Consider the following 110,106-nt stretch of genomic DNA (forward strand, 5'->3'; position numbering starts at 1 on the left):
GATACGGATGCGATGGAAATCGGCTTCAATGCCAAGTATCTGCTCGACATCACCGCGCAGCTTTCCGGCGAGGAAGCGATCTTCCTGCTAGCCGATGCCGGCTCGCCGACGCTGATCCGCGACACCGCCGGTGATGACGCGCTCTACGTCTTGATGCCGATGCGCGTCTGACGGGAACGAAGGCCGCCTGCCATTGTTTTCCTCCTGTCAAAACGGGAGGATCTCCTCATGAAAAAGACCGGGACTGTGCGCATCGGCTTATCCGGCTGGACCTATGCTCCCTGGCGCGGCCAATTCTATCCCAAGGGTCTGCCGCAGAAGCACGAGCTTTCCTACGCCGCCCGGCACTTCCGTTCGATCGAGATCAACGGCACCTTCTACGGATTGCAGCGGCCTGAAAGCTTCGGCCGCTGGCGGGACGAAACGCCCGAGGATTTCGTCTTCGCCGTCAAGGGCTCGCGCTTCATCACTCATATGAAGCGATTGCAGGAGATCGAGACACCGCTTGCCAATTTCTTCGCCTCCGGCCTGCTGCGGCTCGGCCCCAAGCTTGGGCCTATCCTCTGGCAGTTTCCGCCGAACATGGCCTTCGACCCTGCGCTTTTCGAAACCTTCCTGTCGCTGCTACCGCATGACTCCGACGCGGCGATCACGCTTGCGAAACGCCATGACGGCCGTCTCAAAGGGCGCGCCTGGCTTAAAAGTGACGCCGATCAGCCGATCCGCCATGCGTTCGAGATCCGCCATGACAGCTTCCGCTCGCCAGCCTTCATCGAGATGCTGAGGCGTCACAACGTCGCGCTTGTCTGCGCCGACACGGTGGAATGGCCGCTGTTGATGGACATCACCGCCGACTTCCTCTATTGCCGCCTGCATGGTTCCGAGCAACTCTATGTCAGCGGCTATGAGGATGAAGCGCTCGATCTGTGGGCGGAGCGTGTCCGCGTCTGGGCACGGGGCGGAGAACCTGAGAATGCGACGCGGGTGCTTGCGTCCCTGCCGTCGCGCAAGAAGGGCCGCGACGTCTATCTCTATTTCGACAATACCGACAAGAAGCTGCGCGCGCCCGTCGACGCCGCTCACCTCAGCGAAAGGCTTGCCGATCTCATGCCTCGTTCAGACCGAAAGGCGGCATGAGCTGTTGATGCCGATGTCCTCGTTGCGAAAATCCTTGTCGCGGGAGCGACAAGCAGCATATTAACACAGTCGATCAACGTGCGGATGGGTGGAGAATGCGTTTAAGGGTCAAGGTGAAGGAACATTTCGGGAAGAAATTCGATGAGGAAATCCGCTTCTTCCGCGGCATGATGCAGGGGCCGAAGACGGTGGGCTCGATCGTGCCGACCTCGTCGATCACCGCCAAGCGCATGGCCAGCGTCATCGGTATGCATTCGGGGCTGCCGGTCCTCGAACTCGGCCCCGGCACGGGCGCCATCACCAAAGCGATCCTTGGCCGCGGCGTGAAGCCGGACAATCTGGTGGCGATCGAATATTCGACGGACTTCCACCAGCATCTGCTGCGAACCTATCCCGGCGTGCACTTCATCAACGGCGACGCCTTCGATCTCCAGACGACGCTTGGCGCCTTTGCCGACCGGACCTTTGATTGCGTCATCTCCTGCATTCCGCTTTTGAACTTCCCGATGGCAATGCGCGTCGCGCTGCTGGAAAGCCTGCTCGACCGCCTGCCGGCCGGCCGGCCGGTGGTGCAGATCTCCTATGGCGCGATCTCGCCGATCGCCGCCAATCCAGATCGCTACCATATTCAGCATTTCGACTTCGTCATGCGCAACATTCCGCCGGCGCAGCTCTGGATCTACAGACGCGGCTGAGATGTTCGGGATCTATATCACCCACCCGCAAGTCAGGATCGATGCCAATGTGCCGGTGCCGAAATGGGGGCTTTCCGATGTCGGCGCGGCGCGTGCCCGAAAGGCGGCCGAGAGCGGCTGGGCGAGGCAATTGCGGCGCATCATCTCCAGCGACGAGACCAAGGCGATCGAGACGGCCGAAATCCTGGCGGAAGCCTCCAACCTGACGATCGAGATCGTCCACGGCATGCATGAGAACGACCGTTCGGCCACCGGCTTCCTGCCGCCGCCGCAATTCGAAGAAGCGGCCAACTGGTTCTTCGCCCATCCGGAAGAAAGCTTCAAGGGCTGGGAGCGCGCCGTCGACGCGCAGGCCCGCATCGTCGAGGCGGTCGACGCCGTTCTCGCCGCCCATGATGCGACAGCGCCGATCGCCTTCGTCGGCCATGGCGGCGTCGGCACGCTGCTCAAATGCCATCTGGCCGGCGGACCGATTTCCCGCGACCGCGACCAGCCGGGCGGCGGCGGCAATCTCTATGCTTTCAGCCTTGCGGATCGCCGCTTATCATGCCACTGGACACCCATCGAAGACTGGCGGGGGGTGAGTTGAAATGGACGCACGCGAGCGGTTGATCGTCGGCCTGGATGTTCCAACGATCGGCGAGGCGGAAAAACTGGTTTCCACGCTCGGCGACGACATTCTCTTCTACAAGATCGGCTATCAGCTGGTTTTTGCCGGCGGCCTCGAATTCGCCCGTGACCTTGCCGCAAGCGGCAAGAAGATCTTTCTCGACATGAAGCTGCTCGACATCGACAACACTGTCGCCTCGGGCGTCGAAAACATCGCCAGGATGGGCATGTCGATGCTGACGCTGCATGCTTATCCCAAAGCGATGCGGGCGGCGGTGGAGGCTGCGACCGGCTCCGGCCTCTGCCTGCTCGGGGTGACGGTGCTGACGTCGATGGATGCCGAGGATCTTGCCGAGGCCGGCTACAGCCAGGATCCGCACAGCCTGGTGCTGCGCCGCGCCGAACAGGCGCGCGCCGCCGGCATGGGCGGCATCGTCTGTTCGGCGGCGGAAGCGGCCGAAGTGCGCGAGATCGTCGGACCCGACATGGCGATCGTCACCCCCGGCATTCGCCCGACCGGCAGCGACCATGGCGACCAGAAGCGGGTGATGACGCCTTTCGACGCGCTGAAGGCGGGGGCGACGCACCTCGTCGTTGCCCGGCCGATCGTCAAGGCGCCCGATCCCCGGCATGCCGCTCGCGCCGTGCTCAACGAAATGGTTGCTGCGCGCTGGCCGGCAAACCGCTGACAGACACCAACGCAAAAGGGAGAGGATCATGGCAAAGGGATATTGGATTGCCCGCGTCGACGTTCGCGATGCCGAGCGCTACAAGGATTATGTGGCGGCGGCCAAACCCGCCTTCGAAAAATACAGCGCCAATTTCCTGGCGCGCGGCGGCGCGATCACGGAGCTCGAAGGCAAGGCGCGCGCTCGCAACGTCGTGATCGAATTCCCCTCGATGCAGCATGCCGTCGACTGCTATAATTCGCCGGAATACCAGATCGCCGCCAAAATCCGCCAGGAAGCGGCCGATGCGGAAATGGTCGTCGTCGAAGGCGTCTGAACGACTTCGCACCCGCAAAACTCACGGGCGGGATGGGCCTTCCCGTCGCGCCGGGATTGGGCTAAGACGGGTGCCGATACCGCATCCCGCACAGCCTTTCGAGGAGCCTGCCATGACCCTTGCCAACCTGCCCCCGCTCGTCACTGTGTTCGGAGGGTCCGGCTTCGTGGGCAGGCACGTGGTTCGGGCGCTCGCCAAGCGCGGTTATCGCATCCGTGTTGCCGTGCGCCGTCCTGATCTCGCCGGCTTCCTGCAGCCGCTCGGCAATGTCGGCCAGATTTCCCTAGTGCAGGCGAACCTGCGTTATCGCAACTCGATCGATCGCGCTGTCGACGGTGCCAGTCACGTCGTCAACTGCGTCGGCATTCTGCAGGAGACCGGCCGCAACACCTTCGATGCCGTGCAGGAATTCGGCGCCCGCGCGGTCGCCGAGGCGGCGCGCAATGCCGGCGCGACGCTTGCCCATATTTCGGCGATCGGCGCCAACGCCAATTCCGATTCGGACTATGGCCGCACCAAGGGCCGCGCCGAAACCGCCATCCTTTCCATCAAACCGGATGCGGTGATCTTCCGCCCGTCGATCGTCTTCGGGCCGGAAGACAGCTTCTTCAACAAATTTGCCGATATGGCGCGCATGTCGCCGGTCCTGCCGCTGGTCGGCGGCGGCAAGACGAAATTCCAACCGGTCTATGTCGAGGATGTCGCCGAGGCCGTCGCCCGCGCCGTCGACGGCAAGGTCGCCGCCGGCAAGGTCTATGAACTGGGCGGGCCCGAGGTGCTGAGCTTCCGCGAATGTCTCGAGACGATGCTGAAGGTGACGTGCCGCAAGAACCGGTTGGTGTCCCTGCCCTTCGGCATCGCGTCGATGATCGGCAGCATCGCCTCGCTGATCCCGTTCGTGACGCCGCCGATCACCCCGGACCAGGTGCGTCTGCTCAAGCGCGACAACATCGTTTCCGCAGAAGCCGAAGCGGAAGGCCGCACGCTGAAGGGTCTCGGCATTGCGCCAACCATGGCCGCATCGGTGCTCGAATCCTACCTGGTGCAGTATCGTCCGCACGGCCAATACACCGGCTCCGGCAAGGCTGCCTGAACAACTCTTTGCCTTCGACACAGCGCCGTTCGCGCATAGCGCGGACGGCGTTTTGCGTATTCGCCGGAAGCAAAGCCGGCGCAAGTTTCAACCGTTGTTGTGCCGGTCATATCAATTGCAGTTGCATAAAAGACGCAGCGGAAATTTTGTGGAATTAACGCCAAATTTAGCAGGAACGTTTATTGCTATTTGCCATTCCACTGACTACCAAACCCCGCGCGTCTTCGAAGGACTCAACGCCTGCGAAAAGCGTGCGGCAATCACTGTGAAAGGCAATACTCGATGGGCAAGTCAATCGCGCTCCTGTTTGCGTGTGCGGCGCTGGTTATCCTTGCAGGCTCGTTCGTTGCGTCCGGTTCGGTCGCGGCGGTAAAGGGCGGCTGCTCGCCGGCCTACGGCGTCGATCCTTGCTCGACGGCTTCGATCAGCCATTGACGAAGGGCCGGGCCTCGGCGCCGGTCTCATAGAGACAAACAGCGGCCGGAGCGTCTGAATCAGGACGCTTCCAATGACCGCCCCGTCTTACCCGCTTGAAAAGCAGCGGACGCGACTCTCTCAGATATTGCCAGCAGAAGGTTTGCGCCTGCCGACCTCAATTCGGTTCGCGACATCGGGCAGGCGGTTGCATTCGCGCCTGGGAGATGCGCGAATGCAATGCGGTAGAGAGGGCTCAGCCGATCAGGCCGGTGGCGGCCATGCCGAGCAGCAGCACGCCTAGTATGATGCGGTAGATAGCAAACAGTGTGAAACGGTTGCTCCTGATATAGGCGAGCAGCCATTTGACGGCGATGAAGGCGACGATCGTGGAAACAACGAAGGCGATGGCCAGCGCCGTCCAGTCTTCGCCTGCCGCACCGCCGTCCTTGAAGGTCTTCAGCAACTCATAGCCGCTCGCCGCATACATGGTCGGGATGCCGACGAGAAAGGCGAATTCGGTCGCTGCGGCGCGATTGCCGGTGCCGGCCAGCATGGCGACGAAAATCGTGGCACCGGAGCGTGACGTTCCCGGGAAGACGCCGGCAACGATCTGAGCGATGCCGACCAGGATAGCGACAAGCCAGGTGATCTGCTTATGGGGCGGCCTGCGTGCTGCCGCCCACTCGGCAAAGATCATCCAGATGCCGCCGATGATTAGCGCCCAGGCGATCGGCGTCGCGGTCTCCGGCAATTCGTACCCCAGCTTCTTGACGACGAGGCCCAGAATGGCGGTGATGAGGAAGGCGACTATCAGCTTGGCGGCATAGTCTCGATTTGCAGGTTCCCGCCAGCCGAGCACCAGGTCCAGCAGGCGACGCCAATAGATTATCGTGACGGCAAGGATGGCGCCCGCCTGAATGACGATGTTGAACATGTCCGACCGATGGCCGAGCCACTGCTCCGCAATGATGAGATGGCCGGTGCTCGAGATCGGCAGAAACTCGGTGATCCCCTCGATGACACCGAGAAGGGCGGCATTGATATAGTCCATAAATTGTCTCCGGTTTAAAGGTCAGTCGGACTTCAACAGCGCTTGAGCCGATCAGGCGCGGCCTCTATCCTTGTGCGTAAGACGCGTGCTTTGCCCCTTGTCTGATGGCGTGAAATCCGATTCGCTTGTATTGGCCCGGCCAAGCTCCTATAGCTTCAACCAATGAGTCATGACTAGGGCGCTATAAACGAGCTGCCGCACAGTCCTGTAACAGCAATCATAAAGCCCGAGTATCGATGCCCACGCTTTATCATCATCCCATGTCATCCGCATCTCGCTTCGTCCGGCTGATCCTGGCGGAATACGGCTATCAGGCGGATCTGATCGAGGAACAGACATGGGAGAAGCGCCGGGATTTCCTGGCGCTCAATCCGGCCGGCACGCTGCCGGTCTATGTCGACGACAGCATGCGCGCGCTCTGCGGCGCGAGCGTCATTTCCGAATATCTGGACGAGACGCACGGTGTGTTGAAGCGCGACCGGCGGCTGCTCGCAGAGGACCCATTCCAGCGGGCTGAAATTCGCCGGCTGACCGAATGGTTCATGCAGAAAATGGAAAATGATGTGACCAAGCCGCTCGCGCGCGAGCGTGTCTATAAGTTGCAGATGACCGCCGATCAGGGTGGCGGAGCACCGGATTCGAAGATTTTGCGCACGGCTCGCGCGAATATCCGCCAGCATATGCGTTATCTTACCTGGCTTGCCGGCTCGCGTCAGTGGCTGGCTGGCGAGCGGATGAGCTATGCCGATCTTGCCGCTGCCGCCTCGATCTCGATCCTCGATTATCTCGGCGAAATCGACTGGGCCGACGCCCCTGTCGTCAAGGAATGGTATCAGCGGCTGAAGTCGCGCCCCTCCTTCCGGCCGATGCTGACCGAGCGCGTGCGCGGCCTGACCCCGGTTTCGCACTATGCCGATCTGGATTTCTGACGAGGGCTTTTCATGCCCGAAAATGATGACAAAGAGCGCCGCCGCCGCGACAATTTGACCGAGTTCGTCCGGGCGGAATCCGCCGCCAAGGGCTTCGATCTCTGCCGCATCACCCGCCCGGACGCCATCCCTGAAGCAAAAGAGCGCCTCGGCCAGTTCATCGATGCCGGGCGCCACGGGACGATGGAGTGGATGGCGGAGACGCGCGAGCGGCGCGGTGATCCGCTGACGCTCTGGAGCGAGGTGCGGTCCGTCGTCGTCTTCGGCCTCAACTACACGCCGGAGGAAGATCCGCGCGGCATCCTCAGCAAGCCGGACAAGGCGGCAATCTCCGTCTATGCCCGCAACCGCGATTATCACGACATCATCAAGGGCCGGCTGAAGGAGATCGCCACGCGTTTTGCGGCGCGGGCCGGCGCCGACGTGAAAGTGTTCGTCGATACCGCGCCGGTCATGGAAAAGCCGCTGGCGGCGGCCGCCGGCCTCGGCTGGCAGGGCAAACATACCAATCTCGTCAGCCGCACGCATGGGTCCTGGCTGTTTCTCGGCAGCATGTTCACCACGGCCGATCTTGCCGTCGACGCGCCGGAGACCGATCATTGCGGCTCCTGCCGCGCCTGCCTCGACATCTGTCCGACGGCCGCCTTTCCCGCGCCCTATCAGATCGATGCGCGGCGCTGCATCTCCTATCTCACCATCGAGCATAAGGGGCCGATCGACCCCGATCTCAGGCCGCTTATCGGCAATCGCATCTACGGCTGCGACGACTGTCTTGCCGCCTGTCCCTGGAACAAGTTCGCGGTCTCGGCCTCTGAAATGAAGCTCAAGGCCCGGGAAGATCTGAAGGAGCCGCCTCTCGCCTTTCTGCTGACACTCGACGATGCCGCCTTCCGCGCCTTCTTCAGCGGTTCGCCGGTGAAGCGGATCGGCCGCGACCGCTTCATCCGAAACGTGCTGATCGCCGCCGGCAATTCCGGCGAGAGGGCGCTCATCGCACAATGCCGCCTTCTCGCCGGCGATCCCTCGCCGATGGTGCGCGGCATGGCGGTCTGGGCACTTTCCCGGCTGATGGAGGCTGGCGAATTCTCGGCCTTTGCCGCACAAAGGGTCGATGAGCGCGACAACGACGTATTGACCGAATGGCGGCTGGCAGGAGTGGACCGATGCATGTGATGATCTTTGGCTGCGGCTATTCCGGCACGGCGATCGCAAAGGCCTTCGTGGGCGAAAACGTGCGCCTGTCCGGCACCACGCGCTCGGCCGACAAGATGGAGGCGCTGCGAGCCAACGGCATCGACGCATTTTTGTTCGACGGCGAGACCATGGACGACGACTTACGCCGCGCGCTGGAGAGCGTCACCCATCTCGTGCAGTCGATCGCGCCGGGAAAGGCCGACCCGCTGCTGCGACTGTTGGGCGAAGACAGCGCCCGTCTCCTGCCCCGGCTGGAATGGATCGGCTATCTCTCGACGGTCGGCGTCTATGGCGATCACAGGGGCGCGTGGGTGAGCGAGGAAACGCCCTGCGTGCCCGTTTCCGGACGATCAAAAGAGCGGCTCGAGGCCGAACAGGGCTGGCTGGCGATGGGCCGGGAGCGCGGTGTGCCGGCGGCGGTGCTGCGTCTTTCCGGCATTTACGGGCCCGGGCGCAACGCCTTCTGCAATCTGGACAAGGGCACGGCGCGGCGGCTGATCAAGAAGGACCAGGTTTTCAACCGCATCCGCGTCGAAGATATCGGTGCGGCGACCCGCTTCCTGTCGGAACGCGGTCTCGGCGGCATCTATAATGTCACCGACGACCGGCCCGGCCCGCCGCAGGATGTGATTGTTGAGGCGGCACGCCTGATGGGCGTCGAACCGCCGCCGGAGCAGGCATTCGAGACCGCAGAACTGACGCCGATGGCGCGCACCTTCTACGGCGAGAACAAACGGGTTTCGAATGCGAAACTCAAGAAGGCGGGCTTCGAATTCTCTTTCCCGACCTATCCGATGTCGCTTGCGCAATTGTGGCAGGACGGACACTGGCGCGGTTAGAGCTTTTCCTGTTTAAATTGAAGCATTCTGTTGGCTCAAACGGAGTCGGATGGTCGACCGGCCGGCGCGTCGTAGCCTAGCTCTGCGGCCAAGCCGGCCGGTCGATCAGACGGCCCGTTTCAGCCAACCCTGCCGCAGATTTGCCTGGCAAATCTTCGCCACGGCGAAGCGGTGCGGCTGGTGGGCCGGGCATCTCTAGCCAGGATCGGAGGCGATCGGCTCGGACGTACCTTGGGGTATGCCCATCGCCAATCGCCTCTGCCCTGACGAAAACCTGCCCCGGCAGAATGCGTCAATCTAACCAGGAAAGGCTCTAGCGCCGGCGGCTCGTGCGCTCACCCAAAAGGAGTAGGAAATTCCTTCTTTCCCTCACCTGACGGGAAAATTTCGCCCTATATTATGGTTAACGGCCTTTGAATTTGCCCAAATGTGGCAATAAATATGACAAAGTCAGAAAAAAATTTTCGCGATTTTTGTGAACGGCGGAACGGCGACCGCTTCTTCGGAAAATTCATTCGGATTTTAACTGATTTCATTATGTTTTTTCCACCCATTACGGCCGTCACCGATTTCCGTCATTATATCAACGCCATCACAAATGTTACGGTCTGTAACATTCCGTGAATTGAAGCGGCACTTTTTCGCCACTTTTTAACAGATTTAAGCCCCGCCGCCTGCAAGGGCGTGAGTTCAATAGTTGAGGGATACTCTGTTTTGAAGAAAATACGTCGTTCTATTATCGCTGCCGTAACTATTGCAGCCTGCTCTTCCATGCTTCCGGCGGAGAGTTTTGCTGGAAATGGCTGCGGCGGTGCTTCATGGTACGCGCTTCGCTCCAAAACTGCTTCCGGGGAACGTATGAACCCCGCCATCTTGACTGCCGCACATCGTTCGCTCGCGTTCGGCACCAAGGTGAAGGTCACCAACCGCAACAATGGCCGCACCGTCGTCGTCCGCATCAACGATCGCGGTCCGTTCATCCGCGGCCGGGTGCTCGATCTGTCGCGCGCCGCCGCCCAGAATATCGGCATGGTGAGCTCGGGCACGGCGAAGGTCTGCTACCAGGTGATCAGCTGAGGCTGACACCCGAGGTGATCAGCTAAGGCTGACAGCGCCGTACAACCGGCTGCGCCCTGACCGGCGCTTGCTCTTGCCGCCAATCGCGGTTACCACGCGGTTGAAACTTGTCAACAATCCGCCCGGCCTGTGTGCGGAACGTTCGCACGTCATGGCAACAGGAGATATGTAAATGCGTCTGGGCGGCCGCCTCGAAGGGGCGATTTCTGTGCTCGCGGATATCGATGCCCGCAAGCGGCCCGTCGCCGACGCGCTCAAGGACTGGGGCCTCGCGCACCGCTTTGCCGGTTCCGGCGATCGTGCGGCGATCGGCAACATCGTCTATGACGCCTTGCGCATGCGGCTTTCCCATGCCTGGCTGATGGATGACGACAGCGCTGCGGCCATCGCCCATGCCGTCATGTTCCGCCAATGGGGCTTCACGCCCGATCGTCTCGCCGGCGAACTGGCCGACGACAAGTTTGCACCGCCGCCGCTTTCGGCAGACGCCGTCGCCGCTTTCGCAAGCCGCTCGCTCGACGATGCGCCGCCGCATATACGCGGTGATATTCCCGAATGGGTCCAACCCTCCTTCGAACAGGCCTTCGGCGCAGGCTGGCTCGCCGAGGCGCAGGCGCTCGCGGCGCGCCCGACGCTCGATCTGCGCGCCAATATCCTGAAGTCCTCTCGCGACAAGGCCGTCAAGGCGCTCGAACGCGCCGGCGCACATGCTGCGAAAATCGCCCGCTACGGCATCCGGATTGCCGCCGGCGAAGGCGCCTCGCGCCTTCCCAACGTGACCGCCGAGCTTTCGTTCCAGAAAGGCTGGTTCGAAGTTCAGGACGAGGGTTCGCAGATCGTCGCCGATCTGGTGCTCGCCAAAGACGGCGAACAGATTCTCGACTATTGCGCCGGCGGCGGCGGCAAGACGCTCGCCATGGCGGCCGCCATGCAGAACAAGGGACAGGTTCACGCCTACGACGCCGACCGCAAACGACTGGCGCCGATCATCGAACGGCTGAAGCGGGCGGGCACGCGCAATGTCCAGGTACACGATGACGCCAGAGGGCTTTCGGCCCTTGCCGGACGCTGCGACAAGGTGCTGGTCGACGCGCCCTGTACCGGCACCGGCACATGGCGCCGCCGCCCCGATACGAAGTGGCGGCTGACGGCGAAGAACCTCGACGAGCGCACCGCCCAGCAACAGGACGCGCTGGCCCAGGCAAGCGGCTTCGTCAAGCCGGGCGGCGAGCTGATCTATGTCACCTGCTCGGTTCTGCCTCAAGAAAACGAGGAACAGGTGCGCCGCTTCGCGGCTGACAATCCTGATTTTCAGATAGTCGGCGCCTTACCCGCCTGGGACGCGCTCTTTGGAAGAGATGCGCCGCGGCCGCATTCCTCCGACGGCTCGACGGTGACGCTGACGCCTGCTTCCACCGACACGGACGGCTTCTTCTTCTGCCGTATGCAGCGCAAGGGCTGAGGCGCGCGCCCTCGTACATAGGCTGTTTTTCAGGCAAACGTACCGCAAAAAGCCGATTTTGCAGCAATCGCTTATCTTAAAATCATTCCAAACTAGACCGTTTGACACCAGTTTACTTTTGCGCGAAGAGACGGAGCCGATTACAGCGCCGCGCGTCTTATCAGACTCGCAAAGGACGCTGTAACATTTTTGGATTGATGCATCGTGCTTTCCGAAATCGATTCCGATTTCGGGCCGATGCGCTCGACGGAATATCCGTCACAGGAGAGGATCATGAAGCTCAACAAACTCCGCGCAGCCGTGCTGGCGATCGCCCCCGCAGCCCTGCTCGCCCTTCCCGCGCATGCCGCGACCGATGCGGCGGCCGTGGTGAAACATTATGCCGATGTGGCGCATGCGAAATACGAAGACTCGCTGACGACGGCAAAGGCGCTCGATGCCGCGATCGACGCCTTTCTGAAGGCGCCGAGCGATGCGACGCTCAAGGCGGCCCGGGAGGCCTGGATCAAGGCCCGCGTCCCCTACCAGCAGACGGAAGTCTATCGCTTCGGCAATCCTGTTGTCGACGAGTGGGAAGGCAAGGTCAACGCGTGGCCGCTCGATGAAGGCCTGATCGACTATGTCGATCCCTCCTACGGCACCGAGAGCGACGAAAACTCCCTCTATGTCGCCAATGTCATTGCCAACAACACGATCAAGATCGACGGCAAGGATGTCGATGCCTCGAAGCTGACGCCGGAATTCCTCTCCGGCACGCTTGCGGAAGCCGGCGGCATCGAAGCCAATGTCGCCACCGGCTACCACGCCATCGAATTCCTGCTCTGGGGCCAGGATTTGAATGGCACGGGACCCGGTGCCGGCAACCGCCCGGCCACCGATTACGACCTGAAGAATTGCACGCACGGCAATTGCGACCGCCGCGCCGAATATCTGAAGTCCGCCTCCACGCTGCTGGTTTCAGACCTGCAGGAAATGACCGACAACTGGAAGCCGGACGGGGCTGCGACGAAGAACGTCGAAGCCGATCCGAAGGCCGGCCTCGTCGCCATCCTGACCGGCATGGGTTCGCTCTCCTACGGCGAGCTTGCCGGCGAGCGCATGAAGCTTGGCCTGTTGCTGCACGATCCTGAGGAAGAGCATGATTGCTTCTCAGACAATACTTATAATTCGCATCTCAACGACGCGATCGGCATCGCCGCCGCCTATACCGGCAATTATACCCGCGTCGATGGCACCAAGCTTAGCGGCCCCTCGCTGCACGACCTCGTGGCCGCCAAGGACAAGGCGCTCGATGCGGAGCTGGAAGGCAAGCTCAACAAGACGCTCGATGCGATGAACGCCATGGCCAAGCGCGGCGAAACGGTCGAGAAGTACGACCAGATGATTGCCGAAGGCAACAAGGAAGGCAACGCCGTCGTCCAGGCCGCCATCGACGGGCTGATCGACCAGACGAAATCGATCCAGCGCGTTATCGCCGCACTCGATCTCGGCACGGTTCAGCTTGAAGGTTCCGACAGCTTGGATAATCCTAACGCCGTCTTCAAATAAGTGAAAAGGCGGGCCGCTTCGGCTTTCGAGGCGGCTCGGACTCTGAAATGCCTTTCATTACCTCCCTCATTCCTGTGCTCGTCACAGGAATCCAGCCACGGCGTGTCGGCGCCGTGAATGACCTGGTCAAAGGGGGGTCTTCCGCGCCCAAGGACTTGGGCGCGCTGGATTCCTGTGACAAGCACAGGAATGAGGAAGTGGAAAAGGAAGCGCGCGTCAGCACCGTCGAGCTTGCCACTCGGAAGAGTCGCCTCTTGTCGAAACTCCGCATCGCCACTTACGCCGCCCTTGCTGTAGCGCCCGCAGCGATCGCCGCTGGTTTTGATCTGCCGACGAAACGCACCGACCTCTCCGAAGCCGACCTGAAACGCGTCGCCGAGGTCACCCGGCCGACGACGGATTTTTCCAAGGCCGAACAATATGAGGCGATGCAGGCGGGTGCGACGACCTCGGTCGATCCGGTCACCGAAGACAGCTTCTCGCATATTTCGGCCAATATCCCCTTCGAGGAAGAGCAGAATTTCAAGCTCGGCAATGCGCTCTTCCGCAAGCTCTGGGTTTCCTCGCCCTCCTCGACGCAGGCTTCCGATGGCCTCGGGCCGCTGTTCAACGCCCGCTCCTGCATGAGCTGTCACGTCAATGACGGCCGGGGCAAGCCGCCGGAGGGCGGTCCGAGCGCCGTGTCCATGTTCCTGCGGCTTTCCCGCGCAGCCAGGACGCCGGAAGAGGAAAAGGCGATCGGGGGCGCTGACATCCTCAACTTCCCCGATCCGGTCTATGGCCATCAGCTGCAGGATCTTGCCGTTCCTGGTCTTGCCGCCGAAGGCCGGATGGCGATCCGCTATGATGAGGAGACGGTAACGCTTGGCGACGGCGAGATCATGTCGCTGCGCCGGCCGCATTATGCGGCGACCAATCTGGCCTATGGACCGCTCGATGCTTCGACGACGATCTCGGCGCGTGTCGCCCCCGCCATGATCGGCCTCGGACTGATCGAGGCGATTCCCGAGGCCGATATCCTTGCCCGTGCCGACCCTGACGATGCTGATGGCGACGGCATCTCCGGCAAGGCAGCGATCGTCCGTGATCATCGCAGCGGCGAGATCGCGCTTGGCCGTTTCGGCTGGAAGGCGCAGAACGCCACGGTGCGCGACCAGAATGCCGACGCCTTCGCCAATGATATCGGCATCTCCACGCCCGACCGCCCGGACGCGCATGGCGATTGCACCGAGGCGGAAGAGAAATGCCTCGAGATGCCGACCGGAGTACAGAAACGGCTGGGCGAGGAAGAAGCGCCGGGGCCTATTCTCGACCTCGTGACCTTCTATTCGGAAAATCTTGCCGTTCCGGCGCGCCGCAAGGCGAGCTTCCCCGAGACACTGAAGGGTAAACGGATTTTCTACGAAAGCGGCTGCGTTTCCTGCCATGTGCCGAAATTCGTCACCCGTCGGGATTCGCCCGACAAGGCGCAATCCTTCCAGTTGATCTGGCCCTATTCCGACTTCCTCCTGCACGATATGGGTGACGGGCTGGCCGACGGGCAGCAGGTCGGCCTTGCAAGCGGACGTGAATGGCGCACGCCGCCGCTATGGGGTATAGGACTGACCCGGACTGTCAGCGGACACAGCTTTTTCCTGCATGACGGCCGTGCGCGGGATCTCAACGAAGCGATCCTCTGGCATGGCGGCGAAGCGGAGAAGGCCCGCAACGCTTTCTCCTCCCTGTCCAAAGACGACAGGGCGGCCCTGATTACATTCCTGGAGTCACTTTGATGCGCCTTTGGCACCCCCTGCTCTGCCTCACTCTGATCGGCCTCGCCACATCGGCCGCCGCCCAGACCGCCGCTCCTCCGGCAGGGCTGAACGAGGATGCCGTTCCCGCCGTCATGCAGCGCGCCGTCGACGAAGTGATCCGGCCGGGCTATCGCAACATGCAGCAATCGGCCGCCCGGTTGACGACGGCGATGAAGGATCTTTGCGACGGCGGCACGCAGCAGACGCTCGACAAGGCGAAATCGGCCTTCGACGATACGATCCGCTACTGGTCGATCATCGAGATCGTCCAGACCGGACCCGTCATCCAGGACAATCTCTTCGAGCACATCCTGTTCTATCCGGACCGCAAGGGCGTCGGCCTGAAGCAGGTGCAGGCGCTGATCGCCAAGGCCGATCCGAAGGATGCAACGGTCGATGCGATCGCCGGCAAGAGCGTGGCGCTGCAGGGCCTGACGGCTCTGGAATACGTGCTTTACGGCAACGGCTCGGAAAATCTCGTCGGGCAGAAGGGCGGTTTCCGCTGCCTTTATGGGGCCGCCATCGCCGGTAATATCCAGCGTGAGGCTGGCGAAGTGGTCGCTGCCTGGGAAAAACCCGACGGGGTGCAGGCGAGCTGGAAACATCCAGGTCCGCAGAGCAATGATTTCATGGACAACAAGGAAGCGGTAACCGCGCTGCTCGGCATTCTCGTCCACGGCGCCGAGAATGTCCGCGATCAGCGGCTGGAGCAGTTCTACAAAGGCAAGGACGCCTCGCCGCGTCCGCGCATGGCGATCTACTGGCGCTCCAAGAACACCTGGAAATCGATGGCGGCCAATATCGACGGCCTGCGCACGCTGTGGCAGAAGGCCGGCATGGCCGAGCTCCTGCCGCCGGACAAAAAGGCGATCGCTGCCTCGATCGACGAGAACTTCAAATCGCTGCTCGACAGCGTACCGAAGCTCAATCCCGACATCGACGCCGCTGTCAGCGATGCCGAGAAGGCCAAGCTCGACACGCTGCTTGCCGAGAGCCGCGAGCTGATCACCAGGATCAGCGACGAATACGGCGCGGCCATCGGCCTTTCGGCCGGCTTTTCCTTTTCTGACGGAGACTGAAGCGATGATGCAAAGCGGCCCGATCAACCGACGCAGTTTCGTCAAGGCGGCAGGAATCGGCTTCCTGGCGAGCTTGGCGCCAAGGTCGCTGATGGCGCTCGAACGGGCCGATGCAGTCTATGCCTCGGGCATTCGCACGGCAAACGGTTCCTTTGCTATTGCCACCGTGACCGAGCGCGGCGAGATCATCGATCAGGTGGCGCTTCCCGCCCGCGCCCACGGCATGGCCTTCAGCGCCGCCACCGGCAAGACCGTCGCCTTCGCCCGCCGGCCGGGCACCTATGCGATGATCTTTGATCCACGAGATAAGGGCGAGCCGATTGTCATCAGTTCCCGCGACGACCGCCATTTCTACGGGCACGGCGCCTTCTCGCCCGATGGCCGGATTCTCTATGCGAGCGAGAATGATTTCGACGGCAATCGCGGCATGGTCGGTCTCTACGACGCAACCGATCGCTTTACCCGCATCGGTGAATACGAAACCTATGGCATCGGCCCGCACGATATGACGGTTTCCGATGACGGCCGCCTGCTCATCGTCGCCAATGGCGGCATCGAGACGCATCCGGATTTCGGCCGCACCAAGCTCAATCTCGGGGCGATGCAGCCGTCGCTGGCGCTGATCGATGCGGCAACCGGCGCGTTGATCGAAAAACACGTGCTGCCGGCCGAATGGTCGCAGCTGTCGACCCGCCACGTCGACCTCGACGGCGAGGGCCGCATCTGGTTCGCCTGCCAGTACGAAGGCCGCCGCAAGGACCTACCACCGCTCATCGGCCATTTCGCCAAGGGGGAGGATCTTTCCTTCGTCGCGCTGCCGGAGGAGACGACGCGCAGGCTTGCCAATTATGTCGGGGCGATCGCCGTCAACCGCAGCGAAGGTCTCGTCGGCATCACCTCGCCGAAGGGCGGCGCCTCGGTGACCATCGACGCAAGAACTGGCAAGGTGCTGGCCGAGATCGCCGTTCCGGAGGCCGCCGGCATCGCGCCGGCAAGAGAGGGCTTTGCCGTCTCCTCCTATGACGGCGATTTCCTTTCGAGGCGCAGCGATGTCGCCTGGGATCAGCACATCGTCCGGGTCTCTCAGCGGGTGCGCGCATAGGCCTTCTGCTCTGCGCTGACGCTCGATGCCGCGGCTCTTGCCGCCTCATGCAGCCATTCGGGTCCCCGGGCCTGCAAATCCTGCAGGATTGCTGCTGCGGCGGCCGCATCATCGGAATGGCAATTGGCGATCTCGAAGCCCATCAATTCGAGCATTGTCGGCGAAAGCAGGATCTCCGGATGCTTCTCGATCTCGATCTTGCGGCTGTTCGGCGAGAGCCGACGCACGAGGATGCGGCCGCAGACGCGATAGTGAGGATCGGCCGAGCGCGCCCGCCCGGCGGCGATTTCGCCCGCACGGATCGCCACATCAAGCGGCCTGTGGTGAAGCGACCAAGCCGAGGGCACCAGCGCCTTCGCCTCGCGCAACACCGGCCCACCCTGCCATTCGGCATAGGCGACGAAACGCGGGCGGCCGAGGCTGCCGGTGCCGGCGCTGCGCGGCTTGGCTGTGAAGGCTCCCGATCCGGATGGCAAGGCTTCGGAAAGGGCCTCGATATAGGTAGCCGGCGCCTTCGTCTTGCCCGGAGGCAGCGTCTTGTATTTTTCCCAGAATTCCCCGCGTTCGGAATTCGGCAGCATCAACGCCTTGCGCAGCCATTTATGGTCGCGTTCGAGGATGACCGGCAACGGATTTTCAAGGCCTCTGCAGTAACCGCCGAGGATCAGCTCGCCGATCATCCGAGCCGAGGGACCGTTGCCGTTGCGCGCCAGGATGGCGCTTGCCGCAAGGCGAACGAGATCCAGCGCATAAGGCATCACCGCCGCATCATCGAAATCATTGACGCCCCAGACGAGCCGCCCCTCGCTGTCGCGCCAGGTGCCGAAATTCTCCAGATGCATATCGCCGATCGCCAGCACTTCGGGCGCGCGGCCGAGCTCCGGGCAAATATCGAGGATGATCTCGCACCAGCGCCAATAGGTGGCGCGCAGGAACACGAAATCGTCGCTTCGCATCTTCTCGTGCTTTTCCTTAAGATCGTCCTCAACGAGATCGCCGCCGAGCTCACCGGCCAGCCAGGTCTCGAAATTGCGAACCGATTGCGATATCGTCGTCATGGCACCGGCTCCCTCTATTCGAGACAGGATGCCGGAGAATACCCGTTCCGCGCGAAGCTGCAATTGTCTTCGCAGGAGGTCGGCACCGGGTTTGCGCAACGGCGGCACGGCGAAAGGTTGCGCTGACGACACGGCTTGAGGTTTCCATCACCCACCGGATCGATTTCAGCAATGTCCAGCTTGTCGAATCCGGCCTGCCATGCCACTTTCCCGGCTTCGAGAGGGGTAGCCATGAGTGAGACTGACAGGGGCGATTTCCGCGCGCGAATCCGCCGCAACTTTGCGCGCCAGGCGGCGATGCAGACGATCGGCGCGGAGCTGACGCGCGTCGAACACGGCGTCGTCGAGATCGAGCTTCCCTTCGACATCAAACTGACGCAGCAGCACGGCATTCTGCATGCGGGCATCATTTCCGCCGCGCTCGATTCGGCCTGCGGTTTTGCCGCCTACAGCGTCATCGACCCGGAAGCCTCGATCCTGACGATCGAGTTCAAGGTCAATCTCATGTCGCCGGGCCGCGGCGAGCGCTTCCTGTTTCGCGGCGAAATCACCAAGCCGGGCTCCACCATTATCGTCGCAGACGGGCGAGGCTACGCGATCAGCGACGGGCCGGCGAAACTCATTGCCTCCATGACCGGAACGATGATGGTCATCCGCGGCAGAGAAGGAATTACAGGATGAAGTTCGAACTGAAATCGGTCGCGGGAAAATCCATGCTGTTCGTCATGGCGGCGGAGGCCGAATACGGTCCGTTTCTGCGTTCGCGCATCGAACCCTTGATGACCGGCGTCGGTCCGGTCGAGGCGGCGGTGGCGCTGACCAAGACGCTGGCGCGGCTCGATGCCGCCGACGAGCTGCCGGATCTCGTCGTTTCGCTCGGCTCCGCCGGCTCGGCGAAACTGGAACAGACCGAAATCTATCAGGTAACCTCGGTATCCTACCGCGACATGGACGCCTCGCCGCTCGGCTTCGAAAAGGGCCGGACACCCTTCCTCGACCTGCCGGCGACGCTCGAGCTGCCGCTGCGTATTCCCGGCATTGCCGAGGCAAGCCTTTCCACGGGCGGCAACGTCATTTCGGGGGCCGCCTATAGCGACATCGACGCCGACATGGTCGATATGGAGACGTATGCGGTGCTGCGCGCCTGCCAGGGCTACAAGCTGCCGCTGATCGGTCTTCGCGGCATTTCCGACGGCGCGGTCGAGCTGCAGCATATTTCCGGCTGGACGGAATATCTGCACATCGTCGACCGCAAGCTCTCCTACGGCGTCGACAGCCTGTTCACGGCGCTGGAAGACGGCGTTTTCTGGTTCTAGGCCCTGAAAGCCCGCGCCTTTCCGGCGCGCGAGGGACAATCGGAACAATAAAAACCCGATGCCGCCGATTTCCCGGATTGCCAGGCGAAGCGCTTTTCATTAAAGCCTCGACATGACCCAGACAGCACATCCCGACTCCGTTCTCATCGTCGATTTCGGCAGCCAGGTGACCCAGCTCATCGCACGACGCGTGCGCGAGGCCGGCGTCTATTGCGAAATCGTTCCCTTCCAATCGGCCGAAGAGGGCTTCAAGCGCCTCCAGCCGAAAGCCGTGATCTTGTCCGGCAGCCCGGCATCGACGGTGGACGAGGGATCGCCGCGGGCGCCTCAGATCATCTTCGACAGCGGCCTGCCGGTCTTCGGCATCTGCTATGGCCAGCAGACGATGTGCATGCAGCTCGGCGGCAAGGTCGAAAGCGGCCATCACCGGGAATTCGGCCGCGCTTTCCTCGATGTCGACAAGGACTGCCAGCTGTTCGAGGGCCTCTGGTCCTCCGGCTCGCGCCATCAGGTGTGGATGAGCCATGGCGACCGCGTCACGGCGCTGCCCGATGGCTTCGAGGTGGTCGCCACCTCCTCCAACGCCCCCTTCGCCTTCATCGCCGACGAGAAGCGCAAATATTACGGCGTGCAGTTCCACCCCGAGGTGGTGCACACGCCCGACGGCGCCAAGCTGATCGGCAACTTCATTCACAACATTGCCGGCATCAAGGGCGACTGGTCGATGTCGGCCTACCGCCAGAAGGCGGTCGACGAGATCCGCAAGCAGGTGGGCGACAAGCGCGTCATCTGCGCCCTTTCCGGCGGCGTTGACAGTTCGGTCGCCGCACTGCTGATCCACGAGGCGGTCGGCGACCAGCTGACCTGCATCCTCGTCGACCACGGCCTGATGCGCAAGGACGAGGCGGCAAACGTCGTCGCCATGTTCCGCGAGCACTACAATCTGCATCTGCTGCACGTCGACGCCTCCGACCGTTTCATCGGCGAGCTCGAAGGCGTCAGCGACCCGGAAACCAAGCGCAAGATCATCGGCCGGCTGTTCATCGAAACCTTCGAGGAAGAGGCAAAGAAACTCGGCGGCGCCGATTTCCTCGGCCAGGGCACGCTCTATCCCGACGTGATCGAGAGCGTTTCCTTCACCGGCGGCCCGTCGGTGACGATCAAGTCGCACCATAATGTCGGCGGCCTGCCGGAGCGCATGAAGATGCAGCTCGTCGAACCGCTGCGCGAGCTTTTCAAGGATGAGGTGCGCGCGCTCGGCCGCGAACTCGGCCTGCCCGACAGCTTCATCGGCCGCCACCCCTTCCCCGGCCCCGGCCTTGCCATCCGCTGCCCCGGCGGCATCACCCGCGAAAAGCTGGAGATCCTGCGCGAGGCCGATGCGATCTACCTCGACGAAATCCGCAAGGCCGGCCTCTACGACGCCATCTGGCAGGCCTTTGCCGTGCTGCTACCCGTCCAGACTGTCGGCGTCATGGGCGACGGGCGCACCTATGAATTCGTCTGCGCGCTGCGCGCCGTCACCTCCGTCGACGGCATGACCGCCGATTTTTACCACTACGACATGGAATTCCTCGGCCGCGCCGCCACCCGCATCATCAACGAGGTGCGAGGCATCAACCGGGTGGTCTACGATGTTACGTCGAAGCCGCCCGGCACCATCGAGTGGGAGTGAAGGTTGTAGGGTGCCCGGGAACGCCATCCCGACCAGCAAATTCTTGATAGTGTTCTGAAAATTGCTTTCGCCTCCTCCGGGATGGTGAAAGCGAGACCTCATGAAACTACAGGGGAGGAGCTCGGCTCGACGTCACATTGCGGCTGGCGTCGATGGCGAGGTCGGCACTGGCAGTCATAGCGCACGAATGCGCCAGCGCGAACTCGATCTGAACTTTGTCGCCAGCCTATGCCGAGAGTCGCTTACAAATCTTTTGCATAGCGTCGTCCATCGGACCCGGTCCCGCCAGAATGATGACGCACCCGATCGTAGACAGGGGAATGTCCTTGAGACGCGAGAATTCAGCCAGGGTTACCTTGCGCTCTTCTTTCCAATTGCCGACATCCGCGCTCGGCACGAGGCCTTCGATCATCTGGTGAGCAATGCTCACGTAGCTTTCGTGATCGGTAACAAGCGCGCGTCCGGTTCTTACCATCTCCGTCGTAATGCGGCCAGCGAGGTCGCAGCGGTTCCTGCGCCTGCGAACTCTCTTTCCTTGTCGGTGACAATTGAGGCGAGATTGGTAGTTCCTAATGGCGCTCTTTTGCGAGTTGGCCACACTGGTCTGCGAAAAACCGATTGCAACTTACCATCAGTCCGTCTAGGCTTTGAGCGATCACGCAAACGCCATCCGACTCCCGGCGATGAACCCTTGAAGGAAAGGAAGTGAGCATGGCCAAGCTCGTGTTCGGAATGAACCAGTCCCTGGATGGTTACGTCGATCATATGGCGTTCGGGCCAAGCCCCACGCTCTTCCGTCACTTCGTCGAGTCGACGGAAAGGCAAGCGGGCAGTGTGTACGGTCGTCAAATGTATGAGATCATGCGCTACTGGGATGACGACCATCCTGAATGGGACGCGGACAGACGCGCCTTCGCGGCCGCCTGGCGGGACCAGCCGAAATGGGTCGTCTCGCGCTCGTTGAAATCGGTCGGTCCCAACGCCAGCCTTGTCGAGGGCGATCTTGAGGGTGCGATCCGCAGGCTAAAAGCCGAACGCGACGGCGAGATCGAAGTGGCCGGCCCGGACCTGGCGCAAAGCCTCACCGATCTTGGCCTGATCGACGAGTATATCATTTATCTGCACCCCGTCGTACTCGGTCACGGCAAACCATATTTCGCGGGACCCCGACCGCGGCTGCGCCTTATCGCCAATGACAAAATTGACGAGGATGTGATCCGGTTGGTCTACGTTCCAGCTTAATTTCCCGAATTGGAAGAATCGCTGACAATAACGTGCTAGGGTGGTCGCGCGGATCTGTTATTCGCACTTTCATTTGCAGGAGAAGGCCTTTGTTTGCCGTCGCAACAATTCAGAACTCACCGGCTGCGGCGGTAGGGATAGAGGCGCTCGGCATCGCGGCCGAGGGCTGATCCCCATTATTGCCCGGCCTTAGCGCGCCCATCCGGGTGCATGTCTAATGTCGAGAAGAATATGATCATCGAGCTAACGCCTATTGATTTTGACGCGCTGCTGAATGGCATCGCGCCTCTTAACCTGCGCCTTGTCCCCGACAGCGCGATTGCGCCTCCTGAGGTATTGGAGATGCTGCGCCGCCTTGCGGCCGACATCGGCGCGGCATTCTCGCCGTCGGCCTGGATGATCGTGGAGGAGGATGAGATCGTCGGTCTCTGCTCCATTGTCAGAACGCCACGAGATGGAAACATCCACATCGGCTATGGCATTGCGCCTTCCCGCCAGGGCCGTGGATGCACGACCCGGGCCATAGGGCAGTTGCTGGCATGGGGACGGAGCGATCCTCGAGTGGCTCTGCTCTCTGCCGAGACAGGGATCGGGAACATCGCGTCGCAACGTGTTCTCGAGCGCAACGGGTTCATCCGCACCGGCGAGCGCATCGATGCCGAAGACGGTCCGTTGATTTGCTGGGAAGCCGTGACGGATTAGTTTGCCTGCATGAGAGCGTGCATGGCCGGCCAAGGTTCCTCGGCCGGCCATGCTCTATCGGGACAATGGCGGTGACGACTGCGTCAGCGGCCGTAGGTAACCTCGATCGAGGCTTTGTCGAGCGTATTCGCCCGGACATAGTAGCCAACCATCGCGCCCGGCGCCGTATCGGGAAGCGGCAGCTTGTCCACCGAGAGCGCGTAGACGGTGAACTGGTAATGGTGCGGCGCATCGCCGACCGGCGGGCATGCGCCGCCATAGCCTGATGTACCGAAATCCGTACGGCCCTCCACGGCCCCTGCCGGAAGCTTTTTGTCACCGCTGGCGCCGGTGGCAATCTTCGAGGCGTCTGCCGGAATGTTGAACACCGACCAATGCCACCAGCCCGAGCCGGTCGGAGCATCCGGGTCGTAGACCATGACGGCGAAGCTCTTGGTTCCCTCTGGAGCGCCCGACCAGGTGAGTTCCGGCGAGATGTTCTTGCCCGTGCAGCCGAAGCTGTTGAAGACCTGCGCATCGGCCATGGTCTTGCCTGATGTCAGATCTTTCGACGTGAGCTTCATTTCGGCTTGGGCGGCCGTGGCGCCAAAGACGGACGCGGTGAGAAGTGCTGTTGCTATAAGACGCATGTTGTTTTCCTGCGGTTGATGATGCGGGAAAACTACCGTTGTCACGGCAGCGCATCTGCCCCGCTATGCTCAACTTCTGCCCCGATCCGCTCAAAACACTCAGTTCCGCCCCGCACATGGCGCGGATTGACGCCGAACCGCTCTTTGAACCGTGCCGAAAACTGCGACGGCGAATCGTAACCGACTTCCAGCGCCACCTGTGCCATTGGCAGGGTTGTGGTTTGGATGAGGGCCAGGGCGCGATTCATCCTTGTGTCGCTCAATATCTCGCTGAAACTTGTCTTTTCGGCGGCGAGCTTACGCCGGAGCGTCGCTTCGCTCATGTTGAAGGCGCGCGCCGCGTGCCCCAGCGTCCAATCAAAGGCCGTATCACTTTCAATCATCTGCCTCAGCCGGTCCTCGAGCCGAGGACTTTCGCATCGACCGAGCACCGCGCCGCAGAGCGCAAACCAGGTGACCAGTTCCATCAAACGCGCCTTGGCAATGGCCCCGGGAAGCCTCGTCAGATTGCCGGGCTGACAGCAATAGGCAAACAATGCCGCCGCTTCCTCCGGCAGGTTCGAGGCACCGGCCGGGAGCGGCCGCGAGGGGACGGCGATCGAACCCATGGCGATATAGGCATCCTCGAAGAGCTGTCTTGGAACAGGCAGCGCCAGGGTCTGATACTTCTGCGGCGCCTTTGGAATGTTCTCCATCGTCAACGGCCGATAGTCGGGCAGCAGGGCATAAGCGCCCGCCTCAAGACGCAAGGCCTTGTCATCCGCCATGACGATCTTCGTTCCCGATTGCACCTGGATCAGCAAGGGGCTCGTATTGACGAGACGAAAAAAGCAGGCACGCCCACCCTGGCGGATCAGGGCCCTGGTTGGAATGCGAAACACGTCGTCCAGCATGGCTTCTCCGGCAACAGGATGCCCCTCGCCCCTGATCCTTAGCGACGGGAAATAGCAAAAGCGCGTGACAGGGGCAACCTTGAGCCGGGGCGTATGCCGGCGGGAGCCGCCGCACCCTTCGGTCAGGGCTCGACCATATCTAACCCCTCGCGGACTTCCTGATATGATCGACCAAGGCCCGCAGCTTCAGCGGCTGCCGCTGGCGCCGGGGATAATAGAGATAGAAGCCCGGAAAGGGTGGGCAGAAATCTTCGAGCAGCGGCATGAGTTCGCCGCGGTCGATATAGGGCTGAAACGTTTCCACCATGCCGAAGGTGATCCCGCTGCCTGCGCAAGCCATGCGGATCATCATGCCCATGTCGTTCGTCGTCACTGCGGGATCAACGGAGACGTCGAAATCCCGATCATTCTCGGTGAATTCCCAGCGATAGGGCGCCTTATCCGGGCGCGGTCGCCATCCGATGCAGGCATGGTCATGGAGTTCGGTTGGATGGCGGGGACTGCCGTGGCGCTCGAGGTAGGCGGCGGACGCGGCCGCGCATTGCCGCTGCGGCTCTGAGACCGGGACCGCGATCATATCCTGCTCGATCACTTCGCCCAGACGGACAGCGGCATCGAAACCGGTTTCGACGATATCGAATTCGTCATCTGTGACGGTGATATCCAGTTTGATTTCGGGACAGGCCTGCATGAAGCCGGCGAGCAAAGTGCCGGATAGGAAGCTTTCGGCGATCGAGGACACGGTGATCCTCAGCAGGCCGCTCGGGCGCGCCTGCATGTCCCGCACCGTCTGCATCGCATCCGTGACCTGCCGGACCGATGGATGAACGGCCGCGAAGAACACTTCGCCGGCTTCGGTCAGGCTGACGCTGCGCGTAGTGCGCTGGACGAGCGCGACGCCAAGACGATCCTCCAGACGCTGCAGGGACTGACTGACGGCGGAGCGGGTGACGCCGAGACGCTCGCCCGCAAGGCGAAAGCTCCGCGCCTCCGCCACGGCGAGAAAGACTGAGATGCCTTCTAGATCGTCGACCATTGGTTAGGAAATCTAACCAAGCCATCGCGGATTGGCAACTTAATCACTTCAGTTCTTGGGCCTATCTTTTCTGTCGAGGCCCACGAAAACAGCGGTCCTGACCTCGAAAGGAATAAGGATGCAAAACATTGCCATGAGAGCTGTCCTGCATTTTTGCGCCGCCGCCACCTTGGCGGGCACGGCGGTCAGCCCGGCAGCCGCGGATGGCGTCGGCGGCCGCCAATCCACGCGTCAACAAGATAGCGAGAACACCATGCAGCAACATCCCTATGTCGGCACGTGGGTGACCGACGACGGCCGGGTCCGCCACCAGCTTCTGCCCAACGGTCGCTACGACGAGGCCCGAGGAAACCGGGAGAGCGCCTATCGAGGCCGTTACGAAGTGGTCGGGAGCCACATCGAATACTTGGACGACACCGGCTTCACGGCCGATGGTGATTTCGTTGACGGTAACACCCTCCATCACGGCGGCATGGTGCTTCGCCGCAAATGACAAGCTCGCTCAATAAGGCTCTATCCGGCCGGAAAGGATGAGGATCATGTCTTCCACCACACCCATCTGGTTCATAACAGGCGCATCGTCCGGCCTCGGCCGGGCGCTCGCCGAGGCGGTTCTCGCCCGTGGCTGGCGGGCTGCGATAGCGGCGCGCAGACCCGAGACCCTCCGGGATCTCGCAACTGAACACGGCGACCGCGCCCTTGCTCTCGCCCTCGATGTGACGGACAGCGGCTCCGTCGCCCGCGCGGTTCACGACGCCGAAGCGCATTTCGGTGCGATCGACGTCGCCGTCAACAATGCCGGCTACGGTTACCTCTCGGCGATCGAAGAGGGCGAGGACGCAGAGATACGCGCCCAGTTCGAGACCAATGTCTTCGGCCTGATCGCCGTCACCAAGCATGTCCTGCCGGGCATGCGCGCGCGCCGGCGGGGGCATATCTTCAACGTCTCGTCGCTCGGCGGGCTCGTCGCCTTCGCCGCGACCGGCTACTACCACGCCACCAAATTCGCCGTCGAAGCCCTGTCGGAATCGCTTTCCCATGAGGTCAAGCCGCTCGGCATCAGGGTGACGATCCTCGAACCCGGTGCCTTCCGCACGGATTGGGCGGGCCGGTCGATGATCGAATCCAGGACTGTTATCGACGATTATGCCGAAACGTCAGGCAAGCGGCGCCAGGCCACCCGTTCGGTCTCCGGCAAACAGCCGGGCGATCCGGCGCGTGCCGCCGCTGCCATCATATCGGCGTTCGAGGCGGAGGAGCCGCCACTGCGCCTGCTGCTCGGCGCGCCCGCCCTGAAGATCGCCTGCGAACGGCTCGATGCGCTGCGGGTTAATTTCGACGCCTGGGCGGAGACGACGCTCAGCGCCGATTTTCCCGACTGAGCCGCGCCCGAGAAAACACTCAACAGACAAATGGAGCTTGAAATGTCGAACATCGAAGGAAAAGTCATTGCCATCACCGGCGCCAGCAGCGGCATCGGCGAGGCTGCTGCAAAGGTGCTGGCTGCGGCGGGCGCCCACATCGTGATTGGCGCCCGCCGCATTGAGCGCCTGGAGAGGCTCGCCGGCGACATCGGAGCCAGAGGCGGAATGGTACGGCTGCGAAAGCTTGACGTCACCGACCGCTCCGAGGTCGAGGCTTTCGCAGCCTTTGCCAGATCCGAGCTCGGCCGGCTTGATGTCATCGTCAACAATGCCGGCGTGATGCCGCTCTCGCCGCTCGAGGCCCTGAAGGTCGACGAATGGGACCGGATGGTCGACGTCAACATCAAGGGCGTGCTCTACGGCATCGCCGCAGCCCTGCCGATCATGAAGGCACAGGGATCCGGGCAGATCATCAACCTGGCTTCGATCGGCGGCCACAGCGTCTCGCCAACGGCCGCCGTCTATTGCGCGACGAAATTCGCAGTCCGTGCAATCTCGGACGGGCTGCGGCAAGAGACCGATCGCATCCGCGTGACCGTCATCTCTCCCGGCACGACGACGTCGGAACTGGCCGACACGATCACCGACCCGACCGCGCGCGACGCCATGAAAGCCTTCAGGGCGATCACGATCAGCCCCGATTCTATCGCCAATTCGATCCTTTATGCTGTCAGCCAGCCTGATGATGTCGATGTCAGCGAGATCATCATCCGGCCGACGGCCAGCCCGCATTGAGCAGCCGATATCCAATTGACATTGCCCGCCGCCTAAAACCCCAGCGACTGCTGGGCGGGCGGGGGCGGGGCGAGGTTGACGCCTTCGAGCTCCAGCATGCGGGTCTTCGACGTCGAACCACCGGGAGCGGAGAAGCCGCCGATCTTGCCGCCGGCCGCCAGCACCCGGTGGCAGGGAATGATCAGCGCGACGGGGTTCTTCGCCATCGCCTGGCCGACGTCACGGGCAGCTTCCGGCCCGGCGCCGAGCTCTTTCGCCAGCGCGCCGTAGGTGGTCGTCCGGCCCCAGCCGATGCGCCTTGCCGCCGCATAAATCTCCCTGAAAAAAGCATCCTGGCCGGCAAGATCGAGTTCGACGCCAGAAAAATCCGTCTCCTCACCCTGGAAGTAGCGCTTCACTGCCGCGACAGTCTCGAGCACATCCGGCGTCGGCGTACCGGGCAAGCCATCGGGCAGACGACGCAGCAAGAGCTGCTCGGTCGCCTCCGCGGTTTTCGTCGGCAGCTGGAAACGGACGATGCCGGGGTCGCTCCAGGCAATGCCGCAGAAACCACACGCGGTTTCGAAGATGAGATAGTGGGGTACCGTCTGGGCCATGACACAGCCTCCGCCTTTTCGATTACCACCAAAATCGTACGGGACGGCCGCTGTTTCAACCCGATTCTTGCGCCCTGATATTCTACCTTGCCGACCTATTTTTCGCCCCGTTTTTGGAGCGCGAGGCGGTTAGGATGACCTGACAGGCCAATTCCTGCTGATCCACAGCGTTCTCGGAAAAACCGAATACCACACCGTCGATCGCTGGACGCTTCTCGGCTGAGGGTACCATGCCCGGTGAGGCTTGCGCTTGCCGGATATCCGCGCATAAAGCTGGACGAACCGTTGGGTCGGCAAACGCGGAGCACGACAGCATGGACGTTTCAGAGATCATCATCCCGGGCGATACCCCAGGAACGGAATGGCGGCTGCCAGTGCTGCGCTTCAAGGGTCGCGATCCGAAGGCGCCGAAGATCTATATCCAGGCGGCACTGCATGCCGGAGAAGTGCCGGGAACGGCGCTCCTGCATTTCCTCTGCGAGCGGCTGCGGCGGGCGGAACACCAGGATCGAATCCTGGGCGGCATCACCATCGTGCCGCAGGCCAATCCGATCGGTGCGGCGCAGTCGCATTTCGGTGATTTGCAGGGTCGTTTCGACCTAGGCTCGCGCACCAATTTCAACCGGGATTTCCCGCTGATCTCCATTGCCGATCGGGCGACGCTGATCGAAGAGCTCGACGATTACCCGGCTACCGACAGGTTGAAGCGGCAGCTTCTGCATATGGCGCTCGGCGCCGATCTCGTCCTCGACCTGCATTGCGACGACGAATCGCTGCAATATGCCTATATCGACGAGGCTTTCTGGCCGGAGGCGTCCGATCTCGCCGCCGCGCTCGACATGGAGGCCGTGCTGCTGTCGGATGGCGAAAGCTCCGCCTTCGAGGAGGCTGTCGGCTTTGCATGGAAATATGAAATCCCCGGCGAACGACGGTCCATGCTGCCGGGCAGGCTTTCGGTCACAGTCGAGCTGCGCGGCAAGCGCGACGTCGATCCGGCGCTGGCGAAGCGGGATGCGGACGGGCTCTGGCGTTTCCTCGCAGCACGCGGGATCGTCAGCGACGAACCGGTGGCGCCGGCCGCGTTTGCCGGCCCGGCCGCGCCGCTCGACAATGTCGAGATCATCCGGGCTCCCGAAGGGGGCGCCGTGCTCTTCCATCGCACGATCGGCGACAGGGTTGTGGAGGGCGAGTGTCTGGCGACGATCATCACCCGGCCGGGGCAGGTTGATGGCAGCATCGATTTGCAGGCGCCGCAGGACGGGCTGATCCTGACCCGGACGTCGGACCGGCTGGTGCGGCGGCGCGGCGATCTGATGAAGATCGTCTGCGCCGGGCCCAGCAAGACGTCGCGCGAGGCCGGCACGCTGGAGAGCTAAGGCGGCGCTGCCGGGGATAAGCCTCGCATGGCGTTTGCGCCGGCCTTCGCGCATGCTATTCCGCTGCCATTACACGGAGATCGATCAGGCATGGCCGTTACCATCTATGGCATCAAGAATTGCGACACGATGAAGAAGGCCCGCAGCTGGCTGGAAGATCACGACGTCGCCTATGAATTTCACGATTACAAGGCGCTCGGCATCGACCGCGCCCATCTCGAGGGCTGGGTCGACCAGGCCGGCCTCGACGCCGTGCTCAACCGCGCCGGCACGACATTCCGGAAACTGCCCGATGCCGAGCGCGAGAACCTCAGCCGAGAGAAAGCCATCGCGCTGATGCTCGGCCAGCCGTCGATGATCAAGCGGCCGGTGCTGGAGGCGAAGGACAAGCTGGTAATCGGTTTCAAGCCGGAAATTTACACCAGCACATTTGGCGGCTGACGGCGTCGTATGTCCAAGACCACACGCGCGACACAGGTTCTTTCCAAGGCCGGTCGCCTTCACCGTCCATACCTATGATTACGACCCCGGCGCCGAGCGCGTCGGGCTGCAAGCGGCCGAGGCTTTGGGCGAAGCACCGCATCGGGTGTTGAAGACGCTGATGGCGGAGCTGGACGGCAAGCCGGTCTGCGTCGTGGTGCCGTCGGACCGCGAAGTCAGCATGAAGAAGCTCGCCAGCGCCTTTGGCGGCAAGTCGGCCAACATGATGAAGCCTACCGATGCCGAGCGGCTGACAGGCTATCATGTCGGCGGCATCAGCCCCTTCGGCCAGAAGAAGATCGTGCCGACGGCGATCGAGGAGACCGCCTTTGTTGAACCGCTCGTCTATATCAATGGCGGACAGCGCGGGCTGCAGGTGCGGCTCGACCCGAAGGACGCGCTGGCGGTGTTGAAGGCCGTCAGCGCGCCATTGATCGCCTGATCACAGGAAACGCGCGAGCAAGGCCGAGATGCTCTTTGCTTCGCTTTCGGTGAGCCTGCAGCCGATATGGCTCTCGATCGATTTGGCATAGACCGCCCACATGCGTTCGCGGAGCTGCCGGCCGGCTTCGGTGATGACAACCCAGCGACCGCGTCCATCGTCCGTGAAGACTTCGCGCCGGACGAGCCCCTCTCCTTCCAGACGGTCGATAAGGCGGGAAAGATTATACTGCGCAAGCAAAGTCCGCTCTTCGATCTCATAGGGGCGCAGCCTGCCATCATCGGCGCGCGCCAGTTCCCACAGCACGTCATACCAGGAAAGCGGCGGCATGCCGGCCGCTTTCAACTCGGCTTCGATGGCGGCAAGCAAGCGCTCGCGGGCGCGCATGATGCTCGTCCAGGCACGGGTGGTGGCTTCGCTCGGTTTCGGGATATCCTTCATAAATGCAATTACATCTATCTTGAATTCCGCCGCAAGTGATATTAGATGCATTTGCATGGAATAACCAGGAGATCTCCATGAGCAGCCTTACTCTCATCAGCCATCATCTCTGCCCCTATGTGCAGCGCGCCGCGATTACGCTTCTTGAAAAGGGCGTGCCATTCGAGCGCATCAACATCGATCTCGCTAACAAACCGGATTGGTTCCTGAAAATTTCGCCGCTCGGCAAGGTGCCGCTGCTGCGGATCGAGGAGGAGGACGGCAGCGAGGCGGTGCTCTTCGAAAGCAGCGTCATCTGCGAATACCTGGAGGAAACGCAGGCGGGCGCCGCCCTGCATCCGGACGATCCGCTCACTCGCGCCCGCCACCGCGGCTGGATGGAATTCGGCTCATCCGTGCTTTCCGATCTCTGGGGTTACGAAACGGCGCAGGACGCGCTTCAGCTCGAAGCCAAGCGCAAAGCCCTCATCGCCAAATTCGCAACGATCGAGAGCGCGCTGACCGACGGGCCTTATTTCGCGGGCAGCAGCTTCAGCCTCGTCGACGCCGTCTTTGCCCCGGTCTTTCGCTATTTCGACCTCTTCGACACGCTCGGCGACAGCGGCATATTCGATGGGTTGGAGCGGGTGAAGCGCTGGCGCAAGGCTCTTTCCGCGCGTGCGAGTGTCCGGGCGGCTGTCGGCACTGATTACCCGCAGCGGCTGATGGAATTCCTCGACAAACACTCCTCGATCCTGCTCAGGCAGTCTGCCGCAGCGTAAAGGCCTTGTAAGCGGCCGGACAAGACCGGCCGCTTAATTCGGCAGCGGCACACTTCATTTTCGCCGCAAACGGGTCTAAGTCTTCCAGCTTTCCCATCGATGACAGAAAGCAGGTCGAACCATGACTTTCATGCCCCAAAGCCAGAACGCCGTTGATCCCGTCAAGCTGGAGAAGCTTGCGGAAGTCGCCGTCAAGGTCGGCCTTCGGCTGCAGAAAGGTCAGGATCTGGTCGTCACCGCGCCGGTCGTGGCGCTGCCGCTCGTGCGGCTGATCACCAAACAGGCCTATCAGGCCGGTGCGGGATTGGTGAGCGCCTTCTATTCCGACGAGGAAACGACGCTGTCGCGCTATCAGTATGGCAGCGACGAGAGCTTCGACCGGGCCTCCGATTGGCTTTATGAGGGCATGGCCAAGGCCTATGCCAATGGGGCGGCCCGTCTTGCGGTTGCCGGCGACAACCCGTTGCTGCTCTCCGAGCAGGATGCCGGCAAGGTCGGCCGCGCCAATCGCGCCACCTCGACGGCCTACAAGCCGGCGCTAGAAAAGATTTCGAATTTCGACATCAACTGGAACATCGTTTCCTATCCCAATCCGTCCTGGGCCAAGGTGGTCTTTCCCGACGATCCGGAGCCGATCGCGATTGCCAAGCTCGCCAGGGCGATCTTTGCCGCCTCGCGCGTCGATGTGGACGATCCCATCGCCGCCTGGGCGGAACACAATGCCAATCTCGCCAAGCGCTCCGCCTGGCTGAACGGCGAGCGCTTCGCCTCGCTGCATTTCAAGGGGCCGGGCACCGATCTGACGGTCGGCCTTGCCGACGGGCATGAATGGCATGGCGGCGCCTCCACCGCCAAGAACGGCATTACCTGCAATCCGAACATTCCGACCGAGGAGGTGTTCACCACGCCGCATGCGCTGCGCGTCGAAGGCCATGTTTCCAGCACCAAGCCGCTGTCGCACCAGGGCACGCTGATCGACAATATCCAGGTGCGCTTCGAGGGCGGGCGGATCGTGGAGGCGAAGGCGTCGCGCGGCGAAGAGGTGTTGAACAAGGTGCTCGATACCGACGAGGGCGCGCGCCGGCTCGGTGAAGTGGCGCTGGTGCCGCATTCCTCGCCGATCTCGGCGAGCGGCATCCTGTTCTACAATACCCTGTTCGACGAAAACGCCTCCTGCCATATCGCGCTCGGCCAGTGCTATTCCAAATGCTTCCTGAACGGCGCGACGCTCAGCCAGGAGCAGATCAAGGCGCAGGGCGGCAATTCCAGCCTGATCCATATCGACTGGATGATCGGCTCGGACAAGGTCGATATCGACGGCCTCAGGCCGGACGGTTCGCGGGTTGCGGTGATGCGGCAGGGCGAATTGGCCTGACCGGCATCGTCGCGCGCTGACTGAGCCAGACGCCGGCGAGCACCATGGCGAAGCCGGCGACCTGGGCCGGCGCCAGGCTCTGGCCGAGCGCAAGCCAGCCGAGCAGGGTCGCGACGACAGGGCTGAGAAAGCCGAGCGAGGCGGCCGCCGAGGGTTCGATGCGCGACAGGCCGCGGAACCAGAGCAGATAGGTGAAGGCTGCGCCGATCAGGCCGAGATAGGCGATACCGGCAATGTTTGCGGCGCTGAGTGCCGGCAGCGCCGGCTCGAGGAAAAGCGCAATGGGCACCAGCAGGATGCCACCTGCCGTCAATTGCCAGGCGGTAAAGGTGAGGTTCGACACCGGCGGCGCCCAGCGGCGCGTCAGCACCGTGCCGAAGGCCATCGAGACGGCGCCGGCAAGACCGGCAGCGATCCCGACGGGATCAAGCGCCGCCTTCGGCGTCAATACCAGTAATCCGACGCCGGCCATGCCGGCAAGACCGGCCAGCACGGCCAGCGGCCGAACCGGCTTGCCGAGGAAAAGCCGCGACAGGGCGATGACGATCAGCGGCTGCACCGCGCCCACCGTTGCGGCAACGCCGCCCGGGAGCCTGTAGGCCGAGACGAAGAGCATCGCCCAGAAGAACGAGAAGTTCAGCGCGCCGAGAATGAAGGCCCTTCCCCACCAGATGCCGAAAGGCAGCTTCCTTACCAGGAGCAGAAGCAGCAGCCCGGCCGGCAGGGCTCTCAGCATCGCGACTGTCAGCGGATACCCTGCCGGAAGGAAGGAGGTGGTGACGATATAGGTGCTGCCCCAGATGGCGGGTGCGAGCGGGGTCATCAGCACATCGGTCAAATATCGGGGATTTGTCTTCATCTCAAGAATCTCTATATCAAGATAAATCCAGGATAGCGGATTTTATCTTGACGTCAAGATATCTACTGTTATCGATGTGGAATGGATGAAGACAAGCAAGATCACGTCGACAGAATCCTGGCGCAATGGCGGCGCGAGCGCCCGGACCTCGACGTCGAGCCGATGGGCATCCTCGGACGCCTGAAGCGCCTCGGCACGCATCTCGGCCGCGAAGTGGAGGCGGTGCTGCTGAAGCACGGGCTTTCCACCTCGTCCTTCGACGTGCTGGCCACCCTTCGCCGTTCCGGCGCGCCTCATCGGCTCTCACCCGGCGAGCTTCTGGAGATGACGATGGTCAGCTCCGGCACGATGACGAACCGCATCGATCAGTTGGAGAAGGCGGGCTTCGTCGAGCGCATCGTCAATCCGGACGACAGGCGCAGCGTGTTGATCGCGCTGACGGATAAGGGGTTCGCGACCGTCGAAGAGGCAGTCGGCGCCCATGTCGCCAACCAGCAGCGGCTGACGCGCAATCTGACCGCCGAGGACAAGGCCGCGTTCGACCGGCTGCTCAAGAAGTTTCTGTCGGATTTCGAGTAGTTCGAGCGTTTCTACAAGGCAGCGGAGTGGTGGACATGGATACTCGGGGCAAGCCCGAGTATGACGGAGGGTGGGGAAGCACCATGGGCAAGAGGCGAGACGCCTGGGGTAATTCCAGCAAAATGCGGATTTGCTTGGGAATCGCGTAACTAAAACACGGCAATTCAACAAAACCACCTGCGCGCTCGCGCTCCTTGCCACACAGGCTCCTCCACCCTCCGTCGTCCTCGGGCTTGACCCGAGGACCCATGACCACAAGTACCGTATTCGGGCTCACACCGTCGGCCGTCACGGAACTGTACTAGAAAAGGCTACCTTGTTTCGGCGGGTCGCCGGCTTCCTGCTTGGCAGGCCGTTTCTTCAGCGCGACCGGCGGCATGCCGCCTTCGGTGGTGACAGCACCGATGCGGCCGTCGGCGAATTCGATCGAGACCGCAGCGCCGGCCGAAAGACCTGCCGCCTGCGAGACCGGCCTGTCCTCCTCGTCGCGGATGACAGCGTAGCCGCGCTTCAGCACATTCTTATAGGAAAGCGACTGCAGCACCCGATCCTGTGCGGAAAGCTCGGCCCGGGCACGCGTCAACTGGTGGCGAATTGCCGTGTCGGCATGGCGCGAAAGATTGCCGAGGCGCTCGCGGGAGCGGTCGGTTTGCGTCTTCAACCGTGCCGGTAGCGAGGCAAGGACCGCCTCGGCGCGCTGGAGGCGCGATGCCGAACGGTCGATCAGCCGCTCGACCATCCGCTCGGCCCGCACTATCCTTTCATTCAGCCTCTGCCGCCGCTCGGCGATACGATTGGACAGAACATCAGGGCGCAGATGCGCCGCGACACGCTCGAAGCCGCGGCGCTTGTTGACGGTGTTGAGTTCGAGCCCACGGCCAAGGCCGGCCGCCGCCTCGTCGAAACGACGGCGCGGCAAGGCGAGAAGCTGGTCGAGCGAGGGCAAGGCCCGCATCAAACCACGGACGGACTGGCGGCGCTGATCCATCTGCCGGCTCATGCAGCCCTGCAGGCGGGCAGCAAGGGCCGCAAGCTGCGCCTCGAGCTCCGCCTTGACGGGCACGGCCATTTCCGCCGCCCCGGTCGGCGTCGGGGCGCGGATATCGGCGGCATAATCGATCAGCGTCCAATCGGTTTCGTGACCGACGGCCGAGATCAGCGGGATCCGGGTTTCGGCCGCCGCGCGCACGACGATCTCGTCGTTGAAACTCCAGAGATCTTCCAGGCTGCCGCCGCCGCGCGCGACGATCAGCACATCAGGGCGGGCAATCGTACCTCCCGGCTCCAGCCCATTGAAGCCGCGGATGGCGTTGGCCACCTCCTCGCCGGACCCCTCGCCCTGAACCTTCACCGGCCAGACGAGGACATGCACGGGAAATCGGTCGGAGATCCGGTGCAGGATATCGCGGATCACGGCGCCGGTCGGCGAGGTGACGACACCGATCACCTTGGGCATGAAGGGCAGCCGCTTCTTGCGGGCGGCATCGAACAGGCCCTCGGCGCCGAGCTTGCGTTTGCGCTCCTCGATCAGCGCCATCAGCGCGCCGGCGCCGGCCGGCTCCAGCGTCTCGATGACGATCTGATATTTCGAGGAGCCCGGAAAGGTGGTGACCTTGCCGGTGGCGATCACCTCCATGCCCTCTTCGGGACGGAACTTCAGCCGCGAGAAGGTGGTCTTCCAGATGACGGCGTCGATGCGGGCGCGATCGTCCTTCAGGGCGAAATAGGCGTGACCCGAGGAGTGCGGCCCACGATAGCCTGATATCTCGCCGCGCACGCGAACCTGATCGAAGGCCGTTTCGACGGTCCGCTTGATCGAGCCGGAAAGCTCCGAAACCGAATATTCGGCAAGGTTGGTCGGCGAATCGCTGTCGAAGAGGTTGCTCATCGCTTCTTTCTATGTCGATCGGCGGCAAACAGGAAGGTCGCGATCGCGCCAAGGCCGGTTTCTCCCGGCGGTCGAGCCGATGGTGAAGAGACTCCGTAGAACGGGCGCTGATCCACGTCCATCCTACAGGCGGTCGTGGCGCGCCAAAACAAACGCAACAATCGAGTAAACCTGTTTCGCGGGGGAACGCTTAATTAGACTATGCGTTTCAGTCGAAAGGGATTGCTAACCACCGCAATGCAAAGGCTTTTCGGCCGATATGACCGGTAAATCTTTGTTAGGTGGCGCTTCCTATGCTTCCCCTCGTTCTCTTCGGGAAGGTGCTGAAATGATTATTCTCACAGCAGCAGCATTAGGCATCAGCGCCGCACAAATGCGCTCGGCCGCAGCGATCGCATTGATCGCCGCGCTGATCGGAATCACCTTCGCGCTGGCGGCGATAACCTCGCCCGGGCCGGTGTCCCTGCTGGGGCTCCTCTTTGCCATTCTCGGCTACAATGGCGGCCTGATCCTTTACGTGCTCGGCCTCTATGCCCATGCGCGCTTTCGCGCGCCGCGTGTTTCCCATTAGAGCCTTTCCTGGTTAGATTGAAGCATTTTGTTGGCTCAAACGGAGTCGGATGGTCGACCGGCCGGCGCGCGTCGTAGCCCAGCTCTACGGCCAAGCCGACCGGTCGAGCAGCCGGCCCGTTTCAGCCAACCCTCCCGCAGATTTGCCTGGCAAATCTGCGAGATTCAGAATCGCCGGACGCACTGATCGCTTCGCCACGGCGAAGCGGTGCGGCCGGTGGGCCGGGCATCTCTAGCCAGGATCAGAGGCGATCGGCTCGGACGTACCTTGGGGTATGCCCATCGCCAATCGCCTCTGCCCTGACGAAAACCTGCTCCGGCAGAATGCTTCGATCTAACCAGGAAAGGCTCTAACGATTTGCCCTCACGATGATCGCCGGCGTCAATTCGTCGCCGGCCGATAACGAAAGAACTGGACAGCCGCATCCGCCGCTTTCGAAACCGGCTCCAGATAGGACGGAATATTTCCTTTGCCGAGCTGCGCATAGAGGCCGCCCGGCTTTAGTTTCGCGAGCTGCCGTGTCTGCGGATCACCAGGGCAGAAGGCAAGCGTCGTGATGCCTGCCCCCTTCAGAAAAGCTTCCGCCTCCTGCGGCTCAGCCATGCCGATATGCAACTCCGTCAGCATGCCGCCCTGATTGCGGTGATAGGGGGCCGAAAGAACTCGGTTTTGCGTAAATCGGAGAATTGCGACGCCCATTTCCGATGGCGCGGAGACGACGCCGACAGGCAGACCGGCAAGCGGCGCCAGTGCCTCTCGCGATGCACAGGTCTTTTCCTTTGCCGGTTCCGACGCCTTCTTCTGCGCCTCATTCTGCATCTGCAGCGAGATCAGCCCACCGCCGACGGCCCAGGCGGCGGGGACGCTTGCCAGCACCGTCATCACATAGACGAAGGCAACAGCGACATTTTCGCTGTCACTGTTGGAGATCCGCCTGAGATCGATGATCAGCAGGGCAAGCGGCAGGATGGAGATGAGATTGGAGAAGGTCGAGCCACGCACCTGGACGAGCGCGATCGCCCAGCTGATTGCAAGCAGGAACAGCAGAACAAGGTGAATCTGCACGCGGTCGCGCTGAACGATGCGGAAGATGCAGACGGCGATGCCGAAAAGACCGGCCGCATAAAAGGCGCCGATATCGAAAGCTTCGCCGCGCGCCAAAGCGAAGATCGACTTCGCCTCGGAGACATTCCGCAGCCAGAGTTCGACGAGCATGGGATCGAGCCCGGCCAGCGGATCGCTCAGGCACTGCGGCGCGATCACGACAGCCGAACCGAGGACGCCGGCGCCGATGACGGCGAGCGCCGCAAAGCGCAGCGGCGTGGTGAGGCCGCTCGCAAACATCGCGCAAAATAGCAGAAGCCCGCCGCCGATCGCCGCCAGACTGTAATAACCGAGCGAGAGATTGTCGCAGGTGACCATCGAATAGAGCCGCGGCGGCACCGTTGCGAAGAAGAGCATGCTGATCATCATCGCCAGCGCAAGTCCGAAGGACTGGGCGGCGACGGCGAAATCCTTGCCCTCCCATGCCCAGAGAACGGCGACCGTCAGGCAGACGGCGGCAACGAAGGGCGTCGTCTCGGCGCCGATGGCGATGGCGATGGCGGCCGCAATGCCGGCAACCGCGTAGCTCCAGCCGCGACGGTTGGGATCCAGCAGCATCGCCGTCATTGTCGCGACCAGCGCCAGTTGCGCATTGTGATGGTCGATGGCGCCCGGCGCGAACCGGTTTCCGGTATAGATCGCGAGCGCGGTCAGCCCGAGACTGATATGCATCCCGGCAACGCCGCCGATGCGCCGGCCGGCAACGGCCATGGCGAGCATGGCGGGCAGGATGAGCGATATGGGCCAGATGCCGAGCGCGATCGCCTCGGCCGTCTCACGCGGCACAAACAGGCCGAAGAACCAGATCAGCGAAGCGATCGGCAGGTCGATCAACCGCGACCAGTGCATCAGCGTGCCGCCATTGAGGCCGAGACGATATTGCATCAGATCGAACCAGCCCTGGCCGGCGAGAAAATCGCGCACCTCGACGAGGCGCATGCCATCGTCATTGTCGGGGCCGACGTAATCGGTAGCGCCATAGAGCCCGGTGACAACGATGACCGCGGCAAGAATGACGCTATAGGCGATGACGGTCGGCCACAGACGCATCAGAAGGCCGCGGATGCCGCCGCTTGGGATATCGGTCGCGGATGATGTGTTGGTGATCGGCTGTACGGCGTTCATCGTGGTTAGCGGTTCGTTTCCGGATGGCCGAACCTTAGCCGCCGCCGATCAAGAAAGTGTAAAGCCGGCTGCCGGCGCGGCCGATTTTGCCTTCGTCATAGGGTCTTATTAACGCTGCATGATTTAGGCTGGTGGCGGCTTTCAGTGTAACGAGTAGAGTCATGGCCCGATCGCGTACCAATCACCCGGACATTGCCGTCCTGCTTCCCTGTTATAATGAAGCGGCAACGATCGGCTCTGTGGTGCAGGGCTTCCGGGCAACGCTGCCGGATGCCGCGATCCACGTCTACGACAATAATTCCACCGACGGAACCGCGCTGCAGGCGATGCTGGCCGGCGCGCATGTCGTGCGCGAGCGGCGGCAGGGCAAGGGTCACGTCGTTCGCCGAATGTTCGCCGACATCGAGGCCGACATCTACATCATCGCGGACGGCGACGGAACTTATGCGCCAGGCGATGCCGAGGAGTTGGTGCGCACGCTTCTGACCGAGCGCGCCGACATGGTTGTCGGAACCCGGCGCGGCGTGCATGCCGATGCCGGCCGTCAGGGCCACGCGTTCGGCAACCGGCTTTTCAACCTGCTCTACCGGACGATCTTCGGTCCTGATTTCACCGATATCTTTTCCGGCTACCGCGCCTTTTCGCGCCGTTTCGTCAAGAGCTTCCCGGCCGTATCGGGCGGCTTCGAGATCGAAACCGAGATGTCGGTGCATGCCTCGCGGCTGAAGCTGCCGGTCAGCGAACTTGAACTGGATTATGGCCGCCGGCCGGAAGGCTCGCACTCCAAGCTTTCAACGTTCCGCGACGGCGCCAAGATTCTCTGGATGTTTGCGATGCTGATGAAGGAAACCCGGCCCTTCGCCTTCTTCAGCGCGATCAGCGGTCTCTTCATGCTGGCGAGCCTCGGCTTCATGACGCCGGTGCTGGTGGAATATTTCGAGACGGGTCTCGTCAGCCGCATGCCGACCTGGGTTCTATCGACCGCGCTGATGATGATCGCCTTCATGCTGTTCACCGCCGGCGTCATCCTGGATTCCGTCGCCCGCGCCCGCGCCGAGCAACTGCGCATCCACTATATGAGCCTGGAAACGCCAAGTGCCGCCAAGCTGCCGGATCGCCAGCCGGCGCCGGCGCTCCGCGCCGGCCGCGGCAAGGCTGATGCAGCGTGAAGAAGCTTATCCGTTTCGCGATTGCCGGCGGCATCGGCTTTCTCGTCGATGCAGGTGTGCTGTCGGCGCTGCTCGATTTGACGCCGCTCGGGCCTTTCCTGGCCCGGCTTATCGCGATCGCCTTCGCAATGGCGGCGACCTGGGCTTTCAACCGGAACTTCACCTTCGATCGCTCCGGCCGCTCGCTCGCCGCCGAAGGCTTCCGCTACGGCTCGGTCGGCGTCACGGCGGCGCTCGTCAATTACGGGCTTTATTCCGCGCTGCTGCTTTCGCTGCCAGGGCTTCAGCCGCTTGCGGCGATGGTGGTTGCCAGCGTCGCCGCGATGGTCTTCAGCTTCTTCGGCTATTCGCGCTTCGTTTTCCGCGCGTGATCATCAGACCGCCTCCCAGCCGTCCTTCTCGCTGGCGCGATAGATCGCATCGATGACCTTCTGGTTCAGCTTCGAATTTTCGAGCGTGACGATCTCTTCCTTGCCGTTCTTTACCGCCCGAGCGAAAGCCTCGACCTCGCGCCTGTACTGGCGATTGTCCTGGAAGCGGAAGATGCGTGATTCATTGTGGCTGCGATCGGCAAGTTCGATCTCTTCCGGCCCCCAGCGATTGGCGTTGAACGGCGACTTGACCTCGATGTAACCGTCGGTGCCATGGAAAACCATGATCTGGCGGTTGGCCATCTGCGTCGAGACATAGAAGCTCAGCTCGAAATCGTCGAAGTCGGCCTTGACGCTCGAATAGATATCGGTGCCGAAATCCGGATCGCGCTCGGTAATCGCCTGGATCCGGAGCGGCTCCTTGCCGGTGGAGAAACGCGTGCTCATGACGGGATAGACGCCGATATCGGGAAGGCCGCCACCGCCGAGCTCGGGGATGTTGCGCATGTTGGCGGCATCGCGATTGAAATAGGTGAAGGCGCCCTGCACATGCCGGAGCGAGCCGATCGCGCCCTCATCGACCAGCGAGCGCACCTTCTGCCAGACCGGCGAATAGGTGATCATATAGGCTTCCGTGACCACCACCTTATTGCGGTCGCGAGCAGCGATCACCGCGTCGATATCGCCGGCCTTCAGCGCCAAGGGCTTTTCGCAGAGCACATGCTTGCCGGCATCGGCTGCTTTGATCGACCATTCGATATGCTGCGAGGTCGGCAGCGGGATATAGACGGCGTCGATGACATCGGAGGCCAGCATTTCCTCATAGGAGCCGAAGGCATGCGGCACGGAGAAGCGGTCGGCCATCTCCCTTGCGCGCGCGAGATCCCGGCTCGCAATCGCCGTGACGACACAATTTTCCGCGTCCTGGATAGCGGGAACGACATTGTCGCGACCGATCTTCGCCGTCGAAATGATACCTAAACGCAGCATGTCCAAACCTCCCGGAACTGATGTCCGCGAACCATATTCAGGGCTTCGCTGCGGCGCAATGGTGCGACATGAAATCACGGAAGTTTGGTTTCCCGGATGCCGGGATCGCGCTACTTTACTTCAGGCGGCGTTCTGCCGTATCCGCGATTTCACTCACCTAACGATTTTGGAGAGCGTCATGGAAATGCGCCAGCTCGGAAAAACAGGTCTTTCGGTCGCGCCGATCGTCATCGGCGGCAATGTCTTCGGCTGGACGGCCGACGAGAAAACATCCTTCGCCGTTCTCGATGCCTTTTTCGATGCGGGGCTGAACGCAATCGATACGGCGGATGTCTATTCCTCCTGGGTTCCGGGCAACAAGGGCGGCGACTCCGAGGAGATCATCGGGCGCTGGCTGAAGCAGGCGAGGATTTCGCGCGACCAAGCCGTCATCATCACCAAGGTCGGTTCGGATATGGGGCGGGGAAAGACGCTGAAGGCGAGCTATATTCTGAAGGCAGTCGAAGCGTCGCTAAGCCGGTTGCAGACCGACTACATCGACCTCTATCTCTCGCACTGGCCGGATGCCGATACGCCGCACGAGGAAACGCTCGGCGCCTATGCCAAGCTGAAAGCGCGGGGCAAGGTCCGCGCCATCGGCTGCTCGAATTATGATGCGGGGCTGCTGCAAGCTTCCTTCGACGCTGCCGAAAAGGCCGGTCTGCCGCGTTACGACGTGCTGCAGCCGGAGTATAACCTCTATGAGCGGTCAAGCTTCGAGGGGCCGCTCGCCGAGCTTTGCGTCAAGGAAAATATTGGCGTCATCACCTATTTCAGCCTCGCGGCCGGCTTCCTCACCGGCAAATACCGCAGCAAGGCCGATACCCAGGGCCGCGCCCGCGAGGGCCGGGTTTCGCAATATCTCGACGAAAACGGGCTGCGCATTCTCGCCGCGCTCGACAAGGTGTCTGCCGAGACCGGCGCCAAGCCCGCGGAAATCTCGCTTGCCTGGCTCTTGCGCAAGAAGGGTGTGACGGCGCCGATCGCCAGCGCCACCAACCTTTCGCAGCTCGAAAGCCTGGTGAAAGCGGCGACACTTTCGCTTTCCGATGACGCGATGGCGTTGCTCGACGAAGCCAAGCGCTGAGAGAACAGGACGATGACCATGACGATACGCGATGCCCGCCCCGAAGACGAAACCCGCTGGCGCCAACTCTGGGCGGCCTATCTCGCCTTTTACCAGGTGACCGTCGATGCGGATATCACCGACCAGACATGGCGCCGGGTCTTCGATCCGGCCTCGGCGATCGCCATGCGCGTCGCCGAGATCGACGGCAGGATCATGGGCTTTGCGCTCTATCTCACCCATGAGGGCACGTGGATTCGCGGCAGGGACTGCTATCTCGAAGACCTGTTCGTCGATCCCGAGGCGCGCGGCAGGGGCGTCGGCCGGGCGCTGATGGACGATCTCATCGCGCTCGGCAAGGCGAGAGGCTGGTCGCGGCTTTATTGGCATACGAGTGAAAACAACAAGACCGCCCGGGCGCTCTATGACAGCTATGTCGAGAGCGACGGCCACATCCGCTATCGCATCAGCCTCTGAGCGCGGGAAATCCTTCGTAGAAAGCGCCATGATCGCCCTCCCAGTTCGCCATGCCCGGCTTGGTGAGGATGCCGCGCGGGCTGACATAGCTCTGGATGATCCGCTTCGGCCGTTCGTGCCACTGGATATTGAAGGCCCAGAGCTTGGGGAAGAAGCAGAGCGAAGCATAAGGCAGGTGGTCGTGGATCCACCAGGCCAGCCGTTGCCAGTCGCTTTCATCGCGATAGCGGTCGATCATCCACGGCACGGCAATACAGACGGCGGCGCCCATGCAGCCGTCGAAATCCCTGATATCCCAGATGTGATGGGCTGATGTGGCGGCATTGGTCGAGCAGTTCAGCTTGTTCTCGTTGCCGAACCTGTTGACGTCAGGCGAGCGATAGCCGGAGCGGATGTGCAGACGCCCGAAGGTTGCCTCCAGCGGCTCCAGCAATTCCTCGCACAGCCTTTTGCCGGCCTCGATCGCCAGATCGGGATCCACGGGAATGTTGGGGATGCGGTAGAAATCGGCGATTTCGGAATGCAGGAAATCGCGGAAGAAGAAGTTTCGCGACAACCGCACGCGACCAAGATCCTCCAGACCTTTCCTCGAACCCGGCTTCCGCATCATTTTTTTCTCCCAACGTCAACAGCGGGATGATCGCCCGGCGGAGATTTCCAGTCCACCCGAAATCCATCGGGAACAATTTGCGCGATCCTTGCTTCTTAATGTGTCGCCGCGTTCGCGGCCTTTCCCAAAACAAGGATCGAGAAAATGGCCAAGGAAAAAACGTTGGAAGATCTCTTCTACGACACGCTCAAGGATATTTACTTCGCCGAGCGGCAGATATTGCGCGCCCTGCCGAAGATGGCGCGCGCCGCCCAGTCCTCCGATCTGAAGGCGGGCTTCCAGAAGCATCTCGAGGAAACCGAAGCCCATGTCGAGCGCCTGCAGCAGGTGTTCGAAAAGATCGGCAAGCGCGCCCAGGGCAAGACCTGCGAGGCGATCCAGGGCATTATCGCCGAAGGCGAGGAAATCATGGAGGAGTTCAAGGGCACGCCGGCGCTGGATGCCGGCCTGATCTCGGCAGCTCAGGCGGTCGAGCATTATGAAATCGCCCGTTACGGTACGCTGAAAACCTGGGCTGCAACGCTCGGCCTCAAGGATGTCGTCAGCCTGCTCGATCAGACGCTGCAGGAAGAGACGGCCACCGACAAGAAACTCTCGCAGCTCGCCACCACCGCGGCGAACCAGAAGGCGAAGGCCGCCTGATCCATATGAAAGGGTGGCCGTCTACCGGCCACCCTTATCCGTCTCCGCATATCTGAAGAAGTCAATGAAGGCGCGCAGCGCCGGCCGCATCTGCCGCCGGCTCGGATAATAGACGAATGGGCCGGGATAGGGCGCGCACCAATCCTCCAGCACCCGCACCAGTCTGCCGGCTGCCAGTTCGTCATGAACCCGCATGTCGAAGAGATAGGCGAGGCCGGCACCGTTTAGCGCCGCAAGCATGGCCAGCCGGTCCTCGCTGACAACAAGCGGCCCATCGACGGCAACAACCAGTTCCCGGCCGTCCTTTTCGAATTCCCAGCGATAGATGAAGCCGTTGGTGAAGCGCCGTTTGATGCAGCGGTGATGGACAAGATCGCGCGGATGCTCCGGCTTCGGGTAGCGCTCGAAATAGTCCGGCGAGGCCGCGATGACAGTCGTCAGCTTGGGCGAGATCCTGACCGCGATCATATCGGCCTCGAGGCTCTCCTCCAGCCGGATGCCGGCGTCGAAACCTTCCCGGACAATATCGGTGAAACCGTCCTCATTGGCGATCTCCAGAGTGATGTCGGGGTAGAGATTGAGAAAATCGCCGAGGCGCGGGGCGAGCAAAATATCGGAGGCGAAGCGCGGCGCGGTGATGCGCAGATTTCCAGCGGGCTTGCCGCGCGTATCTCTGACGGCCTCCAATGCAACATCGATCTCCTCCAGCGCCGGGCGGAGCCTTTCGAGGAGCAGGCGGCCCTCCTCCGTCGGCGCGACGCTGCGGGTGGTGCGCGCCAGAAGTCTGACGCCCAGGCTTTCCTCAAGGCTCGCGATCGCATGGCTGATGGCCGACGGCGCGACGAGGAGTTCCCTGGCCGCTGCACGAAAACTGCGATGCTCGGAAACGGCGGCGAGAACGGCGAGTTGCGAGAGCTGAGTTCTGTTCATTGATCGAAATGATAGAACAGGCCGTTAGAATCTGCATGCATTTTCTGATCGATGCCCCGCCGATATCATCTGCCCGTACGCAACGATATCCTCAGCGGTTCACAATCAGCTCAGAACAAGGAGCGCAGCATGAAAACCCGGAAACTCGGAAACGATCTCACCGTCTCAGCCGTCGGCCTCGGCTGCATGGGCATGAGCTTTGCCTATGGCGCCAGCGATGAAGCGGAATCGATCCGGACGCTCAATCGCGCCGTCGATCTCGGCGTCACCTTCTTCGACACTGCCGAAGTCTACGGTCCTTTCACCAACGAGGTCCTCCTCGGAAAAGCGCTGAAGCCGTTTCGCGACCGCGTGGTGATCGCCACCAAATTCGGCTTCAAGATCGATACCAGTAAGGCAGGCGCTGCCGCCATCGCCGGCGTCGACAGCCGCCCCGAACATGTCAGGGCAGTTGCCGAGGCTTCGCTGAAACGTCTCGGCATCGAGACCATCGACCTGCTTTACCAGCACCGGGTCGACCCCAACGTGCCGATCGAGGAGACTGTCGGCGTCATGGCCGAGTTGGTGATGGAAGGCAAAGTCCGCGCACTCGGACTTTCGGAAGCCGGCAGCGCCACCATCCGCCGGGCGCATGCGGTCCATCCGATCGCAGCGCTTCAGAGCGAATATTCGCTCTGGACTCGCGATCCCGAAGAGGACGTGCTTGCCACCTGCCGTGAACTCGGCATCGGCTTCGTGCCCTACAGCCCGCTCGGCCGCGGTTTCCTGACGGGAGCGATCCGTAAGGCCGACGATCTCGCCGCCGACGATTTCCGCCGGCAGGTGCCGCGTTTCCAGGCCAAAAATTTCGATGCCAACGCCGCCCTCGTTACAGCGCTCGAGCAGCTTGCGGCCAGGAAGGGTGTGACGGCCGCGCAGCTGGCGCTGGCCTGGGTGCTGAGCCAGGGCGACGACATCGTGCCGATCCCCGGCGCCCGCAAGCTTCAGCATCTCGAACAGAACGCCGCCGCTGCCGATATCACGCTCAGTGCAGCCGAACTGCAGCAGCTCGGCGAAGCGATCCCCGCCGCACAGGTGGCGGGAAAACGCTATTCGGACGCCTCGCTTGCGATGACGAATCTGTAATCGAAGAAGCCCGGCCTGATGCAATCGGCCGGGCTTGTCTTCCGGTCCGGCGAAACTATCTAACGTCATCTCGGAGAACGGGATGGAAACATGTCGGACAGGCAGGCAGTCGAACAGACGGTTCATCTCTATGTCGAAGGCATGGCCTTCGCCAATGCGGCAGCCTTGAAGAAGGCCTTTCACCCGCAAAGCTCGATCATCGGCTATTACCAGAATGCCATCGAATGGCTGACGCGGGACGAATTCATCACCGCGATCATGGCGGAGGAACCGGCTCCGCCCGGCACGCAGCCCTTCATGGATATCCAAAGCGTCGATGTCGAAGGTGACGCGGCGAGCGTCAAGGTCACCGACGATTTCGCCGGAATGCGCTTTACCGACTATCTCTCACTACTGAAGATCGACGGCCGATGGGTCATCGTCAGCAAGCTCTACCATCTTCACACTTGAAAGAGCCGGTCGCGCCAACGACCGGTTCTCTGTTTTAGGCGAAGATTGGCGGGATCAGCTTCTGAGAACGCCGCCGGTGAACTTCGCGACGCTCGCGACGATCTTCTGCGTCAGCGCTTCGAAATCCTCATCCGTCAGCGTGCGCTCGACCGGTTGGATCTGAACCTCGATCGCCACCGACTTCTTGCCTTCGCCGACAGACGCACCTTCGAAGATGTCGAAGACGTTGACGCCGGTGACGAGCTTGCGGTCTGCCCCGGTCGCAGCCTTGATGATGGCGCCCGATTCAACCGTCTTGTCGACGACGAAGGCGAAGTCGCGCTTGACCGCCTGGAAGGGCGACAATTCCAGCGCCGGCTTGGTGCGGGTCGCCTTCTTCTTCGGCTCGGCCATCGCGTCGAGATAGACCTCGAAGCCGCAGAGAGCGCCGGAGACATCGAGCGCTTCCAGGGTCAGCGGGTGGAATTCACCGAAGTAACCGAGCACCACCTTCGGCCCCATCTTGATCGTGCCGGAGCGGCCGGGATGATACCATTCCGGGCCGCCCTGCTCGATCTGGATATTGCCGATCGGCAATCCGCAAGCTTCGATGACGGCGAGCGCATCGGCCTTGGCGTCGAAGACGTCGACCGGTTTGCCGCCGCCCTTCACTGCATTCGACCACATGCGGCCTCCGCCGGCGAGCGAGGCGGTGCCGCGGCGGATGCCGCCGGCAACGCGGCGCTGACCGTCCGGTCGGTCATTCTCATAGGTGCCCGAGACCTCGAAAATCGCCACGTCGCCATAGCCCTTGTCGGCATTATGCTGGGCCGCCGTCAGCAGGCCCGGCAGCAGCGAGGGACGCATATCGGACATTTCGGCGGCGATCGGATTGGCAAGCTTGAGGGCCGGCGCACCGCCGCCGAAGAGCTTCGCCTGATCTTCCGGAATGAAGGACCAGGTGACGGCCTCCAGCATGCCGCGCGAGGCAAGCGCGCGCTTGGCCGCGCGGGTGCGGATCTGCAGCGTCGTCAGGATTCTGCCGTTAACGGCGGCATGGCTTTCAAGCGGCGCCGGCTTGATCTTGTCGACGCCGTGGATGCGCATGACCTCCTCGACGAGATCGGCCTTGCCGTCGACATCGGGGCGCCACGACGGAACGGACACGGAAACGCGTTCGCCGGAGCCGGAAACCTTGAAGCCGAGGCGGGCGAGTATCGCATTGCTCTCCTCCGTCGAGACGTCCAGGCCCGTCAGGCGCTTGACCTCGGAATAAGGGAAATCGATGACCTTCGGCTCGTGCCCCTTATAGCCGACGACCTCGGCGCGCGCGGCCGTGCCGCCGCAGAGCTCAAGCACCAGTTCCGTCGTGCGTTCGAGACCGGGAACCATATATTCCGGATCGACGCCGCGCTCAAAACGGTAGCGGGCATCGGTGATAATACCCAGGCTGCGGCCCGATTTGGCGATGTTCATTGGGTCCCAGAGGGCCGATTCAATCAGCACGTCGACGGTGTTCTCGTCGCAGCCGGAGTGTTCGCCACCCATGATGCCGCCGATCGATTCGATACCGTCTTCATCGGCGATGACGACGTTGCTCGGACCGAGCTTGTATTCGCGCTGGTCGAGCGCCAGCACAGTCTCGCCTTCCCTGGCGCGGCGGACAGTAAGATTGCCCGTCACCTTGGCGGCGTCGAAGACGTGCATCGGCCGACCCTGGTCAAAGGTCATATAGTTGGTGATATCGACCAGCGCATTGATGGGCCGCAGGCCGATGGCGATCAACCGCTGCTGCATCCAGCGCGGGCTCGGGCCGTTCCTGACGCCGCGCACGAGGCGGAGCGAAAAGCCGGGGCAGAGTTTCGGATCGTCGAGATCGAGCATCAGCTTGACCGGCGTCTCGCCTTCGACGGAAAATGACGGCGCGGTCCGTGTCTTCAGCGTGCCGAGACCGGAGGCGGCGAGATCGCGCGCGATGCCGTGGATCGAGGTGCAGTCGGGCCGATTGGGCGTCAGATTGATCTCGATCACCGGGTCGTCCAGATGCGCATAGGCGGCATAACTTTTTCCAACCGGCGCATCGTCGGGCAGATCGATGATGCCGTCGTGATTGTCGGAGATCTGCAGTTCCTTTTCGGAGCACATCATGCCGCGGCTTTCGACGCCGCGGATATTGCCGACGGCAAGCGTCGTGTCGATACCAGGAACATAGGTCCCGGGTGCGGCGAAGGCGCCGATAAGGCCAGCGCGCGCATTCGGGGCGCCGCAAACGACCTGGATCGGCGAACCGGCGCCGGTATCGACCATCAGTACCTTCAGGCGATCGGCCTGCGGATGTTTTTCCGCCGAGACAACTCTAGCGATGACGAAGGGCTTGAATGCCGCCTTGTCGTCGACATCCTCCACCTCTAGCCCGATCTCGGTCAGGCGGGTGCAGATTTCATCGAGCGTGGCATCCGTTTCCAGATGCTCTTTCAGCCAGGAGAGCGTGAATTTCATCGTCCCAAATCTCCGTTCAAGCGCTGAGGCCGCCGAACAGCGTCGGCATGTCGAGCGGGCGGAAGCCGTAATGCGTCATCCAGCGGACGTCGGCGTTGAAGAAGTCGCGCAGGTCGGGCATGCCGTATTTCAGCATGGCGATGCGGTCGAGGCCCATGCCCCAGGCAAAACCCTGATATTCGTCCGGATCAAGGCCGCCGTAGCGCAGCACGTTCGGATGGACCATGCCGCAGCCGAGAATCTCCATCCAGTCGGTGCCTTCGCCGAATTTGACGATCGGGCCGGAGCGGTCGCACTGGATATCGACCTCGAAAGAGGGTTCGGTGAAGGGAAAGAAGGACGGGCGGAAGCGCATCGTCACGCTGTCGACTTCGAAGAAGGTCTTGCAGAACTCCTCGAGCACCCAGCGGATATTGGCGACATTGGCCTTCTTGTCGATCACCAGGCCTTCGACCTGATGGAACATCGGCGAATGCGTGGCGTCCGAGTCCTGGCGATAGGTCTTGCCCGGAATAATGATGCGGATCGGCGGCTTCTGCGCCTCCATGGTGCGCACCTGCACCGGCGAGGTATGGGTGCGCAGCACCTTGCGCTCGCCATTCTCGTCCGGATTGAAGAAGAAAGTGTCGTGCATCTCGCGAGCCGGATGGCCTTCGGGGAAATTCAGCGCCGTGAAATTATAGTAGTCGGTCTCGATATCGGGGCCTTCGGCAATCGAGAAGCCCATATCGGCGAAGATTGCGGTAATCTCGTCGACGATCTGGCTGATCGGGTGGATGCGGCCGCGCTCAGCCGGCGAGGAGCGCACCGGCAGGCTGACATCGACCGTTTCTGCCTTGAGGCGGGCGTTGACCGCCGCCATTTTCAGCACCGACTTGCGTTCGGCGATGGCGTCCGTCACGGCATTCTTCAGGGCGTTGATCGCAGCACCCCGGCTCTGGCGCTCCTCCGGCGTCATCGCGCCGAGCGTCTTCAAGAGTTCCGAGACCGAGCCCTTCTTGCCCAGCGCAGATACGCGCACGGCCTCCAGGGCGGCCTCGTCATTGGCGGCGGCGATTTCCGCGAGCAGCGATGAGTTGAGCTGGTCGATATCTGACATTGTCACTTCTTTCCGTCCAGTATCAGGCGGGGATCGGGAGGCAGGCGGCGCCGACCGGCGCAAGGGATATAAAGAAAGAAAAACCCGCGCTAGCCCAAACCAGCGCGGGTTTCCCAAAATTCGAAAAGCATAGAGCCTGGGAAGCGCTGGTTAACGAACCGCGCCTTCAAACTCGTTGGCCGTACCGGTTTCCTTGAGGTACTCAAGGGCCTTCTTGGCAGCATTGACGAGCGCGCCGAATGCTTCCGGCTCGTGGATCGCCATGTCGGAGAGAACCTTGCGGTCAACTTCGATGCCGGCCTTGTTCAGGCCGTCGATGAAGCGGCCGTATGTCAGGCCGAATTCGCGGACAGCGGCGTTGATGCGCTGGATCCAGAGCGCACGGAAGTTGCGCTTGTTAACCTTGCGGTCGCGGTAAGCGTACTGCTTCGACCGGTCGACGGCGGCCTTGGCGGCGCGGATGGTGTTCTTGCGGCGGCCGTAAAAGCCCTTGGCGGCCTTCAGAACCTTCTTGTGCTTGGCGTGGGCGGTGACGCCTCTTTTTACACGTGCCATATCATGATCTCCTTAAATCTAGCGTTCGCGGACGAGTCTCAGAGACCGTTCGGCAGGTAATTCTTGATAACCTTGCGGCCATCCGGTTCTGCGAGAACCATGGTGCCACGTGCATCGCGAATGAACTTGTTGGTACGCTTGATCATGCCATGGCGCTTGCCGGCAGCGGCAGCCTTGACCTTGCCTGTCGCGGTGATCTTGAACCGCTTCTTGGCGGAGGACTTCGTCTTCATCTTGGGCATTTTGCTACTCCTTCTGTCCTCCCTGCGCGCTTCATCAAAAAAGCCCTCTCGCGAAGTCCGGTTCTCCGGCCGTCGCAACAAGGTGCGGGAGCGTTTGTTGTTGATCTGCGGCTTCGGCGACGAACCGTTCCGCAAGCATTCGAAACTGCCACGGCATGCCCTGCCGGTCAGTTCGGACGCGCGCTTATAACCGCAGCGTCATGAAAGTGCAACGGGGCCGCGGAGGATTCTTCGCCAGCCCGGAGGCGGGACTGCCAAAAGCACAAAAGCCGCCCTTGCGGACGGCCTTGGGCGAAAAAGTATCTGGCGCTTACTTCGGCGCCAGCACCATCATCATCTGGCGGCCTTCGAGCTTGGGCTCGGCTTCGACCTTGGCGATCTCGGTCGTATCGGCCTTGACCTGCTGCAGAAGCTTCATGCCGAGTTCCTGGTGGGCCATTTCACGGCCGCGGAACTTCAGCGTCACCTTGACCTTGTCACCCTCGTCGAAGAAGCGGCCCATCGCCTTCATCTTCACCTCATAATCATGGGTGTCGATATTCGGGCGCATCTTGATTTCTTTGACTTCGACGATCTTCTGCTTCTTGCGCGCCTCGGCAGCCTTCTTCTGGTTGGCATATTTCAGCTTGCCCAGATCGAGGATCTTGCACACCGGCGGTTCGGCATTGGGGGAAATTTCGACGAGATCGAGGCCGGCTTCTTCTGCCATTCTCAAGGCCTGGTCGGTGGGCACGATGCCCATATTCTGTCCGTCAGCCGCGATCAGCTGAACTTTGGGAATGCGGATTTCACGGTTCGAGCGCGGGCCGTCCTTCACGGGCGCATCGGTCTTAAAAGGTCTGCGAATGGTCGTATTCTCCTCGCGTTGTTTCCGGAATGTTGCAGCCGCGCGCTCCCGATCAGGGTGCACAAAACGTATCTCGTTATCACTGCAACGGAGTCGATATCATCCTTTAGCGGAAAAATCACCTGCTGTCAGCCTGCCAAGAATCTGTTTTATAGGCCAAAACAACAGGAGTTTCGCCGATGTCCGATCAGATGCCCAATCTTCAGCCGCAGTTCCTGACGGTCGGCGAAGGCGAGGCGGCGCGTGAGATCGCCATGCTGGTGCGCCCGGCGCAAGCCGGCAACAATGTCCCGACGCTCGTTTGGCTATCCGGCTACCGTTCCGACATGAGCGGTACCAAAGCATTGGAACTCGACGGACTGGCTGGCGAAGTCGGTACCGCCTGTATCCGCCTCGACTATTCCGGCCACGGGCTTTCCGGCGGTAGCTTCCGCGACGGCACGATCTCACGCTGGCTGGAGGAGGCGCTGACCGTCATCCACCACGTCGCGCCCAACCGCGTCATTCTTGTCGGCTCCTCGATGGGAGGCTGGATTGCGCTACGGCTGGCACAGGAGCTCGCGCGACCGGACGGCCAGAAGCCAGCCGGCCCAAAACTCGAAGGAATGGTGCTGATCGCGCCGGCGCCCGATTTCACCTCCGAACTAATCGAGCCGAACCTGACGGCCAAGGAGCGCAAGTCACTGGCGGAGCGAGGCTATTTCGAAGAACGCTCGCAATACAGCCCGGAGCCGGACATCTATACCAGAGCGCTGATCGAGGATGGCCGCAAGAACCGCGTGCTCGACGGCATGATCGAGACGGGTTGCCCGGTGCATATTCTCCAGGGCATGAAGGATCCCGACGTGCCACATGCGCACGCGATGAAGCTTGTCGAGCACCTTCCTGCCGACGACGTGGTGCTGACCTTCATCCGCGACGGCGACCATCGCCTGTCCCGGCCCAGCGATATCGCCCTTATTCTGAGCGCCGTCAAAGGTATCATCCGCACCTCCATGGCCGGATAACAACCTGCTGAAACAGATCGCCATCTTGTTGCATTTTAACCATGTCGACGGGTCGCAAGGTCCTCACAAGAAGTAACGATTGACTCTTCTCGGCCCTCTCCATTAACAGTTTGTTAATAATTAAGGGGCGATCGAGGAAAGAGCGGGCGTGCGGATCAAAGGTATCTTTGTGGCCATGATGGCCGTGTTTGCGATGGCGACTGCCGCCATCCCAGCTCCAAGCAGAAATGCTTCCATGGTAACAGGCAACGCCACTTCGCAGCCGATCGGCCATTACGATTTCTGTCAGACCCACAGCAGTGAGTGCGGCGCAAACCGCAATGCGGGCCCTCTCGAGATGACCCCGGCCAAGTGGTCGCTCGTCCGTTCGGTCAACGCCACCGTCAACCGCACGATCACGCCGATGACCGACAAGGAAATCTACGGCAAGGATGAAGTCTGGGCTTATCCGACCACCGCCGGCGACTGCGAGGATTTCGCGCTCTTGAAGCGCCGCATTCTGATCCAGCGCGGCGTTCCGGCCGCCGACCTGCTGATGACTGTCGTGCGCAAGCCTGATGGTGAGGGCCATGCCGTCCTGACGCTGCGCACCGCCGAGGGCGACTTCGTGCTCGACAACCTCGCCGTCGACGTCAAGCCGTGGTTTGCGACACCTTATTCCTTCGTCAAGCGCCAGTCGAGCTTCAATGCCGGCCGCTGGGTCACCATCGAGAACGGCCGCGACGTTCTGGTCGGCGCACTGCGCTGAGGATTTCTGGGGGATGCGGGGAAAAAGGCCGGCGAAAGCCGGCCTTTTGCTTTTGGGGGAATTGGAACCGCGTCGACCGTCGCCTTTCGCTACCGCTCAAGCTGTTCGTCACTCACGCTCCTCACCCCCTCATCTGCCCTTGGGGCATCTTCTCCCCGCTGGGGACTTCCCAGCGTACAAGGATGAGGGAAGTGGGCTTGGGAAGATATAAATCGGCGTGGAGATTGCGGCACTTTAAGTGGGTTGCGTTTGCCGCGCCCTATCCCGGCCCTCCGCATGGCTCCGGGCGTTCGTCGCTGCAATCGATTCACTGGATTGATTGCTCTTCGCCGACCACTCCTCACCCATTCCCAATCAGAATCCCCGCTGCGAGCACCAGGCTGCCGCCGAGGACGACCTGGAAGGCGGCGCGCAGGAAGGGAGTCTCCATGTAGCGGTTCTGGATGAAGGCGATCGCCCAGAGTTCGAAGAAAACGATGCCGCCGGCGGTGATCGTCGCCGTCCAGAAATGCGGGATCAGATAGGGCAGCGCGTGGCCGAGGCCGCCGAGCGCCGTCATGATGCCGCAGGCAAGACCGCGCTTGACCGGCGAGCCCCTGCCGGAGATCTTGCCGTCGTCATGGGCGGCTTCGGTGAAGCCCATCGAGATGCCGGCGCCGACGGAAGCCGAAAGGCCGACAAGGAAGGTCTGCCAGGTGTCCTGGGTGGCAAAGGCGGCGGCAAAGATCGGCGCCAGTGTCGAGACCGAGCCGTCCATCAGCCCGGCCAGGCCCGGCTGCACATAGGTCAGCACGAATTGTCGGTGCGCCGTCTCATCTTCGTCGCGCCTGACATCCTCGGGCGTGTGCTTGTCGCCCAGCATGCGGGCAATATCTTCGTGCCCCTGCTCGGCCAGCGCCAGATCTCCGAGAAGCTTTCTCGTCGAGGCATCCGAGGTCCGCTTTACCGCCTCGACGTAGAAACGGTAGGCCTGCTCCTCCATCGCCTCGGTCTCCTGCCGCATCGCATCAAGCGACAGGTTGGCTCTGAGCCAGTCAGGCTTGCGATCATAGAAGCCTTCAACATGCTCGCGCCGGATCAGCGGGATGCGTTCGCCGAAACGCTGACGATAAATTTCGATCAACGATTTGCGATGAGTATCCTCGACCTCGGCCATATCCTCGAAGACTTTAGCCGATGCCGGAAATTCGGGCCGTAATTTGTCGGCATAGGCGAGATAGATACGGGCATCGTCCTCCTCGGAGGCAATGGCAAGGGCGAGGATTTCCTGCTCGGACAGCGACTGAAAAGATCGTTTCGAGGATCTGAAAAACCGCGCCAGCATGACTTGCTCCAATAATTTAGAATAATTCTAAATTTAAAGAACGCGGTGGTGACGGTCAAGGGCTTAGAGCAGGCCGGCTGACAGATTGCCGCAAGCCGCACGGATGCCTTTGGCGCGCCCGCACAAACACCTATATGAGAGGGCGCCGCATCATGCGGCGCCGGGGTTTATGATGAATAGTGACATTCAGGGCCGTCCTGCCCATGTCGCGGCGATCCGCGAAAGGGCGGAGGTGGAGATGCGGGCGATGGGCGTCGACGAGGCCTTCATCGGCAGGCTGGTCGAGGCCTTTTACGGGCGGGTACTGGCGCATCCCGATCTCGGTCCAGTGTTCGACGCCAGGCTCTCCGGCCGCTGGCCGGACCATATGGAGAAGATGAAGAGCTTCTGGTCGGCCGTCGCCTTTCGCAGCGGCGCCTATGGCGGCAAGCCGGTGCAGGCGCATACGGGCGTCGCGGATCTGACGCCGGATCTCTTTCCGAAGTGGCTGGCGCTGTTTGCCGCAACGCTCGACGATATCGCCCCGTCGACGGAGGCCAAGGCCTGGTTCATGGCGACGGCGGAGCGGATCGCTAAGAGCCTGACGCTGTCGCTGTTCTACAATCCGGCGCTCGACGACCCTGCGAAGAAAGCGGGCTGACGCATCATTGCCTGGCTGAAAAGGTCGCGCCGGCGCTTGCGGCGACGACCAGGGCCGTTCCTGCCATCTGCAGAAGCGTCATCGGCTGCATCAGAATGACGAAGCCTGCCAGAGCCGCAATGGCCGGTTCGAGGCTCATGAGAATGCCGAAGGATGTCGTCGGCATGCGCCGCAGGGCAATCAGCTCCAGCGTATAGGGCAGCAGCGGCACGAGCACGGCAAGGCCCGCCATCTCGATCAGGCCATAGGCGTCAAGCGCCGGCGCTGCGCCTGCAAAGCCGAAGGGCGTCGCAGCCGCCGCGGCAACCATCAGCGACATGGAAAGCCCTTCCAGCCCCTTGAAGCTGGCGCCGATCTTCTTGGTCAGCACGATATAGATCGCCCAGCCGGTCCCGGCGCCGCCGGCAAAGAGAATGCCCCACATATCCCCGATCCAGCCTTCACCGTCATGGGCAAGCGCCAGCACACCCAGCGCGGCAATGAGCGGCCAGACGAGACGCCGGCTGAGACCGTAACCGATGGTCGCGACCGAAAGCGGGCCGAGAAAATCGATCGCCACGGCCAGCCCGAGCGGAATGCGCTCGATGGCCGCGAAAAAACTCATGGTCATCAACGCTGTCGTCGTGCCGAGAACGAGCGCGCTTGTCCATTGCTCTCGGGAGTAGCTGAATATGCGCGGACGGACGACGACGGCCAGGATGATCGCGGCAAAGACGAGGCGCAGCCAGCTTGCGCCGGCCGGTCCGTAGGTGGCGATCGCGTGGGAAGACAGAGCTGCGCCGAACTGGATCGATGACATGGACAGGAGGCACATCAGCCCGCCGGCCGCCAGGCCGGAGGACGTTGCAGGCGTTTCCAATGCCAGCACGCCGGCGCCGTCGTTCGTTCCGTCTTTCATCTGCATCTCCGATTGAGCGCCCTTCATACGGAGGCCGCTTGCAACCGACAAATTCAATCTTCTGATCCAGGCAGCAAGAGAGCTGATGCATATCAGAGGCGGCCGGAGAGGATCACCTCTTCGGCGTCTTCGAAACTCATATCGAAGACCTTTTTGCCGATCTCGAAGCTGAAGCCATTGCGGGCGAAGGCGGAGAGTTCCTTTGCCTTCCTGTTGTCGTTAACTTCGCCACGGCGAAACGGGCCGAAGGCGCGTTTGCGGGCGAATATGGTCGCGGCATAGAGATCGTCAGCCCCTTCGAGCGCAGCCTCGACCTTGTCGCTCGCAACACCCTTGGCGGCAAGCTTCTGGGCGATCGCACGCTTCGACTTGCCGCCGCGCACGGCCGAGCGCGTGCTGATCTCGGCATAGGCGCGATCGTCGAGCACCTTGTTGTCATAGGCGAATTTGACGGCGAATTCGGCAACGGCCTTGAGCTGGCCGGCGCTGATCTCGTCGAACTTCTCCTTCGCCTTGCGGGTAATGGCGTCGAAGAGCTGCTTTTCCGTCATCATCCGGCGCTCCAGACGGTAGATGGTGGAGTTGCGCGCCCAGCTCAGCATGCGGGACGTCGGGATATCGGATGGAACGGTCTCGTCGGTCATATCAAGCGATCAGACTTCCAGACCCTTGAGGACATTGGCGACATTGAGCCCGATCTCCGGCACGCCGTAGCCGCCTTCCATGCAGACAAGCACCGGCAGGCCGGCGGCTGATATCATCGCGCCCATGCGGGTGAAATCGTTGGAGCTGAGGCGAAAGAAGGAGATCGGATCGCGCTCGAAGGTGTCGACCCCGAGCGCCAGGACAATCGCTTCGGCGCCGAAGGCCTTGATGCGGGCGAGCGCATCGGCAAGGGCCGAAGACCAGACCCGCCATGGCGTGCCCGGCGGCATCGGATAGTTGCGGTTGGTCCCGGTGCCCGCCCCTTCGCCCTCCTCGTCGGCATGGCCGAGGAAATAGGGAAAGGCGTGCATCGGATCGCTATGCAGCGAGGCAGTGAAGACATCGCCGCGGCGATAAAAGAGATCCTGGGTGCCGTTGCCATGGTGGAAGTCGACATCGAGCACGGCGACCTTGGCCGCACCACGATCGAGCAGCCGCTGGGCCGCGACCCCCGCATTATTGATGAAGCAGTAGCCGCCGAAGAGATCGATGCCGGCGTGATGGCCGGGCGGGCGGCAGAGCGCGAAGGCGAAACGATGGCTCTCCGCCAGCCAGTCGGCGCCCGTTACGGCGCAGCGCATCGAGGCGATCGCCGCTTCGTAGGAGCCCTTGGTGATCGAGGTATCGGCAGCATTGGCATAATGACCGATCGCGCCGACGATATTGTCGGGCACGCGCTGGCTGGTGCGGCGCACCGGGAAGGAATTTGCGATCGCCTCGCCTTCGAAGCCGGCCGCCACCCAGCGGTCCCAGACGGTGGCGAGAAAATCGAGATAGGCGGGATCATGCACCTTTTTGGCCGTTTCCAGCCCGTGTGCATCGGGAGCGACGACATCGGCAAAGCCCGCCTCCTTGACGGCTGCCAGGATCCATTCGGCCCGAAACGGCGCCTCGAAGGGCGTCACCAGCTGACCGGCGTAAAGCTCGGTCCTGGCATCACGCAGCTTATGGTCCTCGGAATAGATGACACGCATTTCAGACCCCGCCCTTGAGTTGAAGATCGAGCTTTACACGGGCTCGCCGCGACAAAAAAGCAGCACGGCGATCTATTGATCATCCAGAGCGACAACGCCATCTTCGCCGGTGTTTTGAGAAGGGAGCTTCCGCATGAAGGTGCTGATGGTGGATGTCGATGGCGTGCTCATTCATGGCCGCCCGGCCGACGGCCTGCCGCACTTCACCTATCTCGAGCGCGATCTCGGCTTGCGACCCGACTTGCTGCAGCAGGCCTTCTTCCAGACCTGTTGGAATGACATCGTCATCGGCCGCGAGGCATTGGAGCCGCGGCTTTCCGCCGTGCTTGCAAAGATCGCGCCCCATCTCAGTGCGGCAACGCTGATCGACTATTGGTTCGAAAACGATTCCTGCCTGGATCTCAATCTTCTGGAAGAGCTTGGAACTGTCCCGGCGCAGCGGTGTCGCGCTGTTCCTGGCGACCAATCAGGAGCACAGGAGGGCGCGCTACCTGATGGAAGGGGCCGGGCTCGGCGCGCATGTCGACGGCATCATCTATTCCGCCGCGCTCGGGCACTGCAAACCTTCGCCGGACTTCTTCCGGCTGGCGACCGAACGCGCCGGCGCCCTGCCCGGCGAAATCGGCTTCATCGACGACATGGCGGAAAATATTGAAGCGGCGCGGCAGTTCGGCTGGAGTGCTGCGCAATGGACGGCGGGCGCGAGGCTGCACGAGACGCTTTCCGCCTTCGGCCATCCGAGATGAACCGAGCCGGCGCAATTAGGCGAGCCGCTTGAAGAAGAGAGTGGTGTCGCAGAAGCCGCCTTGCGGCCACAGCGCATAATCGGGAATGACGCCGACACGCTGCCAGCCCAGGCGCGCATAGATCGCCTCGGCATCGCTGCCGGTTGCCGTGTCGAGCACCAGCAGCGTCTTGCCGCGTTTGGCCGCCTCGTGCTCCGCCGCTTCCATCAGGAGCCGGGCGAGACCGCGCCCGCGGGCGGAGCGATGCACCAAGAGCTTCTTCAGATCGCCGCGGTGCGGCTGGTTCGGCATCTGCGCAGCCCCCACCTGCACCGTGCCGACGATCCGGCCCCCCAGTTCGGCGACCAGAAGCAGGCTGCCGCTGGCCGCGACCGCATCGGCGACATCGCACCAATAAGATGCGGCATCTTCGGGCCCGTAGGGCTGCATGAAACCGACGGAGGCGCCGCCCGCGACGCAATCGGCAAGCACTTCCGACAGGGCGGGAATGGCGGCGCGCGCCTCCTCGGCGGAAAGGGTACGAATGTCGGGCATGGTCTTCTTCTCCTGAAATGGATACTGCTATCGGCCGCCGCGATCGAGCACGACGCAATAACGCGCCGGCGCGTTGCCGGGATTGTGGAAGACATGCCCTTCGCCGACCGGCATGAAGAGGCAATCGCCGGGGCGTAGCCGGTAGACCACTTCGCCCACCGTCATCTCCAGCTCGCCGTCGAACAGCCAGACATGCTGCGTCATGCCGTGGGATGCCGCATGCGGGGGAAACCTGACGCGGGCGCCAGCGGGGAATTCGACTTCGACGATATCAACGTCGGAGGCGGTGCCGGGCGCAGAGACCGAACGCCTGAGATAGCCGGTCTCCGGATCGCGCCAGACCTGCTGCTCCGGACGGCGGGCAAGCGGCGAAGCCTGCTCTCCCTCCTCCGCGAAGAAGGCCGACAGCGACAGGCCGAGCGCGGCGCAGATCCTTGCGAGCAGCGAGGCGGTGGGGCTCGCCTCCGCGCGCTCGATGCGCGAAATCATAGCCCGGCTGACGCCGGAGGCCGTCGCGAGATCATCGAGGGTCAATCCTTTATCCAGCCGCAGCTTGCGGATGCGGATGCCGATTGCCTGTTCCAGTTGTTCTTCCACGTTCCGGTCCGCTGATTCTACTATAAGAGAAATACATGATCCGATGATGGAATCAAGCCTCGGCAAGATGGGCACCCAACCTTGCTTTCGCCGCAGCCTCGCCGATATATGGCAGCGCTATTGAGATCGGAGAGAGTGATGGACGCCAGCACGCAGAGCACGGAACTGACGGGAAGCTTCACGGCCGCCGCCTGGGATAGGATCGCGGCCGTCATGGCCGAGATCGAGGTGCTGCCGCTTCTCACGCGTCTTTCTGACGGCACGTTGCCGCCCGAGGTTTTCCGGCACTACATCCTCCAGGACGCGCTTTACCTCAAGCATTATGCGCGCTGCCTGGCGATTGTTGCGGCGAAAGCGCCGGATAATGCGCAGGTGCTGCGTTTCCTCGGATCGGCGCAGAAGGCGATCACCGTCGAGCAGGGCCTGCATGCCGGCTTTCTCACCCAGTTCGGCATCAGCTCCGAGGATGTAAGCGCGGCCGAACCCTCGCCTTCCTGTTTCGCCTACACGAATTTCCTGCTCGCCACCGCCTATCACAGCTCCTATGCGGTGGCGCTTTCCGCCATCCTTCCCTGCTTCTGGATCTACTGGCATGTCGGCGAAGCGATCAAGAGTCGGCCGGCTATCGAGGGCAATGCCTTCCAGGCCTGGATCAACACCTATGGCGATCCGCAATTTGCCGCCGGCGCCCGCGAGGTGATCGCCCTGACTGATATCGCCGCCCGCGCGGCATCGCCGGCGGAACGCTCTCAGATGATGGATGTTTTCGTGCGCGCCTCGCAATATGAATGGATGTTCTGGGATTCGGCTTGGCGGCTGGAGGCGTGGCCGGTCTGACAGGCGCCTGTCGCCCGCAAAATAGCGTAAACGGCGGGATAATTACCGCTTTGCGGCCGGGGGCGGCGCTGCTATATGGCGCGCATGAGCACCAATTCGACCACTCCGCTGTCCCATATCCGCAACTTCTCGATCGTGGCCCATATCGACCACGGCAAATCGACGCTGGCCGACCGCCTGATTCAGACGACAGGCGGCCTTGCCGAGCGCGAAATGTCCGAGCAGGTGCTCGACAATATGGATATCGAGCGTGAGCGCGGCATCACCATCAAGGCCCAGACCGTGCGCCTGCACTACCAGGCAAACAATGGCGAAAAATACATCCTCAATCTGATCGACACGCCCGGCCACGTCGACTTCGCCTACGAAGTCTCGCGGTCGCTGTCGGCCTGCGAGGGTTCGCTGCTGGTCGTCGACGCTTCGCAGGGTGTGGAAGCGCAGACGCTCGCCAATGTCTATCAGGCGATCGACAACAACCACGAACTCGTCACCGTGCTCAACAAGATCGACCTGCCGGCCGCCGAACCCGACCGCATCAAGGAACAGATCGAGGAAGTGATCGGCATCGATGCTTCCGAGGCCGTACTGATCTCGGCAAAGACCGGCCTCGGCATTCCCGATGTGCTGGAAGCGATCGTTCACAAGCTGCCGGCGCCGAAGAGCCCCGGCGGCGACAAGGCGCCGCTGAAGGCGCTGCTCGTCGACAGCTGGTACGATACCTATCTCGGCGTCATGGTTCTCGTGCGCATCATCGATGGCGTGCTGACCAAGGGCCAGACGATCCGCATGATGGGCACGGATGCGAAGTACCAGGTGGAGCGTGTCGGCGTGCTGACGCCGAAGATGGTCAATGTCGACAGCCTCGGCCCCGGCGAGATCGGCTTCATCACCGCCTCGATCAAGGAAGTGGCCGATACCCGCGTCGGCGATACGATCACCGAGGACAAGCGGCCGACCGCACAGGCACTGCCGGGCTTCAAGCCGGCACAGCCGGTAGTGTTCTGCGGACTCTTCCCGGTCGACGCCGCCGATTTCGAGGATCTGCGCGCCGCCATGGGCAAGCTTCGCCTCAACGACGCTTCCTTCTCCTTTGAAATGGAATCCTCGGCCGCCCTCGGCTTCGGCTTCCGCTGCGGCTTCCTCGGCTTGCTGCATCTCGAAATCATCCAGGAGCGGCTGGAGCGCGAGTTCGACCTCGACCTCATCGCCACCGCCCCCTCCGTCGTCTACAAGATGTTCATGACCGACGGCACGGAGCGCGAGCTGCACAACCCGGCCGACATGCCCGACGTCGTTAAGATCTCGGAGATCCACGAGCCGTGGATCCGCGCGACGATCCTTACACCGGACGATTATCTCGGCGGCATCCTGAAGCTCTGCCAGGATCGGCGCGGCATCCAGATCGAACTCACCTATGTCGGCACGCGCGCAATGCTGACCTACGATCTGCCGCTCAATGAAGTCGTCTTCGATTTTTACGACCGGCTGAAGTCGATCTCCAAGGGCTATGCCTCCTTCGACTATACGCTGACCGATCATCGCGAGGGCAACCTCGTGAAGATGTCGATCCTCGTCAACGGCGAGCCGGTCGACGCGCTGTCGATGATGGTGCACCGCACCGCCGCCGAAAAGCGCGGCCGCGACATGTGCGAGAAGCTCAAGGAGCTGATCCCGAAACACATGTTCAAGATCCCGATCCAGGCGGCGATCGGCGGCAACGTCATCGCCCGCGAGACGATCTCGGCGCTGCGCAAGGACGTGACCGCGAAATGCTACGGCGGCGACGCCACCCGCAAGCGCAAGCTGCTCGACAAGCAGAAGGCCGGTAAGAAGCGCATGCGCCAGTTCGGCAAGGTGGAGATTCCGCAGGAAGCCTTCATCGCGGCGTTGAAGATGGGCGACGAATAGGCTTTCGCAGAGCCTCTTTTGACGAGGAGGCCTGAGTCTCTTTGGTTTGTTGACAAGCCTCGCCCTTTTTCTCCGTCATCCTCGGCCTTGTGTCGAGGATCTGCAAATCTATCAACCGGCTGCAGATGCTCGGGCCCGGCCCGAGCATGACGGAGGAGAAGTGGTCACGCACTATCAGTCGTCCAAGGAGATAGAGAAGAACGCGAAAGACTTTGGCGAATTGAGCAAAATGAGTATGTCGCGAAGCATGGCCCGCCGTTCGCGAAATACAGGCAGTTTGACTCATCCCTTGCCCATATACTCCTTGACCAGCCCCTCATAGGCCGCCATCTCCGGCAGTGCCGCGTAGCTGTGCACCGCACCGGTCTCGGCAAAGGCCAGCTTCTCGCTCGTCCATGTTTCGATGAACGGTGTGAACCAGCTGGGATCATCGAGCATGGTCACGCGCAGATTGACGAACCAGTCCATGCCTTCCGGACGGGTGAACATCCAGCTCATGCAATGCGGGCAGAAATAATGTTTCGTCGTGCCGTGCAGGCCGCCGATGACGGGCTCGCCCTTCGTCACCTCGAAGCCTTCGCTGGGGATGGCGGCACTCAGCGAATAGGCGCTCGCGGTCATCCTCTGGCAGCCTGTGCAATGGCAGGCCATGGTCAGCAGCGGCGGCGCGCTGATCTTCAATCGCACCCGGCCGCAACGGCAGCCGCCTTCCATGGGTAGGTTCTTTGCTCTCATCATTACTTCCCCCTTCCGCCACCTGATCTAGCGGAGCCGGCGCCATTGTCGAGGGAGCCCGCGGCTAAGAATCTCAGAGACGGCTTATCGGGCGCGCGGGATTGCCGACCACGGTTGCACCCGCCAGCACATCCTTCGTCACCACTGCGCCGGCGCCGACGATCGCGCCATCGCCGAGGGTGACGCCACCGAGGATGACGGCAGCGCCGCCGATCCAAACGTCGCTGCCGATCGAAACCGGCCGGGCGATCTCGATGCCCTGGCTGCGAAGTGCGGGATCCTTGTGATGTTCGGCACAATAGATCTGCACGCCCGGGCCAAACATGGTGCGATCGCCAATCGTCACCCGGCCGGAATCGAGAATGGTGCAGCCGGCATTGAAATAGACGCGCTCGCCGAGACTGATGTTGATACCGTAAGAGCAGTGAAACGGCGCTTCGATGAAGATATCGGGCGCGGCCTGCGCAAAAAGAGCCCTCAAGGCAGGCGCCGCGGCGCCGCGCTCGTCGGGCGGCAGGAAGTTGTGGGCGTGGACGGCCACACGCGCCTGCTGGCGCAGGCGGTCGAGTTCGTCGTCGAGGCAGCAATACCATTCCCCGGCCGCCATCTTTTCGCGTTCGCTGACCGGCATCGTCTCGTTCCTCACGCGGTCGCCTGCGACAGGAGTCCGACCTCTTGCCGCTCGATGAGGCTGACCCAGGCGCGCGCTATGGCAAGGCCTGCGGCATCGGCGGCGGCGCCATGGCGTTCTGCCAATTCGTCATAATTCCCCAGCCAACCGGGAGCGATACGCTCGATCGTGCCGAGAAATTCGCCTTTCCACTGCCTGACGACCTCAGTGTCGGCCTCGAAGTGAAACTGCGTTCCGTAGACGGCGCGGCCGATGCGGAAGGCCTGGTTCTTGGCTACGGGACTCGTCGCAAGACACACCGCACCTTGGGGCAGCGAAAACGTATCGGCGTGCCATTGAAAGATGGTGAATTCGCCGCCGACATCTGACAGCAGCGGATCGGACCGGCCTTCACCCGTGACGCCAATGCTGTGCCAGCCGAACTCACGAGCGGCACCCAACAGATTGTCGGCGCCATAGGCGCGGGCGAGAATTTGGCTGCCGAGGCAGATGCCGAGCACGGCTTTGCCGGCATCTCCGAAACGGCGCGTTAGCCGCACGAGTTCTGGTAGATAAGGGTGCGTCTCGTCATCCAGCGCGCTCTGTTCGCCGCCGAGAACGACGAGCGCGTCATGGCCGGCTATATCTTGCGGCAGACTGCCGTCCCGCCACACGCGGAACCACTCGATCTCCGCTCCCGCCTCCTCGAGCGCTGTGGCAAGCGCGCCGAGCCCGGTATTCCTCATATTTTCGACGACAGCGACTCGCATGGCTTTCCCGATCTGGCTGATGGCGGGAGGAGATCATGCCCGGATGCAGCGCGCAAGACGCTTGTGCAAGGCCGATTGCGCATGCAGGCGGCAAGGCTTAAACCTGCCGGAACGAAAGGAAATCGCCATGACCGAAAAAGCCCGCGTCTCGATTCTCTACTGCACCCAGTGCAATTGGCTGCTGCGCTCCGCCTGGATGGCGCAGGAGCTGCTGCACACCTTTTCCGACAGCCTAGGCGAGGTGGCGCTGATCCCCGGCACCGGCGGCAATTTCGAAATCCGCGTCAATGGCGATCTCATCTGGGAGCGCAAGCGCGACGGCGGTTTTCCCGGGCCGAAGGAACTGAAGCAGCGGGTTCGCGACATCGTCGAGCCCGGCCGCGATCTCGGCCATGTCGACCGCGCCTCGCTCGAGAGCTGATCTCAGCGATAGGGCGAGCGGCAGACCCGGTAGACGCCCTCGTAGGTAAGGAAGTGATCCGTCCGCGGATTATAGGAGCGGTATTCGTTGGTGCACCAGGCGATATGCTTGTTCATATCGCGCGCCGCCGGCTGTGCCCGGCGCACCGGCGGCGGATCATAGGTCAGCTGCGGCCGCCCGGCCGCACCCGGCAGATAGTAGGTCGGCCCGGCGCCACGCGGACGGTAATTCGGCTGGACATAGGCGGGCCGATGCCATTGCTGCGGCCCGAAACCGAAGCAGCCGCGGAAATCGCAGAGCGTCGACCCCGTGTTGAGCGGCCCGAGACCCGGCTTCGGCGAATCAGCGCTGGCCATGGCAGGCGCGAAAACGGCGAGAAGACCGGCGAACAGAAGCGTGCGGGCAGCAGCCATGAGGCATTCCTTTCGATACTCCCTCAATATAGGGCGTCGCGAGCGAAGCGCTATGGTCACCCTCCGGCGGCTCTCCCGCATGTGAAAGGCAGATTTTTGCCGACTGTCAGGAAAACTTCAAAAACCCAGTTGACAGTCACGAGCCACCCCCTTACATCGCTCTCCGTCGCCCAGATGGCGGAATTGGTAGACGCGCAGGTTTCAGGTACCTGTGCCGCGAGGCGTGGAGGTTCGAGTCCTCTTCTGGGCACCATTTCCAATCTTGATCGCTACCGAGATCAGATAATCAGACCTTCCAAAATCGCAGGTTGGCATCTTCCAACGAAGGCCATTAGCATTGCGTTTGCCTACGCGTGTGGTTGCATGATGCCGACTCTGGAGGTCGGGCCAGGAAGAATGATGGCGCGGTTGTCGGCCTCTACGCCGCCATGTGCGGCGTTGTCTGCCTGCTGTCGGGAATCACTGACAAAACGGCGATGCCGGCCTCCCTGGCGGCGCTCAAAAGCAAATCCCTAAGCTGATCCGTCCCCGCTTGCCCCGTAATGGCATCAGCGCAAGCCTTCACGGCCGCGACGTATTCCTCTCCATCCTCAAGCGGCCATTCCGTCATTAAAACCTCGGCTGCGTCGCGGAGCGTTCTCACGATCCTACGCTTGTGCCGGGCGCCAAGAAAGAGAACAAGAGGCGAAAAATCCGCCGATGTGTTCCATTGCATTGCACTTTCTCCCCAAGGATTAGAATATTAGTAATAATGCAAGGAGCGTGCCGGGCAAGGTGGAAAGCGACTTTGTTGCCCGATCGAGCCATTTTCTTCTGATCCCTCCGGCAACGACCTACATGACTGGTGCGGCAGCTCAGCTGTTCCATTGCTCAAGTTCTTGCGGAAAGCGCCGCTCCCCGTCCCATCCCCTCGCAAGCCTCGCACAAGAACGAAATCGGATACCGAGAGAAGGATAAACATCCGGCCGTTCCGCCCGAGGAGAGCCATCCCGCCTGTCGGGATCTCAGCGAACTTCCGCGGAAAGCCGATTGCTAGCCACTCTGGAGTTCGCTTGGGATGAAAGTCGTAATTCTCGCCGGTGGCCTTGGCTCGCGTCTTGCCGAAGAGACCAGCGTTCGGCCCAAGCCCCTGGTCGAAATCGGCGGCATGCCGATCCTCTGGCACATCATGAACATCTATGCCCATCACGGCCTCAATGATTTCATCATCTGCGCCGGCTACAAGGGCTACATGATCAAGGAATACTTCGTAAACCTTGTTCTGCACCACAGCGACATCACCGTCGACCTCGGCGCCAACAGCATCAACTATCACGGCGGCAAAAGACCGGATTGGCGCGTGACCGTGGTCGATACCGGCATGCATTCGATGACCGGCGGCCGTCTCGGGCGCATTCGCGAGCATCTGACGCCAGGCGAACCCTTCTGCATGACTTATGGCGACGGCGTCGGCGACATCGATATTGCCGCCGAAGTCGCCTTCCATCGCGATCATGGTCTGAAGGCGACGATGTGCGCGGTAACCCCGCCGGGACGTTACGGCGCTACTAACATCGAGGGTCAGTTCATCACCTCTTTCGTGGAGAAACCGAGAGGCGACGGCCAGCGTATCAACGGCGGCTTCTTCGTACTCGATCCGTCGGTGATCGATCTCATCCCGAGCGACGACACGATCTGGGAAGCCGGACCGCTGGAGTGGCTCGCCGCCAACAACCAGCTCGCCGCCTTCAAGCATGACGGCTTCTGGCAGCCGATGGATACGCTTCGCGAGCGCACCCATCTGGAGGAACTCTGGAATTCCGGAAAGGCGCCGTGGAAGCTATGGGCTTGACCGACTTCTGGAAAGGGCGGCGGGTCTTCCTGACCGGACATACCGGCTTCAAGGGGTCCTGGCTCTCCCTTTGGCTAGAGCGCCTTGGTGCCGACGTCGCCGCGGTTTCGCTGGCACCCGAGACCGAGCCGTCGCTCTATCGGAAACTCGCTCCCTGGGACAATCGCAGCCACCACATCATCGATATCCGTGATGCCGGCGCACTTCTTGACGTCGTTCGAGGCTTCGAGCCGGAGATCGTCATTCATATGGCGGCGCAGGCACTGGTGCGGCGCTCCTATGAGAACCCGGCCGAAACCTTCTCGACCAATGTCATGGGAACGGCGAATATTCTCGACGCGGCCAGGCAGGCGCCCTCGGTCAAAACCGTGCTCGTCATTACTTCCGACAAGGTCTATGCCAACAATGGCAGCGGCATACCCTTCGTCGAGACCGATACGCTCGGCGGCAAAGATCCCTACAGCAACTCCAAGGCCTGCACGGAACTCGTCTGCCAGAGCTACCGCGACAGTTTCTTCAAGGCGCGCGGCATACAGCTCGCCACGGTGCGCGCCGGCAATGTGATCGGCGGCGGCGACTGGTCGAAGGATCGGCTGATCCCGGATTTCATTCGTGCTTTCGAGAGCAACCAGCCGATCCTGTTGCGTTATCCCGAGGCGGTCCGTCCCTGGCAGCATGTGCTGGAGCCATTGGGCGGTTATCTCGCCTTCGCCGAAGCACTGACGCTTGGCAGTGACAGGAAGCTGCCCGATACTTTGAATTTTGGTCCGCATCCCGAGAGCTTCGCGACCGTTTCCGAACTTGCCGAAGCGCTCGGGCGCGCGCACCGCGTCGAGGACGTGTGGCGGCTTGCACCGGGCGAACATCTGCCGGAAGCGCCGGCCCTGACGCTGAGTTCGGCGCTTGCCTTCGACACCATCGGCTGGCGGCCGCGCCTCAGCCTGCAACAGACCATCGACTGGACTGCCGCCTGGTACCGGGCCAACCGCGAGGGCGAAGACATGCGCGCCTTCTCGCTCGGTCAGATCGCGGCCTATGAGGAAGCACTATCATGACAGCGCACAATTGCCGATTTTGCGACGCTCCGTTGAAGCATTGTTTCGTCGATCTCGGCTCGACGCCGCTCGCCAATGCCTATCTGACGGCTGAGCAGCTCACACAGCCGGAGCCGTCCTATCCGCTGCGCGCCTTCGTCTGTTCCGAATGCTGGCTGGTGCAGGCCGATGCCTTCGTGCCGCCGGAGGATATCTTCAGCCACTACGCCTATTTCTCCTCCTACAGCGACAGCTGGGTAGAGCACGCGCGGCGGTTCACCATCATGGCCCGCGAGCGCTTCGGCCTTGGCGCGACATCCAAAGTCATCGAAGTGGCGAGCAATGACGGCTACCTGCTGAAGCATTTCGTCGAGGCTGGCGTGCCGGTGCTCGGCGTCGAACCGGCCGAAAACGTCGCCGAAGTGGCGCGCAGTATATGCGTCCCGACGGAGGCACGATTCTTCGGCAGGGAGACGGCGGCAGATCTCGTGTCGCGCGGCCACGCCGCCGACATCATCATCGGCAACAATGTGCTTGCTCACGTACCCGACATCAACGACTTCGTCGGTGGGCTTTCGACTGCGCTGAAGCCGGATGGGGTTGTGAGCGTCGAATTTCCACATCTCCTGCGGCTGATGGAAAGCATCCAGTTCGACACCGTTTATCACGAACATTTCTACTATCTGTCGCTGCTCGCCGTCGAAAAGGTCTTTGCCGCCCACGGCCTGAAGGTTTTCGAGGTTGAGGAGCTGCCGACTCATGGCGGCAGCCTGCGCGTCCTCGCCTGCCGCGCGGCTTCGACCGCCCACGCAACAAGTCCTGGACTAGCCAAGGTGCGGGCCGACGAAAAGGCCGCCCGCTTCGATAGGGCGGAAACATACGAGGCGTTCCAGAGCCGTGTCGCACCGATCAAGGAAGGACTGCTCTCCTTCCTTGAGGAGGCAAAGCGGAACGGCAAGAGCGTCGCCGCCTATGGCGCCGCCGCCAAGGGTAATACGCTGCTGAATTTCTGCGGCGTCGGCACCGATCTCATCGACTATGTCGTCGATCGCAATCCGCATAAGCAGGGGCATTATCTGCCGGGCAGCAAGCTGCCGATCTATGCGCCCGAAAAAATGGAAGAGACCAAGCCCGACTACGTGTTGATCCTGCCATGGAACATCAAGAACGAAGTGGTTTCCGGCAACAGCAAGGTTGCAGCCTGGGGCGGCCGCTTCGCCGTCGCGGTGCCTGAGCTGACGGTGCTCGGATGAAATTCCTTCCGACCGCGGTGTTGGGCGCCTTTGCCGTGGAAGTCGATGCGCGCTCCGACGACCGGGGAATGTTCGCACGAACCTTCGACGCGCAGACCTTCGCGGCGCAGGGTTTGGTGCCGGTCTACCCGCAATGCAACGTCTCGCAGAACCACAGGCGCGGGACGCTGCGCGGAATGCACTACCAGGCCGACCCGCGGCCGGAGGTGAAACTGGTACGCGCCATCCGCGGCAGGGTATTCGACGTGGCACTCGATCTGAGGCCGGATTCGCCGAGTTATCTTACCTGGGCCGCTGTGGAGCTCGATGCGGCCCGGCGCAACGCCTTCTACATACCTGCCGGATGCGCACATGGCTTCCTCACGCTCGAGGATGACTGCGAACTCTTCTACCAGATGTCGGAAGTCTACGTACCGGAACTTGCCCGTGGCGTCCGCTGGGACGACCCCGCCTTTGCCATCGCCTGGCCTTTCGCGCCGAGCGTCATCAGCGAGCGCGACGCCGCGCTTGACAGCTACAGCCAGGAGAGAAGTCTTTGAGCGGCATCAAACTCAGTATCTGCATTCCGACCTACAACCGCGAAGCCTATTTGCGAAGCGCGCTCGAGCACTGCGAGAAATACAGTTTCAGCTTTCCCTACGAGATCGTCGTTTCTGACAACGCTTCGACGGACAATACGACCCAGCTCGTCGAAGAATTCATCGCCAAGGGACTGCCGATCCACTATCACCGCCGCCCCGTCAACGGCGGTTCGGGCCCGAACCTCGCTTGCGCCTTCCATCATGCCGTCGGGGAATATTCGATTTATCTTGCCGACGACGATTTCCTGGTGCCAAGCGGCGTCGAAGCGGCAATGGCCTATCTGGACGCCAACCCCGACGTCGCCGCCTGCCACGCGCCCTGGTATTTCTACGACGAAGTGGCCGATCGCGACCTGTCTCAATTCTATGCGATCGACGAGAACATCAAGTTCGAGCAGCGGAATTTTGCAGCGGTATTTCAGTTCATCTGCGAGCGCCATATCTTCCCTGAGATCGGCATCTATCGCGCCTCGGCTCTGCGCTCCTCCTGGGTTCCCCGCGATTTTTGCTTCTGGGCTTTCTCCTATCTTGCGCATTTCCTCGACCAAGGAGCCGTTGCCTTCCTGAAACAGCCTTTCTACCGCTCGGTTGCCGTCTCAAAGATCGCCCCGAACCGCCAGCAGGCAGGCAACGACGACGTCATGACCTCGTGGGACAAATACCGCGGCGGCCTCGAATATTTCCTCTATATCGGCTCCAAGCGCGGCAATCTCGCCACGACGCGCGAAGCCCGCGTCGTGTTCGAGGAACTTTGCAAGGTCTTTACACTCAACCGCATGGCCGTTGCGTTCCGTTTCTGGGCGCAACGCAAAGACTTCATCAAGGCCTATGAACTCTACACGCGCTTGGCGATCGGCGGCATGCCCGATCACCCCGAAGTCATGCATTTCCGCAACGCGCTCCCGCTGATGGTGGCGATTCAGACGCTTGCCTATCAGGTGGGGGCGACCGAGGGCATCAGTCGGCTGATGCTCAGCGGCATCGCTGACCGACGCTCTATCGAGGAATTGTTGCGTGATCTCGGCCTGCCAGCGGGGGTCGATGTCGTCGAGGAGACGGTGGGCCATGATATGGGCCTTGCGAAACACACGGCGGTTTTCATCGCCGACGCTGTGCGCCATGGCGAATTCGTTGCACTCGGCTACAAGCCGAACCTGATTTTCAGCGAGCAGGATCTTATCCAGCACGTGATCATCTGAGGCGGATGGCGCGCGGGGCGATGCGGCCTACGCTAAGCCTCGCGCCAGTTTCAAGCGTTAGTCAGTTTTAATGTGCCCCTGCTTTGCGAGTTCCAGGCCCTCATCCCAAGAGAATAAGGCATGACGAACAGGATATTATACACCAAACCATCGATCACCGAGCTGGAAATCGGTTATGCCGCCGATGCTGCCGCGAACGGCTGGGGCGCGCGCTGCTACGATTACATCAACCGCTTCGAACGCGATTTCGCCACCCATCTCGGTAGCGGCTTTGCGATCGCGACATCGAGCTGCACCGGCGCGATGCATATGGGGCTTGCCGCACTCGGCATCGGCCCCGGTGACGAAGTGATCCTTGCGGATACGAACTGGGTGGCGACCGTAGCGCCTGTCATGCATCTCGGCGCGAGCCCCGTCTTCGTCGACGTACTGCCCGATACATGGTGCATCGATCCCGCCGCAGTTGAGCGCTCTATCACACCGCGCACTAAGGCGATCATCGCCACTCACATCTATGGCAATCTCTGCGACATGGATGCCCTGATCGAGATCGGCAAGCGAAGCGGCATCGCCGTGATCGAAGACGCTGCCGAGGCGATCGGCTCGGTCTGGCACGGCCGTCGCGCCGGCTCGATCGGTACCTTCGGCACATTCTCCTTCCACGGCACCAAGACGCTGACCACGGGTGAAGGCGGCATGTTGGTCACTAGCAATGCCGATCTCTATGAAAAGGTGCTGACGCTTAGCAACCACGGCCGTGCCCGCAGCCAGAAGAAACAGTTCTGGCCGGATGCGATCGGTTTCAAATACAAGATGTCCAACATCCAGGCGGCCATCGGCTGCGCCCAGCTGGAGCGCATCGAGGAACTTGTCGCCCGCAAGCGGGAAATTCTCGCGGCCTATATGGTGCGCCTCTCGACGCTCAACGGCATCAGCATGAACCCGGAATATACCGGCACGATCAACGGCGCCTGGATGCCGACTGCCGTCTTCCATCCCGCTACCGGCATCACCCGCGAAATACTGCAGCAGGCTTTCGAAGCCGCCGATATCGATGCGCGCGTCTTCTTCCACCCGCTTTCCAGCCTTTCGATGTTCGAGGACAAACCGGCTAATATCAATGCTTGGAGCATCCCGGAGCGGGCGATCAACCTGCCGAGCTACCACGACATGAGTGAGGCCGATATCGATCGCGTGGCGCAGGCGCTGATCTCGGTTGTCAGCAGCCATCAGGACAAGGGCGCCGTTCACCTCCGTCAGTCGGCCTGAGTGCAGAATATAGAGAAGGTTTCAGACAGTTATGACCACCAAGGACGATCGCCTCGAATTTGAAGCCAACAAGCGCGCGATGGCGCTTGCACTCGGTAAGGACGAGGAAGCTTTCCAGCAGTCGTTGAACACGTTGGTAGCGCTGGACAAATATGACTACGCCTATCTCTGGTCCTGGATGGGCGTTCCGATCATCCAGATGCCGGCCGACGTGATGGCCACCCAGGAAGTGATCTGGGACACCAAGCCCGACATCATCATCGAAACCGGCGTAGCGCGTGGCGGCTCGATGATCTTCATGGCTTCGCTGCTGAAGGTGATCGGCAAGGGCAAGGTGATCGGCGTCGATATCGATATCCGCGCCCATAACCGCGATTCGATCGAGACTCACCCACTCTCGCCGTTGATCACGCTCATCGAAGGCCCATCGACGACAGCCGAGACGCTCGCCAAGGTCAAGGCCGAGATCCCAGCCGGCGCCTCCGTCATGATCGTCCTCGACAGCGATCACAGCCGCGATCACGTTCTCGACGAGCTGCGCAGCTACGGCCCACTGGTCACCGAAGGCCAGTATGTCGTCGTCGCAGATACCCTGCTCGGCCGCGGAGACATGTCGCAGACGCCGACCAAACGCTCGAAGATCTGGTATCCCGGTGACGAGCCCTATACGGCGCTCAACGCCTATCTCAAGGAAACCGATCGTTTCGAGACTGACGAGGCCCTGAACGGCAAGCTGGTGCTATCCAGCTCGCCGGGAGGATATCTCAAATGCATCCGCAAATGATGGGGAGTCATCGCGACTTTCCACATCAGGCGTCGGTCAGACTGCGTGGGGTGGAGGACGGCGACCGGCCGCTGCTCTTTTCCCTCCGCCGCGATCGCGCGCTCCAATCGCTCCTGCTGACAGTGCCCGATGCGACCGATGATGCGGCGCTCAGCGCCTGGATCGAACGGCGGTGCAATGAGATGGGCGGGGCATTTCTCATCATCGAAGATCGGGCCAGCGGCAAGGCTGCCGGTTATACCCAGATCACCCAGGTACATCGCCGGAATGCGAACGGCTACGGCGGCATCGTTCTGGCGGAGGAGGCGCGCGGCCTCGGCTTGGGACGCGCAGCACTCGCCGGACTTATGTTCCATGCTTCCCGTATGCTCGGTCTTCGCAAACTGATGGCTGAAATCGATATCGACAACGCTGCCTCCATCCGGCTGCATCTGTCGCTCGGCTATCGCAAGGTTGGCCTTCTCGAAGCCCATTTCACCGACGCCAACGGCGTCCCGCGCGATGTGATGCTTTTCGAGCGGCGATTGGAGGACAATTAATTTGACCGCCGTCGTCATTACCCAACCGATGCTCTTTCCCTGGCCTGGCTTCTTCGAGCAATTGATGCTCGCTGACAGCTATATTTATCTGGATGACACCCAATTCTCGAAGGGCAGCTTCACCAACCGTATCCAGCTTCTGCGTGGCAACGACCGCTGCTGGATGACGATTCCACTTGCCGGAAAGGGCAGTTTCCAAAAGATCTCCGAACTCACCGCTGCGGGCGATGACTGGAAGGCAAGCCATCGCGCGCTTCTGCGCCAATCGCTGCTCGGCGCTCCCTTCATCGACGATGCGCTTTCGATCTTCGACAACGTCTATCGCCATTCCTCCCTGCTGGCGTTGCTGATCGCCAGCATCGAGGAACCCGCACGCTATCTTGGCATCGGTGCGAACCGGAAGATCGAGAAAACAAGCGAGATGGATGTCGAGGGCACATCCTGGCAGCGTGTACTCGATATAGTGCTGGAGGCCGGCGGCACCCGGTATCTGACGGGCCACGGCGCGGCGAACTATCTCGACCATGAGGCCTTCGAACAGGCCGGCGTGCAAGTGGAATACATGAATTACAGCCGTACCCCCTGGCCTCAGACCGTCGCTGCGTTCACGCCCTATGTTTCTGTACTCGATCTTATCGCCCGAATGGGCCCGGAGGCGCGTAACTGTCTCATCCCAGCCACCGTAGCGTGGCAAGACTTCCTGAAGGAGGAAACGGTCACACCATGACACACGCAAAAATCACCGACAGCCTGCGCGCTGATTTCGGCACCAAGGGGTACCTGGTCGTTCCGGGTTTCTATGATTCGGCCGCTGATATCGCCCCCATACAGGAGGGGATCCGCCAGATCCTTGAAGTCATCTGCAGGAAATATGGCGTCGAGGCCCCGACCGAAACCACGCATGAGGCAATGACCATTGCCTATCCGAAGCTGATCGCCACGAACCGCTCATGGGGTGGCGAGGTCTATGACGCGGTCAAGCAGATCCCGGCCTTCATGCGCCTGGTCACCAACGGCGCCAATGACCAAGCCTTCAAGGCACTACGTCCTGAGAGCGTCCCGGGTATTGCCGCTGGCGGCTACGGCATCCGCATCGACAATCCGGGCGAAGAAAAGTTCCGGGCTCAATGGCATCAGGAATTTCCCGGCCAGCTGCGAAGTGTCGATGGCGTCGTCTTCTGGACACCGCTTTTGCCCGTCACGCAGGAAATGGGACCCGTACAGATTGCCGAAGGTTCGCATGCCGAAGGTCTGGTTCCGGTTTACGAGGATGATGCCGGCGCCGGCAAGACGGGCGCTTATGCGCTGCATCTCGACCGCGCCGAAGAGCGCCTTTCCCGCTACAAGCATGTCGCTCCGCTGACGAACCCCGGCGATCTCGTGCTGATGGACTTCCTGACGCTGCACCAGTCGGGCCACAACGTCTCGACGACGCCGCGCTGGAGCATTCAGTTCCGTTACTTCAACTACCTCGAGCCGGTCGGCATTCGCATCGGCTGGAAGGGTTCGTTTGCCGCCGGCGTAAAATTCGCCGACGTCCTACCCGAACTTTCCGTTCAGCGTGAGGCGGCCGAATGACGACTTGCCGCGTCTGCGGTGGTAAGATTGCGGCGCCGGCCTACGAAACACCGGCGCCTGCTCTAACCTCCATCATGACCCTTCTTGACATTCCGACGCGCGTCTATGTCTGCGACGGATGCGGCCATGCGCAATGCGACGAAATTCCCGATATCGAAACCTTCTACGATACCGGCTATCGCATTTCGCTGAATAGCGAAGGCCATGACCAGATCTTTGCGGTCAAGTCCGACGGCACCATTCTTTACCGAACGGATCATCAGGCCCAGATTGCATGCCGTTTGCTCGACCTTCCGCAGGGGACCAAGCTTCTGGACTACGGCGCGGCAAAGGCCGATACGCTACGCAAGATCATCGCCGCAAGGCCGGATATCGAGCCTCACGTTTTCGATGTTTCCACCGATTATGCACCAGCTTGGAGTGGCTGGATCGCGCCGCACGCGCAAGCAACCTACGAGGTTCCTCCCGCATGGGACGGCCGCTTCGATGCAGTGATGAGCCATTTCGTGATCGAGCACGTAGCCGATCCGGTCAGTTTCATTCGGGAGATACATAAGCTCCTGAAGCCGCACGGCACGCTGCTGCTTTCGATGCCTGACGTTTCGGCCAATCCGGGCGACATGACGGTGGCGGACCATGTCAATCATTTCAGCGAAGCCTCGCTGCGCCGCGCACTGGCTGCGGGCGGCTTCGAAGTATCTGCGATCGACACGACGTCCTTCCCCGGCGCCTTCTTTGCCGTCGCCGTTCGCAGCGAAACGCCGGTCCGGCAAAAGCAGGACGCCGCTCTCGTCCAGCGTTCCATCGCGCGCGGGCTGGAGATCTGCGATTTCTGGCGAGCTTCGGCCGCCGGCATCGAGAAACGGGCCGACGCCCTCCGCGGGCGCAAGGCTGCGATCTATGGTGCGGGCTTTTATGGAAGCTGGATCTTCAGCCGTATCGGCAAGGATGTCGAGCTGACGGCCTTCCTTGACCAGAATCCTGGCCTGCAGAACACCGAACATTTCGGCCATCCTGTAATCGCGCCGGTTGATATCGCCGACGATGCAGAGGCGCTGTTCATCGGCCTCAACCCGCTGAAGGCTCGCGCTGCGATCGGCAGCATGCCCTATCTGCAGAGGCCTGGCCTGGAATTGATCTGGTTGGAAGCTTAAGGAGGCCGGTAGCGGCTTGCGCCGCCGACCTTTACCGCACCGGCTGATAACGGCCGCGCAGCGGCACCTTGCCGCCCATGGTGACGAAGCCGTCGCGTTCGCAGACATACATCAGCGTCGGCATGCCGCCGGAGCGGAAGATCTCGTCGTAGCGGCGACGGATCTGGACGGTTTCAGTACGGCAATTATAGGATTCCTCTTCCTTTTTGTCCGGCTGCGCCTTGACGCCGGGCAGGCCCTTGTAGGGATAGAGGGCTTGAACGTCCGAATTCACCGGTTTTGACCAATCGACGGCAGAGGCGGACGCCGGCGCAAGGCCTGATAGGGCAACGAGCAATATCGGAAGCATCATCACAGGCCGCATGGAAACTCTCCTGCCGGCATCGTTGCGCCGCTCATAGGATGTAGGAAAACCCGAGATCCTGATCAAGCAGCCGCAGCGGGCGATTTCCTGAAATAGCTTCTGATGATGGGATGGCTGAAAAGGCCGGCGAGGATCGCAAAGCCGGCGCCGACGACGAAACCGGCAAGAAGACCGCCGATGATGCCGGCGACCAGCAGGATCTTCTTTCCAGGGCCGTCGGCCTTGACCGGCGGCTCGGCCGGCGAGATGACGCGAATATTGCTCTGGCTGAGGTTCTGCTCCTCGCTCGTCTGGCTCGAGCGCTTCAGCACCGTCTCATAGATATCGCGCGCCGCCGTCGCCTTGCGCTGCAATTCGTTCAGCTCCACCTGCTTATCCGAGGTCGTCGCCTGCAGCGCCTTCTGGACGGCAAGCTCTTTGGCGATGCTGTCTTCGGCCGCCTTCGCCTGCTCGTATTCGCCCCGTGCCGAAGTGGCGAGGCGCTGCAATTCACCCTTGATTTCGCCTGATATGCTCTGCAGCGAGGAGCGGGCCGCCTGCAGGCGCGGATGACGCGTGCCCATCTGGCTTTCGAGGCTTCCGACGGCGGCGGCCTGGGTGGCATATTGCTGGCGCAGGCTGACCAGTGGTGAAGTGACGCCGCCCTCGGTCTGGTTGCCGGCGACGATGTCTTCGACGCGCAGATTGGCAACGGCGTCGGCGCGTGCCTTCGCCTGGATGGTCTTTTCCTGCGCCGTCACCAGCAGCGTGTTCAGCGAGCCGAGCCGCTGATCGGAAATCAGATTGCCCTCGGTCGCGGCCATGTCGTTGTCGGCGCGGAAGGTCTCGACCGCCTGCTCGGCCTCCAGCACCTTCTGGCGCAGGTCGTCGAGGCGTCCGTCGAGCGTCGAGGAGGTATTTTCGTAGAGTCCGTTCGAGGCGCTGTTTTCCTCTTCGGTGAAGGCGGTGACGACCTGGTTGGCAAGCCTTGCCGATTTTTCCGGATCATTGGTCGTGGCGGCAAGCGAAACGACATAGGTGCTGGCCTGGCGGGTGATGACAAGCGCCTTCTGCAGGGTGCCGATGACGGCAGCGCCATCGGTCCGGCCGCCGGTGAATTCCGGATCCTGATCGAGCTTCATCGCCTCGACGACGCGGCGCAGCACGTTGCCCGAGGTCAGGATCTGCACCTGGCTGTCGATCAGCGCCGAGATCATTTCCGGCGACGGACCGGAAGATTGCGCACCTGCCTCGGCAAGGCCGATCTGGCGCGGATCGAAATAAAGGCTGCTGACGGCGGTGTATTTCTGGCCGACGAACGGGGCCACCGCACCGCCAGCGAAGGCGCCGATAAGGGCCAGGGTAAGCACCACCAGCCGGCGGCTCCAGATCGCCGCGATGCTGGAGCGGAGATCAAGAAGCGGGGCGGCGGGTGGGTCCGATGTGGTCCGCGGCGGCAGATCGGCCGCAGGTCGCTCAGCGGGCGGCGACGCCTGCTCGTATCGGAGCGTTTGCGCAACGTTGGGCGGCGGCGGCACGAAAGGCGGCGGAGAGGGTTCGGGCGTCGGGCGGGCGAAATCACCCGGGCGGATGACAGGACTGCGCAGGCGCACGCCTTCCGGCGCAGTCTGAGGCGGCTCGTAACTGCGCCAGCCGGGCAGCCGGCTTACTCTATTCCTGTCATACTGGCTCATACGCGCACTCGTGTCCCGCCCAGCGTGAAAGACTGAAGCCGAGGTGCCGAGACTTTAGAAATTCTTAGCTAACGGACCGTTAAGATACTGGCGGCCATAGAGATGTTGCCGTTTGCCGCGACTGCGAGGGATTGCCATGAGGACGACACGACATCTGGCGGCACTGCTGCTTGCGGCCGCCCTCATCCCGTCGCCGGCGCTTGCGACCGACAAGCCATGCTATCGCGGCGTCAATCTGTCCGGCGGCGAATATGGCGAGCGCGGCGCCACCTACGGCACGAACTACATCTATCCGAGCGAGGAGACGATCGGCTATTTCGCTAGGAAAGGCATGACGATCATCCGGCTGCCCTTCCGCTGGGAGCGGCTGCAGCCGGCGCTCGGCGGCCGGCTCGATGAGGACGAAATCAAGCGGATCAAAGATACCGCTGCTTTGATCCGCAAACACGGCATGGCTGTCCTGCTCGACCCGCATAATTTCGGCTATTACGACAAGGTCCAGATCGGCACTGCGCCGGCGACGGACGCCGCATTCGCCGACTTCTGGGCGAGGCTCGCGGTCGAATTCGCCAATGAGAGCGGCGTGCTCTTCGGCCTGATGAACGAACCGCATGACATTAAGGCAACGGACTGGCTCGATGCCGCCAACGTCGCGATCCGCGGTATCCGGGCCGTCGGCGCACGCAATCTCATCCTCGTGCCGGGTACCGCCTGGAGCGGCGCTCACAGCTGGGAAAAGGATGTGATCGGCGGCGCCAACGGCACGGTGATGCTCGGCGTGCGCGATCCGCTCGATTTCTACGCTTACGAGGTCCACCAATATCTCGACGTCGATTCGTCGGGAACCCATGCTACCTGCGAAGGCGCCGCCACCGCGGTCGAGGCCATCGCCGGCGTCACCGCCTGGCTGAAGCGGAACCATAAGCGCGGTTTTCTTGGCGAATTCGGCGGCTCCGCCGACAAGGACTGCATGAACGGCCTGACCGAGATCTACGCCACCATGTCCGGGAATAGCGACGTCTGGCTCGGCTGGTCCTATTGGGCCGCCGGCGAATGGTGGCCGGCGGACGAACCTTTCAACGTTCAGCCGGGCAAGGGCCCTGAGCGACCGCAGATGCGGCTTCTCGCCGCGTCGGCGAAAGCGGACGCCGGCGCCTGCACCGCTGTCAAGCCTGCGGGGAATTGACCTTGGCGACAGTCGATCAGAAGGCAGCGACTTTCACCGTGGCGGGCACCCGCCTCGATGCGGCCGGGGGAACGTCGCGCATCGACCATCCGGTGCTCTGGCTCGGCCTGCTTTCGATGCTCTATAACGGCATTCTTGCCTTCATCAACCACAACATCATGCCGCTGTCGATGACGCATGTCGCCGCCAGCGAAGGCCTGATTCTGGCAGGCGCCATCATCTACATCCTTCACAAGGGGATCTACGAGACGGATCTGCCCGCCTTCCTGTTCCTGCTGTTCACGCTTGTAGTGACCATCTATGTAAGCGTGCTCAATCGCATGCCGTTCGTCGATCATTTCCGCAACGTGCTGATCATCTTCTGCTTTTCCGGCATCGGCGGCTGGAGCAACGAGAGAACGATGAAGCTGGTCTTCCGCTGGGCAAGCCTTACGGTGCTGATCTTCCTGATCTTCGAGATCGTCAGCGTGCCCTTCTATGTCAGCATCGTGCATCCGTCCGATTATTTCGCCAATACGCGCGGGCTGCTGCCGCTCAGCTACAACACGACAGGCCTGTTCCAGAACGCGCTCGGCTTTCCCGAACGCTTTTCATTCGGCATCATCGACCATCGCTCCTCCTCGATCTTCCTCGAACAGGTGTCGCTTGCCAATTTCTGCGGCGTGATCGCGATCTACCTGATTTCCATGTGGGAGAGATTGGGGCGCTGGGACCGGCTGCTCTTCATCAGCACGGCGGTGCTGATCCTGGTGACGAACGATACGCGCACAATGCTGATCTTCTGTTTTGCCTGTCTCGTCGGCTATTTCGTCTTTCCGAAGATCCCGCGGAATTTCAATCTGACGCTGATGCCGCTGATCGTCGCCGCGGGTTTCGTCGTCTACACCCTCAAACCCAATGCCACGGGTGACAATTTCACCGGCCGCATCAACCTGACGATGAAGAAGATCATGGAGCTCGATCCTCTTGCCGTTCTCGGGCTTTCGGTCGACAGGGTCGCCGAGTTCGCCGACAGCGGCTACGTCTACCTGATCTATGCGGCGACGATCTTCGGCGTCATCGCCCTCTGGCTGTTCGTCTGCCTCTTCCCTGCCGGGCGTACGGCGGCGCAGCGGCGATGCGCCCATTCACTTTCTCTTTTCATTTTTCTGAATATGATGATTGGAGGGACCGCCGTTTTCTCGATGAAGATTGCCGGCCTCTTGTGGTTCGTCGTCGGATATATGCGCTTCCACGACAGCCCGCGCATCCGGCAGGGTCGTGCGGCAGATGTACTGAGTTGACCGGAGCGGCACGGTAAACGGCGACCGCGCGAGCCCGAGGAGCAAGACATCAGATGCTTGTCCAGCTTCAATATCTGCGCGCCGTTGCGGCGCTGATGGTCGTTTATTTCCATGCGATATTGCAGCTTGCCAAGGTCAATCCCGCCGTCGACGCCACGGCTTTTCTTTATGGCGAAACCGGCGTCGACATCTTCTTCGTCCTGAGCGGTTTCGTGATGTGGCTGACGACGAGCGGGCGCGCGATCACCCCCGTCCATTTCGCCCGCCGCCGCATCAGGAGGATCGTCCCGCTCTATTGGCTGGCAACCTTGTTTTCGGCTGTCGTGGCACTGGTTGCCCCCTCACTGCTCAAATCCACAGTGTTCGACCTTCCGCACCTCATCGCTTCGCTGCTGTTTCTGCCATGGGCCAATGCCGCCGATCCAAGCACGATCACCCCCGTCGTCGTGCCCGGCTGGACGCTGAATTACGAAATGTTCTTTTATTTCGTGTTTGCGCTGCTGCTGCCGCTTTCGGAGGCTCGCCGGATTCCGGCGATGTTTGCCGTCTTTGCCGTGATCCTGATTGCCAGCAGGTTGCTGCCGGAAACAACGGCCACCCGGTTCTACGGCGAACCGATCATGCTGGAGTTTCTCGCCGGCGTCGTGCTCGGCTGGCTTTACGGGCAAAAGGTGCTTCTGCCGAACCGCTGGGCATGGGCGGCACTGGCCGCCGGCTTTGTGTTCCTCTTCGTCAACGAAGCGCTGATGGCGCCGGAGAGCCGGTTCTATGCCTGGGGAATCCCGGCGATCTTCATTATCTACGGGGCAGTTTCAATCGACTTTTCCCGGCTGCCGGTTCTGGGATGGCTGAACTATCTCGGCGACTGCTCCTACAGCATCTATATCACCCATGCCTTCACGCTCGCTTTCCTGAGGGTGGCTTCGGACCGCCTGCCGATCGGCATCCTGCAGCAGCCGGTGCTCTTCGTGATCCTGTCGCTGGTGCTTTCGTCAATCGGCGGCGCAATCGTCCACGAAATCACCACGCCGCGCCGGAAGGTGGCGGTCCCAGGCCGTCCGCCAGTCTAGATCCTTCGGATTCACTTCCGCCCTTCATATCCTTGGTTTCCCGCCTCTCGATGTCGCAAATTGCTCATCAGCTTTCAGCGGCATGCTTTAACTTCCCTCACTGAAGGCGAGAATACACATCCGGGTGGCGCTGGCGGCACAGCGTTTCGAGCAACTTCTCCTAAGCTGATGTCGCGATGAGAGAACATGCAGGAACGTGATGGTTTATCTCGCAATTTGTCGCATAAATGAAAGTGCGGCGGCCTATTCGCGGCTCGGGCTTTGATCTAAGCACGGACTGCGGCCTCCAAGAGGGAAGAGGAAGAAACATGAAAAGCTATGTATTGACGGTATCCTGCAAATCGACGCGCGGCATTGTGGCGGCGATTTCGAGCTATCTGGCCGACAAGGGCTGCAACATCGTCGACAGCTCGCAGTTCGACGATCTCGATACCGGCAAGTTCTTCATGCGCGTCAGCTTCATTTCGGAAGAAGGTCTGTCCGGCCCCGAGATCAGCGCCGATTTTTCCGCCGTCGCCGCTCCCTTCGCGATGGACTACGAATTCCACGACAGCGACAAGCGCATGAAGGTGCTGCTCATGGTGTCGCGCTTCGGCCATTGCCTCAACGACCTGCTCTACCGCTGGAAGATCGGGGCGCTACCGATCGACATCGTCGGCGTCGTCTCCAACCATTTCGACTACCAGAAGGTCGTGGTCAATCACGACATCCCCTTCCACCACATCAAGGTGACCAAGGAGAACAAGCCGCAGGCCGAAGCGCAGCTGGTCGAGCTCGTCAATCAGACCGGCACCGAGCTGATCGTGCTCGCCCGCTACATGCAGGTCCTCTCCGACCAGCTCTGCAAGCAGATGTCGGGTAGGATCATCAACATCCACCATTCCTTCCTGCCCTCCTTCAAGGGCGCCAACCCTTACAAGCAAGCCTATGAGCGCGGCGTCAAGCTGATCGGCGCGACCGCCCATTACGTCACCGCCGACCTCGACGAAGGCCCGATCATCGAGCAGGACACGGCCCGCATCACCCATGCCCAGAGCGCCGACGACTATGTCTCGATCGGCCGCGACGTCGAAAGCCAGGTGCTGGCGCGGGCCATTCACGCCCATATCCACCACCGCACCTTCATCAACGGCAACCGAACCGTCGTCTTCCCGGCAAGCCCCGGAAGCTACGCCTCCGAACGCATGGGCTGAGGCTGGTCAGGACCCGCTTCTCTTTTGCTGGCAAACGACAATCACCCGTTGCCTGCCGGCAGCAAGTATTTGATTATCTCGTTCAACGGGTAATCGAATCATGCTGCGGGAGGGGGTGTCATGACCGACGAGGCGCTTGTTGATCGCATGGCGCTGCCGCGTCCCGACGTCACAGTCGCGGACGCGGAAGAGATCCTGCTTGATCATTACGGCCTGTCAGGCACGCTTGCCGAACTCGGCAGCCAGCAGGATCGAAACTACCGCGTCGACAGCGATCGCGGCCGTTATGTGCTGAAGATCTGCCATGCCGCCTACGAGACCCGCGAACTCGAAGCGCAGAATGCGGCGATCCATCACCTCAAAAGCAAGTCGGACGCGCCGCGTGTTCCAAACGTCGTTGCCACGAATGACGGGCGAGAGATCCTTGTTCTCACCGTGCGTGGACAGGGCTACCAGGTCCGGCTGCTGGAATATCTCGAAGGTCGGGGGCTGACGGAACTGACATATGTCGCGCCGGCTTCCGTTGCGGCGCTCGGCGCTCTCTGCGCGAGGCTGGCGCAAGCACTTGCCGATTTCGACCATCCGGGCCTCGACCGCAGCCTGCAATGGGATCTGAGACGCGCCGGGCCGGTCGCCGTGCAGTTGCTTTCCGCCATCACCGACAGCGCTGCCCGCGACCGGATCGCCAAGACCATGGTGCTGGCCGTTCGCCGCATCCAGCCCCTGGCGCCGTCGCTCCGGCTGCAGGCTGTCCATCACGATGTCACCGGCGACAATGTCGTCGGCCACCGTGACGCACGCGGCCATACAATCCCCGATGGGGTGATCGATTTCGGCGACACCATCCGCGGCTGGCTGGTCGGCGACCTCGCCGTCACCTGCGCCTCATTGCTGCATCAGGCAAATGGCGATCCCTTTCATATCCTGCCTGCCGTCACCGCCTATCAGGCGATCTACCCGCTGAGCGACGACGAACTGAAGGCGCTGTGGCCACTGATCGTCGCCCGCGCCGTCATCCTCGTCGCCAGCAGCGAGCAGCAGATTTCAATCGATCCCGACAATGATTACGTCCGCGGCAATCTCGAGCGCGAGCGGGCGATCTTCGATACGGCAATGTCGGTTCCGTTCGAACTCATGGAAGCCGCCATCCTCAAGGCAGCAGGTGCGGACGTCGCCGCTCCGCAAACATCGGAATGGCTGCCGCTGTTGCCGGACTTCGATCCCGCCGCGATCACCTATATCGACCTTGGCGTGCAAAGCCCGCATTTTTCCGCCGGCAACTGGCTGAATGCCGATATGGATTGGAGGCTACTGGCCAGGGCTGCAGCCGAAAACGGTACGGCGGCAACGCGCTACGGCGAATATCGGCTCTCCCGCGCGGCCCTCGGAAACACCAAGGAACAGGCGACCTGCGCCCTGCATGTCGACATATGCCTTGCCGCGGGAAGCGCGGTCACAGCACCGTTTGCCGGACGCATCGGCTGGAAGGATCAGCATCTGACCCTGACCTCCGGGACGATGACCCTGCACCTCGATGGGCTCACCCCTTCGATCGAGGGTGGGGTCGAGGATGGCGCCGCGCTTGCCGCTGGCGATCCGCTGGGTTCGGTTTCCGGAGAGGCGTCATCGCTCGGCGGGCTGCGCCTCCAGCTCTGCAGCGTCGCCGGTCTCGAACCGCCGCTCTTTGCCACGCCGCGGGAGGCGGCCGCCTGGTCTGTGCTCTGCCCTTCGCCATCGCCCCTTCTCAGCCCGGGAGCGGATGCGCCGCAATCGAAAACTGCAGAACTGCTCGTCACGCGGCAGGCGCATCTCGCAGACCCACAGAAGCACTATTATGCCGCGCCGCCGCAGATCGAGCGCGGCTGGAGGGAGCACCTGTTCGATGTCGAGGGCCGCGCCTATCTCGACATGGTCAACAATGTAACGATTCTCGGCCACGGCCATCCCAAGCTGGCGGCGGCGATCAACGCCCAATGGCTGCTACTCAATACGAATTCGCGCTTCCACTATGCCGCGATAGCGGAATTTTCCGAACGGCTCGCCGCTCTCTCGCCGGAGGGGCTCGATACGGTCTTTCTGGTCAACAGCGGCTCGGAGGCGAACGATCTGGCGATCCGGCTGGCGCAAGCCCATAGCGGCGCGCGCAATATGCTTTGCCTGCTCGAAGCCTATCACGGCTGGTCGGCGGCGAGTGACGCCGTCTCCACCTCGATCGCCGACAATCCGCAGGCGCTGACCACCCGGCCGGACTGGGTGCATGCGGCCGTTTCGCCGAATACCTATCGCGGCGCGTTTCGCGGGCCCGACACGGCAGCGAGCTATCTCAGCGCCGTCATGCCGATGCTGGAGACAATCGACGCCGGCGGCGAAGGCCTGGCCGGCTTCATCTGCGAATCGGTCTACGGCAATGCCGGCGGCATTCCGTTGCCGGATGGTTATCTCCGGGAAATCTACGCGCAGGTACGGGCCCGCGGCGGCCTCTGCATCGCCGACGAGGTGCAGGTCGGTTATTCGAGACTCGGTCATTATTTCTGGGGTTTCGAACAACAAGGGGTCGTGCCCGATATTATCACCGTCGCCAAGGGCATGGGCAACGGCCATCCGCTCGGCGCCGTCATCACCACACGCGAGATCGCACAGTCACTGGAAAAGCAAGGGCCCTTCTTTTCCTCCACCGGCGGCAGCCCGGTCAGCTGCGTCGCCGGCCTGGCGGTGCTCGACATCATGGCCGAGGAAAAACTTCAGGAAAATGCCCGCACGGTCGGCGAACACCTGAAGGGGCGGCTTGCGGCGCTGATCGACCGCCACCCGATCGCCGGCGCCGTGCACGGCATGGGCCTCTATCTCGGCCTGGAATTCGTCCGCGACAGAACGACGCTGGAGCCGGCGACGGAAGAGACGGCGGCGATCTGCGACCGGCTTCTCGATCTCGGCGTCATCATGCAGCCGACCGGCGATCACCAAAATGTGCTGAAGATCAAACCGCCGCTCTGCCTCAGCATCGAAAGCGCGGATTTCTTCGCCGACATGCTGGAAAAGGTGCTCGACGAAGGCTGGTGAACGTAGCTCTTGCCGACTTAACCAAATCGGTCATTTCGAGACATTTCGATTTTTGCCGATGCGGCCCATTGCCGGAATCAGCAAGGCTTCCTATCTCTGCTGCGGCGGTCGAAAGAGTTTCGATTCTGTCATCCGAATTTTACGAAGAGCTGATATGTTTCTTTCCGTAAGTTTTGGGCAAGGCGGAATGATTTTTTTCGAATCGTCGATTTTTTGACACGTTTCGGAATATGTTTCTGACAGGCTCTCGGGTAATCTCTACCAAGTTAGTAGATTATAGAAGATAGCCATCACCGGCCCCGGCTCTTCCGGGACCACTCAAGCGCAACGCCAACGCAAGGAACGAGACATGACAGACTTCGATATTCTCGCCGATCTCCTTGGGCGATCTGTGCTTGGCAATGACCGTCCGGGCGCCCTCTCCCGCCCGAACTGTCGAATGTGACGTTCGTCCTCCTTTCAACGGTACCAGACAAGTCAATTCGCCATGGCTGCGCATGTCGCGCGGCAGGAGTTCTATCCATGAAGAAGCAAGTTATCGAATATGCCGGCGTTCCCGTCGGTATCGTCATTCCCGACGAAGACCGGCTGAAGTTCATCGCCGTGAAATATCATGTCCACGACCTCGACGAGCAGCGGTTCGGCTCGCCCGACGAGGTGCGGCTGGCCATCCATGACCTGATGACCCGCCGTCATCCGAAGCCGGTTCATGCCTGAGGGCATGCGGCCGCTGCCGAGTTTGGCGGCTTTCCTGTCGTGACCGGTCCTTAGGGGCCGGTCTTGTTTTTTGAGGGCAATTGCAGTCCTATCGGCGGCCCTTCGTGCACAAGGATCCGCCCTTGCCTGAGCTTCTAAACCTGATCACCGATATCGACGGCGTCGCCGTGGGCCATGCGACCGATCTCACCCTCGGCTCCGGCGTTACTGTCATCGTCTTCGACGAGCCGGCCGTCGCATCCGGCACGGTGCTTGGCGGCGCGCCGGGCGGGCGCGATACCGGCCTGCTCGACCCGTCGATGACCGTCAGCGCGGTGGACGCCTTCGTGCTTTCCGGCGGCTCGGCTTTCGGGCTTGATGCCGCCGGTGGCGTGCAGGCGGGATTGCGCGAGATCGGCCGCGGTTTTGCGGTTGGTTCGGTGCACATACCGATCGTGCCGCAGGCGATCCTGATGGACCTGCTGAATGGCGGCGATAAGGATTGGGGGCTGCATTCACCCTATCGCGACATGGGCTATGCGGCGTTGAAGGCGGCCGCCAAGGGCGTATTCGCGCTCGGCACCGCCGGCGCCGGGACGGGGGCGACAACGGCAACCTTCAAGGGCGGGCTCGGCTCGGCCAGTGCGGTCAGCAGCGCCGGGCACCGCGTCGCGGCGATCGTCGCCGTCAACGCGCTCGGCTCGGCAACGATCGGCGACGGGCCGCATTTCTGGGCAGCGTCCTTCGAGAAGGACGGCGAATTCGGCGGGCTCGGCATGCCGGTCGTGACCGACTACAGGATGAGGCTCAAGGGGATGAACACGCCGGCAACGACGATCGGTGCGGTGGTCACCGATGCACAGCTGACGAAGGCGGAGGCGCACCGGCTTTCGCTTTCCGGCCATGACGGCTTCTCCCGGGCGCTTTTGCCGGCGCACCTGCCGCTCGACGGCGACACCGTCTTTGCCGCTTCGACCGGCAGGCATCGACGAGACGACATGGCAAGCCTGATGGAGCTTTGCCACCTTGCTACCATCGTGATGGCGCGGGCGATCGCCCGTGGCGTCTACGAGGCGAGCGCCCTTCCGGCCGAAGGCGCGCAGAAGGCGTGGCGCGACCGCTATCCTGACGGTCATTGATTGAATAAACATGTCTCGCAAAACTGTGCACGGTGTACGTCAAAGACATGCGGAAAACTAAGATCGGAAGCGGCAGGCAGATCTGAAGATCGCGGCACGCCTTATGGTCGCAACCTGGTGGAATGAGCATGATGAATAAGGTTTCATTTGCGCCTTCGGGACGTTTCGTCCGGCGGCTTTCCCTTGGCGCGGCGCTTTCGGCCGGTCTGATGATAACGGCGATGACGCCGGCGGAAGCGGCGAAAACCACCCTCAACCTTGGCATGAGCGTCGAGCCGACCGGGCTCGACCCGACGATCGCAGCCCCCGTCGCAATCGGCCAGGTCACCTGGCAGAACGTGTTCGAGGGACTGGTGAGAATCGACCAGGCCGGCAAGGTTCAGCCGCAACTGGCCAAAAGCTGGGAGGTCTCACCCGACGGCCTGACCTATACGTTCAAGCTGCAGACCGGCGTCAAATTCCACGACGGTGAGGCCTTCGATGCCGCCAGCGCCAAGTTTTCGCTCGACCGCGCCCGCGGCGCGGATTCGGTCAATCCGCAGAAGCGTTTCTTCGCCTCGATCGCCTCGATCGAAACGCCCGATGCCGAAACGCTGGTGCTGCATCTCTCAGCGCCGACCGGCAGCCTGATCTATTGGCTCGGCTGGCCGGCCTCTGTCATGGTCGCGCCGAAGACGGCGGCCGACGACAAGACGACACCGATCGGCACCGGTCCCTTCAAATTCGCCGGTTGGGCGAAGGGCGACAAGGTCGAACTCGCCAGAAATGCCGACTACTGGAACAAGGATGCCGCCGCCAAGCTCGACAAGGTGACCTTCCGCTTCATCGCCGATCCACAGGCGCAGGCGGCCGCGCTGAAATCGGGCGATCTCGACGCCTTTCCGGAATTTGCCGCACCCGAGCTGATGAGTTCATTCGACGACGATGCCAGGCTCGTCACCAGGATCGGCAATACCGAGCTCAAGGTCGTCGCCGGCATGAACAATGCAAGGAAGCCGTTCGACGACAAGCGCGTGCGGCAGGCGCTGATGATGGCGATCGACCGCAAGACGGTGATCGACGGCGCGTGGTCAGGCCTCGGCACGCCGATCGGCAGCCATTACACGCCGAACGACCCGGGCTATCAGGATATGACGAGCGTGCTGCCCTACGACGTCGAGAAGGCCAAGGCGCTGCTGGCCGAAGCCGGCTATCCCAACGGCTTCACCTTCACGATCAAATCGCCGCAGATGGCTTATGCGCCGCGCAGCGCTCAGGTGATGCAGGCGATGTTTGCCGAAATCGGCGTGACGATGAATATCGAGCCGACGGAATTTCCGGCGAAATGGGTCCAGGACATCATGAAGGACCGCAACTTCGACATGACGATCGTCGCCCATGCCGAGCCGCTCGACATCGACATCTATGCCCGCGATCCCTATTATTTCAACTACAAGAACCCGGCCTTCAACGCGCTGATGAAGAAGGTCCAGGAGACGACCGATCCCGCCGCGCAGAACGCGATCTATGCGCAAGCGCAGAAGATCCTCGCCGAGGACGTGCCGGCGCTCTACCTCTTCGTCATGCCGAAACTCGGCGTCTGGGACAGGAAGTTGAAAGGGCTGTGGGAGAACGAGCCGATCCCTTCCAACGTGCTGTCCGGGGTTTCCTGGGAGGAGTGAGCTGCGGGCCGGGTGGGGACGCGAAAAAGAGGATGGCCTTGGACAGATCCGAGATGTATTTGGCCGATGCAGCGTGCAGCCCTTTCCCTGGCTCGCCAACTCCGTTCAGCTGGCGCCGACATGGTTTGATTTCGCTGGATGGCACCCCTGGCGTCAGCGCCCTGGATGGCTCCCTCCACTCACCCCGCACTCCGTCATGCTCGGCCTTGAGCCGAGCATCCACACGGCATCCACCAGCAGCCGCGACATGGATCCTCGGCTCAAGGCCGAGGAAGACGGAGAGTGGGGTCGAGCTTCTCGTCAAACCCAACGCCAGCCCATGGGAGAGCCGCCGTGCCACCTCGCCAGCGTGGCCCACATGATCGCCCTCCTCGCCCGCCGCTTCGCCGGCCTTGTCATCACGCTTCTCATCGTCTCACTGCTGATCTTCACTGTCATGGATCTCCTGCCCGGCGATCCCGCCTCGATTCTGCTCGGCACCTCGGCAAGCCCGGAGACCTTAGCGGCGCTGCGCCATGATCTCGGGCTCGACCAGCCGCTCATCCTGCGCTACGGGCAATGGCTGACCGGCGTATTGTCAGGCGATCTCGGCCAATCCTATACCTATGGTGTCCCGGTCGCGGGATTGATCGTCGAGCGGCTGGCGGTGACGCTGCCGCTGGCGTTGATGGCGATCGCACTTTCAGTGGCGATCGCCCTGCCGCTCGGGGTACTGGCCGCCTCGCGCCGCGGCCGTGTCTTCGATATCGCCGCAGCGCTGTTTTCACAGATCAGCATCGCAATGCCGGCTTTCTGGGTGGCCTTGCTGCTGATCATTCTGTTTTCGACGATGCTCAGACTGATGCCGGCCGGCGGTTTCCCCGGCTGGAGCGCCGGTCTTATGCCGGCATTGCAGGCGCTTGTTCTACCGGCGGTCGCACTGGCTATGCCGCAGGCGGGCGTGTTGACGCGGGTGGCGCGCTCGGCCGTGCTCGAGACGATGCATGAGGATTTTGCCCGCACCGCGGTGGCCAAAGGGCTTTCGCGCAGCGCCGTGTTATGGCGACACGTCGTGCCGAATGCGCTGATCCCGATCCTCACCATGATCGGGCTGCAGTTCACCTTTCTCGTCGCCGGCGCGGTGCTGGTGGAAAACGTCTTCAACCTGCCCGGGCTCGGGCGGCTTGCGCTACAGGCGCTTTCCCAGCGCGACATCATCGTCATGCAGGATGTCGTGCTGTTCTTCGCCGCCCTCGTCATCGTGGTGAATTTCATCGTCGATCTCTCCTATCTGGCGATCGATCCCAGGATGAGAAAGGCGGCCTGACGATGGTGCCGATCGCAGCCACCGCCACGTCAAGGGGCCGCCGCCCTTTCAGACTTAGCCGGCGAAGGAACCTGATTTCCGGTGCTGTCATCGTCGCCCTGCTGATCGCCGTTGCGCTGCTGTCGCTCGTCTGGACGCCGCTGCCGCCTGAAAAGATGCAGATCGTCCACAAACTGCAGCCGCCGCTCGCCTTCGGCCTGCTCGGCACCGATCAGTTCGGCCGCGACGTCCTGTCGATGCTGATGGCGGGATGCTGGAATTCGCTGTCGATCGCCATCACCGCGGTTGCGATCGGCGGGACGCTCGGTTCGATCGCAGGCGTTTCGGCCGCGGCGATCCGCGGTCCTTTTGAAGCGCTGCTGATGCGCATCTGCGATGTCATTTTTGCCTTGCCGCCGATCCTGTCGGCGATGGTGCTCGGCGCCTTTCTCGGGCCGGGCCGATTCACCGCGATCGCCGCGATCGCGGTCTTCATGATCCCGGTCTTTGCCAGGGTGACGCTTGCGACCTCGCTGCAGGCCTGGAGCCGGGATTATGTGACGGCGGCGCGCGCGATCGGCAATTCGCGCCTAACCATTTCGCTGCGCCATGTGCTGCCGAATATTATCAGCCAGATCATCGTGCATGGGGCGATCCAGCTCGGGCTGGCGATCCTGACCGAAGCCGGTCTCAGCTTTCTCGGACTCGGCATGGCGCCGCCGGCCCCGACATGGGGCCGGATGCTCGCCGATGCGCAAACCTATCTGGCTCTGGCCCCGTGGCTGGCGATCCTGCCCGGCCTTGCGATCGCGCTGACCGTCCTCGGCTTCAACATGCTCGGCGACGGCTTGGGCGACCTTCTCGATCCACGCGAGGCAAGCCGCTGATGTCCTCCCGAGACAAAAAGCCCAGGACCGAGGCGATGAGCGACACCAATCTGACCATCCGCGAGCTCAGACGGCGCTTCGCCGACAAAAGCCTTTCGCCGCTGGAATACTGGCTCGCGCTCGAAGACCATATCGCCGCCTGGGAACCATCGATTACAGCGCTCTACCTCTACGATCCGGACGCGGCGCGTGCGCAGGCGAAAGCATCGACGGCGAGGTGGGCGAAGGGACGGCCGCTCGGCGCGCTCGACGGCATTCCGGTGACGCTGAAGGAATTGATCGCCACGAAGGGCCAGCCGGTGCCGTTCGGCACCAAAGCGGTGGAGTTAAAACCGGCGGAGGCCGATGCGCCAGCCGCCGCCCGGCTGCGCGAGGATGGCGCAGTAATCTTCGCCAAGACCACCTGCCCCGATTACGGCATGCTTTCCTCCGGCCTTTCAAGCTTTCATCCTCTCAGCCGCAATCCCTGGAACATCACGCAAAATCCCGGCGGATCGAGCGCCGGGGCTGCCGGCGCGGCGGCGGCCGGCTACGGACCGCTGCATATCGGCACGGATATCGGTGGCTCGGTGCGCCTGCCCGCCGGCTGGACCGGCATCTTCGGCTACAAGCCGAGCCATGGGCGCATTCCGGCCGATCCCTATTATGTCGGGCGCTGCCTCGGCCCGATGACGCGCAGGGTTGAGGATGCGGCCTTTTCCATGGCGACGCTGTCACGGCCGGACTGGCGCGACGGCACCAGCCTGCCGCCGAACGATTTCAACTGGATGGATCTCGACATCGACATGTCAGGCATGAAGATCGGCCTGATGCTCGATGCCGGTTGCGGGCTTGCGGTGGATGACGAAATCGGAGACGCGGTCGAAGCGGCGGCAAAAGGTTTCGAGAAGGCCGGCGCCACCATCATATCCGTCCAACCGGTGCTGACCCGCGCCATGCTTGACGGGCTCGACAGCTTCTGGCGCGCCCGCCTGTGGAGCGAAATCGCAGATCTGGACGAAGAGCGGCGCGACAGTATCCTGCCCTATATAGGTGATTGGGCGAAGGCCGGCGCCGATGTCAGCGGCGTCGATGCGGTCAGAGGCTTCAACCAGACGATCGAAATGCGCAGGAGCTGTGGGCAGCTGTTTACCACGGTCGACGCGCTGCTCTCGCCGACCAACCCGATCATTTCCTATCCGGCCGAATGGGCATCGCCGACCAACGATCCGGCAAAGCCGTTCGAACATATCGCCTTCACCGTGCCATGGAACATGTCGGAACAGCCGGCCGCCTCGATCAATTGCGGCTTCTCCCGGTCGGGCATGCCCATCGGGCTGCAGATCGTTGGGCCACGCTTCGACGACATGCGGGTCCTCAGGCTGTCGAAAGCCTTCGAAGATTGGACCGGCGGCGTGAGCGCCTGGCCGCGGCCACCTGTCACTTGAATGGGCGGCGATAGCCGGTCGGCTGTTGGTAGAGCGAGCCTATGCGCGCAACGGCGGCCTCGAAATTCTCACGCGCCACCGTCATGCTGTGACCATTGGCATGAAGGATGGTCTGCGGATCCTCGAAAATCGCTACATGGCCCTTCCAGAAGACCAGGTCACCGCGACGGATTTCAGAACGATCGATCGCTGTGCCGAGGCCGGCTGCCTGCATGTCGGTATCGCGCGGCGCCGGTCGGCCGGCCATTAGCATCGCAAGCTGGACGAGGCCGGAGCAATCGATGCCGAGACCGGAGCGCCCGCCCCAGAGATAGGGCGTCTCCAGGAATCGGGCGGCGATCTCGACATAATCGGCACCGTCGAGAGCGCCGATCGGCTGGACGTGCCTGGCGAATATCGCGGTTCCATCCTCGAGCACGACATAATCATTGCCCCGCGCTTCCGCCTCGCCAGCGACGTGAACGCGGCTTCCCATCGAAAGCGTCGTCAGGTGCGGCTTGCGCAGTTCGGGCTCCGGATAGAGGAAGGTGCGCGCCACGGTGACGATATGGGTCGGTGCCGGATCAATTTGCGAGAGCGCGTCTGCGGTTACATAACCGACATAACCGTCCGAAGCGGCTTTCACCCAGCACCAGCCGTCGGCGCGATCGAAAACCGTCACCTGCTCGCCAAGGAGCAGCTCCGTATCGATGCCGCGCGCAAGCGCCGGCTCGGAGCGCAAGGCAATGACGGGAACGGCGACGCGCGCCGGGGCGCCTTCCACGAAGCGCGACGCTTCCACCTTGCCTTCGAGTTCTGCTTCGGCGAGATCGGGCCTAAAGGCATGCAGGCGGCGGTCGAACATTGTCATTCCCATTCCTTTCAGATCGCCCGTTCAGGTCGGCAGACGGCGGCCCTGCTCCCGGACGAGATCGCCCAGCTTTTCCAGGTAAAGCGCGCCGCCGACGGTGCGCTTGATGATCACGTTTCGCCGATCGGCATCGTCACGCACGCGATCGACCAGGCCCATCTCGCCCATCGTGTCCAGGGCGCGGGTGATGACCGGCTTGGTGACACCGAGCGTGGCGGCAAGCCCGCGCACGGTGTGGGGCGGCGGCACCAGATAAATATGCAGCAGGATCGCCATCTGGCGCAACGTCAAATCTCGATCGTCAAGGCGCACCTGATCGAGTGCCACGCCATGCCAGAGCCCCAGCGCCTGCGACGCGGTCAGTTCGATCGGCACGGCCCCTCCGGAAAATCGTTACGCTAGCGTTTCATTTTCCGGCAGTTGCCGTGGACATGCAAGGGCGGCCGGCAATTGCCGTCCGGCAGGGTGAATAAAATTTTAACGATCGCCCCTGCCCCAACGCCGGCGCGGTTTCGACCTCAGCGCAGGCCCGTTCGGATATGATGAAAGAGCGCGCGGATCGCCTGTGCTTCGCCGCCGCCCGGCGAATGCGGCCGTTCGGACTGGGCCCAGCCGTAAATATCGAAATGCGCCCAGCTCTGCGTCTTGCTGACGAAACGCTTGAGGAAGAGCGCAGCGGTGATCGATCCCGCCATGCCGCCGGCCGGCGCGTTGGTGAGATCGGCGAATTTGGCGCGGATATCTTTTTCGTAGCCGGGATAGAGCGGCAGCCGCCAGATCGGATCATCCGTTTCCAGGCTCGCTTCGGTCAGGTCATGCGCCAGATTGGCGTCGTCGGTGAAGAAGGGCGGAATATCCGGACCCAGCGCAACGCGAGCGGCACCGGTCAGCGTCGCCATGTCGATCAAGAGCTCGGGCTCCTCCTCGTCGGCATAGGCGAGCGCATCGGCCAGGATCAGGCGGCCTTCGGCGTCGGTATTGTCGATCTGGACGGTGAGGCCCTTGCGGCTGCGATAAATGTCGCCTGGGCGGAAGGCGTTGGAGGAGATCGCGTTTTCGACGACGGGGATGATGACACGCAGATCGACCTTCAGCTTGGCGTCCATGATCATCAGGGCGAGCCCCATGACGTTGGCGGCGCCGCCCATGTCCTTCTTCATCAGCAGCATCGAGGCCGCCGGCTTGATGTCGAGACCGCCAGTATCGAAGCAGACGCCCTTGCCGACGAGCGTCACCTTGCGATGGCCCTTCTTGCCCCAGCGCAGTTCGAGAAGGCGCGGCGCATCGGCGCTGGCGCGGCCCACGGTATGGACGAGCGGGAAGTTTTGCTCAAGCAGCGCGTCACCTGTTATAACCGATACTTCGGCCTTGTAATGCTGAGCCAAGCCGCGGAAAGCCGCCTCGAGCTGGTCCGGCCCCATGTCGTTCGTCGGCGTATTGATGAGATCGCGGGCGAGAAAGACGCCGGCGAGCTGGCGCTTGATGTCGGTGCCGTCGGCATCGCTTGGAATGAGCATTGTCGCAGTGGGAGATTTTTCCGATTTATAGCGGTCGAAACGGTAGCTGCCGAGCCCGAAGCCGAGGGCCAGGCGATTTGCCGTCAGCGGCGCGGTCTCGATGTGCCAGTCGCCGGCCGGCAGCGCACGCGCGAGTCTGCCGGCGATATAGGGCTGTTCGGACGGATTGGTGCCGAGGCCGAAAAGGGCGCCGCCGAGATGGCCTTCGGCGGTCGGGATCAGCAGCAGCGATCCGCTCTCGGCCTTGAACCCTGCCCTTTTCGCCCAGTCGAGGGCGATCGGATCGATTGTGCCGGTCTCGATATGGGCGGGTGTGACGGCAAAGATCGGCAGCGTCGAACCGCCCTTCGTGTTGAAGGGGGTCGGTCTTTCGATGAACTGATAGGGGGCCATGATTGTCCTTCGGCGGTCGTCAGGAATCACTCCTTAACGGTCTGTTAGGGTTAACAGACTATTGCTGGAGCGAAGATTGCGTCAAACCTTTCCCTGTTCCGCGTTCGAGGTCAGGCGCCGATTTCGGAATCAGGAACGCGTCATGCCTGCCTCGCTCACCACCATATCCACCAATCGCTTCCTGCAGGGCGTCGCGGCGTCGCTGATCGTTCTTGCGCTGGCGGGCTGCTCGACGACGACGAAGGACCGGATGACGACAGGCTCGGTGCCTAAACTCACCAAGCCGCTCGAAGAGATGGACGCGACCGAGCTGCGCTCGGCAACGGATCGGCTCGGCCAGGCCTATGACAAGAACCCGCGCGATCCCGTCACCGGCGTCAACTATGCCAATCTGCTGCGCATGAACGGCCGTGACGCGCAGGCCCTCGCCGTCATGCAGCAGGTGGCGATCGCCAATCCCGGCGACCGAAACGTGCTGGCCGCCTATGGCAAGGCGCAAGCGGCAGCCGGGCAGTTCCAGCAGGCGCTCGACACGATCGGCCGGGCCCAGACACCGGATCGTCCGGACTGGAGGCTGATCTCGGCCCAAGGCGCGATCCTTGATCAGATGGGCCGGGCAAGCGAGGCCAGGCAGCGCTACCGCGACGCGCTCGACATTCAGCCGAACGAACCGTCCATTCTTTCCAATCTCGGAATGTCCTACGTTCTGACCGGCGACCTGCGCACAGCCGAAACCTATCTGCGCTCCGCCGCCGGCCAACCAAACGCCGACAGCCGCGTCAGGCAGAACCTTGCCCTCGTCGTCGGCCTGCAGGGACGTTTTGCGGAAGCCGAGCAGATCGCGAGGCGCGAACTTTCGCCGCAACAGGCCGATGCCAATGTCGCCTATCTCAGGGGCATGCTCTCTCAGCAGAATTCCTGGCAGAAGCTCGCCGCCAAGGACAAGACGCCGGGCGCGGCGGACGGCAGCAATACCAACTAACCGCGTTCAGCGGACGCTGAGGCCCGAAAAGATGAGACGGAGACCGAGGCCACCCATGACGGCGCCGGCGGCCCGGTCGATCCAGCCCTTGGCATGGAGATAGAGCCGCCGCGGGTGGCGGGCCGAAAAAGCGAACGCCACGATCGAATACCAGCCCGCCTCCACCGCAAAGACACCAAGCGGCAGCGCGAAGATGAGATCGAGCGGCACCGTCCTCGGCAAAAGCGCGGCAAACAGGCTGGCATAGACGATGATGGTCTTCGGGTTGCTGAGCTGGGTCAGCAGCGCGGTCGTGAAGCTGCGCATCGGCGCGCGGCGGCCATGGACGGCGTCGGAAACCTCGAGCGGGCGACCGGCGCCTTTCCAGATATTGACGGCGATATAGACAAGATAGGCGCCGCCTGCGACCTTCAGCAGGATATAGAGCCATTCGAACTGAGATAGCAGCGCCGTGAGCCCGGCGAGCGCCAGCACGGCAAACACGACACCGCCGGCACCCATGCCCAGCGCGGCCGCAAGTCCGTCCAGCCGGGATCGTGAAATGGCGATCCTGGAGACGATGACGAAGCTCGGGCCGGGGCTCATGGCGCCGACCACCAGGGCTGCCATGATGCTGATGAAAATGCCCTGAGAAGACATCGGAACCTCGCTTTCGGGATGGAAGGCGTCGGAGAGGCACGGCCCCGCGCCAGCCGATCATCGTCCATCCCGTTTAGCAGCTATGCCGGCGCCCGTCACGGGCACGGACGACATATCGTCTGCGCAGGCGTCAGAACTTGTCGGCCACCTGGATGCCGGCCGGGCCGAGGATGACGGCGATCAGCACCGGCAGGAAGAACAGGATCATCGGCACCGTCAGTTTCGGCGGCAGGGCGGCCGCCTTCTTTTCCGCTTCGTTCATGCGTTCGTCGCGCCCTTCCTGAGCGAGAACGCGCAGCGCCTGGGCGACCGGCGTGCCGTAGCGATCGGCCTGGATCAGCGCCTGGGTCACCGACCGCACCAGTTCGATCTGGGTGCGCGTGGCAAGGTTTTCCAGCGCCACCCGGCGATCCGGCAGGAAGGAGAGCTCTGCCGTCGTCAGGACCATCTCTTCGGCGAGCGGCGGCGATTGCTCGCCAAGTTCCTCCGACACGCGACGCATCGCCGCCTCGATCGAGATGCCGGATTCCACGCAGATCAGCATCAGGTCCAACGCATCCGGCCAGGCGCGTTTGATCGAATGCTGACGCTTGCCCATGCGGTTGGAGATATAGATGTTGGGCGCGTAGAAACCGACATAGCCGATGCCGATGACGGCAAAGAGGCGGATAGGAATGCCCCTTTCGGCGAGGTTGCCGAGGCCGAAGACCCAGAAGGCGGCAAGCGCCAGGAAGAGGAAGGGCAGCAGGAAGCGCGCGACGAGGAAGGTATTCAGTGCATTCTCCGAGCGGAAACCGGCGGCACGCAGCTTGTTGACCGTATTTTCGTCGACCAGCGCCTGGCGCAGGTTGAACCGCTCGACGATCTGGCGGACCGAGCGGTTGTTCTGGCTGCGGAGCGACGCCTTGCCGGCGCCCGGGTCAGTATTCATGCGGGCGCGTTCGCGGGCGCGGATCTGCTCGCGCTCGGTCGAAACAGCCTTCATGCGCTTGGTGAGATCGCCGCGCTCGAAAAAGGGAATGGCGATCGTGTAGAAAGTGGCGAAGACGGCGATCGCGACAAAGATGGCGATCAGCATGCTTGGATTGGTCAGCGTTGCGGCGAGGTCCTGCGACATGGTGCTTCCTTCCGCTAGATGTCAAAATTGACCATGTTGCGCATGACGAAGATGCCGATCGACATCCAGATCGCCGAGACACCCATGATGAAATGACCGCGCGGGTCGGTAAAAAGGATCATCATGTAGTTCGGCGAGGTGAGGTAGACGAGGGTCGCGACGATGAAGGGCAGCGCGCCGATGATGACGGCCGACGCCTTGGCTTCCATCGACAGCGCCGACACCTTGGCCTTCATCTTCCGGCGCTCGCGTAGCACCTTGGAGAGGTTGCCGATCGCTTCCGACAGATTGCCGCCGGCCTGCGACTGGATGGCGATGACGATCGCGAAGAAGTTGACTTCCTGGAGCGGCATGTGGAGCGTCATGCGGGCGCAGGCGTCGGGAATGCTGAGGCCCACCTGCTGCGCCTCGATGACCCGCCGGAACTCGCTCTTGACCGGCTCGGTGCCTTCGGTTCCGATCAGCCGGATCGCATCGTTGAGCGGCAAACCTGACTTGATCGAGCGGGTGATAACGTCGAGCGCATTGGGGAGCTCGTTGAGGAATTTGTTCTGGCGGCGCTTGATCAGGAAGCCGAGAACCCAGCGCGGCAGGCCGAGACCGGCAACGACGGCCACACCGGCCATGACCAGCAGGGATGCGCCGAGGACGAAAGCCACAAACAGCAGAACCGAGGCGAAGACGGCGCTGAAGAGATAGAATTGCGACAGGCTGACCGTCAGGCCGGCCTGCACCAGACGCGATTTCATCGACAGGGTCTTCTTGGTCTTTTCGTTCTGACGCTTTTCCAGATCCTTGAGATTGTCCTGCACCGACTTGCGCCGCTTCGACAGTTCCTGCACGCGGTCGCGGGCAGCCTTGACCTTGACCCGGTCAACCTCTGCCGATTTCACACGATTGATGCGGCTTGCCGATTTCTTGTCGGCCTCGATCCGGGAAAACATCAGGGCATAGGCGACCGCCGCCGCGGAAACTGCGGCGAGGACGACGATTGCCAGGACTACCGGATCGAACCCGAACATCAGCCTAATCCTTGGTTTTCGCTTCCATCGCGTCGAGGGCGGCGGCCAGGCGCTTTTCCTCGTTGAAGTAACGCGCCCGATCCCAGAAATGCGGTTTGCCGACGCCGGTGGACATGTGCCGGCCGATCAATCGGCCGCCCGCATCTTCGCCTTCGATTTCGTAGCGCATCAGATCCTGGGTGATGATGACGTCGCCTTCCATGCCGATCACCTCGGTGATCTGGGTGATGCGGCGCGAGCCGTCACGCAGGCGCGCCGCCTGGATGATGACGTCGACGGAGGTGGAAATGATCTCGCGCACCGTTTTTGCCGGCAGCGTGAAGCCGCCCATGGCGATCATCGATTCGATACGGCTCAGGCATTCGCGCGGGGTGTTGGCGTGGATCGTGCCCATCGAGCCGTCGTGACCGGTGTTCATCGCCTGCAGCAGGTCGAAAACCTCGGGTCCGCGCACTTCGCCGACGATGATGCGTTCGGGCCGCATGCGCAGGCAGTTTTTGACGAGATCGCGCATGGTGATCTCGCCCTCGCCTTCGATATTCGGCGGCCGTGTTTCCAGACGCACGACATGCGGCTGCTGCAGCTGCAGTTCGGCCGTATCCTCGCACGTAATGACGCGTTCGTCGCGGTCGATATAATTGGTCAGGCAATTCAGGAGGGTCGTCTTACCCGAACCGGTGCCGCCTGAGATGATGACGTTGCAGCGCACCCGCCCGATGATCTGCAGCACGGTCGCGCCTTCCGGCGTGATCGCGCCGAAACGGACGAGCTGATCGAGCGTCAGCTTGTCCTTCTTGAACTTGCGGATGGTGAGCGCCGGCCCGTCGATCGACAGCGGCGGCGCGATGACGTTGACGCGCGAACCATCGGGCAGGCGCGCGTCGCAGATCGGGCTCGATTCATCGACGCGGCGGCCGACCTGGCTGACAATGCGCTGGCAGATGGAGAGAAGCTGTGCGTTGTCGCGAAAGCGGACTTCCGATTCGATCGTCTTGCCGCCGACTTCGATGAAGGTCTGGCCGGCGCCGTTGACCATGATGTCGGCGATGTCGTCGCGCGCCAGCAGCGGCTCCAGCGGGCCGTAGCCGAGGACGTCGTTGCAGATATCCTCGAGCAGCTCTTCCTGCTCGGAGATCGACATCGCGAAATTCTTGATGGTGATGATGTCATTGACGATGTCGCGGATTTCTTCGCGCGCGCTTTCGCCGTCCAGCTTGGAAAGCTGCGAGAGATCGATCGTGTCGATTAGTGCGGAAAAGACCTGCTGTTTTGTGTCGTAATATTCGTCGGTGCGGACCGGCCGCTTTCGCTGCGGCGCCTGCAGCGGCGGCGGTGTCACCTGCTGGCGCTGGTTCTCGCGAGCGGGTTCGACCAGAATGGACGGAGAGGAAGCTACGGGTGCGGCCGCGGCCGGAGCCGGCGGCGGAGGAGCGATTGCGCCTCCAGCCTTTCCGAAACCTTCGTTTCCGCGTTTTCCAAACATGCCGCTTAATCCAATCTGCTCTATCTTTTTGTTTTCACGCAATTCCCGGCAAAAGCGCTTCGCGATTTGCCTGGCAAAACCGCTGCACACTTTTGCTAGAATTGCTCATCGTCTATTTGCGCTTCAGGAGGCCCAGCAGGCCGCCCTTTTTCGCCTTCCTGATCGCAGCCCGGCCGGTGACGATGTGCGATATCTGCGAAAAGGTTTCAGCCGTCGGCGACCTGGGATCGACTTCCGAGATCATCCGGCCGCTGTTGGCGGCGTTGCCGAAGAGGTTGATGTCGAAGGGGATGATCGCGATTGGATCGATCTCCAGCGGCTCACAGAAATCCGACGGCGAGATCTCGGGACGTTTTGGCATGCCGACCTGGTTGAGGATGAGATGCGGCGGCTTGTCATTCGGCCGCATCTTGCGCAGCGCATCCAGGATGTTTTTGGTGTTGCGCAGGTTTGCTAGATCGGGAACCGCCGTGATGACCACCTCGTCGACGCTCGCCAGCACCGACCGCGTCCATTCCGACCATGCATGCGGAACGTCGAGCACGGTGACCGGGGCGCTGCGCTGCAGGACGTCGAGCACCGGCTGGAAAGCCTGTCCGTCGAAATCATAGGCGCGGTCGAGCAGCGAGGGTGCGGCGAGCAGCGACAGATGCTCGGAACATTTCGTCAGCAGGCGGTCGAGGAAGACCTCGTCGAGACGCTCGGGCGCGAAGACCGCTTCGGCGATGCCCTGGGCCGGATCCTGGTCGAAGTCGATATTCGCCGTGCCATAGGGCAGATCGAGATCGGCGAGGATCGTCTCGGTGGAGAAGAGATTGGAAATGCCGAAAGCGCAATTATGGGCGATAGTCGAAGCGCCGGTGCCCCCCTTCGAGCCGATGAAGGCGATGCTGCGGCCGAGCGGCTCGGCTTCCGGGTCGACGAAGATCGAGGCCATCGCCGCAAGGATATCGGGCATGGCCACGGGCTGGACCATGTATTCGGAAATGCCGTTGCGGATCAGCTCCCGATACAGTCCGATATCGTTATAGTAGCCGACGATGACGACCTTGGTGGTCGGATCGCAGACGGCGGCGAGCGGGGCGAGTTCAGCAAGAAGGCTTCCGACATTCGCCTTGGTCTCGAGGATGATGAGGTTCGGCGTCGGAGCGCCGGAAAACATATTGGCGGCAGCGGCGATGCCGCCGCTGGTGATACGCAGGCTCACCTTCGCCATGCGCCGGTCATTGGCACAGCGTTCCATGACATACTGCAGGGTCTCGCTCTCGCAGAAGGCGTGGACGGAAATGCGCGGCAGCGGCCGCATGGCTTCCAGATCCGCCATGCGCACCGCCTCTTCGGCGTGACGAAGCTCGCTGGGGTTCTTGATTTCGTATTCGATGGCGCTCATCGTCCCGTCTCGCCTCAGAAGCTGCTGTCGCTGCCGGCGACATCCTCGATCGTCGATGTCGTCGTGCGGTATTCCTGGATCGCATTGTTACGCCGCTGGGCGTCGATCGGCGTCATGCCGCGAGGCGCCACCAGGTCCTCCGGATTGGCGACCTGGGCGGCGAGGTTATTCTGCGTGGCGCAGCCGAAATTATAGTAATTCTGATTGGCGAAATCGTTCGAGATGTCCTTCGGCCACTGACCGCACTGCGTGGTGATCGCGGTCGTGCCGGTGAAGCTCAGGCGGATCGGCGCCGCATCGCCGGCACCGGCGGCGGCATAGGACGTATTGATGATTTTCGAGCTCGCGATCCCTCTCGACGCCAACTCGGCGCGGACCTGATTGCGCAGCTGACGGGCAGCCGCCGAATTCGGCGAGCCTTCCGGCGACAATACATACACCGGGCCCGAGGCGCGGGAGATATAGTTTGCGGCGAAGCCGCGGATGAGATCGCGCTGGGCGATGGTCAGGCGCCGATCGGTGGAAGCAACGGGAATATCCACCGTCTGCTCGGCCTCGGTGACGATGATCGGGTGACGGGCGCGGTAGTCATCCGGAATGCCGCCGGTTGTCAGCTGGTCGTGCGGGCCGGCGCATCCGGAAAGGATCGCCACCGAAACGGCGGTCGTGACGAAAAGCGCCTTGGAGATTGCGAGCCGGGGTGTCGTCGAAGTCATGAAGGCCATCGCCTGATCTCTGTTCTGTGCCATTGCTGCCGATGCCCCTCCACTCATTTGTAGATAAACCCGATCGAGCCGTGGAACTGTGCATCCGCGACGGGCGCTTCGCGGCGGCCATAGACCTTGTTGACACGGTTGAGGAAGAAGGTCGCACCGTCGTTCTCGGGGCTGAAATTGTCGTCCGGCCGGTTCAGCTGATTGCGCGCCACCGGACGCACCAGATAGGGCGTTGCGATGATGACGAGCTCGGTTTCCTGACGTTCGAAGCCCTTCTGGCGGAACAGCGTCCCGAGCAGCGGGATTTTCGAAACGCCGGGTGTGCCGCCCATCGTCTGGGAGACATTGTCGCGGATGAGGCCGGCGAGCGCGATCGAGCCGCCCGAGGGCAGTTCCACCGAGGTCTCTGCCGAACGGCGCTGATAAGTCGCGTTGCCGGCGCCGGCCACCGGCTCGGAAACGTTCGTCTTGATCTCCAGGCTGATGCGGCCCGATGACAGGACAACCGGCTTGAAGGCGAGGTTGATACCATAATTGAAGGGCACGACGGTGACATTGCCGTTGTTGTCGGTCGTCGAATAGAGCTGCTGGCCACCGGAGTTGAAGGTCGCGGCCTGGCCCGAGATTGCCGTCAATGTCGGCTCGGCCAGAGTCCTGACGACCTTGGCCTGTTCCAATGCGTTGAGATAGGTGGAGATATCGTATTTGCCGATCGAGCTCTTGAAGAGGGCCGCCAGGCCGCCGCCAACCGTCGCCGTTGCGCTGTCGGCGCTAGGGGTGCCGAGCTGGGCAACCGTCATGCCGGAGGAGTTGGAAACGAGGTTGTCGAAGCCGAGCTGCTTCAGCACTTCACGACGGACCTCGGCGATCGTCACCTTGAGGGTGACCTGGTCCTCACCCTCGATCTTCAGCAGATTGACGACCTGGGAGGTCTGCCGGCCTTCGGCAAAGAGCGCCACGGCGCTGTCGCCGCCGGTACCGGACGCCGTCTCCGTTCTCGTCGTCGCCTCGCCGCCCTTCAGGAAGACCTGGGCCAGGTCGGCGGCCTGCGTGGCGTCCTGCGGGGTGCGCACGGTGCCGGTCAGAACGATGTTGTCGGAGACGATTTCGACGTTGATGGCGGAATCGGGAATGAAGCGGCGGAGATTGGCTTCGAGACCGGAGACGTCGCGTTCGATCTCGATGTCGAGATTGATGATCTCCTGCCCGCCGGCGCCGAAGACAAAAATATTCGTCTGGCCGACCTTCTTGCCGAACAGATAGATGCGCCGCGAGGTGCGGGTAACGGCATCGGCCATGCTCGGATCGGATACGAGAATATCGTGCGCATCCTCCGGCAGATCAACGACGACGGCCTTGTTCAGCCCGAGCTTCAGCCGACGATGCGCGTCGGGGCCGGTCTGCGCGATGCGGATAAGGTTTCCAGAATCGGCACGCGCCTGATCGACGGTGAGAAGCAGCCCGAAAGGGGCTGGCGCCAGGCCGGTGACGCTCACCGCAAACGAAAGGCTGCCTGTCAGGAGAAGCTTGGCGCGCCGCGTTGAATTGCCCATTTGCACGTCCCTTTACTCCGGCTTCGGCGCTTCGCCGGCGTCCGTTACGATGGAGCCCGACTTGATGACCTGAATGATCGCACTGCCGTTGTCACCGCTCAGCAGGTAGTCGGCGGCACTGGTATCCTGCTCCTGCGCATCGGCGACCGAGCGCAGCGCGAGCGACAGCCGGTCGGCCATCTGCTGGGCGACGGCGAGAACCTTGGTCTGATCGGGCGTAAGCTCGAGCGTTGCAGTGGTGCCGACCACGGCCTTCGAGCCATCATCCTTTTCCTGGATCTGCTGGTCGATGGCGAGAACGCGGACATTGCTGAGCACCGTTTCGGTGATGAGCTTGTTGGCCTCGGTGCCCTTGCGGACCATGATGACGTCGACGCGGTCGTTCGGCAGGATGAAGCCGCCGGCGCCCGTTGCCACGGATATCTCGGTCGCGACGGCGCGTTTGCCGGCCGGCAACAGCGAGGACAGGATACGGCTGCTGGAATCGGCGACTTTTTCAGGCCGGATCGGCTCGCCTTCGAAGATCGGCAGACGCACGACGGCGCCCTGCAGATCCTTGATCGCATCCGGCTTGTCGGCTTCGGTGATGAATCCCTGGACGACGCCCTCCTTCGGCCAGGCCATCCAATGCACCGTGTCGTCGCCCAGCCTTGCGCCGACCGGCAGATTGGCGCTCGAGACGAGGATGTTGACGGTGGGTTCTTTCTCGATGACCGACTGGACCTGGGTGACGACACTGCCACTGCCGGCCATTTGCATCGCCAGAAAGCCGGCAAGGCCGGCTGCCACCAGGGCGACAGCTAGGATTATCAGGCGGGCCGGTTTCATCGATCATTCCTCAAGGCGCGATATGTTCGCCCTGCAGAATGCTCAGCAATTGGTATAATTATGGTTAATGGAACGCTTACATTTTAAGTTAACGAGCATTTAAACTGCGGTTATTTCAGGCTTTCCAGCGCGGCGATCAAGATCGGTGAGGACGGAAAGGCCATGAAGCCGCCGATCGCGATGGCGATGCCATAGGGGATCTTCTTGGCGAACAGTACCGAGTTCGGCAGCGGCAGGCCAATGGCGAGAATGGTGCTCGATTGCGCTCTCACCATCAGGATCAGCAAGGTGATGAGGCCCCCGATCATGGCGACGTCGATCATCAGAAAGGCTAGGGATTGATCAAGACCGAACCAGAGCGCGGTGGCGCTCAGCAGCTTGGCGTCGCCGCCGCCCATCACGTTGAATGCAAAAAGCGTGAAGCAGGCGCTAAAGACAATGGCCGCGGCGCCAAGATGCATGCCAATCGTCTCCAAGCCCAAGCCGGAGAGCGGCGCCAGGAGGGGGAAGGAAGCGACCAGGATCAGGGAGACACGGTTCGGGATCGTCATGGTCAACAGATCCGAGAAGGCGGCCATGGCCAGGCAGAGTGGCAGTATCACGAAGACTGCAGCTGCGATCATGCATGTATCCCAGTCATAGCGAGATGCGAAAAGGCTCACGGCCGTTCAGCCTGTGAGCCCACTCGATATACCGGCCCGATCAAATCCGACCGCCATTGTGCGAGTGCCGCTAGGCGGCGCCTATCTTAGCCACCGGCAGCCGGAGCGGCAGTCTTATCGACACCAGTCTGCATCTTGGTACCCAGGTTGGTGAAAGTGGTGCCGATCTTGTCGCCGAGGCTCGTTGCGCCGGTGATGAGCGCTACGGAAATGAGAGCGGCGATCAGGCCGTATTCGATTGCGGTCGCGCCGGATTCGTCCTTCAGAAAACGGCTAAAAAGCTTGGTCATGGTTACTCCTAACTCCAGTTGATGTTCAGCACGTCCGCCAACTGTTGCCGTTGATCGGATGACCGCAATCTAGTGAATGGGCGTTTCCATCGGCTTAAGAAAAAGAGTTAACGAGATGTGAAGGCAGTAAGACGCCGCTGTAGGGTAAGTATTATCTTATTCACTTCTCTCAATATTTAACGATATTCCTGGGTTAACGGCAGGTTTCATCTGGAAATAGTGCTGCCGCCGCACCCACCTGGGACGTGCGTCGGCCGGAGCGCGTGCCAAATCGGATCATCCTGCCTCACCTCGAAACAACTGGGTGAGTTTAAAGCTTCATTCACCATTTTTTTCCATTCTATGCGCTATTGCGCTGTGATCGTGAAAGAGGACCAAATGTCATCGAGCGGCAAAACCATTTTCTTTGCCGGCATGATCGCCGTTTTCGGTGTTTCGGGAGTTTCCGCGGCCGCAGACGATGACATGCTGCGCGTCTATATGGATCACGCGCGCGTGTTGAAGCTCGACCGGCCGGTCAGCAAGGTGATCGTCGGCAATGCCAAGGTCGCCGACGCGACCGTGGCCGATGCCAAGACGATCGTCCTGACAGGACGCAGCTTCGGCACGACCAATCTCGTTCTGCTGGACGCCGATGGCAACGCCATCCTCGACGAACGCATCCTAGTGTCGATCGACGAGGGCAACACGGTGCGCGTCTACCGGCAGACGGAGCGCTCCGTGCTGTCCTGCACGCCGAACTGCGAGCAGCACGCGCAGCAAGCGGCCGGAGGCACCACGTCACCCTGATCGGCTCGGATCTTCTCCAATCGTTAAAATCGTCGTATCGGACTGAAACGGAAAATCAACGAACGGGCCCTAGTGTGGCAGGCAGATGTCGCTCGGGTCCAGGCAATGACGGTAGTTGATCAGAAGACGGATGGGGAGCGCGACTTCGCGCCGTTGCGTTTTTCCCATTTTCGCGCTGCCGTCCGCTCGCGCGACGGCGCGGCGGCGATCGAATTCGCCCTGCTTGCCATTCCTTATTTCATCGTGATCTTCGCGATCCTCGAAACCTTCATCGCTTTCGCCGCCGAAGAACTCATCTCCAATGCTGTCGATACGATGAGCCGCCGGATGCGGACCGGGCAGATCACTTACAATCTCGGCCGTACGACCGATATGACTCAAACGCAATTCCGTCAGGCCTTCTGCGGCGAGATCGCGATCCTGATCAGCTGCTCGGCGACCGAGGCCGGCACGCCGAGCAAGCTCTACCTGGATGTGCAGACCTTCGCCGCCTTCTCGGCCATTCCGACGACAATCCCCAAGCTCTCCACCGACAGGTATTCCGACATCAATACGGCCGCTATCAAATATTCGCCCGGCGGCGCCGGCACGATCAATATGGTGCGCGCCTACTATCGCTGGGAAATCATCACGGATCTGGTCCGGCCTTACATCACGACGATCCGTCCCTCCGACGGTTCGATGCCGACACAATATCTGATCATCGCGACCGCGGCCTTCCAGAACGAGCAGTATCCATAATGGCATTGCGCAACCCGTTCACCAGACTGGCACTGACGGCGCGGCAGCTGAGCCGAGAGCGCAGGGGCGCCGGCGCGATCGAGTTTGCGATCCTCTTTCCAGTGCTGGTCATGCTCTATATCGGCGCTTTCGAGATCACGATCGGCCTCAGTGTCTCCAAGCGTGCGACTCGCGCCGCCGGTTCGATCGCCGATCTTGTCACCCAGCAGCAATCCGTGACGAAGAGCACGCTTGCAGAGATGCGGGCGGTCGCAACCGCGATCTTCGTGCCCTACAACTCGAGCTCGCTGACGCTGAAGATCACCGGGATTACCGTCGACGCCAGCGCCAATGCCAAGGTGCTCTGGTCCTGGGCGCAGGACGGGAGCGTGCCCTATGCCAAGAACGTGGCGGTTAGCGACGTGCCCTCGGACATGAAGACGGCCAACAGCTTCCTCGTCCGTACCGAACTCAGCATTCCCTATACGATGTTCCTGTTCGCGCCGAACTTCATGCCGGATGGAATGCGTACGATCACCATCAGCCGCAGCTATTTCTACCGCCAGCGACAGGGCGATTCGATCCCCTGCGGCGACTGCTGACTGCCTTCACGATCTCGAATTTGCCAAGCCGGCCGCGGCATTATATGCCTGGGCCTTAGCCACTTCCGACCTACCGGAGGGGTGATCGGTCTCTCGGGTGGAACATGGCGCGT

Annotated in this window: 117 protein-coding genes, 1 tRNA gene and 2 pseudogenes (2 of these 120 cut by a window edge); 74 read left to right on the forward strand and 46 right to left on the reverse strand. The window is 62.0% G+C overall.

The window, feature by feature from the left end; translation table 11 throughout:
• From dnaN to PYR71_RS03745, 8 genes are all read left to right on the forward strand, one after another.
• On the forward strand, nt 1-171 hold the final stretch of the coding sequence (gene dnaN / locus PYR71_RS03710; protein ID WP_275618264.1) for a DNA polymerase III subunit beta. It extends 948 nt beyond the left edge of the window; 171 of the gene's 1,119 nt are visible here — the last part of the coding sequence; its start codon lies beyond the left edge, outside the window; it ends in the stop codon at nt 169-171.
• A 57-nt stretch (nt 172-228) separates the two neighbouring features.
• On the forward strand, nt 229-1,137 hold the full coding sequence (locus PYR71_RS03715; RefSeq protein WP_275618265.1) for a DUF72 domain-containing protein: 909 nt from the start codon (nt 229-231) through the stop codon (nt 1,135-1,137).
• A 95-nt stretch (nt 1,138-1,232) separates the two neighbouring features.
• The gene (pmtA, locus tag PYR71_RS03720; RefSeq protein ID WP_275618266.1) at nt 1,233-1,832 is read left to right on the forward strand and encodes a phospholipid N-methyltransferase PmtA; all 600 of its coding nucleotides are present in this window, start codon (nt 1,233-1,235) and stop codon (nt 1,830-1,832) included.
• Between the two features lies 1 nt (nt 1,833).
• Nucleotides 1,834-2,421 carry a histidine phosphatase family protein gene (locus PYR71_RS03725; protein WP_275618267.1) on the forward strand — a complete coding sequence of 196 codons (588 nt, stop codon included), beginning with the start codon at nt 1,834-1,836 and terminating at the stop codon, nt 2,419-2,421.
• 1 nt (nt 2,422) lies between these two features.
• The gene (gene pyrF / locus PYR71_RS03730) at nt 2,423-3,130 is read left to right on the forward strand and encodes an orotidine-5'-phosphate decarboxylase (protein ID WP_275618268.1); all 708 of its coding nucleotides are present in this window, start codon (nt 2,423-2,425) and stop codon (nt 3,128-3,130) included.
• A 28-nt stretch (nt 3,131-3,158) separates the two neighbouring features.
• Nucleotides 3,159-3,446: a DUF1330 domain-containing protein gene (locus PYR71_RS03735; protein ID WP_275618269.1), complete on the forward strand. Its 288-nt coding sequence runs from the start codon at nt 3,159-3,161 to the stop codon at nt 3,444-3,446.
• 112 nt (nt 3,447-3,558) lie between these two features.
• The gene (locus PYR71_RS03740) at nt 3,559-4,539 is read left to right on the forward strand and encodes a complex I NDUFA9 subunit family protein (protein WP_275618270.1); all 981 of its coding nucleotides are present in this window, start codon (nt 3,559-3,561) and stop codon (nt 4,537-4,539) included.
• Between the two features lie 282 nt (nt 4,540-4,821).
• Nucleotides 4,822-4,974 (forward strand): hypothetical protein, encoded by a 153-nt coding sequence (locus tag PYR71_RS03745; protein WP_003570911.1) that lies wholly within the window; start codon nt 4,822-4,824, stop codon nt 4,972-4,974.
• 235 nt (nt 4,975-5,209) lie between these two features.
• Here the strand turns inward: PYR71_RS03745 and PYR71_RS03750 are convergent, their stop codons facing one another.
• Entirely contained in the window at nt 5,210-6,007 is a 798-nt protein-coding gene (locus PYR71_RS03750; RefSeq protein WP_183914036.1) for an undecaprenyl-diphosphate phosphatase, read from the reverse strand.
• Nucleotides 6,008-6,243: 236 nt separating this feature from the next.
• On the opposite strand from PYR71_RS03750, the gene PYR71_RS03755 reads away from it, so the two are divergent.
• The 3 genes from PYR71_RS03755 to PYR71_RS03765 are packed head-to-tail and all read left to right on the forward strand — an operon-like array spanning nt 6,244 to nt 8,969.
• Nucleotides 6,244-6,936, forward strand: coding sequence for a glutathione S-transferase family protein (locus PYR71_RS03755; protein ID WP_183914034.1), 693 nt, complete (start codon nt 6,244-6,246; stop codon nt 6,934-6,936).
• A 12-nt stretch (nt 6,937-6,948) separates the two neighbouring features.
• Nucleotides 6,949-8,109 carry a tRNA epoxyqueuosine(34) reductase QueG gene (gene queG / locus PYR71_RS03760; RefSeq protein WP_275618271.1) on the forward strand — a complete coding sequence of 387 codons (1,161 nt, stop codon included), beginning with the start codon at nt 6,949-6,951 and terminating at the stop codon, nt 8,107-8,109.
• On the forward strand, nt 8,100-8,969 hold the full coding sequence (locus PYR71_RS03765; protein ID WP_275618272.1) for an SDR family oxidoreductase: 870 nt from the start codon (nt 8,100-8,102) through the stop codon (nt 8,967-8,969). The genes queG and PYR71_RS03765 overlap by 10 nt, the downstream gene beginning before the upstream one ends.
• Nucleotides 8,970-9,547: 578 nt before the next feature.
• Here the strand turns inward: PYR71_RS03765 and PYR71_RS03770 are convergent.
• On the reverse strand, nt 9,548-9,808 hold the full coding sequence (locus tag PYR71_RS03770) for a hypothetical protein (protein WP_275618465.1): 261 nt from the start codon (nt 9,806-9,808) through the stop codon (nt 9,548-9,550).
• On the opposite strand from PYR71_RS03770, the gene PYR71_RS03775 reads away from it, so the two are divergent.
• The 6 genes from PYR71_RS03775 to PYR71_RS03800 all read left to right on the forward strand — a co-directional run bounded on the left by PYR71_RS03775 (nt 9,741) and on the right by PYR71_RS03800 (nt 17,030).
• Nucleotides 9,741-10,046 carry a septal ring lytic transglycosylase RlpA family protein gene (locus tag PYR71_RS03775; protein ID WP_275618458.1) on the forward strand — a complete coding sequence of 102 codons (306 nt, stop codon included), beginning with the start codon at nt 9,741-9,743 and terminating at the stop codon, nt 10,044-10,046. The two genes, PYR71_RS03770 and PYR71_RS03775, sit on opposite strands and share 68 nt — an antisense overlap.
• 172 nt (nt 10,047-10,218) lie before the next feature.
• Entirely contained in the window at nt 10,219-11,508 is a 1,290-nt protein-coding gene (locus PYR71_RS03780) for an RsmB/NOP family class I SAM-dependent RNA methyltransferase (protein ID WP_275618273.1), read from the forward strand.
• A 273-nt stretch (nt 11,509-11,781) separates the two neighbouring features.
• Nucleotides 11,782-13,056, forward strand: coding sequence for an imelysin family protein (locus tag PYR71_RS03785; RefSeq protein ID WP_275618274.1), 1,275 nt, complete (start codon nt 11,782-11,784; stop codon nt 13,054-13,056).
• Nucleotides 13,057-13,103: 47 nt separating this feature from the next.
• A complete protein-coding gene (locus tag PYR71_RS03790; RefSeq protein ID WP_275618275.1) occupies nt 13,104-14,828 on the forward strand; it encodes a di-heme oxidoreductase family protein in 1,725 nt (574 codons plus the stop codon).
• Complete coding sequence (locus PYR71_RS03795; RefSeq protein WP_275618276.1) at nt 14,828-15,928, forward strand: imelysin family protein; 1,101 nt, start codon at nt 14,828-14,830, stop codon at nt 15,926-15,928. The genes PYR71_RS03790 and PYR71_RS03795 overlap by 1 nt, the downstream gene beginning before the upstream one ends.
• A 4-nt stretch (nt 15,929-15,932) precedes the next feature.
• Complete coding sequence (locus PYR71_RS03800) at nt 15,933-17,030, forward strand: DUF1513 domain-containing protein (RefSeq protein WP_275618277.1); 1,098 nt, start codon at nt 15,933-15,935, stop codon at nt 17,028-17,030.
• On the opposite strand, the gene PYR71_RS03805 is transcribed toward PYR71_RS03800, so the two are convergent.
• Nucleotides 17,012-18,088: a DUF2252 family protein gene (locus PYR71_RS03805; protein ID WP_275618278.1), complete on the reverse strand. Its 1,077-nt coding sequence runs from the start codon at nt 18,086-18,088 to the stop codon at nt 17,012-17,014. The two genes, PYR71_RS03800 and PYR71_RS03805, sit on opposite strands and share 19 nt — an antisense overlap.
• Nucleotides 18,089-18,319: 231 nt before the next feature.
• On the opposite strand from PYR71_RS03805, the gene PYR71_RS03810 reads away from it, so the two are divergent.
• The 3 genes from PYR71_RS03810 to guaA all read left to right on the forward strand — a co-directional run bounded on the left by PYR71_RS03810 (nt 18,320) and on the right by guaA (nt 21,079).
• A complete protein-coding gene (locus PYR71_RS03810) occupies nt 18,320-18,769 on the forward strand; it encodes a PaaI family thioesterase (protein WP_010028223.1) in 450 nt (149 codons plus the stop codon).
• Nucleotides 18,766-19,404 carry a 5'-methylthioadenosine/S-adenosylhomocysteine nucleosidase gene (locus tag PYR71_RS03815; protein ID WP_275618279.1) on the forward strand — a complete coding sequence of 213 codons (639 nt, stop codon included), beginning with the start codon at nt 18,766-18,768 and terminating at the stop codon, nt 19,402-19,404. Before PYR71_RS03810 ends, PYR71_RS03815 begins: the two co-directional genes overlap by 4 nt.
• 112 nt (nt 19,405-19,516) lie before the next feature.
• Nucleotides 19,517-21,079 (forward strand): glutamine-hydrolyzing GMP synthase, encoded by a 1,563-nt coding sequence (gene guaA / locus PYR71_RS03820; RefSeq protein ID WP_183914015.1) that lies wholly within the window; start codon nt 19,517-19,519, stop codon nt 21,077-21,079.
• A 226-nt stretch (nt 21,080-21,305) separates the two neighbouring features.
• On the opposite strand, the gene PYR71_RS03825 is transcribed toward guaA, so the two are convergent.
• Entirely contained in the window at nt 21,306-21,509 is a 204-nt protein-coding gene (locus PYR71_RS03825) for a hypothetical protein (RefSeq protein WP_275618280.1), read from the reverse strand.
• Between the two features lie 281 nt (nt 21,510-21,790).
• On the opposite strand from PYR71_RS03825, the gene PYR71_RS03830 reads away from it, so the two are divergent.
• Nucleotides 21,791-22,321 (forward strand): dihydrofolate reductase family protein, encoded by a 531-nt coding sequence (locus tag PYR71_RS03830; RefSeq protein WP_183914011.1) that lies wholly within the window; start codon nt 21,791-21,793, stop codon nt 22,319-22,321.
• 210 nt (nt 22,322-22,531) lie between these two features.
• On the forward strand, nt 22,532-23,023 hold the full coding sequence (locus PYR71_RS03835) for a GNAT family N-acetyltransferase (protein WP_275618281.1): 492 nt from the start codon (nt 22,532-22,534) through the stop codon (nt 23,021-23,023).
• Between the two features lie 83 nt (nt 23,024-23,106).
• On the opposite strand, the gene PYR71_RS03840 is transcribed toward PYR71_RS03835, so the two are convergent.
• From PYR71_RS03840 to PYR71_RS03850, 3 genes are all read right to left on the reverse strand, one after another.
• Nucleotides 23,107-23,652, reverse strand: a complete 546-nt coding sequence (locus tag PYR71_RS03840; RefSeq protein WP_183914007.1) for a YbhB/YbcL family Raf kinase inhibitor-like protein — start codon at nt 23,650-23,652, stop codon at nt 23,107-23,109.
• Nucleotides 23,653-23,693: 41 nt separating this feature from the next.
• Nucleotides 23,694-24,545, reverse strand: a complete 852-nt coding sequence (locus tag PYR71_RS03845) for a helix-turn-helix domain-containing protein (protein WP_183914005.1) — start codon at nt 24,543-24,545, stop codon at nt 23,694-23,696.
• A gap of 139 nt (nt 24,546-24,684) precedes the next feature.
• Nucleotides 24,685-25,581: a LysR family transcriptional regulator gene (locus PYR71_RS03850; RefSeq protein WP_275618282.1), complete on the reverse strand. Its 897-nt coding sequence runs from the start codon at nt 25,579-25,581 to the stop codon at nt 24,685-24,687.
• Between the two features lie 118 nt (nt 25,582-25,699).
• Between PYR71_RS03850 and PYR71_RS03855 the strand changes: the two genes are divergently transcribed.
• Genes PYR71_RS03855 through PYR71_RS03865 form a run of 3 tightly spaced genes read left to right on the forward strand, consistent with a single transcriptional unit; the run spans nt 25,700 to nt 27,740 of the window.
• Nucleotides 25,700-26,074 carry an Atu4866 domain-containing protein gene (locus tag PYR71_RS03855; RefSeq protein WP_275618283.1) on the forward strand — a complete coding sequence of 125 codons (375 nt, stop codon included), beginning with the start codon at nt 25,700-25,702 and terminating at the stop codon, nt 26,072-26,074.
• Nucleotides 26,075-26,111: 37 nt separating this feature from the next.
• A complete protein-coding gene (locus tag PYR71_RS03860; protein WP_183913999.1) occupies nt 26,112-26,963 on the forward strand; it encodes an oxidoreductase in 852 nt (283 codons plus the stop codon).
• Between the two features lie 42 nt (nt 26,964-27,005).
• Nucleotides 27,006-27,740: an SDR family oxidoreductase gene (locus tag PYR71_RS03865; RefSeq protein WP_275618284.1), complete on the forward strand. Its 735-nt coding sequence runs from the start codon at nt 27,006-27,008 to the stop codon at nt 27,738-27,740.
• 32 nt (nt 27,741-27,772) lie between these two features.
• Here the strand turns inward: PYR71_RS03865 and PYR71_RS03870 are convergent, their stop codons facing one another.
• Nucleotides 27,773-28,336 (reverse strand): methylated-DNA--[protein]-cysteine S-methyltransferase, encoded by a 564-nt coding sequence (locus tag PYR71_RS03870; protein WP_275618285.1) that lies wholly within the window; start codon nt 28,334-28,336, stop codon nt 27,773-27,775.
• Nucleotides 28,337-28,650: 314 nt separating this feature from the next.
• On the opposite strand from PYR71_RS03870, the gene PYR71_RS03875 reads away from it, so the two are divergent.
• From PYR71_RS03875 to ybaK, 3 genes and pseudogenes are all read left to right on the forward strand, one after another.
• On the forward strand, nt 28,651-29,712 hold the full coding sequence (locus PYR71_RS03875) for a succinylglutamate desuccinylase/aspartoacylase family protein (RefSeq protein WP_275618286.1): 1,062 nt from the start codon (nt 28,651-28,653) through the stop codon (nt 29,710-29,712).
• Between the two features lie 90 nt (nt 29,713-29,802).
• Complete coding sequence (locus PYR71_RS03880) at nt 29,803-30,153, forward strand: ArsC family reductase (RefSeq protein ID WP_275618287.1); 351 nt, start codon at nt 29,803-29,805, stop codon at nt 30,151-30,153.
• A 9-nt stretch (nt 30,154-30,162) separates the two neighbouring features.
• A pseudogene (ybaK, locus tag PYR71_RS03885) lies at nt 30,163-30,634 on the forward strand (Cys-tRNA(Pro) deacylase).
• Here the strand turns inward: ybaK and PYR71_RS03890 are convergent.
• The gene (locus tag PYR71_RS03890; protein ID WP_246720325.1) at nt 30,635-31,075 is read right to left on the reverse strand and encodes a MarR family winged helix-turn-helix transcriptional regulator; all 441 of its coding nucleotides are present in this window, start codon (nt 31,073-31,075) and stop codon (nt 30,635-30,637) included.
• A gap of 77 nt (nt 31,076-31,152) precedes the next feature.
• On the opposite strand from PYR71_RS03890, the gene PYR71_RS03895 reads away from it, so the two are divergent.
• Nucleotides 31,153-31,836, forward strand: coding sequence for a glutathione S-transferase family protein (locus tag PYR71_RS03895; protein WP_183913987.1), 684 nt, complete (start codon nt 31,153-31,155; stop codon nt 31,834-31,836).
• Nucleotides 31,837-31,957: 121 nt separating this feature from the next.
• Complete coding sequence (locus PYR71_RS03900) at nt 31,958-33,211, forward strand: aminopeptidase (protein ID WP_275618288.1); 1,254 nt, start codon at nt 31,958-31,960, stop codon at nt 33,209-33,211.
• On the opposite strand, the gene PYR71_RS03905 is transcribed toward PYR71_RS03900, so the two are convergent.
• On the reverse strand, nt 33,159-34,070 hold the full coding sequence (locus PYR71_RS03905; RefSeq protein WP_275618289.1) for an EamA family transporter: 912 nt from the start codon (nt 34,068-34,070) through the stop codon (nt 33,159-33,161). The two genes, PYR71_RS03900 and PYR71_RS03905, sit on opposite strands and share 53 nt — an antisense overlap.
• Before the next feature lie 81 nt (nt 34,071-34,151).
• Here PYR71_RS03905 and PYR71_RS03910 point away from each other — a divergent pair, with 81 nt between their 5' ends.
• Nucleotides 34,152-34,649, forward strand: a complete 498-nt coding sequence (locus PYR71_RS03910; protein ID WP_097606771.1) for a MarR family winged helix-turn-helix transcriptional regulator — start codon at nt 34,152-34,154, stop codon at nt 34,647-34,649.
• Between the two features lie 301 nt (nt 34,650-34,950).
• On the opposite strand, the gene xseA is transcribed toward PYR71_RS03910, so the two are convergent.
• Nucleotides 34,951-36,537, reverse strand: a complete 1,587-nt coding sequence (xseA, locus tag PYR71_RS03915; RefSeq protein ID WP_275618290.1) for an exodeoxyribonuclease VII large subunit — start codon at nt 36,535-36,537, stop codon at nt 34,951-34,953.
• Between the two features lie 328 nt (nt 36,538-36,865).
• On the opposite strand from xseA, the gene PYR71_RS03920 reads away from it, so the two are divergent.
• Nucleotides 36,866-37,108: a hypothetical protein gene (locus PYR71_RS03920; protein ID WP_183914662.1), complete on the forward strand. Its 243-nt coding sequence runs from the start codon at nt 36,866-36,868 to the stop codon at nt 37,106-37,108.
• Between the two features lie 381 nt (nt 37,109-37,489).
• On the opposite strand, the gene PYR71_RS03925 is transcribed toward PYR71_RS03920, so the two are convergent.
• The gene (locus tag PYR71_RS03925) at nt 37,490-39,337 is read right to left on the reverse strand and encodes a hypothetical protein (protein WP_275618291.1); all 1,848 of its coding nucleotides are present in this window, start codon (nt 39,335-39,337) and stop codon (nt 37,490-37,492) included.
• 161 nt (nt 39,338-39,498) lie between these two features.
• Between PYR71_RS03925 and PYR71_RS03930 the strand changes: the two genes are divergently transcribed.
• Nucleotides 39,499-40,506: a glycosyltransferase gene (locus tag PYR71_RS03930; protein ID WP_275618292.1), complete on the forward strand. Its 1,008-nt coding sequence runs from the start codon at nt 39,499-39,501 to the stop codon at nt 40,504-40,506.
• Nucleotides 40,503-40,877: a GtrA family protein gene (locus PYR71_RS03935; protein WP_275618293.1), complete on the forward strand. Its 375-nt coding sequence runs from the start codon at nt 40,503-40,505 to the stop codon at nt 40,875-40,877. Before PYR71_RS03930 ends, PYR71_RS03935 begins: the two co-directional genes overlap by 4 nt.
• Before the next feature lie 3 nt (nt 40,878-40,880).
• Here the strand turns inward: PYR71_RS03935 and PYR71_RS03940 are convergent, their stop codons facing one another.
• The gene (locus tag PYR71_RS03940; protein ID WP_275618294.1) at nt 40,881-41,867 is read right to left on the reverse strand and encodes a Gfo/Idh/MocA family protein; all 987 of its coding nucleotides are present in this window, start codon (nt 41,865-41,867) and stop codon (nt 40,881-40,883) included.
• Nucleotides 41,868-42,045: 178 nt separating this feature from the next.
• Here PYR71_RS03940 and PYR71_RS03945 point away from each other — a divergent pair, with 178 nt between their 5' ends.
• Both PYR71_RS03945 and PYR71_RS03950 read left to right on the forward strand, forming a co-directional pair.
• Nucleotides 42,046-42,993, forward strand: a complete 948-nt coding sequence (locus PYR71_RS03945) for an aldo/keto reductase (RefSeq protein WP_275618295.1) — start codon at nt 42,046-42,048, stop codon at nt 42,991-42,993.
• 12 nt (nt 42,994-43,005) lie between these two features.
• Complete coding sequence (locus tag PYR71_RS03950) at nt 43,006-43,449, forward strand: GNAT family N-acetyltransferase (protein WP_275618296.1); 444 nt, start codon at nt 43,006-43,008, stop codon at nt 43,447-43,449.
• Here PYR71_RS03950 and PYR71_RS03955 read toward each other — a convergent pair.
• Nucleotides 43,439-44,056, reverse strand: coding sequence for a hypothetical protein (locus PYR71_RS03955; protein ID WP_275618459.1), 618 nt, complete (start codon nt 44,054-44,056; stop codon nt 43,439-43,441). The two genes, PYR71_RS03950 and PYR71_RS03955, sit on opposite strands and share 11 nt — an antisense overlap.
• Nucleotides 44,057-44,203: 147 nt before the next feature.
• Between PYR71_RS03955 and PYR71_RS03960 the strand changes: the two genes are divergently transcribed.
• Nucleotides 44,204-44,701 (forward strand): YciE/YciF ferroxidase family protein, encoded by a 498-nt coding sequence (locus PYR71_RS03960; RefSeq protein WP_183913969.1) that lies wholly within the window; start codon nt 44,204-44,206, stop codon nt 44,699-44,701.
• A gap of 21 nt (nt 44,702-44,722) precedes the next feature.
• On the opposite strand, the gene PYR71_RS03965 is transcribed toward PYR71_RS03960, so the two are convergent.
• A complete protein-coding gene (locus PYR71_RS03965; protein WP_275618297.1) occupies nt 44,723-45,631 on the reverse strand; it encodes a LysR family transcriptional regulator in 909 nt (302 codons plus the stop codon).
• A gap of 129 nt (nt 45,632-45,760) precedes the next feature.
• Between PYR71_RS03965 and PYR71_RS03970 the strand changes: the two genes are divergently transcribed.
• Complete coding sequence (locus PYR71_RS03970) at nt 45,761-46,756, forward strand: aldo/keto reductase (RefSeq protein WP_275618298.1); 996 nt, start codon at nt 45,761-45,763, stop codon at nt 46,754-46,756.
• 90 nt (nt 46,757-46,846) lie between these two features.
• Nucleotides 46,847-47,206 carry a nuclear transport factor 2 family protein gene (locus PYR71_RS03975; protein WP_183913962.1) on the forward strand — a complete coding sequence of 120 codons (360 nt, stop codon included), beginning with the start codon at nt 46,847-46,849 and terminating at the stop codon, nt 47,204-47,206.
• Nucleotides 47,207-47,260: 54 nt separating this feature from the next.
• Here PYR71_RS03975 and pheT read toward each other — a convergent pair whose 3' ends face one another.
• From pheT to infC, 5 genes are all read right to left on the reverse strand, one after another.
• Entirely contained in the window at nt 47,261-49,684 is a 2,424-nt protein-coding gene (pheT, locus tag PYR71_RS03980; RefSeq protein WP_275618299.1) for a phenylalanine--tRNA ligase subunit beta, read from the reverse strand.
• Between the two features lie 16 nt (nt 49,685-49,700).
• Nucleotides 49,701-50,783, reverse strand: a complete 1,083-nt coding sequence (pheS, locus tag PYR71_RS03985; RefSeq protein WP_275618300.1) for a phenylalanine--tRNA ligase subunit alpha — start codon at nt 50,781-50,783, stop codon at nt 49,701-49,703.
• A 150-nt stretch (nt 50,784-50,933) separates the two neighbouring features.
• Entirely contained in the window at nt 50,934-51,338 is a 405-nt protein-coding gene (gene rplT, locus PYR71_RS03990; RefSeq protein ID WP_004673860.1) for a 50S ribosomal protein L20, read from the reverse strand.
• Between the two features lie 38 nt (nt 51,339-51,376).
• A complete protein-coding gene (rpmI, locus tag PYR71_RS03995; RefSeq protein ID WP_003570998.1) occupies nt 51,377-51,580 on the reverse strand; it encodes a 50S ribosomal protein L35 in 204 nt (67 codons plus the stop codon).
• Between the two features lie 310 nt (nt 51,581-51,890).
• The gene (gene infC / locus PYR71_RS04000; RefSeq protein ID WP_077991295.1) at nt 51,891-52,427 is read right to left on the reverse strand and encodes a translation initiation factor IF-3; all 537 of its coding nucleotides are present in this window, start codon (nt 52,425-52,427) and stop codon (nt 51,891-51,893) included.
• Nucleotides 52,428-52,606: 179 nt separating this feature from the next.
• On the opposite strand from infC, the gene PYR71_RS04005 reads away from it, so the two are divergent.
• Nucleotides 52,607-53,434, forward strand: coding sequence for an alpha/beta hydrolase (locus tag PYR71_RS04005; protein WP_275618301.1), 828 nt, complete (start codon nt 52,607-52,609; stop codon nt 53,432-53,434).
• A gap of 148 nt (nt 53,435-53,582) precedes the next feature.
• Nucleotides 53,583-54,182: a transglutaminase-like cysteine peptidase gene (locus tag PYR71_RS04010; RefSeq protein WP_183913954.1), complete on the forward strand. Its 600-nt coding sequence runs from the start codon at nt 53,583-53,585 to the stop codon at nt 54,180-54,182.
• A gap of 340 nt (nt 54,183-54,522) precedes the next feature.
• Here PYR71_RS04010 and mbfA read toward each other — a convergent pair whose 3' ends face one another.
• A complete protein-coding gene (gene mbfA, locus PYR71_RS04015) occupies nt 54,523-55,506 on the reverse strand; it encodes an iron exporter MbfA (RefSeq protein ID WP_275618302.1) in 984 nt (327 codons plus the stop codon).
• 172 nt (nt 55,507-55,678) lie between these two features.
• Here mbfA and PYR71_RS04020 point away from each other — a divergent pair, with 172 nt between their 5' ends.
• Nucleotides 55,679-56,146: a group III truncated hemoglobin gene (locus PYR71_RS04020; protein ID WP_275618303.1), complete on the forward strand. Its 468-nt coding sequence runs from the start codon at nt 55,679-55,681 to the stop codon at nt 56,144-56,146.
• A 4-nt stretch (nt 56,147-56,150) separates the two neighbouring features.
• Here PYR71_RS04020 and PYR71_RS04025 read toward each other — a convergent pair whose 3' ends face one another.
• The 3 genes from PYR71_RS04025 to PYR71_RS04035 form a co-directional block, all read right to left on the reverse strand.
• A complete protein-coding gene (locus PYR71_RS04025; RefSeq protein ID WP_275618304.1) occupies nt 56,151-57,044 on the reverse strand; it encodes an EamA family transporter in 894 nt (297 codons plus the stop codon).
• 92 nt (nt 57,045-57,136) lie between these two features.
• Nucleotides 57,137-57,688 (reverse strand): recombination regulator RecX, encoded by a 552-nt coding sequence (gene recX, locus PYR71_RS04030; RefSeq protein ID WP_275618305.1) that lies wholly within the window; start codon nt 57,686-57,688, stop codon nt 57,137-57,139.
• A 9-nt stretch (nt 57,689-57,697) separates the two neighbouring features.
• Nucleotides 57,698-58,723 carry a histone deacetylase family protein gene (locus tag PYR71_RS04035; RefSeq protein WP_275618306.1) on the reverse strand — a complete coding sequence of 342 codons (1,026 nt, stop codon included), beginning with the start codon at nt 58,721-58,723 and terminating at the stop codon, nt 57,698-57,700.
• A 133-nt stretch (nt 58,724-58,856) separates the two neighbouring features.
• On the opposite strand from PYR71_RS04035, the pseudogene PYR71_RS04040 reads away from it, so the two are divergent.
• Nucleotides 58,857-59,469: pseudogene (locus PYR71_RS04040) on the forward strand (HAD-IA family hydrolase).
• Between the two features lie 15 nt (nt 59,470-59,484).
• Here the strand turns inward: PYR71_RS04040 and PYR71_RS04045 are convergent.
• Both PYR71_RS04045 and PYR71_RS04050 read right to left on the reverse strand, forming a co-directional pair.
• A complete protein-coding gene (locus PYR71_RS04045; RefSeq protein WP_275618307.1) occupies nt 59,485-60,003 on the reverse strand; it encodes a GNAT family N-acetyltransferase in 519 nt (172 codons plus the stop codon).
• A gap of 27 nt (nt 60,004-60,030) precedes the next feature.
• A complete protein-coding gene (locus PYR71_RS04050) occupies nt 60,031-60,600 on the reverse strand; it encodes a helix-turn-helix domain-containing protein (RefSeq protein ID WP_275618308.1) in 570 nt (189 codons plus the stop codon).
• Between the two features lie 138 nt (nt 60,601-60,738).
• Here PYR71_RS04050 and tenA point away from each other — a divergent pair, with 138 nt between their 5' ends.
• Entirely contained in the window at nt 60,739-61,437 is a 699-nt protein-coding gene (gene tenA, locus PYR71_RS04055) for a thiaminase II (RefSeq protein ID WP_275618309.1), read from the forward strand.
• A gap of 75 nt (nt 61,438-61,512) precedes the next feature.
• Nucleotides 61,513-63,345 (forward strand): translation elongation factor 4, encoded by a 1,833-nt coding sequence (gene lepA, locus PYR71_RS04060; protein ID WP_275618310.1) that lies wholly within the window; start codon nt 61,513-61,515, stop codon nt 63,343-63,345.
• 282 nt (nt 63,346-63,627) lie between these two features.
• Here the strand turns inward: lepA and PYR71_RS04065 are convergent, their stop codons facing one another.
• The 3 genes from PYR71_RS04065 to PYR71_RS04075 form a co-directional block, all read right to left on the reverse strand.
• Nucleotides 63,628-64,080 carry a GFA family protein gene (locus tag PYR71_RS04065; RefSeq protein WP_183919268.1) on the reverse strand — a complete coding sequence of 151 codons (453 nt, stop codon included), beginning with the start codon at nt 64,078-64,080 and terminating at the stop codon, nt 63,628-63,630.
• A gap of 73 nt (nt 64,081-64,153) precedes the next feature.
• Nucleotides 64,154-64,711, reverse strand: coding sequence for a sugar O-acetyltransferase (locus PYR71_RS04070; RefSeq protein WP_275618311.1), 558 nt, complete (start codon nt 64,709-64,711; stop codon nt 64,154-64,156).
• A gap of 11 nt (nt 64,712-64,722) precedes the next feature.
• Nucleotides 64,723-65,460 (reverse strand): type 1 glutamine amidotransferase, encoded by a 738-nt coding sequence (locus tag PYR71_RS04075; protein ID WP_275618312.1) that lies wholly within the window; start codon nt 65,458-65,460, stop codon nt 64,723-64,725.
• Between the two features lie 127 nt (nt 65,461-65,587).
• Between PYR71_RS04075 and PYR71_RS04080 the strand changes: the two genes are divergently transcribed.
• Nucleotides 65,588-65,881, forward strand: a complete 294-nt coding sequence (locus tag PYR71_RS04080) for an Rdx family protein (RefSeq protein WP_009990553.1) — start codon at nt 65,588-65,590, stop codon at nt 65,879-65,881.
• A gap of 2 nt (nt 65,882-65,883) precedes the next feature.
• Here PYR71_RS04080 and PYR71_RS04085 read toward each other — a convergent pair whose 3' ends face one another.
• Nucleotides 65,884-66,294, reverse strand: a complete 411-nt coding sequence (locus tag PYR71_RS04085) for a BA14K family protein (RefSeq protein ID WP_239790600.1) — start codon at nt 66,292-66,294, stop codon at nt 65,884-65,886.
• A 168-nt stretch (nt 66,295-66,462) separates the two neighbouring features.
• On the opposite strand from PYR71_RS04085, the gene PYR71_RS04090 reads away from it, so the two are divergent.
• Nucleotides 66,463-66,547, forward strand: a tRNA-Leu gene (locus PYR71_RS04090).
• A 165-nt stretch (nt 66,548-66,712) separates the two neighbouring features.
• Here PYR71_RS04090 and PYR71_RS04095 read toward each other — a convergent pair.
• Nucleotides 66,713-67,009 (reverse strand): DUF982 domain-containing protein, encoded by a 297-nt coding sequence (locus PYR71_RS04095; protein WP_275618313.1) that lies wholly within the window; start codon nt 67,007-67,009, stop codon nt 66,713-66,715.
• A gap of 342 nt (nt 67,010-67,351) precedes the next feature.
• Between PYR71_RS04095 and rfbF the strand changes: the two genes are divergently transcribed.
• From rfbF to PYR71_RS04150, 11 genes are all read left to right on the forward strand, one after another.
• Nucleotides 67,352-68,125 (forward strand): glucose-1-phosphate cytidylyltransferase, encoded by a 774-nt coding sequence (gene rfbF / locus PYR71_RS04100; RefSeq protein WP_064681496.1) that lies wholly within the window; start codon nt 67,352-67,354, stop codon nt 68,123-68,125.
• A complete protein-coding gene (rfbG, locus tag PYR71_RS04105) occupies nt 68,116-69,180 on the forward strand; it encodes a CDP-glucose 4,6-dehydratase (RefSeq protein WP_275618460.1) in 1,065 nt (354 codons plus the stop codon). The genes rfbF and rfbG overlap by 10 nt, the downstream gene beginning before the upstream one ends.
• Nucleotides 69,177-70,412: a class I SAM-dependent methyltransferase gene (locus tag PYR71_RS04110; RefSeq protein WP_275618314.1), complete on the forward strand. Its 1,236-nt coding sequence runs from the start codon at nt 69,177-69,179 to the stop codon at nt 70,410-70,412. Before rfbG ends, PYR71_RS04110 begins: the two co-directional genes overlap by 4 nt.
• Nucleotides 70,409-70,951 carry a dTDP-4-dehydrorhamnose 3,5-epimerase gene (rfbC, locus tag PYR71_RS04115; RefSeq protein WP_275618315.1) on the forward strand — a complete coding sequence of 181 codons (543 nt, stop codon included), beginning with the start codon at nt 70,409-70,411 and terminating at the stop codon, nt 70,949-70,951. Before PYR71_RS04110 ends, rfbC begins: the two co-directional genes overlap by 4 nt.
• Nucleotides 70,948-72,192 (forward strand): glycosyltransferase family 2 protein, encoded by a 1,245-nt coding sequence (locus tag PYR71_RS04120; protein WP_183919256.1) that lies wholly within the window; start codon nt 70,948-70,950, stop codon nt 72,190-72,192. Before rfbC ends, PYR71_RS04120 begins: the two co-directional genes overlap by 4 nt.
• 120 nt (nt 72,193-72,312) lie before the next feature.
• Nucleotides 72,313-73,461 (forward strand): DegT/DnrJ/EryC1/StrS family aminotransferase, encoded by a 1,149-nt coding sequence (locus PYR71_RS04125; protein WP_275618316.1) that lies wholly within the window; start codon nt 72,313-72,315, stop codon nt 73,459-73,461.
• Nucleotides 73,462-73,492: 31 nt separating this feature from the next.
• A complete protein-coding gene (locus tag PYR71_RS04130; RefSeq protein ID WP_275618317.1) occupies nt 73,493-74,245 on the forward strand; it encodes a cephalosporin hydroxylase family protein in 753 nt (250 codons plus the stop codon).
• Nucleotides 74,230-74,784 carry a GNAT family N-acetyltransferase gene (locus PYR71_RS04135; RefSeq protein WP_275618318.1) on the forward strand — a complete coding sequence of 185 codons (555 nt, stop codon included), beginning with the start codon at nt 74,230-74,232 and terminating at the stop codon, nt 74,782-74,784. The genes PYR71_RS04130 and PYR71_RS04135 overlap by 16 nt, the downstream gene beginning before the upstream one ends.
• A 1-nt stretch (nt 74,785) precedes the next feature.
• Entirely contained in the window at nt 74,786-75,511 is a 726-nt protein-coding gene (locus PYR71_RS04140; RefSeq protein WP_183919253.1) for a WbqC family protein, read from the forward strand.
• A complete protein-coding gene (locus tag PYR71_RS04145; RefSeq protein ID WP_275618319.1) occupies nt 75,508-76,362 on the forward strand; it encodes a phytanoyl-CoA dioxygenase family protein in 855 nt (284 codons plus the stop codon). The genes PYR71_RS04140 and PYR71_RS04145 overlap by 4 nt, the downstream gene beginning before the upstream one ends.
• On the forward strand, nt 76,359-77,516 hold the full coding sequence (locus PYR71_RS04150) for a class I SAM-dependent methyltransferase (RefSeq protein WP_275618320.1): 1,158 nt from the start codon (nt 76,359-76,361) through the stop codon (nt 77,514-77,516). Before PYR71_RS04145 ends, PYR71_RS04150 begins: the two co-directional genes overlap by 4 nt.
• A 31-nt stretch (nt 77,517-77,547) precedes the next feature.
• On the opposite strand, the gene PYR71_RS04155 is transcribed toward PYR71_RS04150, so the two are convergent.
• Nucleotides 77,548-77,880, reverse strand: a complete 333-nt coding sequence (locus tag PYR71_RS04155; RefSeq protein ID WP_275618321.1) for a hypothetical protein — start codon at nt 77,878-77,880, stop codon at nt 77,548-77,550.
• A 62-nt stretch (nt 77,881-77,942) separates the two neighbouring features.
• On the reverse strand, nt 77,943-79,553 hold the full coding sequence (locus PYR71_RS04160; protein WP_275618322.1) for a GumC family protein: 1,611 nt from the start codon (nt 79,551-79,553) through the stop codon (nt 77,943-77,945).
• 136 nt (nt 79,554-79,689) lie between these two features.
• Here PYR71_RS04160 and PYR71_RS04165 point away from each other — a divergent pair, with 136 nt between their 5' ends.
• The 11 genes from PYR71_RS04165 to PYR71_RS04215 all read left to right on the forward strand — a co-directional run bounded on the left by PYR71_RS04165 (nt 79,690) and on the right by PYR71_RS04215 (nt 94,440).
• Nucleotides 79,690-80,739, forward strand: a complete 1,050-nt coding sequence (locus PYR71_RS04165) for a glycoside hydrolase family 5 protein (protein ID WP_275618323.1) — start codon at nt 79,690-79,692, stop codon at nt 80,737-80,739.
• A 2-nt stretch (nt 80,740-80,741) separates the two neighbouring features.
• A complete protein-coding gene (locus PYR71_RS04170; protein ID WP_275618324.1) occupies nt 80,742-82,022 on the forward strand; it encodes a hypothetical protein in 1,281 nt (426 codons plus the stop codon).
• A 53-nt stretch (nt 82,023-82,075) separates the two neighbouring features.
• Nucleotides 82,076-83,092, forward strand: a complete 1,017-nt coding sequence (locus PYR71_RS04175; RefSeq protein ID WP_275618325.1) for an acyltransferase family protein — start codon at nt 82,076-82,078, stop codon at nt 83,090-83,092.
• A 308-nt stretch (nt 83,093-83,400) separates the two neighbouring features.
• Nucleotides 83,401-84,285 carry a formyltetrahydrofolate deformylase gene (gene purU, locus PYR71_RS04180; protein ID WP_275618326.1) on the forward strand — a complete coding sequence of 295 codons (885 nt, stop codon included), beginning with the start codon at nt 83,401-83,403 and terminating at the stop codon, nt 84,283-84,285.
• 120 nt (nt 84,286-84,405) lie between these two features.
• A complete protein-coding gene (locus tag PYR71_RS04185) occupies nt 84,406-87,345 on the forward strand; it encodes an aminotransferase (RefSeq protein WP_275618327.1) in 2,940 nt (979 codons plus the stop codon).
• A 522-nt stretch (nt 87,346-87,867) separates the two neighbouring features.
• Nucleotides 87,868-88,062, forward strand: a complete 195-nt coding sequence (locus tag PYR71_RS04190; RefSeq protein ID WP_010033580.1) for a hypothetical protein — start codon at nt 87,868-87,870, stop codon at nt 88,060-88,062.
• A gap of 122 nt (nt 88,063-88,184) precedes the next feature.
• Nucleotides 88,185-89,180, forward strand: coding sequence for a P1 family peptidase (locus PYR71_RS04195; protein WP_275618328.1), 996 nt, complete (start codon nt 88,185-88,187; stop codon nt 89,178-89,180).
• 131 nt (nt 89,181-89,311) lie between these two features.
• A complete protein-coding gene (locus PYR71_RS04200; RefSeq protein WP_275618461.1) occupies nt 89,312-90,841 on the forward strand; it encodes an ABC transporter substrate-binding protein in 1,530 nt (509 codons plus the stop codon).
• Nucleotides 90,842-91,199: 358 nt separating this feature from the next.
• Entirely contained in the window at nt 91,200-92,147 is a 948-nt protein-coding gene (locus PYR71_RS04205; protein ID WP_275618329.1) for an ABC transporter permease, read from the forward strand.
• A 2-nt stretch (nt 92,148-92,149) separates the two neighbouring features.
• A complete protein-coding gene (locus PYR71_RS04210) occupies nt 92,150-93,013 on the forward strand; it encodes an ABC transporter permease (protein ID WP_275618330.1) in 864 nt (287 codons plus the stop codon).
• A 35-nt stretch (nt 93,014-93,048) separates the two neighbouring features.
• The gene (locus tag PYR71_RS04215; protein ID WP_275618331.1) at nt 93,049-94,440 is read left to right on the forward strand and encodes an amidase; all 1,392 of its coding nucleotides are present in this window, start codon (nt 93,049-93,051) and stop codon (nt 94,438-94,440) included.
• Here the strand turns inward: PYR71_RS04215 and PYR71_RS04220 are convergent.
• The 3 genes from PYR71_RS04220 to PYR71_RS04230 form a co-directional block, all read right to left on the reverse strand.
• Nucleotides 94,433-95,290, reverse strand: a complete 858-nt coding sequence (locus PYR71_RS04220; RefSeq protein ID WP_275618332.1) for a C40 family peptidase — start codon at nt 95,288-95,290, stop codon at nt 94,433-94,435. The two genes, PYR71_RS04215 and PYR71_RS04220, sit on opposite strands and share 8 nt — an antisense overlap.
• A gap of 24 nt (nt 95,291-95,314) precedes the next feature.
• The gene (locus tag PYR71_RS04225; protein ID WP_275618333.1) at nt 95,315-95,665 is read right to left on the reverse strand and encodes a MarR family winged helix-turn-helix transcriptional regulator; all 351 of its coding nucleotides are present in this window, start codon (nt 95,663-95,665) and stop codon (nt 95,315-95,317) included.
• Between the two features lie 143 nt (nt 95,666-95,808).
• Nucleotides 95,809-97,200, reverse strand: coding sequence for a leucyl aminopeptidase family protein (locus PYR71_RS04230; protein WP_275618334.1), 1,392 nt, complete (start codon nt 97,198-97,200; stop codon nt 95,809-95,811).
• A 142-nt stretch (nt 97,201-97,342) separates the two neighbouring features.
• Here PYR71_RS04230 and PYR71_RS04235 point away from each other — a divergent pair, with 142 nt between their 5' ends.
• Entirely contained in the window at nt 97,343-98,182 is an 840-nt protein-coding gene (locus PYR71_RS04235; RefSeq protein ID WP_275618335.1) for a tetratricopeptide repeat protein, read from the forward strand.
• 6 nt (nt 98,183-98,188) lie between these two features.
• Here the strand turns inward: PYR71_RS04235 and PYR71_RS04240 are convergent, their stop codons facing one another.
• From PYR71_RS04240 to PYR71_RS04285, 10 genes are all read right to left on the reverse strand, one after another.
• Nucleotides 98,189-98,821 carry a LysE family translocator gene (locus tag PYR71_RS04240; RefSeq protein ID WP_275618336.1) on the reverse strand — a complete coding sequence of 211 codons (633 nt, stop codon included), beginning with the start codon at nt 98,819-98,821 and terminating at the stop codon, nt 98,189-98,191.
• Nucleotides 98,822-98,951: 130 nt separating this feature from the next.
• Nucleotides 98,952-99,938 carry a type II secretion system F family protein gene (locus PYR71_RS04245; RefSeq protein WP_275618337.1) on the reverse strand — a complete coding sequence of 329 codons (987 nt, stop codon included), beginning with the start codon at nt 99,936-99,938 and terminating at the stop codon, nt 98,952-98,954.
• 14 nt (nt 99,939-99,952) lie between these two features.
• Nucleotides 99,953-100,960, reverse strand: a complete 1,008-nt coding sequence (locus PYR71_RS04250; RefSeq protein WP_275618338.1) for a type II secretion system F family protein — start codon at nt 100,958-100,960, stop codon at nt 99,953-99,955.
• A gap of 4 nt (nt 100,961-100,964) precedes the next feature.
• Nucleotides 100,965-102,443: a TadA family conjugal transfer-associated ATPase gene (locus tag PYR71_RS04255; RefSeq protein WP_275618339.1), complete on the reverse strand. Its 1,479-nt coding sequence runs from the start codon at nt 102,441-102,443 to the stop codon at nt 100,965-100,967.
• Between the two features lie 112 nt (nt 102,444-102,555).
• Nucleotides 102,556-103,833, reverse strand: a complete 1,278-nt coding sequence (locus tag PYR71_RS04260; RefSeq protein ID WP_275618340.1) for a CpaE/TadZ family protein — start codon at nt 103,831-103,833, stop codon at nt 102,556-102,558.
• A gap of 14 nt (nt 103,834-103,847) precedes the next feature.
• The gene (locus tag PYR71_RS04265; RefSeq protein ID WP_275618341.1) at nt 103,848-104,606 is read right to left on the reverse strand and encodes a CpaD family pilus assembly protein; all 759 of its coding nucleotides are present in this window, start codon (nt 104,604-104,606) and stop codon (nt 103,848-103,850) included.
• Nucleotides 104,603-106,102, reverse strand: a complete 1,500-nt coding sequence (locus tag PYR71_RS04270; protein ID WP_275618342.1) for a type II and III secretion system protein family protein — start codon at nt 106,100-106,102, stop codon at nt 104,603-104,605. The genes PYR71_RS04265 and PYR71_RS04270 overlap by 4 nt, the downstream gene beginning before the upstream one ends.
• 12 nt (nt 106,103-106,114) lie before the next feature.
• Nucleotides 106,115-106,930 (reverse strand): Flp pilus assembly protein CpaB, encoded by an 816-nt coding sequence (cpaB, locus tag PYR71_RS04275; RefSeq protein WP_275618343.1) that lies wholly within the window; start codon nt 106,928-106,930, stop codon nt 106,115-106,117.
• A gap of 110 nt (nt 106,931-107,040) precedes the next feature.
• On the reverse strand, nt 107,041-107,553 hold the full coding sequence (locus PYR71_RS04280; RefSeq protein WP_275618344.1) for an A24 family peptidase: 513 nt from the start codon (nt 107,551-107,553) through the stop codon (nt 107,041-107,043).
• Between the two features lie 125 nt (nt 107,554-107,678).
• On the reverse strand, nt 107,679-107,882 hold the full coding sequence (locus PYR71_RS04285) for a Flp family type IVb pilin (RefSeq protein ID WP_275618345.1): 204 nt from the start codon (nt 107,880-107,882) through the stop codon (nt 107,679-107,681).
• 378 nt (nt 107,883-108,260) lie between these two features.
• On the opposite strand from PYR71_RS04285, the gene PYR71_RS04290 reads away from it, so the two are divergent.
• The 4 genes from PYR71_RS04290 to PYR71_RS04305 form a co-directional block, all read left to right on the forward strand.
• Nucleotides 108,261-108,671 (forward strand): pilus assembly protein N-terminal domain-containing protein, encoded by a 411-nt coding sequence (locus tag PYR71_RS04290; protein WP_183919225.1) that lies wholly within the window; start codon nt 108,261-108,263, stop codon nt 108,669-108,671.
• A 105-nt stretch (nt 108,672-108,776) separates the two neighbouring features.
• A complete protein-coding gene (locus tag PYR71_RS04295; RefSeq protein WP_275618346.1) occupies nt 108,777-109,412 on the forward strand; it encodes a TadE/TadG family type IV pilus assembly protein in 636 nt (211 codons plus the stop codon).
• On the forward strand, nt 109,412-109,993 hold the full coding sequence (locus PYR71_RS04300) for a TadE/TadG family type IV pilus assembly protein (RefSeq protein ID WP_275618347.1): 582 nt from the start codon (nt 109,412-109,414) through the stop codon (nt 109,991-109,993). The genes PYR71_RS04295 and PYR71_RS04300 overlap by 1 nt, the downstream gene beginning before the upstream one ends.
• A 104-nt stretch (nt 109,994-110,097) precedes the next feature.
• Nucleotides 110,098-110,106: the 5' portion of a phosphopentomutase gene (locus PYR71_RS04305; protein ID WP_275618348.1), read on the forward strand. Its footprint extends 1,212 nt past the window's final position; 9 of the gene's 1,221 nt are visible here — the first part of the coding sequence; its start codon is at nt 110,098-110,100; its stop codon lies off the right edge, out of view.

The organism is Rhizobium mulingense, from assembly GCF_029194105.1.
Lineage (GTDB): Bacteria > Pseudomonadota > Alphaproteobacteria > Rhizobiales > Rhizobiaceae > Rhizobium > Rhizobium mulingense.

Coding starts and splice junctions, on each gene's coding strand:
- PYR71_RS03920 (WP_183914662.1), top strand. CDS start 36,866: ATGATTATTCTCACAGCAGCAGCATTAGGCATCAGCGCCGCACAAATG.
- PYR71_RS03880 (WP_275618287.1), top strand. CDS start 29,803: ATGGCCGTTACCATCTATGGCATCAAGAATTGCGACACGATGAAGAAG.
- rfbG (WP_275618460.1), top strand. CDS start 68,116: ATGGGCTTGACCGACTTCTGGAAAGGGCGGCGGGTCTTCCTGACCGGA.
- PYR71_RS03725 (WP_275618267.1), top strand. CDS start 1,834: ATGTTCGGGATCTATATCACCCACCCGCAAGTCAGGATCGATGCCAAT.
- rfbC (WP_275618315.1), top strand. CDS start 70,409: ATGAAATTCCTTCCGACCGCGGTGTTGGGCGCCTTTGCCGTGGAAGTC.
- PYR71_RS04130 (WP_275618317.1), top strand. CDS start 73,493: ATGACCACCAAGGACGATCGCCTCGAATTTGAAGCCAACAAGCGCGCG.
- PYR71_RS04150 (WP_275618320.1), top strand. CDS start 76,359: ATGACGACTTGCCGCGTCTGCGGTGGTAAGATTGCGGCGCCGGCCTAC.
- PYR71_RS04020 (WP_275618303.1), top strand. CDS start 55,679: ATGAATAGTGACATTCAGGGCCGTCCTGCCCATGTCGCGGCGATCCGC.
- PYR71_RS03795 (WP_275618276.1), top strand. CDS start 14,828: ATGCGCCTTTGGCACCCCCTGCTCTGCCTCACTCTGATCGGCCTCGCC.
- purU (WP_275618326.1), top strand. CDS start 83,401: ATGAAAAGCTATGTATTGACGGTATCCTGCAAATCGACGCGCGGCATT.
- PYR71_RS03740 (WP_275618270.1), top strand. CDS start 3,559: ATGACCCTTGCCAACCTGCCCCCGCTCGTCACTGTGTTCGGAGGGTCC.
- PYR71_RS03850 (WP_275618282.1), bottom strand. CDS start 25,581: ATGGTCGACGATCTAGAAGGCATCTCAGTCTTTCTCGCCGTGGCGGAG.
- PYR71_RS03875 (WP_275618286.1), top strand. CDS start 28,651: ATGGACGTTTCAGAGATCATCATCCCGGGCGATACCCCAGGAACGGAA.
- PYR71_RS03945 (WP_275618295.1), top strand. CDS start 42,046: ATGGAAATGCGCCAGCTCGGAAAAACAGGTCTTTCGGTCGCGCCGATC.
- PYR71_RS04005 (WP_275618301.1), top strand. CDS start 52,607: ATGTCCGATCAGATGCCCAATCTTCAGCCGCAGTTCCTGACGGTCGGC.
- PYR71_RS03840 (WP_183914007.1), bottom strand. CDS start 23,652: ATGCGTCTTATAGCAACAGCACTTCTCACCGCGTCCGTCTTTGGCGCC.
- PYR71_RS04300 (WP_275618347.1), top strand. CDS start 109,412: ATGGCATTGCGCAACCCGTTCACCAGACTGGCACTGACGGCGCGGCAG.
- PYR71_RS04295 (WP_275618346.1), top strand. CDS start 108,777: ATGACGGTAGTTGATCAGAAGACGGATGGGGAGCGCGACTTCGCGCCG.
- PYR71_RS04240 (WP_275618336.1), bottom strand. CDS start 98,821: ATGTCTTCTCAGGGCATTTTCATCAGCATCATGGCAGCCCTGGTGGTC.
- recX (WP_275618305.1), bottom strand. CDS start 57,688: ATGACCGACGAGACCGTTCCATCCGATATCCCGACGTCCCGCATGCTG.
- PYR71_RS04070 (WP_275618311.1), bottom strand. CDS start 64,711: ATGCCGGTCAGCGAACGCGAAAAGATGGCGGCCGGGGAATGGTATTGC.
- xseA (WP_275618290.1), bottom strand. CDS start 36,537: ATGAGCAACCTCTTCGACAGCGATTCGCCGACCAACCTTGCCGAATAT.
- PYR71_RS04245 (WP_275618337.1), bottom strand. CDS start 99,938: ATGTCGCAGGACCTCGCCGCAACGCTGACCAATCCAAGCATGCTGATC.
- pyrF (WP_275618268.1), top strand. CDS start 2,423: ATGGACGCACGCGAGCGGTTGATCGTCGGCCTGGATGTTCCAACGATC.
- PYR71_RS04160 (WP_275618322.1), bottom strand. CDS start 79,553: ATGAGCCAGTATGACAGGAATAGAGTAAGCCGGCTGCCCGGCTGGCGC.
- PYR71_RS04080 (WP_009990553.1), top strand. CDS start 65,588: ATGACCGAAAAAGCCCGCGTCTCGATTCTCTACTGCACCCAGTGCAAT.
- PYR71_RS03745 (WP_003570911.1), top strand. CDS start 4,822: ATGGGCAAGTCAATCGCGCTCCTGTTTGCGTGTGCGGCGCTGGTTATC.
- mbfA (WP_275618302.1), bottom strand. CDS start 55,506: ATGCTGGCGCGGTTTTTCAGATCCTCGAAACGATCTTTTCAGTCGCTG.
- PYR71_RS04190 (WP_010033580.1), top strand. CDS start 87,868: ATGAAGAAGCAAGTTATCGAATATGCCGGCGTTCCCGTCGGTATCGTC.
- PYR71_RS03855 (WP_275618283.1), top strand. CDS start 25,700: ATGCAAAACATTGCCATGAGAGCTGTCCTGCATTTTTGCGCCGCCGCC.
- PYR71_RS03755 (WP_183914034.1), top strand. CDS start 6,244: ATGCCCACGCTTTATCATCATCCCATGTCATCCGCATCTCGCTTCGTC.
- PYR71_RS03930 (WP_275618292.1), top strand. CDS start 39,499: ATGGCCCGATCGCGTACCAATCACCCGGACATTGCCGTCCTGCTTCCC.
- PYR71_RS04025 (WP_275618304.1), bottom strand. CDS start 57,044: ATGAAAGACGGAACGAACGACGGCGCCGGCGTGCTGGCATTGGAAACG.
- PYR71_RS03715 (WP_275618265.1), top strand. CDS start 229: ATGAAAAAGACCGGGACTGTGCGCATCGGCTTATCCGGCTGGACCTAT.
- PYR71_RS03790 (WP_275618275.1), top strand. CDS start 13,104: ATGCCTTTCATTACCTCCCTCATTCCTGTGCTCGTCACAGGAATCCAG.
- PYR71_RS04210 (WP_275618330.1), top strand. CDS start 92,150: ATGGTGCCGATCGCAGCCACCGCCACGTCAAGGGGCCGCCGCCCTTTC.
- PYR71_RS04215 (WP_275618331.1), top strand. CDS start 93,049: ATGAGCGACACCAATCTGACCATCCGCGAGCTCAGACGGCGCTTCGCC.
- pheT (WP_275618299.1), bottom strand. CDS start 49,684: ATGAAATTCACGCTCTCCTGGCTGAAAGAGCATCTGGAAACGGATGCC.
- PYR71_RS04200 (WP_275618461.1), top strand. CDS start 89,312: ATGAATAAGGTTTCATTTGCGCCTTCGGGACGTTTCGTCCGGCGGCTT.
- PYR71_RS04135 (WP_275618318.1), top strand. CDS start 74,230: ATGCATCCGCAAATGATGGGGAGTCATCGCGACTTTCCACATCAGGCG.
- PYR71_RS03835 (WP_275618281.1), top strand. CDS start 22,532: ATGTCTAATGTCGAGAAGAATATGATCATCGAGCTAACGCCTATTGAT.
- PYR71_RS04075 (WP_275618312.1), bottom strand. CDS start 65,460: ATGCGAGTCGCTGTCGTCGAAAATATGAGGAATACCGGGCTCGGCGCG.
- PYR71_RS04255 (WP_275618339.1), bottom strand. CDS start 102,443: ATGTTTGGAAAACGCGGAAACGAAGGTTTCGGAAAGGCTGGAGGCGCA.
- PYR71_RS04155 (WP_275618321.1), bottom strand. CDS start 77,880: ATGCGGCCTGTGATGATGCTTCCGATATTGCTCGTTGCCCTATCAGGC.
- PYR71_RS04085 (WP_239790600.1), bottom strand. CDS start 66,294: ATGGCTGCTGCCCGCACGCTTCTGTTCGCCGGTCTTCTCGCCGTTTTC.
- rfbF (WP_064681496.1), top strand. CDS start 67,352: ATGAAAGTCGTAATTCTCGCCGGTGGCCTTGGCTCGCGTCTTGCCGAA.
- PYR71_RS04250 (WP_275618338.1), bottom strand. CDS start 100,960: ATGTTCGGGTTCGATCCGGTAGTCCTGGCAATCGTCGTCCTCGCCGCA.
- PYR71_RS04145 (WP_275618319.1), top strand. CDS start 75,508: ATGACACACGCAAAAATCACCGACAGCCTGCGCGCTGATTTCGGCACC.
- PYR71_RS04110 (WP_275618314.1), top strand. CDS start 69,177: ATGACAGCGCACAATTGCCGATTTTGCGACGCTCCGTTGAAGCATTGT.
- rplT (WP_004673860.1), bottom strand. CDS start 51,338: ATGGCACGTGTAAAAAGAGGCGTCACCGCCCACGCCAAGCACAAGAAG.
- PYR71_RS03865 (WP_275618284.1), top strand. CDS start 27,006: ATGTCGAACATCGAAGGAAAAGTCATTGCCATCACCGGCGCCAGCAGC.
- PYR71_RS03860 (WP_183913999.1), top strand. CDS start 26,112: ATGAGGATCATGTCTTCCACCACACCCATCTGGTTCATAACAGGCGCA.
- PYR71_RS03765 (WP_275618272.1), top strand. CDS start 8,100: ATGCATGTGATGATCTTTGGCTGCGGCTATTCCGGCACGGCGATCGCA.
- PYR71_RS04205 (WP_275618329.1), top strand. CDS start 91,200: ATGATCGCCCTCCTCGCCCGCCGCTTCGCCGGCCTTGTCATCACGCTT.
- PYR71_RS03785 (WP_275618274.1), top strand. CDS start 11,782: ATGAAGCTCAACAAACTCCGCGCAGCCGTGCTGGCGATCGCCCCCGCA.
- rpmI (WP_003570998.1), bottom strand. CDS start 51,580: ATGCCCAAGATGAAGACGAAGTCCTCCGCCAAGAAGCGGTTCAAGATC.
- tenA (WP_275618309.1), top strand. CDS start 60,739: ATGGACGCCAGCACGCAGAGCACGGAACTGACGGGAAGCTTCACGGCC.
- PYR71_RS03845 (WP_183914005.1), bottom strand. CDS start 24,545: ATGCTGGACGACGTGTTTCGCATTCCAACCAGGGCCCTGATCCGCCAG.
- PYR71_RS03950 (WP_275618296.1), top strand. CDS start 43,006: ATGACCATGACGATACGCGATGCCCGCCCCGAAGACGAAACCCGCTGG.
- PYR71_RS03735 (WP_275618269.1), top strand. CDS start 3,159: ATGGCAAAGGGATATTGGATTGCCCGCGTCGACGTTCGCGATGCCGAG.
- PYR71_RS03800 (WP_275618277.1), top strand. CDS start 15,933: ATGATGCAAAGCGGCCCGATCAACCGACGCAGTTTCGTCAAGGCGGCA.
- PYR71_RS03750 (WP_183914036.1), bottom strand. CDS start 6,007: ATGGACTATATCAATGCCGCCCTTCTCGGTGTCATCGAGGGGATCACC.
- lepA (WP_275618310.1), top strand. CDS start 61,513: ATGGCGCGCATGAGCACCAATTCGACCACTCCGCTGTCCCATATCCGC.
- cpaB (WP_275618343.1), bottom strand. CDS start 106,930: ATGAAACCGGCCCGCCTGATAATCCTAGCTGTCGCCCTGGTGGCAGCC.
- PYR71_RS03890 (WP_246720325.1), bottom strand. CDS start 31,075: ATGAAGGATATCCCGAAACCGAGCGAAGCCACCACCCGTGCCTGGACG.
- PYR71_RS03815 (WP_275618279.1), top strand. CDS start 18,766: ATGAAGTTCGAACTGAAATCGGTCGCGGGAAAATCCATGCTGTTCGTC.
- pmtA (WP_275618266.1), top strand. CDS start 1,233: ATGCGTTTAAGGGTCAAGGTGAAGGAACATTTCGGGAAGAAATTCGAT.
- PYR71_RS03805 (WP_275618278.1), bottom strand. CDS start 18,088: ATGACGACGATATCGCAATCGGTTCGCAATTTCGAGACCTGGCTGGCC.
- PYR71_RS04260 (WP_275618340.1), bottom strand. CDS start 103,833: ATGAGCGCCATCGAATACGAAATCAAGAACCCCAGCGAGCTTCGTCAC.
- PYR71_RS04095 (WP_275618313.1), bottom strand. CDS start 67,009: ATGCAATGGAACACATCGGCGGATTTTTCGCCTCTTGTTCTCTTTCTT.
- PYR71_RS04035 (WP_275618306.1), bottom strand. CDS start 58,723: ATGCGTGTCATCTATTCCGAGGACCATAAGCTGCGTGATGCCAGGACC.
- PYR71_RS03830 (WP_183914011.1), top strand. CDS start 21,791: ATGGCCAAGCTCGTGTTCGGAATGAACCAGTCCCTGGATGGTTACGTC.
- PYR71_RS04285 (WP_275618345.1), bottom strand. CDS start 107,882: ATGACCAAGCTTTTTAGCCGTTTTCTGAAGGACGAATCCGGCGCGACC.
- PYR71_RS03965 (WP_275618297.1), bottom strand. CDS start 45,631: ATGAACAGAACTCAGCTCTCGCAACTCGCCGTTCTCGCCGCCGTTTCC.
- PYR71_RS03940 (WP_275618294.1), bottom strand. CDS start 41,867: ATGCTGCGTTTAGGTATCATTTCGACGGCGAAGATCGGTCGCGACAAT.
- guaA (WP_183914015.1), top strand. CDS start 19,517: ATGACCCAGACAGCACATCCCGACTCCGTTCTCATCGTCGATTTCGGC.
- PYR71_RS04280 (WP_275618344.1), bottom strand. CDS start 107,553: ATGATCGCAGCTGCAGTCTTCGTGATACTGCCACTCTGCCTGGCCATG.
- PYR71_RS03900 (WP_275618288.1), top strand. CDS start 31,958: ATGACTTTCATGCCCCAAAGCCAGAACGCCGTTGATCCCGTCAAGCTG.
- PYR71_RS03910 (WP_097606771.1), top strand. CDS start 34,152: ATGGATGAAGACAAGCAAGATCACGTCGACAGAATCCTGGCGCAATGG.
- PYR71_RS03970 (WP_275618298.1), top strand. CDS start 45,761: ATGAAAACCCGGAAACTCGGAAACGATCTCACCGTCTCAGCCGTCGGC.
- PYR71_RS04290 (WP_183919225.1), top strand. CDS start 108,261: ATGTCATCGAGCGGCAAAACCATTTTCTTTGCCGGCATGATCGCCGTT.
- queG (WP_275618271.1), top strand. CDS start 6,949: ATGCCCGAAAATGATGACAAAGAGCGCCGCCGCCGCGACAATTTGACC.
- PYR71_RS04265 (WP_275618341.1), bottom strand. CDS start 104,606: ATGAGTGGAGGGGCATCGGCAGCAATGGCACAGAACAGAGATCAGGCG.
- PYR71_RS04270 (WP_275618342.1), bottom strand. CDS start 106,102: ATGGGCAATTCAACGCGGCGCGCCAAGCTTCTCCTGACAGGCAGCCTT.
- pheS (WP_275618300.1), bottom strand. CDS start 50,783: ATGTCAGATATCGACCAGCTCAACTCATCGCTGCTCGCGGAAATCGCC.
- PYR71_RS04185 (WP_275618327.1), top strand. CDS start 84,406: ATGACCGACGAGGCGCTTGTTGATCGCATGGCGCTGCCGCGTCCCGAC.
- PYR71_RS03775 (WP_275618458.1), top strand. CDS start 9,741: ATGCTTCCGGCGGAGAGTTTTGCTGGAAATGGCTGCGGCGGTGCTTCA.
- PYR71_RS03780 (WP_275618273.1), top strand. CDS start 10,219: ATGCGTCTGGGCGGCCGCCTCGAAGGGGCGATTTCTGTGCTCGCGGAT.
- PYR71_RS03810 (WP_010028223.1), top strand. CDS start 18,320: ATGAGTGAGACTGACAGGGGCGATTTCCGCGCGCGAATCCGCCGCAAC.
- PYR71_RS04235 (WP_275618335.1), top strand. CDS start 97,343: ATGCCTGCCTCGCTCACCACCATATCCACCAATCGCTTCCTGCAGGGC.
- PYR71_RS04175 (WP_275618325.1), top strand. CDS start 82,076: ATGCTTGTCCAGCTTCAATATCTGCGCGCCGTTGCGGCGCTGATGGTC.
- PYR71_RS04230 (WP_275618334.1), bottom strand. CDS start 97,200: ATGGCCCCCTATCAGTTCATCGAAAGACCGACCCCCTTCAACACGAAG.
- PYR71_RS03975 (WP_183913962.1), top strand. CDS start 46,847: ATGTCGGACAGGCAGGCAGTCGAACAGACGGTTCATCTCTATGTCGAA.
- PYR71_RS03925 (WP_275618291.1), bottom strand. CDS start 39,337: ATGAACGCCGTACAGCCGATCACCAACACATCATCCGCGACCGATATC.
- PYR71_RS03895 (WP_183913987.1), top strand. CDS start 31,153: ATGAGCAGCCTTACTCTCATCAGCCATCATCTCTGCCCCTATGTGCAG.
- PYR71_RS03870 (WP_275618285.1), bottom strand. CDS start 28,336: ATGGCCCAGACGGTACCCCACTATCTCATCTTCGAAACCGCGTGTGGT.
- PYR71_RS04220 (WP_275618332.1), bottom strand. CDS start 95,290: ATGACAATGTTCGACCGCCGCCTGCATGCCTTTAGGCCCGATCTCGCC.
- PYR71_RS04045 (WP_275618307.1), bottom strand. CDS start 60,003: ATGCCCGACATTCGTACCCTTTCCGCCGAGGAGGCGCGCGCCGCCATT.
- PYR71_RS03960 (WP_183913969.1), top strand. CDS start 44,204: ATGGCCAAGGAAAAAACGTTGGAAGATCTCTTCTACGACACGCTCAAG.
- PYR71_RS04165 (WP_275618323.1), top strand. CDS start 79,690: ATGAGGACGACACGACATCTGGCGGCACTGCTGCTTGCGGCCGCCCTC.
- PYR71_RS03955 (WP_275618459.1), bottom strand. CDS start 44,056: ATGCGGAAGCCGGGTTCGAGGAAAGGTCTGGAGGATCTTGGTCGCGTG.
- PYR71_RS03905 (WP_275618289.1), bottom strand. CDS start 34,070: ATGAAGACAAATCCCCGATATTTGACCGATGTGCTGATGACCCCGCTC.
- PYR71_RS04065 (WP_183919268.1), bottom strand. CDS start 64,080: ATGAGAGCAAAGAACCTACCCATGGAAGGCGGCTGCCGTTGCGGCCGG.
- PYR71_RS04125 (WP_275618316.1), top strand. CDS start 72,313: ATGACGAACAGGATATTATACACCAAACCATCGATCACCGAGCTGGAA.